Annotated in this window: 97 protein-coding genes and 1 tRNA gene (2 of these 98 running past the window's edge); 47 read left to right on the top strand and 51 right to left on the bottom strand. The window is 68.3% G+C overall.

Annotated elements, in window-relative coordinates; genetic code table 11:
* The 3 genes in view from C1925_RS14975 to C1925_RS14965 are tightly spaced (each overlapping or abutting the next) and all read right to left on the bottom strand, a layout consistent with a single transcriptional unit that may run on beyond the window.
* Nucleotides 1-1,298, bottom strand: the 5' portion of a protein-coding gene (locus C1925_RS14975; protein WP_108769580.1) for a ligase-associated DNA damage response DEXH box helicase. Its footprint begins 1,162 nt before the window's first position; 1,298 of the gene's 2,460 nt are visible here — the first part of the coding sequence; the start codon lies at nt 1,296-1,298; the stop codon falls past the left edge of the window.
* Nucleotides 1,295-2,902 carry an ATP-dependent DNA ligase gene (locus tag C1925_RS14970; protein WP_108769579.1) on the bottom strand — a complete coding sequence of 536 codons (1,608 nt, stop codon included), beginning with the start codon at nt 2,900-2,902 and terminating at the stop codon, nt 1,295-1,297. The genes C1925_RS14975 and C1925_RS14970 overlap by 4 nt, the downstream gene beginning before the upstream one ends.
* Entirely contained in the window at nt 2,899-3,897 is a 999-nt protein-coding gene (locus tag C1925_RS14965; RefSeq protein ID WP_108769578.1) for a ligase-associated DNA damage response exonuclease, read from the bottom strand. The genes C1925_RS14970 and C1925_RS14965 overlap by 4 nt, the downstream gene beginning before the upstream one ends.
* Before the next feature lie 113 nt (nt 3,898-4,010).
* Here C1925_RS14965 and C1925_RS14960 point away from each other — a divergent pair, with 113 nt between their 5' ends.
* On the top strand, nt 4,011-5,651 hold the full coding sequence (locus C1925_RS14960; protein WP_108769577.1) for an acyl-CoA dehydrogenase family protein: 1,641 nt from the start codon (nt 4,011-4,013) through the stop codon (nt 5,649-5,651).
* Between the two features lie 320 nt (nt 5,652-5,971).
* On the opposite strand, the gene C1925_RS14955 is transcribed toward C1925_RS14960, so the two are convergent.
* From C1925_RS14955 to C1925_RS14945, 3 genes are all read right to left on the bottom strand, one after another.
* Nucleotides 5,972-6,382: a hypothetical protein gene (locus C1925_RS14955; protein ID WP_108769576.1), complete on the bottom strand. Its 411-nt coding sequence runs from the start codon at nt 6,380-6,382 to the stop codon at nt 5,972-5,974.
* Nucleotides 6,383-6,530: 148 nt separating this feature from the next.
* Nucleotides 6,531-6,872, bottom strand: coding sequence for a hypothetical protein (locus C1925_RS14950; protein ID WP_108769575.1), 342 nt, complete (start codon nt 6,870-6,872; stop codon nt 6,531-6,533).
* 122 nt (nt 6,873-6,994) lie between these two features.
* Nucleotides 6,995-8,170 carry a thiolase family protein gene (locus C1925_RS14945; protein ID WP_108769574.1) on the bottom strand — a complete coding sequence of 392 codons (1,176 nt, stop codon included), beginning with the start codon at nt 8,168-8,170 and terminating at the stop codon, nt 6,995-6,997.
* 182 nt (nt 8,171-8,352) lie between these two features.
* Between C1925_RS14945 and C1925_RS14940 the strand changes: the two genes are divergently transcribed.
* Entirely contained in the window at nt 8,353-11,199 is a 2,847-nt protein-coding gene (locus C1925_RS14940; protein WP_108769573.1) for an autotransporter serine protease, read from the top strand.
* A 62-nt stretch (nt 11,200-11,261) separates the two neighbouring features.
* On the opposite strand, the gene C1925_RS14935 is transcribed toward C1925_RS14940, so the two are convergent.
* A complete protein-coding gene (locus C1925_RS14935) occupies nt 11,262-12,359 on the bottom strand; it encodes a Glu/Leu/Phe/Val dehydrogenase dimerization domain-containing protein (protein WP_108769572.1) in 1,098 nt (365 codons plus the stop codon).
* Between the two features lie 274 nt (nt 12,360-12,633).
* On the opposite strand from C1925_RS14935, the gene C1925_RS14930 reads away from it, so the two are divergent.
* On the top strand, nt 12,634-13,713 hold the full coding sequence (locus C1925_RS14930) for an HDOD domain-containing protein (RefSeq protein WP_108769571.1): 1,080 nt from the start codon (nt 12,634-12,636) through the stop codon (nt 13,711-13,713).
* A gap of 3 nt (nt 13,714-13,716) precedes the next feature.
* Here C1925_RS14930 and C1925_RS14925 read toward each other — a convergent pair whose 3' ends face one another.
* The 3 genes from C1925_RS14925 to C1925_RS14915 all read right to left on the bottom strand — a co-directional run bounded on the left by C1925_RS14925 (nt 13,717) and on the right by C1925_RS14915 (nt 16,641).
* Nucleotides 13,717-15,285 carry a phospholipase D family protein gene (locus tag C1925_RS14925; protein WP_108769570.1) on the bottom strand — a complete coding sequence of 523 codons (1,569 nt, stop codon included), beginning with the start codon at nt 15,283-15,285 and terminating at the stop codon, nt 13,717-13,719.
* Between the two features lie 109 nt (nt 15,286-15,394).
* Nucleotides 15,395-16,093 carry an RNA pseudouridine synthase gene (locus C1925_RS14920; RefSeq protein ID WP_108769569.1) on the bottom strand — a complete coding sequence of 233 codons (699 nt, stop codon included), beginning with the start codon at nt 16,091-16,093 and terminating at the stop codon, nt 15,395-15,397.
* Between the two features lie 47 nt (nt 16,094-16,140).
* Entirely contained in the window at nt 16,141-16,641 is a 501-nt protein-coding gene (locus C1925_RS14915) for a M48 family metallopeptidase (protein WP_108769568.1), read from the bottom strand.
* Between the two features lie 62 nt (nt 16,642-16,703).
* Here C1925_RS14915 and C1925_RS14910 point away from each other — a divergent pair, with 62 nt between their 5' ends.
* Nucleotides 16,704-17,261 carry a DUF2058 domain-containing protein gene (locus C1925_RS14910; protein WP_108769567.1) on the top strand — a complete coding sequence of 186 codons (558 nt, stop codon included), beginning with the start codon at nt 16,704-16,706 and terminating at the stop codon, nt 17,259-17,261.
* Nucleotides 17,262-17,395: 134 nt separating this feature from the next.
* Nucleotides 17,396-17,662 (top strand): DksA/TraR family C4-type zinc finger protein, encoded by a 267-nt coding sequence (locus C1925_RS14905; protein ID WP_108770729.1) that lies wholly within the window; start codon nt 17,396-17,398, stop codon nt 17,660-17,662.
* Nucleotides 17,663-18,281: 619 nt separating this feature from the next.
* Here C1925_RS14905 and C1925_RS14900 read toward each other — a convergent pair.
* Nucleotides 18,282-18,875 carry a mechanosensitive ion channel family protein gene (locus tag C1925_RS14900; RefSeq protein ID WP_108769566.1) on the bottom strand — a complete coding sequence of 198 codons (594 nt, stop codon included), beginning with the start codon at nt 18,873-18,875 and terminating at the stop codon, nt 18,282-18,284.
* Between the two features lie 35 nt (nt 18,876-18,910).
* Entirely contained in the window at nt 18,911-19,090 is a 180-nt protein-coding gene (locus tag C1925_RS14895; RefSeq protein WP_108769565.1) for a hypothetical protein, read from the bottom strand.
* A 122-nt stretch (nt 19,091-19,212) separates the two neighbouring features.
* Here C1925_RS14895 and C1925_RS14890 point away from each other — a divergent pair, with 122 nt between their 5' ends.
* The 3 genes from C1925_RS14890 to C1925_RS14880 are packed head-to-tail and all read left to right on the top strand — an operon-like array spanning nt 19,213 to nt 21,220.
* Nucleotides 19,213-19,791 (top strand): RNA polymerase sigma factor, encoded by a 579-nt coding sequence (locus C1925_RS14890; protein ID WP_108769564.1) that lies wholly within the window; start codon nt 19,213-19,215, stop codon nt 19,789-19,791.
* A complete protein-coding gene (locus C1925_RS14885) occupies nt 19,788-20,330 on the top strand; it encodes a hypothetical protein (protein WP_108769563.1) in 543 nt (180 codons plus the stop codon). The genes C1925_RS14890 and C1925_RS14885 overlap by 4 nt, the downstream gene beginning before the upstream one ends.
* Nucleotides 20,331-20,341: 11 nt before the next feature.
* Nucleotides 20,342-21,220 (top strand): DUF4097 family beta strand repeat-containing protein, encoded by an 879-nt coding sequence (locus C1925_RS14880; RefSeq protein WP_108769562.1) that lies wholly within the window; start codon nt 20,342-20,344, stop codon nt 21,218-21,220.
* 48 nt (nt 21,221-21,268) lie between these two features.
* Here the strand turns inward: C1925_RS14880 and C1925_RS14875 are convergent, their stop codons facing one another.
* The 3 genes from C1925_RS14875 to C1925_RS14865 form a co-directional block, all read right to left on the bottom strand.
* Nucleotides 21,269-21,451: a hypothetical protein gene (locus C1925_RS14875; RefSeq protein ID WP_108769561.1), complete on the bottom strand. Its 183-nt coding sequence runs from the start codon at nt 21,449-21,451 to the stop codon at nt 21,269-21,271.
* Between the two features lie 11 nt (nt 21,452-21,462).
* Nucleotides 21,463-21,756, bottom strand: coding sequence for a YkgJ family cysteine cluster protein (locus C1925_RS14870; protein WP_108747862.1), 294 nt, complete (start codon nt 21,754-21,756; stop codon nt 21,463-21,465).
* 228 nt (nt 21,757-21,984) lie between these two features.
* The gene (locus tag C1925_RS14865; protein ID WP_108769560.1) at nt 21,985-23,346 is read right to left on the bottom strand and encodes an Hsp70 family protein; all 1,362 of its coding nucleotides are present in this window, start codon (nt 23,344-23,346) and stop codon (nt 21,985-21,987) included.
* Between the two features lie 505 nt (nt 23,347-23,851).
* Between C1925_RS14865 and C1925_RS14860 the strand changes: the two genes are divergently transcribed.
* Nucleotides 23,852-24,187: a zinc ribbon domain-containing protein YjdM gene (locus C1925_RS14860; protein ID WP_108769559.1), complete on the top strand. Its 336-nt coding sequence runs from the start codon at nt 23,852-23,854 to the stop codon at nt 24,185-24,187.
* Between the two features lie 7 nt (nt 24,188-24,194).
* Here C1925_RS14860 and C1925_RS14855 read toward each other — a convergent pair whose 3' ends face one another.
* Nucleotides 24,195-25,295 carry a tetratricopeptide repeat protein gene (locus C1925_RS14855; protein ID WP_254051330.1) on the bottom strand — a complete coding sequence of 367 codons (1,101 nt, stop codon included), beginning with the start codon at nt 25,293-25,295 and terminating at the stop codon, nt 24,195-24,197.
* A gap of 282 nt (nt 25,296-25,577) precedes the next feature.
* Here C1925_RS14855 and C1925_RS14850 point away from each other — a divergent pair, with 282 nt between their 5' ends.
* The 4 genes from C1925_RS14850 to C1925_RS14835 all read left to right on the top strand — a co-directional run bounded on the left by C1925_RS14850 (nt 25,578) and on the right by C1925_RS14835 (nt 28,451).
* Nucleotides 25,578-26,180 carry a hypothetical protein gene (locus C1925_RS14850; protein ID WP_108769557.1) on the top strand — a complete coding sequence of 201 codons (603 nt, stop codon included), beginning with the start codon at nt 25,578-25,580 and terminating at the stop codon, nt 26,178-26,180.
* Between the two features lie 46 nt (nt 26,181-26,226).
* Nucleotides 26,227-26,412 (top strand): oxidoreductase-like domain-containing protein, encoded by a 186-nt coding sequence (locus tag C1925_RS14845; RefSeq protein ID WP_108769556.1) that lies wholly within the window; start codon nt 26,227-26,229, stop codon nt 26,410-26,412.
* Complete coding sequence (locus tag C1925_RS14840; protein WP_108769555.1) at nt 26,409-27,026, top strand: DUF998 domain-containing protein; 618 nt, start codon at nt 26,409-26,411, stop codon at nt 27,024-27,026. The genes C1925_RS14845 and C1925_RS14840 overlap by 4 nt, the downstream gene beginning before the upstream one ends.
* Nucleotides 27,027-27,104: 78 nt before the next feature.
* Nucleotides 27,105-28,451 carry an AcvB/VirJ family lysyl-phosphatidylglycerol hydrolase gene (locus tag C1925_RS14835; protein ID WP_301553959.1) on the top strand — a complete coding sequence of 449 codons (1,347 nt, stop codon included), beginning with the start codon at nt 27,105-27,107 and terminating at the stop codon, nt 28,449-28,451.
* Between the two features lie 109 nt (nt 28,452-28,560).
* Here the strand turns inward: C1925_RS14835 and mprF are convergent, their stop codons facing one another.
* Nucleotides 28,561-31,125, bottom strand: a complete 2,565-nt coding sequence (gene mprF, locus C1925_RS14830; RefSeq protein WP_108769553.1) for a bifunctional lysylphosphatidylglycerol flippase/synthetase MprF — start codon at nt 31,123-31,125, stop codon at nt 28,561-28,563.
* A gap of 194 nt (nt 31,126-31,319) precedes the next feature.
* Between mprF and C1925_RS14825 the strand changes: the two genes are divergently transcribed.
* Nucleotides 31,320-31,667 (top strand): RidA family protein, encoded by a 348-nt coding sequence (locus C1925_RS14825; protein WP_108750666.1) that lies wholly within the window; start codon nt 31,320-31,322, stop codon nt 31,665-31,667.
* A 64-nt stretch (nt 31,668-31,731) separates the two neighbouring features.
* Here C1925_RS14825 and C1925_RS14820 read toward each other — a convergent pair whose 3' ends face one another.
* The 9 genes from C1925_RS14820 to C1925_RS14780 all read right to left on the bottom strand — a co-directional run bounded on the left by C1925_RS14820 (nt 31,732) and on the right by C1925_RS14780 (nt 40,376).
* Nucleotides 31,732-32,088 (bottom strand): hypothetical protein, encoded by a 357-nt coding sequence (locus C1925_RS14820; protein ID WP_234456195.1) that lies wholly within the window; start codon nt 32,086-32,088, stop codon nt 31,732-31,734.
* Nucleotides 32,089-32,389: 301 nt separating this feature from the next.
* Nucleotides 32,390-32,803, bottom strand: a complete 414-nt coding sequence (gene rnfB / locus C1925_RS14815) for an Rnf electron transport complex subunit RnfB (protein ID WP_108769552.1) — start codon at nt 32,801-32,803, stop codon at nt 32,390-32,392.
* Nucleotides 32,804-32,828: 25 nt separating this feature from the next.
* On the bottom strand, nt 32,829-33,419 hold the full coding sequence (locus C1925_RS14810; RefSeq protein ID WP_108769551.1) for an HAD family hydrolase: 591 nt from the start codon (nt 33,417-33,419) through the stop codon (nt 32,829-32,831).
* A 76-nt stretch (nt 33,420-33,495) separates the two neighbouring features.
* On the bottom strand, nt 33,496-35,577 hold the full coding sequence (gene metG / locus C1925_RS14805) for a methionine--tRNA ligase (RefSeq protein ID WP_108769550.1): 2,082 nt from the start codon (nt 35,575-35,577) through the stop codon (nt 33,496-33,498).
* 102 nt (nt 35,578-35,679) lie between these two features.
* Nucleotides 35,680-36,129, bottom strand: a complete 450-nt coding sequence (locus tag C1925_RS14800; protein WP_108769549.1) for a DUF2147 domain-containing protein — start codon at nt 36,127-36,129, stop codon at nt 35,680-35,682.
* Between the two features lie 336 nt (nt 36,130-36,465).
* The gene (locus tag C1925_RS14795) at nt 36,466-36,873 is read right to left on the bottom strand and encodes a VOC family protein (RefSeq protein ID WP_108769548.1); all 408 of its coding nucleotides are present in this window, start codon (nt 36,871-36,873) and stop codon (nt 36,466-36,468) included.
* Nucleotides 36,870-38,804, bottom strand: coding sequence for a DUF885 family protein (locus tag C1925_RS14790; protein ID WP_108769547.1), 1,935 nt, complete (start codon nt 38,802-38,804; stop codon nt 36,870-36,872). Before C1925_RS14790 ends, C1925_RS14795 begins: the two co-directional genes overlap by 4 nt.
* Nucleotides 38,805-38,898: 94 nt before the next feature.
* Nucleotides 38,899-39,696: a queuosine precursor transporter gene (locus C1925_RS14785; RefSeq protein ID WP_108769546.1), complete on the bottom strand. Its 798-nt coding sequence runs from the start codon at nt 39,694-39,696 to the stop codon at nt 38,899-38,901.
* A complete protein-coding gene (locus tag C1925_RS14780; protein ID WP_079222700.1) occupies nt 39,693-40,376 on the bottom strand; it encodes a DUF502 domain-containing protein in 684 nt (227 codons plus the stop codon). Before C1925_RS14780 ends, C1925_RS14785 begins: the two co-directional genes overlap by 4 nt.
* Before the next feature lie 78 nt (nt 40,377-40,454).
* On the opposite strand from C1925_RS14780, the gene C1925_RS14775 reads away from it, so the two are divergent.
* A complete protein-coding gene (locus C1925_RS14775) occupies nt 40,455-41,729 on the top strand; it encodes a hypothetical protein (RefSeq protein ID WP_159097534.1) in 1,275 nt (424 codons plus the stop codon).
* A gap of 1 nt (nt 41,730) precedes the next feature.
* Here C1925_RS14775 and C1925_RS14770 read toward each other — a convergent pair whose 3' ends face one another.
* Nucleotides 41,731-42,195, bottom strand: a complete 465-nt coding sequence (locus C1925_RS14770; protein WP_108769544.1) for a DUF4442 domain-containing protein — start codon at nt 42,193-42,195, stop codon at nt 41,731-41,733.
* Between the two features lie 172 nt (nt 42,196-42,367).
* Here C1925_RS14770 and C1925_RS14765 point away from each other — a divergent pair, with 172 nt between their 5' ends.
* Nucleotides 42,368-42,820 carry a transposase gene (locus C1925_RS14765; protein WP_108769543.1) on the top strand — a complete coding sequence of 151 codons (453 nt, stop codon included), beginning with the start codon at nt 42,368-42,370 and terminating at the stop codon, nt 42,818-42,820.
* 84 nt (nt 42,821-42,904) lie between these two features.
* Here the strand turns inward: C1925_RS14765 and C1925_RS14760 are convergent, their stop codons facing one another.
* From C1925_RS14760 to trxA, 3 genes are all read right to left on the bottom strand, one after another.
* Nucleotides 42,905-44,530 (bottom strand): CHASE2 domain-containing protein, encoded by a 1,626-nt coding sequence (locus C1925_RS14760; RefSeq protein ID WP_108769542.1) that lies wholly within the window; start codon nt 44,528-44,530, stop codon nt 42,905-42,907.
* The gene (locus C1925_RS14755; RefSeq protein ID WP_108769541.1) at nt 44,527-46,227 is read right to left on the bottom strand and encodes a FecR domain-containing protein; all 1,701 of its coding nucleotides are present in this window, start codon (nt 46,225-46,227) and stop codon (nt 44,527-44,529) included. Before C1925_RS14755 ends, C1925_RS14760 begins: the two co-directional genes overlap by 4 nt.
* Before the next feature lie 107 nt (nt 46,228-46,334).
* Nucleotides 46,335-47,195, bottom strand: coding sequence for a thioredoxin (trxA, locus tag C1925_RS14750; protein ID WP_108769540.1), 861 nt, complete (start codon nt 47,193-47,195; stop codon nt 46,335-46,337).
* A 163-nt stretch (nt 47,196-47,358) separates the two neighbouring features.
* Here trxA and C1925_RS14745 point away from each other — a divergent pair, with 163 nt between their 5' ends.
* Nucleotides 47,359-47,958, top strand: a complete 600-nt coding sequence (locus C1925_RS14745) for a DUF998 domain-containing protein (protein WP_108769539.1) — start codon at nt 47,359-47,361, stop codon at nt 47,956-47,958.
* A 30-nt stretch (nt 47,959-47,988) separates the two neighbouring features.
* Here the strand turns inward: C1925_RS14745 and C1925_RS14740 are convergent, their stop codons facing one another.
* Nucleotides 47,989-48,222: a hypothetical protein gene (locus C1925_RS14740; protein ID WP_108769538.1), complete on the bottom strand. Its 234-nt coding sequence runs from the start codon at nt 48,220-48,222 to the stop codon at nt 47,989-47,991.
* Between the two features lie 342 nt (nt 48,223-48,564).
* Here C1925_RS14740 and leuS point away from each other — a divergent pair, with 342 nt between their 5' ends.
* From leuS to C1925_RS14700, 8 genes are all read left to right on the top strand, one after another.
* Entirely contained in the window at nt 48,565-51,207 is a 2,643-nt protein-coding gene (gene leuS, locus C1925_RS14735) for a leucine--tRNA ligase (protein ID WP_108769537.1), read from the top strand.
* 133 nt (nt 51,208-51,340) lie between these two features.
* Entirely contained in the window at nt 51,341-51,925 is a 585-nt protein-coding gene (gene lptE, locus C1925_RS14730; RefSeq protein ID WP_108769536.1) for an LPS assembly lipoprotein LptE, read from the top strand.
* Between the two features lie 13 nt (nt 51,926-51,938).
* Nucleotides 51,939-52,976 carry a DNA polymerase III subunit delta gene (holA, locus tag C1925_RS14725; protein WP_108769535.1) on the top strand — a complete coding sequence of 346 codons (1,038 nt, stop codon included), beginning with the start codon at nt 51,939-51,941 and terminating at the stop codon, nt 52,974-52,976.
* Nucleotides 52,977-53,645, top strand: coding sequence for a nicotinate-nucleotide adenylyltransferase (nadD, locus tag C1925_RS14720; RefSeq protein ID WP_254051328.1), 669 nt, complete (start codon nt 52,977-52,979; stop codon nt 53,643-53,645). It abuts the gene before it with no gap.
* Nucleotides 53,646-53,715: 70 nt separating this feature from the next.
* Entirely contained in the window at nt 53,716-54,129 is a 414-nt protein-coding gene (gene rsfS / locus C1925_RS14715) for a ribosome silencing factor (RefSeq protein WP_108769533.1), read from the top strand.
* 66 nt (nt 54,130-54,195) lie between these two features.
* Nucleotides 54,196-54,666: a 23S rRNA (pseudouridine(1915)-N(3))-methyltransferase RlmH gene (rlmH, locus tag C1925_RS14710; protein ID WP_079222687.1), complete on the top strand. Its 471-nt coding sequence runs from the start codon at nt 54,196-54,198 to the stop codon at nt 54,664-54,666.
* Nucleotides 54,667-54,688: 22 nt separating this feature from the next.
* Nucleotides 54,689-54,765: transfer RNA gene (locus C1925_RS14705), tRNA-Asn, on the top strand.
* Between the two features lie 89 nt (nt 54,766-54,854).
* Nucleotides 54,855-55,814 (top strand): alpha/beta hydrolase, encoded by a 960-nt coding sequence (locus tag C1925_RS14700; protein ID WP_159097533.1) that lies wholly within the window; start codon nt 54,855-54,857, stop codon nt 55,812-55,814.
* Between the two features lie 119 nt (nt 55,815-55,933).
* Here the strand turns inward: C1925_RS14700 and C1925_RS14695 are convergent, their stop codons facing one another.
* From C1925_RS14695 to C1925_RS14685, 3 genes are all read right to left on the bottom strand, one after another.
* Entirely contained in the window at nt 55,934-58,723 is a 2,790-nt protein-coding gene (locus C1925_RS14695; RefSeq protein WP_108769531.1) for a TonB-dependent receptor, read from the bottom strand.
* A gap of 219 nt (nt 58,724-58,942) precedes the next feature.
* Nucleotides 58,943-59,602: an energy transducer TonB gene (locus C1925_RS14690; RefSeq protein ID WP_108769530.1), complete on the bottom strand. Its 660-nt coding sequence runs from the start codon at nt 59,600-59,602 to the stop codon at nt 58,943-58,945.
* Nucleotides 59,603-59,922: 320 nt separating this feature from the next.
* A complete protein-coding gene (locus C1925_RS14685) occupies nt 59,923-60,660 on the bottom strand; it encodes an SIMPL domain-containing protein (protein ID WP_108769529.1) in 738 nt (245 codons plus the stop codon).
* A gap of 131 nt (nt 60,661-60,791) precedes the next feature.
* On the opposite strand from C1925_RS14685, the gene C1925_RS14680 reads away from it, so the two are divergent.
* From C1925_RS14680 to tldD, 4 genes are all read left to right on the top strand, one after another.
* Nucleotides 60,792-61,400, top strand: coding sequence for a Maf family nucleotide pyrophosphatase (locus C1925_RS14680; protein WP_108769528.1), 609 nt, complete (start codon nt 60,792-60,794; stop codon nt 61,398-61,400).
* Nucleotides 61,393-62,880: a ribonuclease G gene (gene rng / locus C1925_RS14675; RefSeq protein WP_108769527.1), complete on the top strand. Its 1,488-nt coding sequence runs from the start codon at nt 61,393-61,395 to the stop codon at nt 62,878-62,880. The genes C1925_RS14680 and rng overlap by 8 nt, the downstream gene beginning before the upstream one ends.
* Nucleotides 62,881-62,910: 30 nt before the next feature.
* Complete coding sequence (locus C1925_RS14670) at nt 62,911-66,780, top strand: YhdP family protein (protein WP_108769526.1); 3,870 nt, start codon at nt 62,911-62,913, stop codon at nt 66,778-66,780.
* Nucleotides 66,781-66,844: 64 nt separating this feature from the next.
* The gene (tldD, locus tag C1925_RS14665) at nt 66,845-68,290 is read left to right on the top strand and encodes a metalloprotease TldD (RefSeq protein WP_108769525.1); all 1,446 of its coding nucleotides are present in this window, start codon (nt 66,845-66,847) and stop codon (nt 68,288-68,290) included.
* A gap of 41 nt (nt 68,291-68,331) precedes the next feature.
* Here tldD and yjgA read toward each other — a convergent pair whose 3' ends face one another.
* A complete protein-coding gene (gene yjgA / locus C1925_RS14660; protein WP_108769524.1) occupies nt 68,332-68,919 on the bottom strand; it encodes a ribosome biogenesis factor YjgA in 588 nt (195 codons plus the stop codon).
* 68 nt (nt 68,920-68,987) lie between these two features.
* On the opposite strand from yjgA, the gene pmbA reads away from it, so the two are divergent.
* Together pmbA and C1925_RS14650 are read left to right on the top strand one after the other, a co-directional pair.
* Complete coding sequence (pmbA, locus tag C1925_RS14655; RefSeq protein ID WP_108769523.1) at nt 68,988-70,355, top strand: metalloprotease PmbA; 1,368 nt, start codon at nt 68,988-68,990, stop codon at nt 70,353-70,355.
* Nucleotides 70,356-70,442: 87 nt separating this feature from the next.
* Nucleotides 70,443-70,805 (top strand): DUF4870 domain-containing protein, encoded by a 363-nt coding sequence (locus C1925_RS14650; protein WP_108769522.1) that lies wholly within the window; start codon nt 70,443-70,445, stop codon nt 70,803-70,805.
* A gap of 124 nt (nt 70,806-70,929) precedes the next feature.
* Here C1925_RS14650 and C1925_RS14645 read toward each other — a convergent pair whose 3' ends face one another.
* The 5 genes from C1925_RS14645 to C1925_RS14625 form a co-directional block, all read right to left on the bottom strand.
* A complete protein-coding gene (locus tag C1925_RS14645; RefSeq protein ID WP_108769521.1) occupies nt 70,930-71,808 on the bottom strand; it encodes a farnesyl diphosphate synthase in 879 nt (292 codons plus the stop codon).
* Nucleotides 71,798-72,058 carry an exodeoxyribonuclease VII small subunit gene (locus C1925_RS14640; protein WP_108769520.1) on the bottom strand — a complete coding sequence of 87 codons (261 nt, stop codon included), beginning with the start codon at nt 72,056-72,058 and terminating at the stop codon, nt 71,798-71,800. Before C1925_RS14640 ends, C1925_RS14645 begins: the two co-directional genes overlap by 11 nt.
* A gap of 36 nt (nt 72,059-72,094) precedes the next feature.
* Nucleotides 72,095-73,381, bottom strand: a complete 1,287-nt coding sequence (tilS, locus tag C1925_RS14635; RefSeq protein ID WP_174213513.1) for a tRNA lysidine(34) synthetase TilS — start codon at nt 73,379-73,381, stop codon at nt 72,095-72,097.
* Between the two features lie 642 nt (nt 73,382-74,023).
* Nucleotides 74,024-74,569, bottom strand: a complete 546-nt coding sequence (locus C1925_RS14630; RefSeq protein ID WP_108769518.1) for a WG repeat-containing protein — start codon at nt 74,567-74,569, stop codon at nt 74,024-74,026.
* Nucleotides 74,566-76,272, bottom strand: coding sequence for an alkaline phosphatase (locus tag C1925_RS14625; protein ID WP_108769517.1), 1,707 nt, complete (start codon nt 76,270-76,272; stop codon nt 74,566-74,568). The genes C1925_RS14630 and C1925_RS14625 overlap by 4 nt, the downstream gene beginning before the upstream one ends.
* A gap of 153 nt (nt 76,273-76,425) precedes the next feature.
* Between C1925_RS14625 and C1925_RS14620 the strand changes: the two genes are divergently transcribed.
* The 7 genes from C1925_RS14620 (at nt 76,426) to C1925_RS14590 (ending at nt 83,528) form a co-directional block, all read left to right on the top strand.
* Nucleotides 76,426-77,760 (top strand): dicarboxylate/amino acid:cation symporter, encoded by a 1,335-nt coding sequence (locus C1925_RS14620; RefSeq protein ID WP_108769516.1) that lies wholly within the window; start codon nt 76,426-76,428, stop codon nt 77,758-77,760.
* A gap of 232 nt (nt 77,761-77,992) precedes the next feature.
* Entirely contained in the window at nt 77,993-78,532 is a 540-nt protein-coding gene (locus C1925_RS14615) for a hypothetical protein (RefSeq protein WP_108769515.1), read from the top strand.
* On the top strand, nt 78,529-79,152 hold the full coding sequence (locus C1925_RS14610; RefSeq protein ID WP_108769514.1) for a hypothetical protein: 624 nt from the start codon (nt 78,529-78,531) through the stop codon (nt 79,150-79,152). Before C1925_RS14615 ends, C1925_RS14610 begins: the two co-directional genes overlap by 4 nt.
* A 45-nt stretch (nt 79,153-79,197) precedes the next feature.
* A complete protein-coding gene (locus tag C1925_RS14605; RefSeq protein ID WP_108769513.1) occupies nt 79,198-80,580 on the top strand; it encodes an adhesin in 1,383 nt (460 codons plus the stop codon).
* Between the two features lie 139 nt (nt 80,581-80,719).
* Nucleotides 80,720-81,424, top strand: a complete 705-nt coding sequence (locus C1925_RS14600; protein WP_108769512.1) for a C39 family peptidase — start codon at nt 80,720-80,722, stop codon at nt 81,422-81,424.
* A 13-nt stretch (nt 81,425-81,437) separates the two neighbouring features.
* Complete coding sequence (locus C1925_RS14595) at nt 81,438-82,187, top strand: hypothetical protein (RefSeq protein WP_108769511.1); 750 nt, start codon at nt 81,438-81,440, stop codon at nt 82,185-82,187.
* Nucleotides 82,188-82,232: 45 nt separating this feature from the next.
* Nucleotides 82,233-83,528 (top strand): transporter, encoded by a 1,296-nt coding sequence (locus tag C1925_RS14590; protein ID WP_108769510.1) that lies wholly within the window; start codon nt 82,233-82,235, stop codon nt 83,526-83,528.
* 365 nt (nt 83,529-83,893) lie between these two features.
* On the opposite strand, the gene C1925_RS14585 is transcribed toward C1925_RS14590, so the two are convergent.
* From C1925_RS14585 to C1925_RS14575, 3 genes are all read right to left on the bottom strand, one after another.
* Nucleotides 83,894-85,246: a sigma 54-interacting transcriptional regulator gene (locus C1925_RS14585; protein ID WP_108769509.1), complete on the bottom strand. Its 1,353-nt coding sequence runs from the start codon at nt 85,244-85,246 to the stop codon at nt 83,894-83,896.
* A gap of 239 nt (nt 85,247-85,485) precedes the next feature.
* Nucleotides 85,486-86,256 carry a C40 family peptidase gene (locus C1925_RS14580; RefSeq protein WP_108769508.1) on the bottom strand — a complete coding sequence of 257 codons (771 nt, stop codon included), beginning with the start codon at nt 86,254-86,256 and terminating at the stop codon, nt 85,486-85,488.
* A gap of 131 nt (nt 86,257-86,387) precedes the next feature.
* On the bottom strand, nt 86,388-86,927 hold the full coding sequence (locus C1925_RS14575) for a C40 family peptidase (protein ID WP_108769507.1): 540 nt from the start codon (nt 86,925-86,927) through the stop codon (nt 86,388-86,390).
* A gap of 111 nt (nt 86,928-87,038) precedes the next feature.
* Here C1925_RS14575 and C1925_RS14570 point away from each other — a divergent pair, with 111 nt between their 5' ends.
* The 6 genes from C1925_RS14570 (at nt 87,039) to C1925_RS14545 (ending at nt 92,557) form a co-directional block, all read left to right on the top strand.
* Nucleotides 87,039-87,521 carry a peptidylprolyl isomerase gene (locus C1925_RS14570; RefSeq protein WP_108769506.1) on the top strand — a complete coding sequence of 161 codons (483 nt, stop codon included), beginning with the start codon at nt 87,039-87,041 and terminating at the stop codon, nt 87,519-87,521.
* A gap of 99 nt (nt 87,522-87,620) precedes the next feature.
* Nucleotides 87,621-88,865, top strand: a complete 1,245-nt coding sequence (locus tag C1925_RS14565; RefSeq protein ID WP_108769505.1) for a DUF418 domain-containing protein — start codon at nt 87,621-87,623, stop codon at nt 88,863-88,865.
* 113 nt (nt 88,866-88,978) lie between these two features.
* A complete protein-coding gene (gene gorA, locus C1925_RS14560) occupies nt 88,979-90,337 on the top strand; it encodes a glutathione-disulfide reductase (RefSeq protein ID WP_108769504.1) in 1,359 nt (452 codons plus the stop codon).
* 187 nt (nt 90,338-90,524) lie between these two features.
* A complete protein-coding gene (locus tag C1925_RS14555; RefSeq protein WP_108769503.1) occupies nt 90,525-91,445 on the top strand; it encodes a DMT family transporter in 921 nt (306 codons plus the stop codon).
* Nucleotides 91,442-91,780: an MGMT family protein gene (locus C1925_RS14550; RefSeq protein ID WP_254051438.1), complete on the top strand. Its 339-nt coding sequence runs from the start codon at nt 91,442-91,444 to the stop codon at nt 91,778-91,780. Before C1925_RS14555 ends, C1925_RS14550 begins: the two co-directional genes overlap by 4 nt.
* 93 nt (nt 91,781-91,873) lie before the next feature.
* Nucleotides 91,874-92,557: a rhomboid family intramembrane serine protease gene (locus C1925_RS14545; RefSeq protein ID WP_108769502.1), complete on the top strand. Its 684-nt coding sequence runs from the start codon at nt 91,874-91,876 to the stop codon at nt 92,555-92,557.
* An 81-nt stretch (nt 92,558-92,638) separates the two neighbouring features.
* On the opposite strand, the gene C1925_RS14540 is transcribed toward C1925_RS14545, so the two are convergent.
* Both C1925_RS14540 and C1925_RS14535 read right to left on the bottom strand, forming a co-directional pair.
* Nucleotides 92,639-94,225 (bottom strand): NAD(P)/FAD-dependent oxidoreductase, encoded by a 1,587-nt coding sequence (locus C1925_RS14540; RefSeq protein WP_108769501.1) that lies wholly within the window; start codon nt 94,223-94,225, stop codon nt 92,639-92,641.
* Nucleotides 94,222-94,704, bottom strand: a complete 483-nt coding sequence (locus C1925_RS14535) for a VOC family protein (RefSeq protein WP_108769500.1) — start codon at nt 94,702-94,704, stop codon at nt 94,222-94,224. Before C1925_RS14535 ends, C1925_RS14540 begins: the two co-directional genes overlap by 4 nt.
* 135 nt (nt 94,705-94,839) lie before the next feature.
* On the opposite strand from C1925_RS14535, the gene C1925_RS14530 reads away from it, so the two are divergent.
* From C1925_RS14530 to C1925_RS14520, 3 genes are all read left to right on the top strand, one after another.
* Nucleotides 94,840-96,495, top strand: a complete 1,656-nt coding sequence (locus C1925_RS14530) for an SDR family oxidoreductase (protein ID WP_108769499.1) — start codon at nt 94,840-94,842, stop codon at nt 96,493-96,495.
* A gap of 314 nt (nt 96,496-96,809) precedes the next feature.
* Nucleotides 96,810-99,839 carry a TonB-dependent receptor gene (locus tag C1925_RS14525; RefSeq protein ID WP_108769498.1) on the top strand — a complete coding sequence of 1,010 codons (3,030 nt, stop codon included), beginning with the start codon at nt 96,810-96,812 and terminating at the stop codon, nt 99,837-99,839.
* Between the two features lie 465 nt (nt 99,840-100,304).
* On the top strand, nt 100,305-103,343 hold the full coding sequence (locus tag C1925_RS14520) for a carboxypeptidase regulatory-like domain-containing protein (RefSeq protein ID WP_108769497.1): 3,039 nt from the start codon (nt 100,305-100,307) through the stop codon (nt 103,341-103,343).
* 125 nt (nt 103,344-103,468) lie between these two features.
* On the opposite strand, the gene C1925_RS14515 is transcribed toward C1925_RS14520, so the two are convergent.
* The 6 genes from C1925_RS14515 to C1925_RS14490 form a co-directional block, all read right to left on the bottom strand.
* Nucleotides 103,469-105,475, bottom strand: a complete 2,007-nt coding sequence (locus tag C1925_RS14515; protein WP_108769496.1) for a M13 family metallopeptidase — start codon at nt 105,473-105,475, stop codon at nt 103,469-103,471.
* A 491-nt stretch (nt 105,476-105,966) separates the two neighbouring features.
* A complete protein-coding gene (locus tag C1925_RS14510) occupies nt 105,967-108,072 on the bottom strand; it encodes a M13-type metalloendopeptidase (RefSeq protein ID WP_108769495.1) in 2,106 nt (701 codons plus the stop codon).
* A gap of 220 nt (nt 108,073-108,292) precedes the next feature.
* Nucleotides 108,293-109,090, bottom strand: a complete 798-nt coding sequence (locus C1925_RS14505; protein WP_159097532.1) for an SEL1-like repeat protein — start codon at nt 109,088-109,090, stop codon at nt 108,293-108,295.
* A 144-nt stretch (nt 109,091-109,234) separates the two neighbouring features.
* The gene (locus C1925_RS14500) at nt 109,235-111,229 is read right to left on the bottom strand and encodes a S9 family peptidase (protein ID WP_254051327.1); all 1,995 of its coding nucleotides are present in this window, start codon (nt 111,227-111,229) and stop codon (nt 109,235-109,237) included.
* A gap of 114 nt (nt 111,230-111,343) precedes the next feature.
* Nucleotides 111,344-114,196, bottom strand: coding sequence for a TonB-dependent receptor (locus C1925_RS14495; RefSeq protein ID WP_108769493.1), 2,853 nt, complete (start codon nt 114,194-114,196; stop codon nt 111,344-111,346).
* Nucleotides 114,197-114,617: 421 nt separating this feature from the next.
* Nucleotides 114,618-115,343, bottom strand: partial view of a TonB-dependent receptor gene (locus C1925_RS14490; RefSeq protein ID WP_108769492.1) — the 3' end only. Its footprint extends 2,085 nt past the window's final position; 726 of the gene's 2,811 nt are visible here — the last part of the coding sequence; the start codon falls outside the window, past its right edge; its stop codon occupies nt 114,618-114,620.

The raw sequence follows: 115,343 nt of genomic DNA, 5'->3' as shown, positions 1-115,343 counted from the left end.
TCGGCGAACGCATGCGTGCGTCGTACCTGCGCAAGCAGCGCATCGGCGTTGAAGCCACCGGCCAGCGCACGGCTGACCGCATGCTGGGCCAGCACGTCAAGTGACAGCGTGGGTGGCGTGCGCGGTTCGGTGATGCCTTCGCGCAGGGCGCGCCGCACGGCGGCGTACTCGGCCAGCTCCAGGGCATGGGTGGGCACGCACAGCACGCTGCCGCTTGCCCCGGGCCGATGTCGCGCGCGCCCCGCACGCTGGCGCAGGCGCGCCACGCCCTTCGGGCTGCCCAGCTGCAGCACCTGGTCCACTTCGGGGAAGTCCACGCCGAGGTCGAGGCTGGAGGTGGCCACCACGCAGCGCAGCGTGCCCGCGCGCAGGCCGTCTTCCACCTGCTGGCGCAGGCCCGCGTCGAGCGAGCCGTGGTGCAGGGCCAGCGTCTGCGCGTCTTCCGGCCAGACCGCCGCCAGCGCCTGGTGCCATAGTTCGGCCTGCGCGCGCGTGTTGGTGAACAGCAGGCTGCTGCGCGCGGACATCAGCGCATCGAGCACGCGCGACAGCTGGCCCAGGCCGAGATGCCCGGCCCACGGGAAGCGCTCACCGCTGGCGGGCAGCAGGCTGCTGATCGCCACCGGTCGCTGTCGTGCGCCTTCCACCTGCACCGTGTCGGGCATGCCGGGCAGCAGCACGTCGCGCGCCTGCGGCAGGTTGCCCAGCGTGGCCGACAGGCCCCACAGCTGCATCGCCGGTGCCGTATCGCGCAGCAGCGCGAGATTCAGCTGCAGCAGCACGCCGCGCTTGTTGCCCATCAGTTCGTGCCACTCGTCCACCACCACGCAGCGCAGCTGGCGCATGCGCTCCAGCGTGTCGGGGTAGCTGAGCAGCAGGGCCAACGACTCGGGCGTGGTCACCAGCACATCGATGCGGCCTTCGCGTGCGAGGCGACGGTCGCGGCTGCTGGCGTCGCCACTGCGCAGGCCGACCTTCCAGCCCAGACCCAGGCCCTCGATCGGCGCCTGCAGGGCGCGTGCAGTGTCGCTGGCCAGCGCCCGCAGCGGCGTCACCCACAGCACCTGCAGCGGGCGCACCGCATTGGCCCGCGGCGGCGCCGGCAGCGGATCGATCATCGCCTGCAGCAGCGGTCCGCCGAACATGGCCAGCGTCTTGCCGCTGCCGGTCGGGGTGTGCAGCAGGCCCGAGCTGCCCGCCAGGTAATGGCGCCACATCGCGCGCTGGAACGGCAGGGGTTTCCAGCCACGGCTGCCGAACCAGGCCTGCAGCCGCTGCAGCGCATCGCTGCGCTTCATCGCGCCAGGGCCTGCAGGGTCGCCAGCTGGTCGGCTTCGCTGGCCGGCTTGTCCTGGCGCCAGCGCAGGATGCGCGGGAAGCGCACGGCGATGCCGGATTTGTGCCGCGCGCTGCGGTTGACCGCTTCGAAGCCGAGCTCGAATACCTGCTCGCCGCGCACGCTGCGCACCGGCCCGAAGCGTTCGCGGGTATTGGCGCGGATCCAGCGGTCCAGCGCCAGGATCTCTTTGTCGTCCAGCCCGGAATAGGCCTTGGCCACCGGTACCAGGGTGTCGCCGTCCCAGACGCCGAAGGTGTAATCGGTGTACAGCGTGCTGCGCCTGCCGTGGCCGGCCTGCGCATACAGCAGCACCGCGTCGATGGTCAGCGGGTCGACCTTCCACTTCCACCAATCGCCGCGGCGGCGCCCGGCCTGGTAGATCGAATCACGGCGCTTGAGCATCAGCCCTTCGACACCGCGCTCGCGCGATGCTTCGCGCAGGTCCGCGGCATGCGCCCAATCGTCGGCGTGCACATCGGGCGACAGCTGGATACGTGCATCGCCGAGCGCGCCGACCAGTTCGGCCAGTTGTGCGCGCCGCTGCTGCAGCGGCAGTTCGCGCAGGTCCTGGCCATCGCGTTCCAGCAGGTCGTAGGCGAGCACGCGCACCGGCGTGTTGCGCAGCGTTGCCGCACCTGGCTTGCGGCGCTGGATGCGCGTCTGCAGCGCGGTGAATGCGCGTGGCGCGTCGTCGGCCTCATCCCAGGCCAGCAGCTCGCCATCGATCACGCAGCCATCGGGCAGCGCCGCTGCCGCCTGTTCGATCTCGGGGAAGCGTCCGTCCAGCCGCTCCTCGCCGCGCGACCACAACGCCACTTCACCTTGGCGGCGCAGCAGCTGCAGGCGGATGCCATCCCACTTCCATTCCAGCAGCCAGTCGTCGATCGCGCCCAGGCGTTCCTGCGGCTCGCCTTCCAGCGGTGAGGCGAGGAAGAACGGGTAGGGCTGCTGGCGGTCCAGCGGCAGCTCCTCCGGTGACAGCAGTTGTGCCAGCAGGCCCGGCGTGGGCACCCACTCACCGAGCATGCGCTGGGCGATGCGGGCAATGTCCAGTCCCGACCATTCGGCCAGTGCCTGCTGCACCAGCCGCTGCGAAACACCGACGCGCAGCGCGCCGGTCAGCAGCTTGTTGAACACCAGGCGTTCGCTGGCCGGCAGCTGCCGCCAGCCGGCCACCACGGCGGCACGGCGCACGTCCTCGGGCTGGTTGGCCACGGCCAGCAGATGCTGTTCGATCCAGTCGGCCAGTGCGCGGTCGGGGGCGGGCTGCGCCGGATCATCCAGCAGCAGGGTCAGTGTTTCGGCGAGGTCGCCGACCTGCGCGTAGCTGTCTTCGACCAGCCACGCCGGCAGCCCCGACTCCTCGCTCACCCAGGCGCGCAGCTCGCCGCTGGCAGCGATCTTCCGGCGTGCGCCGCCGACCTTGCCGCCACTGAGCAGGAACAGCGCCCAGGCCGCGTCGTGCGCGCCGGCGTGGGCGAAGTAGTCGACCAGGGCCGCGCGCTTGTCCAGCGTGGCTGTGCTGCGGTCCAGCCGCTGGTAGAGCGCGGCGAAGGCCTTCATTCCTCGCTCCCGAAATCGGTGCGGAAGGCCTCCGCGGCCACCCCGCGTTCGCGCAGGAACGGGATCAGCGCATCGGTATTGCCATGGGTAGCGATCACCCGCGATGCGCCGGTCTGCTCGATGGTCTGCAGCAGAGCGGGCCAGTCGGCATGGTCGGACACCACGAAGCCGCGATCGACGTTGCGCCGGCGGCGGTTGCCGCGCAGCTGCATCCAGCCCGAGGCGAAACCGAGCTGATGGCGGCCGAAACGGCGCAGCCAGGGCGTGCCGGCGGCCGAGGGCGGGGCGATGATCAGCTTGCCGGCCGCCTCCGGCTGGCGGCCCTGTTCGGCCACGGTCAGCGTTTCCAGCATCGGGATGCCCGCCTCGCGGTACACCGCAACGCCGTTGGCCACCGCACCGTGCAGCCACGCCGGCGTGTCATCCAGCGGCAGCAGTTCGCCGAGCACGCGTTGCGCCTTGCCCAGCGAGTAGCAGAGCAGCACGGCCGCTTCGCCGCGCTGCGCGCATTCCCTGCGCCACGCCACGATCTCGGCGGCCACCGCGGCGGTATCGGGCCAGCGGTAGATCGGCAGTGCGAAGGTCGCTTCGGTGATGAAGGTATCGCAGGGCACCACTTCGAACGGCGCGCAGGTGGGATCGGGCTGGCGCTTGTAGTCGCCGGAGGCGACCCAGACCTGGCGGCCGTCGTCGATGCGCACCTGCGAGGAACCCAGCACGTGGCCGGCCGGATGCAGCGATACCTGCACCTTGCCCAGGGTGAACGGTTGGCCTTCGGCATGGACCTGCAGCGGTACGTCGCCCAGCCGCCAGCGCAGGATCGGCGCGCTGCCGGGGCTGCAGTGGTATTCGCCCATGCCGGGCCGGGCGTGGTCGCCGTGGCCGTGGGTGATGACCGCGCGCGGCACCGGCCGCCACGGGTCGATGTGGAAATCGCCCGCGGCGCAGTAGAGCCCTTCGGGGCGAAGTACCACCAGATCGTCTTTGACTGCCATGCCTGCACTGTCGCGCGGTGCTCGTGCACGGGGCGAGAACCGGCCTGAACGCGGGGTTGCCGGACGATGCTGCACAATCGGCGCGCAGCCTTCTCGCCCGCAGGATGGAACCGATGAACGGACCGAGCTTCAGCAGCAGCGCGCCCTTTGAAACCCACGTGGTGCTGAACCAGCCGCCGCCGTTTGCGGGCCGCCAGCTGTGGACCGACGACGTGGCGCTGATGGAAGCGGTGCAGCGCGAGGGCGCGGCCGCTTTCGCGCCGCGGCTGGGGATATATGGCGGGCTGGCCGGCAACCAGCTTTACCAGCTGGGCTTCGATGCCAACCGCGACCGGCCACGGCTGCGCACGCACGATGCGCAGGGCCACCGCATCGATACCGTGGACTTCCACCCGGCGTACCACCAGTTGATGCACGCGGCCAAGCAGCATGGCGTGTCCGGGCTGTCCTGGCATGAGCCACAGCCCGGCGTGCACGTCGCGCGGGCGGCATTGAGCTACCTGCACCACCAGGCGGAAGCCGGCACCAGCTGCCCGCTGACCATGACCCATGCCGCGGTGGCAGTGCTGCAGGCGCAGCCGCACCTGGCCGAGTGGGCGCGCAAGGCGGCCTCACCCGTGTACGACGCACGCGACGTGCCGGTGGCCGACAAGGCCGGCATCACCCTGGGCATGGGCATGACCGAAAAGCAGGGCGGTTCGGACGTGCGCGCCAACAGCACGCGGGCTGAGCCCATCGATGGCGAACGCTACCGCCTGGTCGGGCACAAGTGGTTCTTCTCGGCGCCGATGTCCGATGGCTTCCTGGTGCTGGCGCAGGCGCCGGGTGGGCTGACCTGCCTGCTGATGCCGCGGCGGCTGGCCGATGGCGATCGCAATGCCTTCCACCTGATGCGCCTGAAGGACAAGCTGGGCGACTGGTCCAACGCGTCCAGCGAAGTGGAGTTCTGCGGCGCGCAGGCGTGGCGCGTGGGCGAGGAGGGCAGGGGCGTGGCCACCATCATCGGCATGGTGATGATGACGCGGCTGGACTGCATGCTCGGTGCGGCCGCCGAAATGCGCATGGCCCTGGCGCAGGCGCTGCACCACGCGCGCCACCGCCGCACATTCGGCAAGCCGCTGGTGGAACACGCGCTGATGGCGAACGTGCTGGCAGACCTGGCGCTGGAATCGGAAGCGGCGACGGTGCTGGCCATGCGCATCGCGCGCGCGGTCGACTGCGCCGGCAGCGACCCGCAGGAGGCCGCGCTGGCGCGGCTGGGCACGGCGCTGGGCAAGTACTGGGTGTGCAAGCGCGCGGCCGCGTTCGTCAACGAGGCGCAGGAATGCCTGGGCGGTGCCGGCTACGTGGAGGAGTCGATGCTGCCGCGGCTGTACCGGCAGGCGCCGTTGAATTCGATCTGGGAAGGCAGCGGCAACGTGCAGTGCCTGGACGTGCTGCGCGCGCTGGGGCGTGAGCCGGAGGTGCTGCTGGCGCTTCGTGCGGAGCTGGAAGCGGTCGCCGATCGCGACACCGGTTATGCGGCGGCACTGCAGCGCTGGGCGTCGGCGCCGGCGCCGGATGAATCGCAGGCGCGGTTGTTCTGCGAGCGCACGGTGCTGCTGCTGCAGGCGGCGCTGCTGTTGCGGGCGCGCAGCCCGATGGCCGGGGTGTTCGTGCGCAGCCGGCTGCAGGGTGAGCATGGGTTGGTGTTCGGGACGCTGCCGGCGGGGGTGGATGTGGGGGCAATGATGGCGCGGGCGCTGCCGCAGTAGGCGGCCAACGGCGGAGCCCCTCGTGGTGGTCGTGCGGCATCTGGATCGCTTGGGGCCGCGCGGGTGGGGTGCGCAGGGGACGCCGTGAATACGTCCTTGTAGGCTCGAGCGCGCCATCCATGGCGCTTACGCCCCTGCGCAACCCACCCGCGCGGCCCCGGACGGTTTCCGGGCGCGTCCACCACGGAATCAACGGAAGAGCAGAAGCAGAAAAGCCGCGGCAATGCCGCGGCTTTTCCTGTATGCGGTAGCGCCGGGCCATGCCCGGCGAGCGTTAATGCCCGGTAGCGCCGGGCCATGCCGGCGAGCGCAGCGGTGGGTCAGTGCTTGGCTTCTTCCTTGGCGGCGTTGGCCTTGGCGTCGGCGGCGACGTCGCGGGCCTTGTCGGCGACCTTCTGCGCGGCGGTCGCGGTGGCGTCGCTGGCGTGGGCGGCGGCATCGGTGGCGGCGGCCTTGGCCTGGTCGGCGGCGTTGGCGGTCGCGTCGGCGGCATTGTCCAGCGCCTGCTGGGTGTCGGCGGCGGCGTGCTCGGACGCTTCGGCAGTCTTGTCGGCGGCTTCGCGGGTGGCGGCGGCGGCCTTGTCCACGGCTTCGCGGGCGGCGGCGCCAGCGCTGTCGGCGGCCTGTGCAGCGTCCTGCCTGGCCTGTTCGGCCTCCGGGCCCTTGCAGGCGGCCAGGGCCAGCAGCAGGGAGGCGGCCAGCAGGGGGGTGGTCAGCGGACGGATCTTCATGGCGGTCTCCAGTGCTGCAATGGATGGGGACGCCAGCCTATTCATGCCGTCGTGAAGGCCCGGTGGTGGTGCGGCGGCGCCCTTCAGGCAAAGAAAAAGCCGCTGGCGAACCAGCGGCTTTTCCAGAACAGCGTGAAGAAAGAAGTTATTACTTCTTGGCTTCTTCAGCGGCGTCCTTGGCCTGCTCGGCGGTGCCTTCGGCAGCCTTGGCAGCGTCCTTGGCCTGTTCAGCAGCAGCGTCGGTAGCAGCAGCGCCGGTCTGGGCAGCAGCGTCGGTCGCAGCGTCGGCAGCGGTGGCGGCGGTGTCAGCAGCCTGCTGGGCAGCGTCGGCGGTCTGGGCGCCAGCAGCGGCGGCCTGGTCGGCAGCAGCCTGGGCTTCGGTGGCGGCTTCGTTGGCCGAAGCAGCGGCGTCCTGGGCAGCTTCCTGCTTCGAGCAGGCGGCCAGGGCCAGGGCCAGGGACATAGCGACCAGCAGCTTGTTGATGCTCATTGTGTGAATCCTCGTCGTTGAATTAGGCAACGCGCAACTGCGCGCCGACAACATGATGACAAGCCACGTTTGGCTGTCAAGCGATCCCGCATTCATTTTTGCGAAATCAGCGTTAATCCCTTTTAGATCAATTCGATGGCGATGGCCGTTGCTTCGCCACCACCGATGCACAGCGTGGCAATGCCGCGCTTGCCGCCGTGCGTGCGCAAGGCGTTGACCAGGGTTACCACCAGACGCGCACCGGACGCACCGATCGGATGGCCCAGCGCGCAGGCACCGCCATTCACGTTGATCTTCGCATGCGGGATGCCCAGTTCACGCATCGGCGCCATGGCGACGACGGCGAAGGCTTCGTTGATCTCGAACAGGTCCACCTGGTCCAGCGTCCAGCCGGTCTTCTGCAGCAGGCTGTGGATCGCGCCGATCGGGGCGGTGGTGAACCACTCCGGTTCCTGCGAATGGGTGGCATGGCCGACGATGCGCGCCAGCGGGGTGATGCCGCGCGCGGTGGCGTCATCCTCGGTCAGCAGGACCACGGCAGCGGCGCCGTCGGAAATGCTGGACGAGCTGGCGGCGGTGACGCTGCCGTCCTTCTTGAATGCGGGGCGCAGGGTCGGGATCTTGGCGATGTCCGAACGGCCCGGCTGCTCGTCGGTGGCGAACTCGACCTCACCCTTGCGGGTGGCGACCTTCACCGCGACGATCTCGTCGGCGAATGCGCCATTGGCCTGCGCGGCCTGGGCACGGCGCACCGATTCGATGGCGTAGGCGTCCTGCTCCTCGCGGGTGAACTGGTACTTGTCCACCGCGCATTCGGCGAACTCGCCCATGGCCTTGCCGTCGTAGGCGTTGACCAGGCCGTCGTGGGCCATGTGGTCCACCGCCTGGAAGTTGCCGAAGCGGTTGCCGGTGCGCGAATTGGGCAGCATGTGCGGGGCGTTGGACATCGATTCCATGCCGCCGGCGACCACGACCGTGGCCGAACCGGCCTTGATCAGGTCATGGCCGAGCATGATGGTCTTCATGCCCGAGCCGCACACCTTGTTCAGCGTGGTGGCACCGGCCGACAGCGGGATGCCCGCGGCGATGGCGGCCTGGCGGGCCGGCGCCTGGCCGAGGTTGGCCGGCAGCACGCAGCCCATCAGGACCTCGGAGACGTCGCTGGCCGGAACCCCGGACTGTTCAAGGGCAGCGGCGATGGCGGCCGCGCCGAGGGTCGGGGTGGGCACGCCGTTGAACTGGCCGAGGAAGGAGCCGATGGCGGTGCGCTTGGCGGCGGCGATGACGATGTTGGACATGGCAATCTCGTTGATGCGTAAGCAATGTTCGGAAAGGAGACGGCGGCTGTTGGATGCAGCGCTGTTTCCCGGCAGACTGCGTGGGGGTCGGCCCAAGTATAGAGGGTCGGGGATGGCTGCCGCCGGGCAGCCCTTGATGCCTGCAGGGAGCTTGGCAGGCCAACGTTCATGGGAAGGAATCGATGGAACGCAAGACGATGGCACGGTCGGTCCTGGGATCGGCATTGGTGGTTGCATTGACGGCATGTGGCGGCGGAGGCGGCGGCAGCAACGTGCGCGTCGATCCCCCACCGACCACCCCGCCGCCGCCCACCACGCCTCCGCCGACCACGCCCACCCAGCCGGCCGAACCGGCGATCAACGCGCACCTGTCCATCACCAAGGCCGACGCAGCGCGCAGCGCGGGGCTGGATGGCAGCGGCGTGCGCATCGGCATCGTCGATTCGGGCGTGCAGCGCAACCATCCCACCCTGAGCGGGCGGGTGCTGGCCAACTACAGCTACGTGGATCCGCGCAGCAACAACCTCAACAACGATGACGTGGTCGGCCACGGTACGGCGGTGGCTGAACTGGCGGCGGGCAAGGCCTTCGGGTCGTGGCCGGGAGGCATCGCGCCGAACGCGCAGATCGTCTCGGCGCGGATCATTTCCGACACGCGGCCGACCGACGATGGGTCGGGCAACGGCAACGAGGTCGATGGCGCGCTTGGCCTGGCGGGGGTCCACCAGGACCTGATCAACCAGGGCGTGAAGATCATGAACAACTCATGGGGCGGGCTGTACTGGACCAATGCCGCGGCCACCGCCCCGATCGCGGCCGAGTACCGTCCCTTCATCATCGGCAACAACGGCCTGGTGGTGTTCGCCACCGGCAATGAATCCAAGGCCAACCCGTCGGACATGGCGGCTCTGCCCAGCCAGGCCGGCCCGAACAATTCGCGCCCGGCCGCCGACCTGGAGCGTGGCTGGCTGGCGGTGACCGCGGTCGATTCCACCGACCCCAGCAAGCTGGCCGGCTATGCCAACGCCTGCGGCGTGGCGGCCAGCTACTGCCTGGCGGCACCCGGTGCGGCGATCTTCGTCAATCCGAATTACCCGACCGGCTCCACCCTGCTGTGGAACTACGGCACCTCGTTCGCCGCGCCGCTGGTGTCCGGTGCGGCGGCCGTGGTCTGGCAGAAATACCCGTACTTCAGCAACGACCTGGTACGGCAGACCCTGCTCGGCACCGCCACCGACCTGGGTGCGCCCGGCGTGGACAGCACCTTCGGCTATGGCCTGCTGAACATCGCCAAGGCCATCAACGGGCCGGCGAAGTTCGACTGGGGCAATGCCGTGGTCAACGTCTCGCAGACCGGCCTGGATTCGGTCTGGAGCAACGACATCAGCGGCAGCGGTGGCCTGGTCAAGCAGGGCGTCGGCGCGCTGGGGCTGTCGGGCACCAACACCTACACCGGCGAAACCCGCATCGAGCAGGGCACGCTGGCGCTGCGCGATGGCGGGTCGATCACCTCCAACGTGGTCGTGGTGCCGCAGGCCGGCGTGCCCGAGGGCGCCGCGCTGCAGTTCATGACCGGCACCAGCCGGATCCGCGGCAACGTCGACAACGGCGCCACCGTCATCCTGCGCAATGCCAATACCAGCGCCACCATCGAGGGCAACTACCTGCATCGTGCCGGTGCACGGCTGAGCATTTCGCTGGGTTCCAACCCGCTGGAGATCACCGGCACGGCCACCCTGCAGGGCGGCGACGTGCACGTGGCCAGCATCGTCAGCGGCTACGTGGCCGCCGATGGCCGCACCCAGACCGTGCTGCATGCCGGCCAGGGCGTCACCGGCCGCTTCGACGCGGTCAGCAACAGCCTGCCGCAGGGCACCCTGCTGCAGAGTTCGTTGACCTACGGCAGCGACAACGTGGTGCTGGTCACCGACCGCATCAACGTCACCCAGGCCGCCAGCGTGGCGCGCGCCTCCAACGCCGCGCTGGCCTCGGCGCTGCGGGTGGAATCAGCGTTCGAGCGCCTCGATCTCGGCGCCGGCTCGGCCTCCTTCGCCGATGGCGCGGCCGCGCTGCAGCGGGTGGAAGGCAACCAGGCCCTGCAGGCCAGCCTCGACAGCCTGTCCGGCAAGGCGCATGCGCTGGCCGCGGCGGCCACGTTCGACAGCATCGACCTGGGCCGCCGTGCATTGTCGGCCCGCTTCGGCCAGGTCCAGGCCGCTCCGCGGCTGGGCGGCACCTGGCAGAACGCGCTGGGCGATGCCGGCCAGGGCAGCTTCTCGGCCAGCGGCACCGACACCCGCGGCTGGATGATGGGCCAGGACGTGGCGATGGGCGGCAACGGCGTGCTCGGCTTCGCCTTCGGCGAACTGCGCAGCTACAGCAACAGCAGCTGGGGCGGCGACCGCGGGCGTGACCGGCAGTCGCAGGCGCAGCTGTATGCGGGCTGGAGCAGTGGTGGTGCCTACGCGCTGGGCCAGGTGGGCGCCGGCCAGTTCACCCGCCAGATCGATCGCCAGCTGCTGCTGGGAGCCGGCCAGTACGGCGTCAATGCGCGCTACGGCGGCAGCTTCAGCATGGCCAGCGTGGAGACCGGCTACCGCTTCGGGTCGGCGCATGCAGCGCTGACCCCCTACGTGGGCGCCGACTACGCGCGGGTCGACAACGATCGCTTCAGCGAACAGGGCGGGCTGGGCTTCGGCCTGCGCACGCAGGGCGGGATCAGCAGCCGCAGCCAGGCCTTGGCCGGTGTGCGCGCCGAGCGCGAGTGGCGCGGCTGGTCGCTGCGCGGTTATGCCGAGTGGCAGCAGCTGCTGTCCAGCCAGGGCCTGGATGCGGATGCGAGCTTCGTCGGCGTCGACGCATGGGCACCGATGGCCGGCCTGCAGCCGACGCGTTCCGGCGGCCTGTTCGGCGTATCGGTGGAATCGTGGTTGAGCCGCAACACGCGGCTGGGCTTCGGCTACGACCAGCGCTTCGGTCCGCGTGGGGATCTGCGCCAGGTGGCGCTGCGTTACAGCGCCGCTTTCTGATCGGGGTTACCCGGTAGTGCCGGCCGCTGGCCGGCATTCCCCGTGTCCCGCGGTGGGGCGGATCAACCGCCGCGCAGGTTGCCCAGGCGCGGGGTGCTGCGGCCCAGCGGCATCTTCAGCTTGCCGATGGACAGGATGCGCGCTTCGGCGATGCGGTCGGCCGCACGCTGCGGCGCGATGTTCTCGCGCTGGGACAGCTCGAAGATGCGCGTGAGGTTGTGGTAGATGCTGCGGATCAGGCGCATCGCGCGTTCACGGTTGTAGCCGTCGATCTCCAGCGACACGTTCATCACGCCACCGGCGTTGACCGCATAGTCGGGCGCGTAGAGGATGCCGCGCGCATGCAGTTCATCGCCGATTTCCAGGCTGGACAGCTGGTTGTTGGCGGTGCCGCAGATGATCTTGGCCTTGATGCGCGGCAGGGTGTCGGCATTGATCGCGCTTTCCAGCGCGCACGGTGCGAACACGTCGGCGTTGACCTCGTGGATCTCGTCCGGCTTGACCGCCTCGGCACCGAAATCGCTGACCGCACGATCGACCAGGCTGCTGTCCAGGTCGGTCACGTACAGCTTGGCGCCGCGGTCGCGCAGCAGCTTGACCAGCTCCATGCCGATATGGCCCAGGCCCTGCACGGCGATGCTGGTCTTGCCCACTTCCTCGTGGCCGAACTTGAAGCGCAGCGACGCCATCAGCGCCTGCAGCGCGCCATAGGCGGTGAACGGCGCCGGGTCGCCGGAGCCGCCGTGGACCTGGTGCACGCCGGTCACGAACTGGCTTTCCAGGTAGATGTTTTCCATGTCGTTGACGTCGGTGCCGACGTCTTCGGCGGTGATGTAGCGGCCGCCCAGCGAATCGACGTAGCGGCCGAAGGCGCGGAACAGCACTTCGGTCTTGTCCACCTTCGGGTCACCGATGATGACCGCCTTGCCGCCACCGACATTGAGGCCCGCCAGCGCATTCTTGTAGGTCATCGTCCGGCTCAACCGCAGCACGTCGGCCAGCGCCTCGTCGGTGCTGGCGTAGGGGCGCATGCGCACGCCGCCCAGGGCCGGGCCCAGGGTGGTGTTGTGGATGGCGATGATCGCCTGCAGGCCGGCATCCTGGTTGTGGCAGAACACAACCTGTTCGTGGCCGGTGGTGGCGAGGGTTTCGAATAGCATGGCGTCTCCGATGGCGCGATCAGCGGCGAACTGCAGCGAACTGCCAGTGAACGGTAGGGTCCCAAAACAAAAAAAGCGACGTCGTCATGGCTGGGGGACGGGTCGCGCGGCGCCATTCTAGTCCATTCCCCCGGCATCTGCCGTGCAGATCCGAGCGGTCCGGGTTAAAGAAGATGAAAGTGCGGCCGATGCAGCGTCGACGGCAGGTGGCCGATGTGAAGAACGCGCAGGGGCAGTCAGTGGCAGCAGCAGTGCAACGACAGGGCCGATCCGGATGAGGCCGGCCTGGTGGCAAACGCTGGTGGGATGGGTGTCCCGGCTGTCCGGTACGGACCCGGTGCGCCTGGCGACGGCACCACGGCAGGCCGTGGCCGCCGCTGCAGCCAGCCTGCAGGGCGAGGCGCTGCCGCCGGCGGAGGTCGCCGCGCACCTGCAGCGTGGCCTGCATGCCCTGGCGCTGTACCCGCATCTGGCAGGTGAGCCGGCCACGCCCGGCCCGTCCGCGCTGGCCGACGCAGTGGACCGCGCGCTGCAGGACCGCGACTGGGCGACCCGGCAGCTGCCGCGGCGCCCGCAGCTGCTGCCGCAGCTGATCCAGACCGTCAATGACGAGGTGGCCTCGGCACGGGTGATGGCCGCGATCATCGGCCAGGACCCGGTGCTGACCGGCAACCTGCTGCGCATCGCCAACAGCCCGGCCTACAAGGTGCACGAACGGCCGGTGGACAGCCTGCAGCGGGCGGTGACCCTGGTCGGCACCGAAGGCGTGCGGCAGATCATCAGTGCCGTGCTGGTGCAGCCGGTCATGCAGGTGCAGTGCGAGGTGTTTCCGCAGTTCAGCGCGATCATCTGGGAGCACGCGCTGCTGGCTTCGCGCGCGGCGGCGGACCATGCGCGCACGGTCACCTTCGGCGATGCCTTCGCCGCGCAGTGGCTCGGCCTGGTGCAGGGGCTGGGCGCGGCGCTGGTGATGCGCCAGCTGCTGCAGGAAGCACAGGCACGCAACGAGACGGTGACGCCGGCGTTGGCCCTGGACCTGCTGCAGCGCTGGTCGCTGCCGCTGGCCCAGCGCGTGGCGGCGGCCTGGGACCTGCCCGAACCGGTGCACCAGGCGCTGGCCGCCGATGCCGAAGGCGCGCTGGCCGACAGCCTGCGCCTGGGCAGCGCGGCCGCGGCCGCCAGCCTGCTGTGCCGGCATGGCCACGGCACCCAGGCACGCATGCTGGCGCTGCTGGAGCAGCTGCCCTCGGCGCCGCCGCACGCACTGCGCTGGATCTGGCGGCGCCTGCACGGGCGCAACGTGGAAACCCTCGACGAAGCCATGCACGACGCCCACGGCGAGGGCGGCGCGTAAGCGCTACAGCTGCGATTCCACCGGCAGCCAGCTGATGATGCGGGCGGTCGCACGCGCGCGCAGCGTGCTGCCGGGTTCGCGGCCCACCCAATGTGGCGGTGGCTGCCGTTCCAGCCAGCGCAGGTCATCGTCGGGACCCAGCGCCAGCCACCAGCTGTGCAGCGGGTCGGCCAGGCGCAGATATTCCTCGCGCAGCCGCGCTCCCAGCACCGGGTCATCGAACAGCACGCCCATTTCGGTGTTGAGGTAGGCCGAGCGTGGGTCGAGGTTGAACGAGCCGACGAAGCCGCGGTGGTCGTCGATGACGAAGGCCTTGGTGTGCAGGCTGGCGCCGCTGCTGCCGAACAGGCTGGATTCGCCGGGCTCACCGTGCGCCTTCAGTTCGTACAGCTGCACGCCGGCCTTCAGCAGCGGCTCCCGGTAGCCCATGTAGCCACCGTGCACGGCCGCCACATCGGTGGCGGCCAGCGAATTGGTCACCACGCCCACCTGGGCGCCACGCGCGGCCATCGCCGACAGGCCCTGCAGGCCATCCGCGCCAGGCACGAAGTAGGGCGACACCAGCAACGCGGTATGGCGGGTGGACTGCAGCTCTTCGACCAGCGCGCTGACCAGCCAGTCATCACGCGCATCGTTGCGGTGCTTCATCGGCGGGTCGGAAAGGATGCGAACGTTGGCGCTCCAGTGCAGCGGGTCCGGGCCCGGCTGGCGCTGCGCACGCGAATCAGCGACCCGCTGCAGGTAGGGCCGTGCCTTGGCGTGCAGCGCATCCCGATCGGACTGGCGCACCAGCGCGCGCAGCTGGGCATCGGTGTAGGTGGCCAGCGCGGCGATGGGAATGGCGGTGTCGCTGTTCCAGTAGTCGTCGAAGATGCGGTTGGCCTGTTGCACCGCCGGCCCGGCCACCACCAGGTCCAGATCCTGGAAATTCACGTCGTTGCGCGCGCTGAAATATTCCTCGCCGATGTTGCGGCCACCGACGATGGCCACGCGGCCGTCGGCGATCCAGCTCTTGTTGTGCATGCGGTGGTTGACGCTGAAAGCGCGCTGGATCATTTCCAGCGTGCGCGCGATGCCGCTGCGGTTGCGGAACGGGTTGTACAGGCGGATCTCGATGTTGGGGTGCGCATCGAGCGCCATCATCAGCGCGTCCTTGTCCTTGGCGTTCATGTCGTCAAGCAGGATGCGCACGCGCACGCCACGTTCCGCGGCGTCGTACAGGGCCTTGGCCATCAGGTGGCCGACCAGGTCGTCGTGCCAGATGTAGTACTGCAGGTCCAGGCTGCGCCCGGCCTGTTCGGTGATCTTCGCGCGTGCCGCGAACGCGTCCATGCCATCGCTGAGGAAGGCCACGCCGGATTGGCCGGGGTGGGCCTCCTGCTCGGGCAGCAGCTGGCGGTCGATGGCGGTCTGTGCCGGCTGCAGCGGCAGCACGTGCGAGACCGGCCCGTGTGCCTGTGGCGTCAGGTGGTCGGCCAGCAGCAGGCCGGACAGCACCAGCAACAGCAGGGCGGCGATGATGATCGCAACGACGCGCAGCACGCGTCGCCAGGGCGGCAGGGACGGGCTCATGCCATCGATGGTAGATCCACGCCGTGCGTGGATGCCACCCGCGCCCGTGCCTGCGGCCCCGGATGGGGTCGGATCCCTTGCCACAGGCAAGGGCTCTGACCCCGGAAGCTCAGAACCGCTCGTCGCTGCCCAGGTAGCGCCACTGCGCCGGCGGCAGCGGCCCCAACGCCACGCGGCCGATGCGCAGGCGGCGAACCGCGGCCACCTGCAGCCCGGCGTTGCCCACTGCCGTGCGCAAGCCCTTGGCGGTCAGGCCCTTGCCGGCAAAGCGCAGGCGCTGCTCGTTCTGCCAGCTGACCTTGGCGCCACCGGATTCGTGCTGCAGGCGCGCCATCAGCCACGGCCCGCGCTCGGGCCCACCCTCGGCCACTTCCACCAGGTATTCCTGTTCGGTGCGGCCCAGGTTGCGCTGCAGATGGGCGAGGGTGGCCGGGTCCTGGCTGACCACCACCAGGCCGCTGTCGGCCGCCGGCAGCGATGCCGCCAGCTGCAGCCCATGGAAATGACGCTGCAGCGGACGGATGTCGCTGGCATCGAGCTCGCTGCGGGTGGCGCTGCTCACCATTGCGCACAGCGTTTCGGCGGCGACGTCGGCCGGCTTGTGCAGCAGCATGGTGACCCGCTCGGCCTTGGTGTCTTCGGCCTGTTCGGCCATCACGATCACCGCGCTCTCATCGACCTGGCGCTGGGGCTGTTCGACGACTTCGCCATTGACCGTCACCCAGCCGCCCTCGATGTAGCGGCGCGCTTCGCCGCGCGGGATGCCGAGCAGGGCGGCCAGGTGTTTGTCGAGGCGGGTCGGTTCCATGGCGGGCAGGTCGGTCAGGGGGCGCGCAGTGTAGCTGCTGCGGGCGGTCAGCGCTGGCTGCGGTTGGCCAGTTCGGTCAGGTACAGGCGGGTATCGAACTCGAGCTGCAGGTACTCCGGTTCCATGTGCTGGCACAGCTGGTAGAAGGCCTTGTTGTGGTCGGCCTCCTTCAGGTGGGCCAGTTCATGCACCACGATCATGCGCAGGAAGGCCGCCGGCGCCTGGCGGAACACCGTGGCGATGCGGATCTCGCGGCTGGCCTTGAGGCGGCCACCGTGCACGCGGGAAATGGCGGTATGGGTGCCCAGCGCGTGCTTGATGACTTCCAGCGTGTTGTCGTAGCAGACCTTGTTCAGCGGTACCGACTTGCGCAGGTAGCGGTCCTTCAGGTCCTGCGTGTAGTCGTACAGCTGGCGGTCGCTGCGTACCTCGTGCGGGTCGGGGTAGCGCTGCTGCAGCCAGGGGCCGAGCTTGCCCTGGGCCAGCAGTTCGCTGACCTGGGCGACCAGGGGTTCGGGATAGCCGGTGAGGTACTTCAGGACAGCCATGCAGGGGCGGCGGGGCGTCGGTAGAATGGGGCATCCAAGATTACACGCGGTACGCAACGACCATGGCAAAGCCCAACGCGCTGCAGGAACAATTGCTCAAGGCCGGCCTGGCCAAGAAGTCGCAGGCCAGCGCCGCCGCGAGCGCCCAGGCCAAGGCCCGCCAGGGCAAGGCGGAATCGACCTCCGCCGAGGTCCAGCGCGAAGCTGAACGCGCCCGCGCCGAGAAGGTCGAGCGCGACCGTGCGCTGGCCGCCGAGCGAAATGCGCAGGCCAAGCTGGCTGAACAGAAGGCGCAGGCGAAGCAGATCATCACCGCCCATGCCGTGCCCCACAAGGGCGATGACGAGTACCGCTTCAGCGACGGCGCGGCGATCCGCACCCTGCTGATCGACCCCAAGCTGCGCAAGGCGCTGTCGGTGGGCGTGCTGGTGATCGTCGCCCAGGGCGAGGGTTATGCGCTGCTGCCGCGTGCCGCCGCCGAGAAGGTGCGTGAGCGCGCCCCGGAAGCAATCATCGTCGACCACGGCCAGCCGGGCTCGACCGCCGAGATCTCCACCGGCAACGCCGAGGACGACGCGTACTACGCCCAGTTCCAGGTCCCCGACGACCTGGTCTGGTAATCAAAAAGGGGACGGAGGGGGATCAAGTCGTTTGTGGCACAAACGACTTGATCCCCTCCGTCCCCTTTTCGCGCTGCCGTTTGCGGCGGCGTGTATCGTCCCCATATCAGGCGACACACCTGTGGAGGATGGCCATGGCCACCGGATGGGCGGGAGACGGCGCGGTCCAGGACCAGATCGACGCCACCGTCGACGATGCGATTGCTCGCGCGCGGCGCCAGCTGCGGCAGGGCCCGGGTCTGGAACACTGCGAGGAATGCGACGCGCCGATTCCGTTGGCGCGGCGCGAGGCCGTGCCCGGCGTACGGCTGTGCGTGGCCTGCCAGCAGGCACTGGACGACGATGAGCAGGCGCATGCCGGCTACAACCGGCGCGGCAGCAAGGACAGCCAGCTGAGGTAAAGGGGGGGGGTATTGCAGGGCTGCGCCCTGCACCTGCCGAAGCCGAAGCAAGATCAAGAGCGGCATTCCGTGGGATGGCGGGGCGGTGTGGGTGGTCAGGACACGCCGTAAACCCATCCCTGGGGGCTCGTAGGCGCCATCCATGGCGCCTGCGGTCCTGCCCACCCACACCGCCCCGCCTCTGACAGATTCCGTGCGCTGCTGGCAAATGCAGCTGTTGGTGGGTGCCGACCGTTGGTCGGCACAATTGTCAGATATCGAATGAATTCATCCACGCATGGCGTGGATCTACTGGGACGGGCGGCTGTTGGTAGGTGCCGACCGTTGGTCGGCACATCTGTCACATATCGAAATTCTTCTGGGGTCAGAGCCCGTTGCGCAGCAACGGGATCCCCGTGCTCCGACAGATCGCGGAGGTCTGTCGAAGGCGGGGTGGGTCCGGTTGAGGGGGTGTGAGCGGCATGGATGCCGCGACCAAGCCCCCATGGATGGGTTCACGGCGTCCCCCTCAACCGGCCCCACCCCGCCAACCCACGGATAGCCCGCTGTTGCTGTTGCTTCGGCTTCGGCTTCGGCTTCGGCAGGTGCAGGGCGCAGCCCTGCAAAGAAAAACCTTCCCTCAGCCGTCGCCCTGGATGCCACCCGGCACGTGCGAGGGATCGCGCCAGCGCCGCACCGTGCGCTGGAAGAACAGGTTGTTCGGCAGCTGCAGCACCGTGCCCTCGTGGCCGTTGCCGGTTTCCTGCAGTGTCGTGTAGATCAGGTTCACGTCGATCACCCGGCCCTTCAGGCCCGGCTTCTCGCCGTTCTCCAGCACCTCGATGTAGTCATGCAGGCGGAACGGGCGCGTGGTGAAGATCAGCAGCGTGCAGAAGATGTTGGACAACACGCTCCACGCCGCGAAGAACGCCACAGCACCCACCGCGGCAAAACCGGTGAAGGCCGTCCACAGCACCGAGGGCGAAGCACCCAGCAGGCTGAGGATGTACAGCAGCGCGCTGAAATAGACCACGAAGCTGGTGATCCGGCGCGCGCCCATCGCCATCTCCGGCGGCAGCGTGTAGTGCTCGGCGAAGCGGCGGATCAGGCGGCGGGCAAGCACCCGCAGCAGCCAGGCGACCACCAGTACCAGCACGATCTGCAGGGCGATGCCGATGTAGTGCAGCCACGGGTGGCTCCAGGCGGGCAGGTGGTCTTTCAGCGACAACATCATGGGGCGACAGCATCTGGCGTTAACGACCCTTGATGTTACCCGGCGCGTGCCGGGGTTTCGACCGATCCGGACCAGGCCACGCAGACCAAGGCCTGGCGATGCTGATGTACGCAGGCCTGGCCGCTGTCCGCGCGCAGCTGCAGCGACAGGTCCAGGGCCTGCAGCACGACGCAGGCGACGATCACCAGCAGGGCGGCGCAGGAGGGGCTGGACATGGCAGGACTCCGGGAATTTTCACCAAGGACCCTGCATGGATGCAGCCAGCACCGAAAAGGTTGCAATGCGGCTGCCGTCAATCGGGCTTAAACCTTTTTCCGGGTCGCCGCATCCAAGCGATATGCTCGACACCACCATGCCCGCGCTGCCTGCCGCCAACGACGCCGTCGACGATCCCGCCCTGGTGCGGGCCGCGGCCGCCGGAGACATGGCGGCCTATGAACAGCTCTACCGGCGCCATTCGCCGCGTGTGTTCGCCGTGCTGTGGCGGCTGTGTGGCGGCCAGCAGGCGCGCGCCGAGGATGCGCTGCAGGAAGCCTTCCTGCAGGCCTGGAAGGCGCTGCCGGGGTTCCGCTTTGAAAGCAGCCTGGCCACCTGGCTGCACCGGTTGGGGGTGAACGCGGCGCTGATGGAACTGCGCGGGCGCGCCGCCGGGCAGGACCACGACAGCCTCGATGATGTCGACGGCGGCCTGCAGGAGCTGGCCGTGCACGATCGCTGCGCCGGCACCGAGCGCGACCTGGAGCGCGCGCTGGCGACGCTGCCACCCCGGGCCCGTGCGGTGCTGGTGCTGCACGACATCGAGGGCTGGAAACACCAGGAGATCGCCGAACAGCTGCAGATGGCCGTCGGCAGTTCCAAGGCACAGCTGCACCGCGCGCGTGGCCTGTTGCGCGCGCGTCTGGGAGACATGACATGAGTACCCACGAAACCGATCACGACCACGACCCCGATCTGCAGGCGCGGCTGCGCGCGCTGCCCGACCAGCGCACGCCCCCCGCCGATGGCTGGGCACGCCTGGCGGCGCAGCTGCCACCACGCGAGACCGCGCCCGTCGCGGTGGAGCACGCGGATAACGTCGTCGCCCTCCCGCAGCGCCGCCGTCTGCGCGCGTGGCTGCCGCTGGGCGCGGCGCTCGCCGCCAGCCTGGCCGTCTATGCCGTGGCACCGTGGCGACAGGCGCCGCTGCAGGCACCGGCGCCATCGACCCTGCAGCTGCAGGCGGCGGCCATGACCGAGCAGTACCAGCAGGCCGTGGCATCGCTGCCCGGTGGGCGCGCGGCGGCCTGGCAGCCGGCCCTGCACGAACTGGATGAAAGCGCGGCACAGATCCGTGCCGCGCTGGCGCAGGATCCGCGCGCACCGCACCTGCTTGGACAGCTCAAGCGTACCTACGCGCTGCGGCTGGAATTGACCCGGCAGGCGGCGCAGGCCGCCGCGGCCGGAATGACAACCTGAGGAGACACCCCATGCGATCCCTTTTTCCGCTCTGCGCTGCGTTGCTGCTGTTGCCCTCGCTGGCCCTGGCCGACACCCGCGTCGATGAGCGCCATACCCTGGCCAGTGGTGGCCGCATCGAGCTGAGCAACGTGGCCGGCAAGGTCACCGTGCGCGGCTGGGACCGCAACGAGGTGCAGCTGACCGGCAGCCTTGGCGATGGCCTGCAGCTGCGCCAGGAAAAGAGCGCCAACCGCGTGCGCTGGGAAGTGGAGTATCCGCGCCGCCACACCAGCGGCACGGCGACGCTGGTGCTGAATGTCCCGCGCGCGTCGGAACTGCTGCTGAGCACGGTCAGTGCCGACCAGGACATCAGTGGCATCGACGTGCGCCGGCTGCAGGCCGATACGGTCAGTGGCAGCCTGACCGCGGCCGGACGCAGTGGCGACAGCAAGCTCAATACGGTCAGTGGCAACGTCATCGCCAAGCTGCAGACGCCGCGCCTGGATGTGAACACGGTCAGCGGTCGCATCGAGGCCGGTGGCGGCGTGTCTGGGGATATTGGTGCGCAGACGGTGTCTGGTCGGGTCGGCGTGGATGCCGGCCGCGTCCAGCGCCTGGCGGTGGAGACGGTCTCGGGCAGCATCGATCTGTCCACTTCCGGCCTGGCGCCGGGGGGCCGCATCAACGTCGAATCGGTCAGTGCGTCGGTGAACCTGCGGTTGCCGGTCAAGGTCTCGGCACAGCTGTCGGTGAACAGCTTCGCCGGCTCGATCAACAGTGATGCCGGCACGGTGGAGCGGCCGCGCTATGGGCCGGGCAGCAGCCTGGACACGAAGCTGGGTGGCGGTGATGGTGACATCCGCATCCAGTCGCATTCGGGCAGCGTGCGGGTCAGCCTGGACCGCTGAGCGCGGCCCGGCAGGCCGCGGCGGCAGCGCCGCCGCGGTCAGGGTGGGTCAGCTGGCTTTCTTCAGCGCCCAGGTGGTGCCAAGCACTTCGATCTTGCCACCGCTCTTGCGGAACGCGGCCAGATCGGACGCAATCGAATCGCTGCTGACCGTGGTGCTGGCGGCCGCGCCCTTGCGTTCGCTGCGGATGCCGTTGGTAGCCTTCGCGGGGGTCTTTGCCTTGCGGGGCATGGTTGCTCCTGTCAGGTGGAAGGGGAGGAAAGCGACCAGGCATCGGCCTGGCGCAGGTAATCCTGCCGCTCGCGGCGGCAGTCGTCGCCACCCATCGAAAACTGGCGGCAGATCGCCGGGCGCTGCGAATAGATCGTGCAGCGCAGGTGATAGGGATCGATCGCCGCGCACCAGCCCTCGTCGTTACGCGCCATCACGGCACGGCCGTGCCTGTCGCGCGAGGTATACTGGCGGGGCACGTCGTCGCCGGCCTGCAGCAGCACGGGCAACCGGCAACAGACCGCGTCACAACGGCGGCAGTCGATGGGTGCAGGTGCTTCTTCAGGTTGTGCGGCCACAGGGGCCAGGCGGGTGCCCAAAGCGGGTCTCGATGGCGGCTCGGGTAGTACGCGGACCATGAACGAGCCAGAAGGCATGGCCGCAAGGCCCGCGAGGCGGGCCGGGCCCTACCCGGGTACACACACCGGCGCAGCCGGCGGAAGGTAGAGCCCTATCAAGCCTACCGAGGGTAGCAAACTCCGCGTAACGTTTTGTTAATCCCGGCTGGCTGCCGCGAGCGCCAGGCCCTGGACGACGCCCAGCGAGGGCTCGCCGTGGACCATGCGGGCGCCCGGGAAGGCCTCGGCCGCGGCCTGCCGCAGGTAGCCGGCGCGGGACATGCCGCCGGTCAGGAACACCGCATCCGGGTCGCCGCCGATGTCGGTGCGGACCTGGGCCAGCAGCTCGCGGATCTGGGTCAGGTAACCCGAGGCGGCCGTGGCCAGGCCTTCGGTGCTGCTGTCGGCGTGCAGGTCGCGGGCGATGTAGTCCAGCGTGCTGCGGTGGCTGGGGCTGCTGCTCAGGGCGATCTTGGCGCGTTCGACGTCGCGGTACAGGCGCGCGGTGTTGCCGGTGTCCTGCAGCGCCTGCAGGCGCGAACCCCACGGGTCGTCGACATGGTCGTACTTGTGCTGGCGGAAATCGCGCTGGCGGGTCATGTCCTGCACGGTGGCCGCTTCCACGTAGTGGTGGGCGGGCACGCGGGTGACGCCACGGCCGAACAGCGGCATGTAGCTGGACAGGCTCAGCGACAGGTCGATATCGGTACCGCCGCGGGCGATACCCCAGGCGCGATGGATGCGCGGGGCGGCATCGCCACCCACTTCGGCGTGGGCGATGTCGGTGGTACCACCGCCGATGTCGACGATGACTGCCTGGTGCCGCTCACGGCTTTCGGCGTGGTAGTGCATGGCCGCTGCGGCTGGTTCCTCGAGGAAATCGATCTGGTCGAAGCCGGCCTGGGTGGCGGCCTCGCGCAGGATGTCCAGTGCCTGGTCGTTGCCGGCGGCGCCGATCGAGCTGCGGAACTGCACCGGACGGCCGAGCAGGGCCGCGCGCAGCGGCTGGCCGAGCTGGGCGCTGGCGGTCAGGCGGATGTGTTCGAGGATGTGCGCGGCGATGCCGGTGATGGTCTGCCGCGCGCGCGGGTGCAGGTTGTAGCCGAGCATCGACTTCGGGCTCTGCACCAGGTTGCCTTCGTGTTCCTCGAAATAGGCTTCCAGGGCGTCATCGCCGTAGATGGCGTTCTGCAGCAGGTCGCTGGCGCTGCGTTCCTTGCCGGCGCGGGCTTCCATCCATTCGCGGCGCAGGGCGCGCAGGGCTTCGCGGCGCAGTGCCTGCGGGGTGCGTTCCTGGCCGGCGGCGCGGGCGGCACGCGCTGCGCTGTCGATCATCTGCTGCAGTTCGTGTTCCTGGCCGGCATCGAGCTGGAAGTCGTCCGGATCGGGCACCACGCCGGGGAAATACACGCTGGTGCGGAACTGTTCCGCTTCGCCGAAGCGGATCGGCAGCAGCTGTCCATCACGGACGATGGCGGCGGCGGAGTTGCTGGTACCGAAGTCGATGCCAAGGCGCATGGGGAGGTCCGGGGGCGGGCGGGGGCCGCGCACTCTGCTGCAGTTCGGGTCTTCCTGCAAGTTCCCCCTCTGCTTCGGATGGGTTCAGCGCCTCCCTGCTCCGTGTTCAGCCGAGGGGGCGGCCGGAGCAGGACACGCCGTAAACCCATCCATGGGGGCTCGTAGGCGCCGTCCATGGCGCCTGCGGTCCTGCTCCGGCCGCCCCCTCGGCTCTGGACAGTTTCCCGGAGCGCGGCAACAAACGGCAAAGCAGCAACCCACGCTTTTGATTGTCCCGGCCGCCGGCGCGGGAAACTGTCCAAGGCGGGACGGAGAGGGGCCGTCGGGACCGTAGGCGCCACGGATGGCGCCTACGAGCTACATGGACGTATTTACCGCGTGTCCCGGCGGCCCCTCTCCGTCCCGCCCATGCGATATCAATCAGGGCGCCGTACGCGGGAAAAAATGGAAGCACGGACCCGCCGGTTACAATGGCGGTTGTTGATTCATTTTGAGGTACTTGCTGATGTCTTCCGCTCCCGCTTGCCCGCAGTGCACCCTGGAAAACACCTATGCCGATGGCGCGCTGTGGATCTGCGCCGACTGCGGTTTCGAGTGGACCGCCGAGGAGGGCGCCGGCACCTCTCTCGTCGTGCGTGACAGCAACGGCAACACCCTGCAGGCCGGCGACACGGTCACCGTCATCAAGGACCTGAAGGTCAAGGGCTCGTCCATCCCGCTCAAGCAGGGCACCGTCATCCGCAACATCCGCCTGGTCGAGGACGATGCCGAACACATCGAAGGCAACTCGGACAAGATCAAGGGCCTGGTGCTGAAGACCTGCTTCCTCAAGAAGGCCTGAGGCACCCTCAGCGTCGCGCCTGCTGCGTGCGCAGGCGCGACAGGCCCTCCAGCTTGGCCTGGTAGCGCTGCTGGTTGACGCTGCCCCCCAGCGACCGTGCCCGCGTCAGTTCGCGGTCGGCACGGGCCAGCTGGCCCGAGAGGAAATACGCGCGCGCCAGCCCGAAATGGAACTGGTGCGCGTTGTCGTACAGCTGCACCGCGCGCCGGTAATAGCGGATCGCCGTGGCCAGGTCACCGTTGCGCTCGGCGGCAGCACCGGCCATGTACTGCGCGAACGGGTCGTCGCGCTGCACCGCCTTCAAACGCTGCTCCAGCGCCTGCGCCTGCGTCACAAGGCCCAGGCGGCGGTACAGCACGCTGGCGTTGATCAGCGCCGAATCCTCGCGGCCATCCAGCCGCAGCGCATTCTCGAGTGCGGCGCGCGCGCCCGCGAGATCACCTTCGCGGCTGTCGAGGACGCCGAGGTTGTTCCAGGTCGGCGCGAAATCCGGTGCGCGCGCCAGTGCCGCAGTGAAGAACGCGCGCGCCCCCACCTTGTCGCCCGCGGTCATGCGCTCGGCGCCACGGTTGTTGTAGAAGTGCGCCAGTGCGCGGTCCAGCGAGATCGGGTGCGGGCCGCGGCGGTCGTAGAGGATGTTGCGGTCGAGGTCGACGGTCCCGCCGCGCCCGTCCACCATGATCCCCACGTTGACGTGCCCCACGCTGTAGACCACGCCCTGTTCCTGGTCCTGGTACCAGGACACCACGCGATCCACCTCCTGCACGCGCGCCTGGATGCCGGCTTCGCGCGCCAGGGTGGCGAACAGCAGGGTGAACGCCAGGCAGTTGGCCTGGCGCTTCTGCCAGATTTCCGTGAGCGTGTAGGTCGCCGTCGGGTCGTACTGCAGGTCCAGCGCCTGCGCACCGAAGATCATTTCGGCCAGCGCCTGCAGGCGCTGCTCGCGCGAGCTGTGGCGGGCGATCACCCGCGTCTGCAGCATCTGCCGCAGCGGTGCGGGAATGGCCAGCACCTGCTCCGGTGTCGGCACGCTGTCCACCGCAGCCGGTGCGGCCGGCGCCACCTGGGGGGCGGGTGGTGGAGGATCCTGGGCCGGGGCGGCTGACACGCCCGAGGCAGCCAGCAAAGGTGCAAGGCAACAAGCGGCAAGACGGCGCATGGCAGTTTCCTGCGGCGGCGGGTAGGCCCGCCTGCCGGCAGTGTAGACCCGCGCGGGTGGGCCGGCATCAACCATTGGTCGGCCGCCCGCGTTCATCCACATGCGGTGTGGACCAGCCCGCGACAAAGCTGTGGACAAGCCCTTGCCAGCCTTGCCCGGCAAGCGATGTGAGCGGCTGGTGAAAAATTGTCCAGCTTGCCCGCGGCGCCTGCCGGCGGGATGATCCCCTGCATGGACTTCGCCCCGATCCCGCTTGCACCGGCGCAGTGGCAGACGCTGCAGGATGCCTACGCCACGCCGCCGCGTGCCTACCACCACTTCGGCCACGTGCGCGCGGTGCTGCAGCACTGCCAGGACGTCGCGGCCGGGCCGGGCTGGCAGCAGCCCGCCGAGGTGTATCTGGCGGTGCTGTACCACGACGCCATCTACCAGGCGGGGCGCAAGGACAACGAAGCGCGCTCGGCCGAGCTGGCGCTCAGGGCCATCGCGCATGCGCCGGAGCTGTCGGGCATCGATGCCGCGCGGGTGGAACAGCTGATCCTGCTGACCGCGCGCCACGGTGAACTGGGACCGGACGACGTGGATGCCGAGGCGGCGCTGTTCCTGGACTGCGACATGGCCATCCTCGCCGCGCCCGAAGCGGTGTTTGCCGCCTACGACCGCGGCGTGGCCGAGGAGTACAAGGGCGTGGTGCCGGGCTTCCTGTACCGCGCCGGCCGCCGCCGTTTCCTGCAGGGCCTGCTGCGTGCGCCGCGCATCTTCCTCAGCGACTTCTTCCACCAGCGGCTGGATGCGGCCGCGCGCGCCAACCTGCAGCAGCAGCTGGACGCGTGAGCCGGGCCGTTACACTGGGCGCCTGTCTGCAACGTCGTGCCTGCCCGTGACCGACCCCGTATCTGCGCCTGATCCCGATCCGCGTCCGCTACCGCCGGAAGAGCCCGGGCCCAACGAGTGCTGCGGCAGCGGCTGCCCGCTGTGCGTGCTCGACCTGTATTCCGACGAGCTGCAGCGCTACCGCAAGGCGCTGGCCGAATGGAAGGCGCGGCATCCGCAGGAGGCATCATGACGCGCGCGCGGCCGGCGGCATTGCTGGCCATGGTCGCGTTGCTGCTGTTCATCGCCACGGCGCTGTGGACCCAGTTCGCGCGCACCGACCTGGACTGGGTGCAGACCACCCTGAGCATCTACCTGCACGGCCCCTGGGGGCTGGCCCTGCGCAGTGCCTATTGCCTGCTGGCGCTGGCCATCGCCGTGCTCGGCATCGCGCTGTACCGGCACAGCACGGGGCCGCGCCGCAGTGCCGCCGCACCGCTGCTGTTCACTGTGGCCGCTCTCGGCCTGGCCACCGTGTCCATCGGCGACAGCTGGCTGCCCGAGGCGACGCCACTGCTGGCGCCGCTGGTGCATGGCGTGGCTGCGAACACCGCCTTCCTGTGCGCCAGTGTCGGCATGCTGCTGCAGGCGTGGTACCTGCGCCGCGAGCCGGGCTGGCAGCGCAGTGCGGCCCTGCTGTGGGGCTGGGCGTGGCTGGCCTTCGCATTGTTGTGGCTGCACGTGCTGTGGCGGGCGGGCCCGCCGCGTGGGCTGGGCCAGAAAACGGTGATCGTGGTGATCGTCGGCTGGCTGCTGTGGCTGGCGGTGGCGATGTACCGGCGGGGTAGCCGCAGCGCGTCCCGCTGAGCCGCCAACGGCCTGCACGGGTACGTGCCGTGCACGCGGTGGCGGCGTATCGTGTGCGCATTCCACCGGGGATGCGATATGAAGCGTGCAGGGCTGGGCAGGGCAATGGGTGTGGTGCTGGCGCTGGCCGCGTTGCCGGCCATGGCGGCGGCGAACGTGCAGCAGTTCAGCCACGGGCGCTTCGACCAGATACCGGTGCACATGCCGGCGGGAACCCCGCAGCGGGTGGTGATCTGGTTCCATGAGCCGACCGCCGGTGGCGATACCAGCCGCCTGCCGATCGAGGCCCTGCGTGCCGATGGCGCTCTCGTTGCCGCCGTGGACATCAGCCACCTGCGTGGCGTGCTGAAGCGTGAAGGCAATCCGACCTGTTCGTTCGGTGCCGGCGACGTCGAGAATTTCTCGCGCTGGCTGCAGGCCTCGCTGCACCTGCCGGGTTATCACCTGCCACTGGTTGGCGGTGATGGCGAGGGTGCGGAGATGGCCTACACGCTGGCTGCGCAGGCCGATACGCAGGTCTTTGCCGGCCTGCTGACCACCGGCTTCTGCCCTGGCCACAGCCACGAGCGCATGGTCTGCGGCGATGGCGTGAAGCACAACCGGCTGCAGCCGGCCGAACTGAATTTCCCGTGGCTGAGCGCGGCTGGCGGCAACGCCTGCCAGGCCGGCCAGGCCAGCCCGTTCGTGCAGCAGGTGGCAATGGCGCGTGAGTTCAAGCGCACCGCGCGCGGCGATGCCTCGCCCGGCCTGGTGGCTGCGGCACGGGTGGTGGGCGCGCAGGCCGGCGTAAGCCTGGCACCGCCGCCGGATGCGTTGAAGGGATTGCCGGTGGTGGAAGTGCCGGCCACCGGCAACGGTGACACCCTGGCCATCTTCGTGTCGGGCGACGGCGGTTGGGCCGGCCTGGACAAGAACGTTGCCGCCTCGCTGAGCGAGCATGGCGTGGCCGTGGTCGGCATCGATTCACTGCGTTATTTCTGGAGCGAGCGCACGCCCAAGGGCTTTGCCGCCGACCTGCAGAAGATCATCGCCCACTACCGGCAGCAGTGGCACCGCGACAAGGTGATGCTGGTCGGCTTCTCGCAGGGCGCCGACGTGCTGCCGGCCACCATCAACCAGCTTGATGCAGGCACCCGCGAGAGTGTGGAGCGCATCGCCCTGCTGTCGGTGGGGCGCAAGGCCGATTTCGAATTCCACGTCAGCAACTGGCTGGGCGGTGGTGGCGATGGCCTGCCGATCGCACCGGAAGTGGCCCGGCTGCCGGCGGGCAAGACGCTGTGCGTGTACGGCGAAAAGGATGAGGATGCGCTGTGTCCGGATCTGCCCGCCGGCGAGGCGGTGCAGAAGGTGAAGCTGCCGGGCGACCATCACTTTAGTGGTGATTACGACCGCCTGGCGGAGGTGATCCTCAAGGGCGGCGCGTAGGCCGCCCCCACCGGTAGCGCCGGGCCATGCCCGGCGGAAAGCGTGCGAACCAACGGTTCGCACCCACCGGGGGGAGTTCGCACCCACCGGGGGGAGTTCGCACCCCGGATCACCCGCGGCGCGGGTCCAGCGAAATCAACCGCGTGGCATCCAGCAGCGCCGCCGGCAGGTGCATGCCGCCGGGTGCGGCGAGGTAGCGCGGGCGCCACTGCGGGGCGAACTTCGACTTGAACCGGCGCAGGCCGCTGAAGCCGTAGAAGCGTTCGCCATGCCGCGCCAGCAGGCCGGCCAAGCGGTTCCAGCGGCCCGCCAGGCGGTGCTGGGCCAATCCGGACAGCGGCGCCATGCCCAGCGAGAAACGCGCATAGCCCTGCGCGCGGCCCCACAGGAACAGCTCGATGAACAGGAAATCCATCGTGCCCTTCGGTGCCTCGTTGACGTGGCGCATCAGGTCCACCGACAACTCGGCACCGGCCGGTGCCTGCCAGAGGTTGGCGAAGGCCACGATCTCGCCCTCGGCCTCGACCAGCGCCACCGGGAAACGCACCAGGTACTGCGGATCGAAGCTGCCCAGCGAAAAGCCCTTTTCGTCACCGGCCTTGTCGTCCAGCCAGGCGTTGGAAATGGCGTGCAGGCGCGGCAGCAGCTCGGGAAGTTCTTCCACCGGCGCCACGCGGAACGACAGGCCGCCGCGCTTGCCGCGGTTCCAGGCCTGGCGCAGGTCGGCGCGCTCGCGGCCTTCCAGGCCGAAATCGTGCAGCGGCACGATGGCTTCCTCGCCCAGCTTGACCAGGCCCAGGCCGAGATCCAGATAGGTCTGCCAGTAGGCCTCGCCCACCTGGTAGAACACCGGGCGCAGGCCGAGTCGGTCGGCCTCCTCGCGGAAGCGCCAGATCAGCGCACGGGCGACCTCGGGCGGGCCGACCGGATCGCCCATCGCGATCAGCGAGCCGCCATAGCGCTGCATCATCACGAAGCCCTGTTTCGCCTCGTCGCGCAGTACCGCCTTGTCGGCGGTCAGCACCAGGCAGGCCTGGGTATCGGTGGCGTTGGCCAGTACCGGCGCCAGCGCCTGCAGGGTGGCATCGTCGGCGGCCGGCAGCGGCGTGCGCGTGCTGTGCAGCAGGCGCGCCAGGCCGAACATCACCAGCGCGATGGCCACCACCAGCAGCGCGCGCAGCGCACGCGGCGCATTGCCCGACACCGCGAACTGCCACCACAGCTCGTTCTGGTATTCGACATGGCTGTAGGTGAAGAACAGCAGCCAGGTGACCGCGACCAGCACCAGGCCCAGGTTGCGCAGCCACGGCCACGACCACGCTTCATCCAGCAGCGCGCCCTGGCGGTAGAACTCGCGGCGCGCGGCCCACAGCGCCATCGCCACCAGCAGCGCGGACACGGCGATGAGCGGCTGGCCGCCGCGCAGCCACAGCGGCAGCGGCGTGATCACGCACACCGCCATCGCCAGCATCCACGCCGCATGGCTGCGCCGGGCCAGGCCCTGGCCGATCAGCAGCAGCGCGACGCCGCCGAGGCTGCCGATCAGGTGCGAGGTTTCCAGGATCGGCAGCGAGGCGTTGAGCAGATGGCGGCGTGGCGTCGGCAGCGTGCCATCGATGACCAGCGCGGCGCCGATGCTGAAGGCAGCCAGCGCGATGATCTGCGGCAGCCACGGGCGCAGCGCATGCCAGCCGGCGCGGGTGGCCCCGGCGCTGGCCTGCAGCGGCTGGCGCAGCGCCGGGGCGAAGGCGAGCAGGGTGGCCAGCAGCAGCGGCAGCACGTAGTAGGTGACGCGATAGATCAGCGCGGCCGCCAGCACCGCGGCCGGGGCGACCTGCGGCAGCAGTTTCAGCAGGCTCCACTCGAACACGCCCAGGCCGGCCGGGACCGTGGACACCAGGCCGGCCAGCACAGCCACCAGGTACAGGCCGACGAAGCCGGGCAGGCCGGTGGGCGTCGAGTCGGGCAGCAGCACGTAGAACGCGGCGCTGGCCAGCACCAGCTCGATCACGCTGAGCACGGTGACGCCGAGCATGGTGCGGCGATCCGGCAGCCACAGGCCATGGCCGAAGATGCGGAACTGGCGCCCGTTGCGGCCGACCAGCAGCACGGTGGTGGCGTAGGCGAGCAGGGCGAGGATGCCGACCACGCGCACTGCGGCCGGGTCCAGCGGCAGGGCCAGCGCGGCGGCGGCCGGTTCCATGCACAGCGCCACACCGATCAGCAGCCAGGCACCGAAGACGAAGCCCAGCGTGCTCATCAGCACCACCTGGCCGATCTGCGCCAGGTCGAGTCCGGCGCTGCGGTAGCCGCGCAGACGCACCGCGCCGCCGGTCAGTGCCGCAAAGCCCACCGTCTGCCCCAGGGTGTGGGCGAGGAAGGCGGTGATGCCCACGCGCGCCGGATGCACGCGGATACCGCTGCGGCGCAGACCGATGGCATCGAAGCCGATCAGGCAGGCGTAGCTGGCCAGGCCCAGCAGCACGGTCAGCGCGATCTGCGTGCCGGTCAGCTTGTGGAAGGCCTCGCGGATGGCACGGTAGCCGTGCTCGTCGAACTCGTTGGCCAGCCCGTGCAGGGCCAGCGACAGGATCAGCAGCGGGACGACGATGGTCAGGACCCGCTTCCATGCCGGGGTGTGCGAAGCGGTGGTGGGGTCGTTGGCTGGGGTCATCGGCGCAAGAATGCGACAGCAGGGGGAAGAGGGGTGTCAACGTGAACGTGGCGCATCGTGCGCCTGTCGGTGGCGTTTGACCAGCACCGGCACTGTGCGGCGATTGGCGGCAACGAATGTGCGTGCGGGAGGCCACATTTCACCGCCCGGCTGGGTGAGAATGGGGTTCAGTCCACCCCGCAGGAGCCACGCCCATGATGGAGCGTTACGACGTCGGACCGCGCATGTCCGAGATGACCGTGCACAACAAGGTCGCCTACCTTTCCGGCCAGATTCCGGAAGACACCAGCCAGGACATCACCGGGCAGACCCGGCAGGTGCTGGCGGAGATCGACAAGCTGCTGGCGCTGGTCGCCAGTGATCGCCAGCACGTGCTGCGCGCGGAAGTGTTCCTGGCCGACATCGCCGATTTCGACGGCATGAACAAGGCGTGGGATGAGTGGGTGGTCGAAGGTGCGACCCCGGCGCGTGCAACGTTCGAAGCGAAGCTGGCGCATGCCGAGTGGAAGGTCGAGATCGTGATCACGGCGGCCGTGCCGTAATCCGGGATTGCGTGAAGCGGGGTCGGATCCCTCTCCGAAGGAGAGGGCTCTGACCCCGTTGTCGTTACTGCAGGCCGATCCTGCTGGCGGCGTGTTCCGACAGCGCGATGCAGGCCTGCATCAGGCCATCCATGACGTGGTCGCCGACGTATTCGGCGGCGTCGTCATGATGCCGGCTGCGTTCGGCGGCCAGCATGATTTCCTGCACCACGCGCAGGCCGACCAGGGTGCGGTCTGCGTCGGTCAGGCCGAGATGGCCGCCGGGCAGCAGGTAGCCTTCCGGCCACGGGAATCCATCGACGGCGGCAGCCGCGCTGATCTTCCGCAGCAGGGCCATCATCCTGTCGGGATGGCGCTCGATCTCGTCCGCTGCATCGGTGATGTCGCAGGTGCAGTCGTCGGTAAGGTCCGAAGGGGTCATGGCACAGCTCCGTTCAGGTCAATCGGTAGCCGCCACGGCACGGTGGCGGGCGGAACGTGGCTTGAAAACCGGCCAGCCGCTTGGGGTGGCCCGTCACAGGACGTTTGCGGAAGTCTGGCATGCGGTTGAAAGAGGCCGCAGTGGGCTGGCGCATGTGCCGCGAGCAGTGGGGCAATCTGCGATGTGCGTCCTGTTCCGTGTGGGCGCGCGGCGTGCAGGACGCGGTGATTGCGACGAATGTCTGGTGAAGTGGGGTCAGAGCCCTTTCCGCTGGAAAGGGATCCGACCCCGGCGGCGGCCGCTACAGTTGCACCAGGTCGATGCAGTCCACCGGGCACGGCGGGATGCACAGCTCGCAGCCGGTGCAGAGGTCGGCAATCACCGTGTGCATGTACTTGGCGCCGCCGACGATGGCGTCCACCGGGCAGGCCTGGATGCACTTGGTGCAGCCGATGCAGTCGGCTTCGACGATCAGGGCGACCTGCGGCGCCTTGTGCTCGCCGCGCGTGCGGTCGAAGGGCACGGCGGGCACATCCAATACCTGTGCCAGTGCGCGTGCACCGGCATCGCCACCGGGCGGGCAGCGGTCCACGCCCGCTTCGCCGCGTGCCATCGCCTGTGCATACGGGCGGCAGCCGTCGTAGCCGCACTGCCCGCATTGGGTCTGCGGCAGCAAGCGGTCGAGGCGTTCGGTCAGGGGCGGGATCAGGCTCATGCGTGGCGAAGGCTGCGCGTCAAAATCACTTCAGGGGTCTGCCGCGGTACCAGCGCTCGTGGGCGAGGGCCAGCATCGGGCGGTCTTCGTAGCTGTCGCCATAGGCGTGGATGCGCAGGTAGCGCGACAGATCGAACTGGCGACGGATGTGCTCGACCTTGCGCGGGCCACAGTCACCGCCCGCGTAACGCCCGGTCAGGCGTCCATCCTGGCTTTCCAGCCGGTTGCAGATCAGCTGCAGGCCCAGCTGTTCGCACCACGGCCGCAGGTACAGGTCCAGCGAACCGGACACGATCACCACGGTGTGCTGCTGTTCCTTGTGCCAGCGGATCTGCTCCAGCATTTCCGGACGCATCACCTCGGGCAGCACCTCGCGGGCGAAACCGGCCGCCAGCGTGGCGATGTCATCGGCGTGGCGTTCGCTGAAGGTGAGGCGGGTGACGCGGGCGCGGATGCGCGCGGCGGAAATGATGCGCAGGCGGTAGGCCAGCAGCCAGGGGCCGACCTTCCACCATGCGCGCGCCAGCTGCTCGGGCGTGGCCACGCGGCGCAGGAAGCGGCCATAGGTATCGCAGGTGGTGACGGTGTGGTCGAAATCGAACAGCGCCAGCTCCATCCTGCTCTCTCCCATGGCCATGCCTTCCGTGGCGGTCTGCGTGGAGGGGCGCGGCGAGGGCCGCGCCCACAGGGCATCAGCGGACCGGCATGCCCGGCTGCGCGCCGCTGTCGGCATCCAGCAGGGCCAGCGCGCCACCGTCGAAACCGGCCGACAGGATCATGCCTTCGCTCAGGCCGAAGCGCATCTTGCGCGGGGCCAGGTTGGCGATGAACACCACGTTGCGGCCGACCAGCGCTTCCGGCTCGCCGTAGCTGGCGCGGATGCCGGAGAAGATCTGGCGCTTGCCCAGGTCGCCCGCATCCAGTTCGAAGCGCAGCAGCTTGTCCGAGCCTTCCACGAATTCGCACACCAGCACCTTGCCGATGCGCAGGTCGAGCTTGGCGAAATCATCGATGCCGATGTAGGCCGGTGCGTCGGCGCTCTTCGCTTCGTCCTTGGCCGGGGCCGGGGCAGCCGGCTTCACGGCTTCGGTCTTGGCGGCGGGGGCGGCAGCGGCGGCCGGCTGCAGGGTGTCCTTGGAGGCGTCGATCATGGCGTCAATCTTCTTCGGGTCGATACGGGTGAACAGCGGGGTGTACTCAGCAATGCGGTGGCCCAGCAGCGGCTGTGCCAGTGCGGTCCAGTCGTTCACCGGCGCGGCCAGGAAGGCCTCGGCCTGCGCAGCGGTGGCCGGCAGCACCGGCTTCAGGGCGGTGACCAGCACGCGGAACAGGTTCAGGCCCTGGCTGCACACCGCCTGCAGCTGCGCGTCGGCGCCTTCCTGCTTGGCGATGACCCACGGCTTGACCTCGTCGATGTAGCGGTTGGCTTCGTCGGCCAGGGTCATGGTCAGGCGGATGGCGGCGGCCGGGTCGTTGCGCTCGTACGCTTCACGGATCGGCGCCAGGCCATCGACGAAGCGCTGGTACTGCGCCGCATCGGGCAGCTGCGCGGCCAGCAGGCCGTCGAAGCGCTTGCTGATGAAGCCGGCGCAGCGGCTGGCCAGGTTGACGAACTTGCCGACCAGATCGGCGTTCACGCGCGCCACGAAATCGCCCAGGTTCAGGTCGAGGTCGTCGACGCCGCCGCTGGTCTTGGCCGCGTAGTAGTAACGCAGGGCTTCCGGTTCCAGGCCGGCGTCGAGGAAGGTGCGCGCCATCACGAAGGTGCCGCGCGACTTGCTCATCTTCGCGCCGTCGACCATCAGGTAGCCGTTGACGTGCAGGCGGGTCGGCGCGCGGTGGCCGGTACCGTTCAGCACCGCCGGCCAGAACAGGCCGTGGAAGTTGACGATGTCCTTGCCGATGAAGTGGTGCAGTTCGGTGCTGGTGCCTTCGCGCAGGTGCGATTCGAAGTCTTCGCCGAGCTTGCCGCACAGGGTCTGGAAGCTCGACAGGTAGCCGATCGGCGCGTCCAGCCAGACGTAGAAGTACTTGCCCGGCTGGCCGGGGATCTCGAAACCGAAGTACGGCGCATCGCGCGAGATGTCCCACGCGCGCAGGCCGCCTTCAGCGTCCAGCCATTCCATCAGCTTGGCCTTCACCCCGGGCAGGGCGACGTCGCCGGCCAGCCAGGTGCGCAGGAAGCCTTCGAAACGGCCGACCTCGAAGAAGAAGTGTTCCGAATCACGGATTTCCGGCGTGGCGCCGGAGATCACCGACTTCGGATCCTTCAGGTCGGTCGGGTTGTAGGTGGCGCCGCAGACTTCGCAGTTGTCGCCGTACTGGTCGGCGCTGCCGCAGTTCGGGCAGATGCCCTTGATGTAGCGGTCGGGCAGGAACATGCCCTTGGCCGGGTCGTAGAACTGCGCCACCGAGCGACGGCTGATGTGGCCGGCCGCTTCCAGCTTCAGGTAGAACTGCTCGGTCAGCGCCTTGTTGGCCGCCGAGTTGGTCGAGTCGTAGTGGTCGAAGGCCACGCCGAAGGCGGCGAAATCGCGCTCATGGCCGGCCTGGATGTTGGCGATGAAGGCTTCCGGGGTGACCCCGGCCTTTTCCGCGGCCAGCATGATCGGCGTGCCGTGGGTGTCGTCGGCGCAGACGAACCAGGCCTTGCCGCCGCTCATTCGCCGCGCGCGCACCCAGATGTCAGCCTGGATGTAGCCGACCAGATGGCCCAGGTGCAGGGGGCCGTTGGCGTAGGGCAGGGCGGTGGTGACGAGCGCGGTACGGGTCATGGTCGCGGGGTGCAGCCGAGGGGAACCGCAGATTATCGCATGCCTGCAACGAGGTGACCCGGCCGGGGCCGGGTCACGGGGGTGCTGCGCGGGCCGGAGGCCTTACTCGCGGACCCAGGTCTGGGTGCGGCAGATGAAGGCGATGCAGCCGGATACGTCCAGCTTGCCGCCGCCCGGCTGCAGTTCCAGCTTGGACTTGTAGGTCTTGCCGTTGGCCGGGTCGAGGATGGTGCCGCCGGACCACTTGCTGTGGCTGCCCTTGTCCTGCGACAGGTTCCAGAGGATGGTCATGCCCTTCACCGGCTTGTTCTTGTTGGCGCCTTCGCAGCCGTCGCAGACCGGGTTGGGACCCTTGTCCGACTGCAGGATCTCGACCACCTTGCCGGTCAGCGCGCCGTTGGCGGTCTGGCTGATCTCGACGATCGACTTCACCTTGCCGGTCTTGTCGTCGATGGTCTTCCAGCGGCCGGCGGCGCTGTCGGCGGCCTGGGCCGACAGGGCGGCCAGGCACAGCGGCAGTGCCAGCAACAGGGTCTTGAAGGTCTTGCGCATGGTCCCCTCCCAGGGTTCATTCCGGCACGTTGCCGGTACAGGGCGACTGTATACCCATTCGGCGGGGTATGGGGAAGGGGGGGGGCTTTGCAGGGCTTGCAGCCCTGCACCTGCTGGATGCAACGGCAAGAGCGGCATTCCGTGGGATGGCGGGGCGGTGTGGGCTTGCAGGACACGCCGTAAACCCATCCATGGGGGCTCGTAGGCGCCATCCATGGCGCCTGCGGTCCTGCAAGCCCACACCGCCCCACCTCTGACAGGTTCACGCGGCTGATGGTGAGTGCTGATTCACGAAGCTGATGGTGGGTGCCGACCGTTGGTCGGCACGGGACCGGATCAACCGACTTCGTACAGTTCCAGCGGCAGGTCGTCGGGGTCGGCGAAGAAGGTGAAGCGGGCGCCGGTGTATTCGTCCACGCGGATCGGTTCGCAGGCAACGCCGTGGTCGGCCAGGCGCTGGATGATCGGTTCCAGCGCGGCCACGCGGAAGGCCAGGTGGCGCAGGCCCTGGGCCTCGGGGCGGCTCGGGCGCGGCGGTGGGGCGGGGAAGGAGAACAGCTCCAGCTGGCCCCCGTCGGGCAGGGCCAGGTCCAGCTTCCACGAGTCGCGCGCGGCACGGTGGTTCTCGGCCAGCACGCGCAGGCCAAGGATGCGCACGTAGAAATCCTTCGATCGTGCGTAATCGCTGCAGATCACCGCGGCATGGTGGATGCCCAGCAGGCCGCCGGTCGCTGCGCCGGTCATGGCGTGGCCGGTGCCGCTGCGGCGGGCTGTTCGAGCCAGCGGTCGACCTTGCGCTCCAGCACGTCCAGCGGCATCGAGCCGTCCTTCAGCACTTCGGCATGGAAGCGGCGCAGGTCGAAGGCCGCGCCCTGGCGGGCCTTGGCCTTGTCACGCAGGGCCAGGATGCGGCTCAGGCCCGCCACGTTCGACAGTGCCTGGCCCGGCTGGGCCATGATCCGTTCCACTTCCGCGCTGGCGTCGTCCTCGCTCATGTCCACGGTCTTCTGCAGATAGTTCACCGCCTGCTGCTTGCTCCAGCCCTGCGCATGCACGCCGGTGTCGGCAACGACGCGGGCCGCGCGCAGCAGGCGCGAATACAGATAACCGATGCGGTCGTAGGGATCGCTGTAGACGCCCAGGTCGTCGCCCAGCGTTTCGGCATACAGGCCCCAGCCTTCGACGAAGGCAAGGTCGCCGCCCAGGCGGCGGAAGCGCGGCAGCTTGGCCAGTTCCTGCTGCAGGCCCAGCTGCACGTGGTGGCCGGGGATGGCTTCATGCAGGTACTGCACCGGCACGCTCCAGCGCTTGCGGCTGGGCAGGTCGCGGGTGTTGATGTAGAGCACGCCGGGTTGCCCCGGCTGGCCAGGCTGGTAGGCCGCAGCGGCAGCGGTCATCGCGCGCTCCGGCTCGACCGCACGCACTTCCAGGCGATCCTTCGGCAGGGTGTCCAGGATCTGCGGCAGGCGCGCATCCACCTGCTGCTGCAGCTGGCGGTAGCGGTTGATCAGTGCGTTGGCATCGCCGTACTGGAACTGGCGGTCGCTGCGCATGCTCTTCAGCAGCTTGGCCTGCGAACCGCGCAGCTTGTTGTCCTTCATCACCGTGGCGATCTGCGCGCCCAGTTCCTGCACGCGCTGCTCGCCCAGGGCATGCAGCTGGGCAGCGGTCTGGTCGCTGGCAGTGGTCTGCACGATCAGGTTGGCGTACCAGCCCTGGCCGTCGGGCAGGGCGCCCAGGCCGCTGCTGCTGCGGGTGGCCGGCAGGTATTCGGTGGCGATGAAGCCGCGCAGGGCGCGGTAGGACGGCAGGATGCGCAGCTCGATCATGCGCTTGTACTCGGCGCTGATGCGCGCTTTTTCCTCGGCGGGGATATCGCCCGGCATGGTCCTGATCGGCGACCAGAAGATGCTTTCCTCGGCGGTCGGGGTGATCACCGCGTCCAGCTGCGGCAGCACCTTTTCCATCAGGTCGCGCGGCTGCACCACGCCGGCCTTCATGCCCTGGCGCATGTTGTCGATGGCCTGGTTGAACAGGTCGGGGATGCCCAGCGAGCGGCGCGACCAGGTGTCGTAATCCTTGACCGTGTTGAACGGCTGCGCGCCGGCACCGGCGCCAAGGATCGCCATGATGCTGCCGATGTTGTAGTACTGGCTGATCGGCATCATCCAGCTCGGGTAGCGCTCGGCGGCCAGCGAGGCGCGCGCATCGCGCACGAAGATCTCGTAGCTGAGCAGGTCCTGGCCCTGCAGGCCGTCACTGCCGACCTTCTCGACCTTGCCCAGCCATTCGGTGGTGAAGTCGTGCGACTGCTGGCGCCATGCGGCGGAGAGGATGTTGGGCAGCTGGTCGTTGTAGCGCGCGTCGCCCTGGAAGGTGGCCTGCAGCGGGTTCAGCCGCATCGAGGCTTCCCAGTATTCGTCGTACAGGCGCTCCAGCTGCACCTGCTTGGGTACGGCGCGGGCCGGTGCGACCGGGCGCGCTGCGGCGCGGCGCGTGCTGCTGCCGCGGGCCGGAGTGGCACGTGCGGGCTTGGCCTTCGGCTTGGCGGCCTGCCGGGTCTGCGCGGCGGCGGGGCGGCTGGCCTTCTTCTTCGCTGCCTCTGCCGACGGCACGGCACTGAACAGGAACAACGCGGCGATGGCGGCGGCCAGGGCGCGGGTGGGATACGGCATCAGGAGCTTCCGTGGAACACAGACCGTGGAGCTTGCACGATCCGCGCGCGTACGGCCAGCGTGAAGGCGCAGTCAGCTTGCCGTCGCTGGGGCTTCAGTCAGCCGCGGCGGCGGCGCGCAGCTGCGCGGCGCGTTGTTCGCCCAGATAGCGGGTGATCGCGCGTCGTATCAGGTACAGCAACGGGATCAGGGCGATCGCAAAGCCCATCTTGTAGACGTAGTTGACGCTGCTGACGGCCAGGAACAGCGAGGTCGGCCACTTCTGCGGGCCCAGCACGAAGGCGATCCAGATCACCACGAAACTGTCCACCAGCTGCGAGACGGCGGTCGAGCCGGTGGCGCGCAGCCACACATGGCGCTCGCCGGTGGCCTGGCGGATGCGATGGAACACCGCCACGTCGATCAGCTGGCCGACCAGGAAGGCCACCAGCGAACCGGCGATGGTCCACATGCCCTGGCCGAACACCGCGGCGAACGCCGCCTGGTAATCCGGCACGCCGTGCGCATCCATCGAGGTGACCCACCAGCTGGCCGGGGCCAGCGAGATCGCCGCGAACGCGAACAGGAAGCCGTAGGCGATCAGCACCACCGCCAGCCACGAGATGAAGCGCACGCCGCGCTTGCCGAAGAACTCGTTGATGGTGTCGGTCATGATGAACACCACCGGCCACAGCAGCGTGCCGGCGGTGAAGCTCAACGAGCCGGTCTGGCCGAACAGGTTCCAGTTCAGCGCATCGATGCCCAGCGTGTCTTCCAGTGCGAAGATCTTGACCCCGATCAGCTCGGCCAGCACTGCGTTGCCGCAGAAGAACGTGGCCAGGATGATGAACAGCAGGACCGCACGGTCCTGCAGGGGGCGCGCGTAGGGCGCGTCGCTGGGCGCGGTGCTCACTCGGGGCGTTCGCCGGCGCGGGTGAACGGCACGCTGGCCGGGGCCACGGCACCGCCGGAAATGATGAAGCTCATCGCCTGGTCCACGGTCCAGTCGGTCGGGGTGAGCAGTTCCACCGGCACGATTTCCAGGTAGCCCGAGGTCGGGTTGGGCGTGGTCGGCACGTACACCGCCGCCAGTTCGCGGTCGGTGCCCTGTTCCTTGATGACCCGTGTGACCAGGCCGACCGACTTCATGTCACGGTGCGGGAAATCGATGAGGACCACGCGCTGGGTGCTGCCCGGTTCGGTCTGCAGCATGTCCAGCAGCTTCTTGGCGCTGTCGTAGATGATGCTGGCCAGCGGGATGCGCTTGATGATGGCGCCGACCCAGCGCAGCAGGCGCTGGCCGACCACGCGACGGCTGGCCACGCCGACCGCCAGGATGACCAGCAGGGTGGCCAGCAGGGCGATGGTGTCCTGGATCCATTCGGCATGGACCCAGCCCAGGTAGTGCGGGAAGCTGGTCGCGATCTGCTCGGACAGCGGCACCACCAGCGGGCTGGAAATACCCGACAGCAACACGAAGACAAACTTCACCACGACCCAGGTCAGCCAGATCGGCAGCAGGGTCAGCAGGCCGGTCAGGAACAGGCGTTGCAGGGAAGGACGGGGGACCAGGGCGGGGGCTTCGAGCGACATGTGCGCATTGTAGCGGCCGGCGGCGCTGGATTACGCTGGAACCCAGGGGCGGGAGCCAGACAGGGAAGGGATGCTGTGTTGAGGATTCTGCGCGGAGTGGGCTGGGCCTTGTTGGGGCTGCTGGTGCTGGCGGTGCTGCTGTGGACGATGTCGCGGTTCTGGCCGCTGCCGGCCGCCCAGCGTGAGCAGGTGCGCTGGCTGGAGGACGTGCGGCCGCTACCGGGGAAGGACGGCTTCGCCTTGTTATGGACGCTGCCCTTCGATGGCCTGGACCGGGCCCAGCGCGAGGCCGCGCTGGCCGAGGATGTGCGGCACTGGCAGGTGGACCCGGCGCCGGACCGGACCGATTCGGTGCTGGCGGCCACGCATCCGGAGGTGAAGGTCGACAGCCAGGGCTATTGCCGGTCCACGGGTGAAAGCTGCCTGGCCAAGGTGCGCGCCGATACCGCGCAGTTCCGTGCCGTCCACGCCGGGCACGAGGGCCTGCATGAACGCCTCGACGCGCTGGCCGATGCCGACCGCTTCGATACGCCGTTCCTGCCCTCGGGCTCCCCCGGGATCTACCCCTGGCCGCGCTACCAGACCCTGATGGATGCCAGCGGCGTGCATGCGCTGGCCTTCGTGCGGGGCGATGTTCCCGCGGCGCTGGCTGGCAGCTGCCGTTCGGTGCAGGTGGGACGGCGCCTGATGCACGGTGGCAACACCCTCATCGACAGCATGATCGGCGCCGCGATGGTGCGCGCCAACGTGCACCTGCTGGCGGAGATGCTGGCGGAACTGCCGCCGGACCAGGTGATGCCGGCGGCCTGCGAGAGCGCGTTGCAGCCGATGGACGCTGCCGAGCAGAGCCTGTGCCGGCCGATGCAGGGCGAGTTCGCGATGAGCCGGGCCGCCATTGATGCATCGCTGCAGCAGACCGGCACCGTGCTGATGCTGGATCGCGAACACACCCTGGGCCGCTTCGCCGCCAACTTCGGCTGGGCCTGTGGTTCGGGCTCGGAGGCGGCGCTGCAGGCCGACCGGCCGGTCGAAGTGGTTGCGGGCCCGGATTGGGATATGCGCTGCCTGGCCAACGTCGTGGGCTGCACGCTGAGTGACATCTCCGGCCCGGCCTACCAGGATTACGCCGCACGCAGCCAGGACGTGGCGGCCCTGCTGCGCCTGCTGGGCGCACAGCGCTGGCTGCGGCAGCAGCCGGAGGGCCCGCAGCAGGCCCTGCAGCGCCTGCCGGCGCAATGGCGCTCATCCACGCGCGTGCCGGTGCTGTCGGCCGATGGCACGCGCCTGCAGGTGCAGCGCCGCGCGCGTGATGCAGGCGGCAAGGGTGATGCGATGCTGTCGGTGTCGTTGTAGGTCAGGCAGCGCTGCCGCGCGCCTGCGGCTTCAGGCGCACGTAGACCTGCTTGCGCACGCGGGCGACGACGTCGCCGGAGGCATCGACCACGTCGTTGCTGAACCAGCGCAGGACCTTTTCGCCGTTGGCGGCCTCGGCGCGCAGCTCATCGAGCAGCGACTCGTCGATATGGAAGGCGGTGCGCACGGTGCCGCGCCCGGGCTTGAGGAAGTCGACGGCGCCGGCCCGGTCCCACACGTAGTAGTCGCGGCCGAGGGTATGCATCAGGCCGAGCATCCAGAACGGATCGGTCATCGCGAACAGGCTGCCGCCGAAATGGGTGCCGACGTAGTTGCGGTTCCAGGGGCGCATCCGCAGCTCGACCTCGATCTGCCGGTAGTCCGGGGTGATGCGGGTGACATGGATGCCGGTGAACAGGAACGGCGGCCACAGGTTGATACCGAGGCGGAACGTGCTGGCTTTCATGTGCGGACGGGGCGCGGGGGCGAAAACCCGAGTCTAACCATTCGCATGCGTATGTTGAACCCCGGCAGCCGTTCGTAGAGTCGAGCTTGCTCGACTGCTCTGCTCGACTACTCCGACAGCAGATTCCGCCTTTCCCTACGGCAACTGCCAACACGATGCGCCACTCTGGGCCATGCCCAGTCCCGCCCTCCTGCGCTGCCGTACTTCAGCGGTTGGACACTTCTACGTAATTACCAGCGTAGTGGCCGGTCGCCGCCCCTTGTTTGCTGTCCCGGAATGCGCGGCCGTCTTGATGGAACACCTCAAGGACAGCGACAGGCGTGGATTGACCCGGTCATTCGCCTGGGTGGTCATGCCTGACCACTTCCACTGGGTGATGCAGTTGCGCGAAGGTGGGTTGGGGCGCTGTGTGCAGTCCCTGAAATCGCGGTCTGCCATTGCCATCAACGCGAAACTTGGCGGGAGTGCGACGGTCTGGCAACGTGGCTACTACGACCACTGGATACGGGACGAGCGTGATGTCCGTCAGCAGGTTCTGTACGTGATGGACAATCCCGTACGCGCAGGCCTGGCGATGAGCTTAGGCGATTTTCCATACGCTTGGTGTCGCTGGCCGCTTTCGTAGAGTCGAGCAAGTTCGACTCTACGGCCAGTCGAGCAAGCTCGACTCTACGGGCGTCACGGCACGGCCAGTCGAGCACGCTCGACGTTACGGGTCGCCACTCATCGCATAGCCGTCGCGGCCATTGTCCTTGGCGCGGTACAGCGCGGCATCGGCGCCTTCAACAAAATGATGGGGGTGCAGGCTGCCGTCGGGCACGCGGGTGTACACGCCGATGGTGAGGCTGATGCCCGCGCCGCTGCCGTCGCCCGGGGGCGGCAATGCGCGCACGCTGGCGATCAGGTCTTCCACCACCAGGCGCGCGCCGTCGGCCGGCGTGTCCGGCAGCACCAGTGCGAACTCATCGCCGCCATAGCGCGCGGCCATGTCGCGGGGGCGGCGCGCATGTGCGGCGATCAGCCGGGCTACGTCGCGCAGCACGCCGTCACCCACCTGGTGGCCGTGGCGGTCGTTGTGATGCTTGAAATGGTCCACGTCGATCAGGGCCAGGCTCAGCGGCTTGCCGCTGCGCCGCGCGGCATCGCATTCTTCCTGCAGGGCCTGTTCGAAACGCAGGCGGTTGCCCAGCCCGGTCAGCGCATCGCGGTTGGCCTGGCGGTGCCAGGCCGAGATGCGCCAGATGGCCCACACCAGCAGGATCAGCAGCACGCCGAGCTGGGCGCTCGCCGGTGCCCACCACAGGTTGCCCACGCGCAGCAGCAGCCAGGCCAGCACGGGGGCCAGCGGCAGCGAGCAGAGCGCGGCCAGCCATGGCAGGCGCAGGCCCAGCAGCATCACGCACAGTGCAGCCATCAACCCGGACAGCAGGTCCTGCACGGCGCGTGGCAGCACGTTGATCTGCTTGTGCTGCAGCAGCATCGAGGCGATGTTGGCCTGGTATTCGCTGCCGCTCATCCAGTACTCGCGGGTGGTCGGGGTCAGCAGGCGCGGCGCGATGCCGCTGGCGGTCATGCCGACCACGATGCGCCGGCCGCGCAGCAGCGACGCGTCAACCTGGCCATCGAGCACATCGGCGTAGGAGACCTGCGGCAGGCGCTCGGGTGGGCCGGCATAGCGCACGCGCACGTAGTCGTCGCGACGCCATTGATAGGGCGAGTCGAGCGCGGGCTCGGGGTCGGCCAGGCCGTGCACGCGATTGGCCGGAATGCCGGCCAGGGCCATGCCCAGCGACGGCCAGTGCGCCTGGCCGATGCCGGCGCGCAGGTACACGCCGCGCGCCACGCCATCGCCATCGACTTCGACATCACTGTGGCCGATCGCCGCGGCGCTGGCCGCGATCAACGGGATGGGCAGCAGCTCCTCGGCCAGGCGGTCGCCCGCCGCCGGCGCCGCCAACACGGGCAGTACCACCCGGCCATTGCGGCGGATGGCCGCGGCCAGCGCGGCATCCTGGCGCGCATCGTGGCGGTCCGGCTCGGCCAGCATCAGGTCCAGCACCACCCGTTCGGCGCCGGCATCGGTCAGCCGGTCCAGCAGCCGCGCGTGCACCGAGCGTGGCCACGGCCACTGGCCGATGCGCTGCAGGCTGTCTTCATCAATGGCGACGATCAGCACGCTGGGATCGGGCCGGTACTCCCAGTCGCCCACCAGCAGGTCGTACGCCGCCTCATCCTGCCGCCACAGGAACTGCCCGTGGCTGACCACCGCCGTGGCGATGCCGGCCAGCAGGGCCAGCAGGATGCGCCGCGACCAGGGCAGCGGCGAGCGCCTCACAGCAGCAGCCACAGCAGCAGGGCACCGCCGCCAGCGCCGTAGCACAGCCGGCACGGCAACGTGACCTGCTGGGGCGATGAGAACGGGCCGGCGTGGCCGTCGTCGTCGATGTACTGCACGCGCACGTGCAGGGTGCCGCGCAACGGTCGCTTCAAGCTGACCTGCGGCTGCGCCAGCGTTTCATCCACCAGTGGTGCCTTGAAGTCACCGCGGCGGTCGACCTGCACGCGGTAGCGCTGGCCTTCGCTGCCGGCCTGCCAGCGCAGGGTCAGCTCGCCATGCGCAGCTTCGGGCGGCTGCAGGGCCGGGTCGACCGGTTCGTCGGTGAGCTGCAGCGGCAGGGCCTGGCCGAACGGTCCCTGGTGGCCCTGGCCATCGCGCGAGGCCACGCGCCAGAAATACTGGCCGGGCGGCAGCGGCGTGGCCAGGCGCAGGTCGGTGCCGGTGCTGGCCTGCTGCTGCAGCGGCTGCAGGAAACGAGGCTCGGCGGCGATCTGCAGCACGCTGCTGCCCGCGCCCGGGGCCTGGGTCCAGCGGAAGCGCGGCCGGTCACTGTTGACGGACTGGCCGTGCAGGGGCGACACGGTCAGCGGCGGTGGCGGCTGGTCGCTGAGCAGGAAATCGGCGCTGGCATCCAGGCCCTCCACGCCCTGCGCATCGACGGCGCGCAGCAGCAGGCGCAGGGCGCCGGGCGGAAGGTCGTCGATGACCAGCGAGGTGTCGCGGGTGGTAGCCGCGAACAGCAGGATCTCCGGCGTGGCGGCCAGCACCACTTCAATCCGGTAGTGGTCGGCAGCAGCCACCGGCTCCCAGGCCAGGCGTGCCGGCAGTGGCGCCAGCGCGGTGGTATCGCTGCGCAGCCGCGGCGCGGGCAGCAGCGCGGAGACGGCGTCGGGTGCGGTATCGGCGCTGGCGCTGCGGCTGGCCTGGCCCGGGCGCACCAGGCGCTGGCCATGCGGGTTGCCGACCTGCACGCGGCCTTCCAGCACTTCGGTGGCGCCGACCTGCGTACTGTCGCCGGCGCTGACCCGGAACACCGTGCCGCGCACGCTGCTGGTAGCAGCAGGGGCATCGATGATGTAGCGCGACGCCGGGCCGCGGGCAGGGGTGACGCGGTTGCTGGCCCGGCCCTGCTGCAGGCGCATACGAGTGTCGACCATGCCGGTGCGGCCGTAACGGCTCAGCTGGTCCAGGCGCAGCCGCGAGTGCTCGCGCAGCTGCAGGCGCGATGCATCGGCGAATTCGAGGGTGACGCTGGCATCGGCATCGGTCTGCACGGTGTCGCCGATGTGCAGCAGCTCGCCGGCGAGCAGGGCGCGGGTGGCGCTGCCATTGGCGGCCACCAGTTGCACGGCGCCACGCACGGCCAGCACGCGGGCCGGGGCCGGTTCGACCCGCAGCCAGCTGACCGGGAAGCGCAGCAGTCCGCCGGGTGGCAGGCGGTAGGGGTTGTCGATGCGGTTGTGCTGCTGCAGCTGCTGCCACGGCACGTCCGTCTTCAGGTACAGGCCGCCCAGGTCCCAGAGGGTATCGCCGGGGCGGACCCGGTAGTTCCAGTCCTGTGCGGCGGCGAGGCCGGGCAGCAGGAGCAGGGCGCACAACAGTCCGGCGAAGCGGCGGACGAGGGAAGACGACGAACGGCCAACGGTCACGGAGTGCTGTCCCGGCTGAGCGGGGGCGCAGCTGCAAGACCCCATGGCCCCGACCTCATCCCCCCGAATGGATCGTAGCGGCCAAAAGGACGCTACCGATCACATTATTGCCCGCGGTCAGTGCAGGATTTCTGAACGAGACGCGTCTCTGTTCAGAACAGCAGCGAGGCCATCTTCCGGCGGTAGCGGCCAACCAGGTCCTCGTCGGTGATGACGTTGAAGGCATCGATCAGCACCTTGCGTGGCAGGCCTTCGGCGAAGCTGCGGTCGATCCGCAGCATCTCCAGGAACTGTTCCAGCGCGGCTTCGTCGTGGCCGCCGAGCAGCAGCTGCACGCCACGCAGATGGCGGGCCTGCAGGTCCTTGCCGTCGGCGGCGATGCGCGCGTCGAGGGCTTCGGCCGAGGGCGCATCCTTCAGCGCGGTGGCGAAGGCCAGGCGGGCACGGCCGCGCACCGCGCGGTCATCGGTGGCCAGGTTGGCGGGCAGGGCATCGATCAGGGTGCCGGCCTCGTCCACGCCGCCCACCTGCAGCAGGGCCAGGGCGAGGTCCAGCTTCAGTTCGTCCTTGTCCGGCTCGGCGGCGATCTGCGCACGCAGCACGTCCACCTGTGCCTGCGGGTCCAGCGGCGCTTCGTCCTCGGCCACGGTGTCGCCGATGTCGGCCGGCACGATGCCGTGCTGGGCCAGAAACTCACGCAGCTGGCCTTCGGGGATGGCACCGGGGAAGCCGTCGACCAGCTGGCCGCCCTTGACCAGGAACACGGTCGGCACCGAACGGATCTGGAAGGCGGCGGCGATCTGCTGTTCGGCGTCGACATCGACCTTGGCCAGCTCGAACGCGCCGTTGTACTCGGCCGCCAGCTTTTCCAGCATCGGGCCCAGGGTCTTGCACGGGCCGCACCAGGTGGCCCAGAAGTCCACCAGCACCGGCGTCTGCAGGGATTTCTGCAGCACCTCGGCCTCGAAGGTCGCGGTGGTGGCGTCGAATACGTGGGTCGTCGTCTCGGTCATGGGGGAAGTATCGCCTGGCAACTGGAGACCGATTCTATGGTGTCGATCCGTGTCGGTCTCAACCCTGTCCTCACACCGGGCACCGGCAGACACGTCGTGGCTTGGCGGTTGCCGCGCCTGCCGCGACAATGCAGCGGTCTTTCATTACAGGTGGAACCGCGCGATGTCCGTGCTCTGGCTTGATCGTTGGTTGGGGCTGCTGGCCGCCGCGTGCTTCGTGCTGGCGGTCGTCGGATTCGGCGCAGCACTGGGCGGCTACTCCCAGGCCATGCACCCGGTGGCGCTGCTCGGGGCCCACGGCGTGCCGCACGCGCTGGCCTTCAACGTGCTGGGCCTGGTGCTGCCGGGCGCGCTGGCGGTGGTGGTGGCCGAGCGCCTGCGTCGGCAGCTGCCGGTGGGGGCCGGCTGGGCGCCGCGGGTCGGCAGCCAGATGCTGCTGCTGGCGGGATTGGCCTTCGCGGCAATGGGCCTGCTGCCGCTGGACCCGGAAGACCTGCATGGCGGCGCCAGCCAGCTGCACGCCAGCGCCTGGATGGTCTGGGTGCTGGGCTTCGTGGTCGGCGCGCTGATGTTGGGCATCCCGCGCCTGCGCGCGGGGCACGGGCGCGCCATGGCCGGGCTGGCCGTGGCCTGCGGCGCGCTGGCTGGCCTGGCCGCCTTCGCCCTGCAGGGCGTGCTGCCAGCGCCGATGGCGCAACGGCTGGCCTTCGCCTGCTGGGCGGCCTGGCTGGCGCTGGCCCTGCCCCTGTCGCGGGCGCGCTGAGAGCGCGGCGGTAGCCGCGCCCGGGGCAGGTCAAGCCTGCTGGTAGCACTTCACCTGGAACCCGACAGGGCCGAAGGTGTCCTGGATCCAGGCGATGGCCTGGTTGATCGCGTCCTGCTGGGTGTCGGCTTCCACGCTGTGGAAGCCGGAGCTGCCGGGTTCACTGGTGATGATGTAGGCGCAGTTGAAGGTGGCGGCCTGTGCCGTGGCCGCGGTACCCAGGGCCAGGGCGATGGCCAGGGTGGCCTGTTGCAGCAGTTTCATGGTGGGTCTCCAGTGGCGGGCTCCGGGGAGCGGCCAGTGGCCGGCGGGGCAGGGAGCCGGCTGGCCCGCAGGGTCAGGCTCGGCCGGGCCGGGGGCGCCGGGCAGAGGGAAAATCCGCCGGTGGGGTAGGCCGATGCCGTGGCTGAGCGCTGCAGTGACCGGCGTCGCGCTTGCCGGGCGACGCAGTGCCGCCGCAGGGCGTGCGCCCGGCCGGGAGTGGCGCAATGGGCGGCTCCCCGGCCAGGCCCACCGCGACAGTGGCGTGCCCTCGCGGGCCGGGATTGGAGCCATTTGCCGCACTGCGGTACGCTGTACCGCTTTGCCGCCGCAACCGCGTGTTACATGACCAGCGCCGAACCCAACGTTTACGACCCGCAGCAGGTTGAATCCGCCGCCCAGAGCTTCTGGGATGCCACCCGCGCCTTCGAGGTCGACGAGACCTCGGACAAGCCGAAGTACTACTGCCTGTCGATGCTTCCGTACCCGTCCGGCGCGCTGCACATGGGTCATGTGCGCAACTACACGATCGGCGACGTGATCAGCCGCTACAAGCGCATGACCGGCCACAACGTGCTGCAGCCGATGGGCTGGGACGCGTTCGGCCTGCCGGCGGAAAACGCCGCGATCAAGAACAAGACCGCGCCGGCGGCGTGGACCTACAAGAACATCGACCACATGCGCAGCCAGCTGCAGTCGCTGGGCTATGCCATCGACTGGTCGCGCGAGTTCGCCACCTGCCGCCCGGACTATTACGTCCACGAGCAGCGCATGTTCACCCGCCTGATGCGCAAGGGCCTGGCCTACCGCCGCAACGCGGTGGTGAACTGGGACCCGGTCGACCAGACCGTGCTGGCCAACGAGCAGGTCATCGACGGCCGCGGCTGGCGCTCCGGCGCCCTGGTCGAGAAGCGCGAGATCCCGCAGTGGTTCCTGCGCATCACCGATTACGCCCAGGAACTGCTGGACGGCCTGGATGAGCTGGACGGCTGGCCGGAATCGGTCAAGACCATGCAGCGCAACTGGATCGGCCGTTCCGAAGGCCTGGAAATCCAGTTCGACGTGCGCGATGTCGATGGCAGCGCGCTGGACCCGCTGCGCGTGTTCACCACCCGCCCGGACACGGTGATGGGCGTGACCTTCGTGTCGATCGCCGCCGAGCACCCGCTGGCGCTGCACGCCGCGAAGAACAACCCGGAACTGGCCGCGATGCTGGCCGACCTGAAGCAGGGCGGCGTGTCCGAAGCCGAACTGGAAACCCAGGAAAAGCGCGGCATGGATACCGGCCTGCGCGCCGTGCATCCGGTCACCGGCGAGCAGGTGCCGGTGTGGGTCGCCAACTTCGTGCTGATGGGCTACGGCACCGGCGCGGTGATGGCCGTTCCCGGCCACGACCAGCGCGACAACGAGGTGGCCAACAAGTACGGCCTGCCGATCGTGCAGGTCATCGCCCTGAAGGATGCGCGCAACGACGATGAGCGCACCTGGGACGCCACCCGCTGGCAGGACTGGTACAGCGACAAGAGCCGCCAGACCGAACTGGTCAACTCGGCCGAATTCGACGGCCTGGACTTCCAGGGCGCATTCGAAGCGCTGGCCGAACGATTCGAGCGCAAGGCCCAGGGCCAGCGTCGCGTCAACTACCGCCTGCGCGACTGGGGCGTGAGCCGCCAGCGTTACTGGGGCTGCCCGATTCCGGTGATCTACTGCGCCAAGTGCGGTGCGGTGCCGGTGCCGGAAGAACAGCTGCCGGTGGTGCTGCCGGAGGACGTGGCGTTCTCGGGCACCGGTTCGCCGATCAAGACCGACCCGGAATGGCGCAAAACCACCTGCCCGGATTGCGGCGGCGCGGCCGAGCGCGAGACCGACACCTTCGACACCTTCATGGAGTCGAGCTGGTACTACGCCCGTTACACCTCGCCGGGTGCCCGTGATGCCGTCGACAAGCGCGGCAACTACTGGCTGCCGGTGGACCAGTACATCGGTGGCATCGAGCACGCGATCCTGCACCTGATGTATTTCCGCTTCTACCACAAGCTGCTGCGTGACGCGCGGATGGTGGACAGCAACGAACCGGCGCGCAACCTGCTGTGCCAGGGCATGGTGATCGCCGAGACCTACTACCGCCCGAACCCGGACGGCTCGAAGGACTGGATCAACCCGGCCGACGTGGACGTGCAGCGCGACGAGCGCGGCCGCATCACCGGCGCCACCCTGATCGCCGACGGCCAGCCGGTGGTGGTCGGTGGCACCGAGAAGATGTCCAAGTCGAAGAACAACGGCGTGGACCCGCAGGCGATGGTCGGCAAGTACGGCGCCGACACCGTGCGCCTGTTCTCGATGTTCGCCGCACCGCCGGAGCAGTCGCTGGAGTGGAACGAGGCCGGCGTGGACGGCATGGCCCGCTTCCTGCGCCGCCTGTGGGCCCAGGTGCACAAGCACGCCGCCGACGGCGCCGCCCCGGCGCTGGACGTGGCCGCACTGGATGCCAACCAGAAGGCACTGCGCCGCAAGACCCACGAGACCATCGGCAAGGTCGGTGACGACTACGGCCGCCGCCACAGCTTCAACACCGCCATTGCCGCGGTGATGGAACTGATGAACGCACTGGCCAGGTTCGAGGACGCCAGCGAGCAGGGTCGTGCGGTGCGCCAGGAAGCGCTGCAGGCCGTCGTGCTGCTGCTGAACCCGATCACCCCGCACGCCAGCCACACCCTGTGGCAGGTGCTGGGCCACGGCCAGACGCTGCTGGAAGACCAGCCGTTCCCGCAGGCCGACAGTGACGCGCTGGTGCGTGATGCGCTGACCCTGGCCGTGCAGGTCAACGGCAAGCTGCGTGGCACGATCGACGTGGCCGCCGATGCCGCGCGCGAGCAGGTGGAGGCACTGGCCCTGGCCGAGCCGAACACCGCCAAGTTCATGGAAGGCCTGACGGTGCGCAAGATCATCATCGTGCCCGGCAAGATCGTGAACATCGTCGCTGCCTGATGTACCCGGCACCGGCCGCCGCCCAGGCGGCCGGTGCGTTGTCGCCACGGCCATCGGCCGATGGCCCTGCGTTCACGCGTCCTCGGGCACGCTGTCTGTTGCCGTGATCGCCCGGCTCCGCCAGACTGTTCCCATGACCCGAATTCTGCTTGCCCTCGTCCTTGCCCTCGGCCTTGCCGGCTGTGGCTTCCACCTGCGCAACAAGTTGATGCTGCCGACCGACACCGCGCCGGTGAAGGTGGTGTCCACCGCGCCTTACAGCGAGCTGGTCAAGCTGTTGAACCGCAGCCTGCTGGCATCCGGTGCGAAGCTGTCCGACGAGGACAGCAAGGATCCGGCAGCGCAGCTGCAGGTGCTGTCCGAGCGCTGGGGTGACCTGCCCATCGCCATCGATGCACAGGGCCGTGCGCAGGAATACAGCCTGCGCTACGCGGTCATCTTCATCTTCCGCCGCGAGGATGGCAGCGAGCTGGTGCCGCAGCAGGTGATCGAACTGTCGCGCGACTACGTGTCGCCGCCGACCGACGCCACCGGTACCACCACCGAACGCGAGATCCTGGCCGATGAACTGCGCCGGGAAATGTCCGCCTCGATCATCCGCCGCATCGACAGCGTGGTGCGTGCCGAGCTGGAACGCGGTGGCAGCCTGTCCGCGCCGAAGCCGGCCGTGACCACCGATGGCGAACCGGCGACGACGCCGGCGCCGGTCAAGCCCTGAGCTGCCGCCCACGATGGAACTGCGACCGGAGCAGCTGGCCAGCCAGGGCGGTGACACCGCGCTGGCGCCGGTATACCTGATCGCCGGCCCGGAGACCCTGCGCGTGCTTGAAGCCGCCGATGCGGTGCGCGCACGCGCCCGTGCCAGCGGCGTCGACGAACGCGAGGTGTTCGACGCCGACGGCCGCGACTTCGACTGGAACCAGCTCGACGCCAGCTTCAACGCGCCCAGCCTGTTCAGTGCGCGGCGCCTGGTGGAAGTGCGCCTGCCCAGCGGCAAGCCGGGCAAGGACGGCGCCGAGGTCATCAGCCGGTTCTGCGCCGACCCGGCGCCGGACGTGGTGCTGCTGATCACCGCCAACGAATGGAGCAAGGCCCACCAGGGCAAGTGGGCCGAAGCGGTCAACCGCGTCGGCGTGCTGTCGGTGGCCTGGGCGATCAAGCCGCACGAACTCCCGGACTGGATCGAGCGCCGCCTGCGCAGCAAGGGCCTGCGCGCCGATGGCGCTGCGGTGCAGCGCCTGGCCGAGCGGGTGGAAGGCAACCTGCTGGCCGCCGCACAGGAAATCGACAAGCTGGCCCTGCTGGCCGACGGCCAGCCGCTGGACGTGGAGCGCATGGAGTCGCTGGTGGCCGACGCCGCCCGCTACGACGTGTTCCGTCTGGTCGAAGCGACCTTCTCGGGTCAGCCGCAGGCGGTGCTGCGCATGCTGGCCGGCCTGCGTGGCGAAGGCGAGGCCGTGGCCGCGCTGATGCCGATCGTGATCCGCGAACTGCTGGCCGGTGCCGGCCTGGCGCGGGTGCAGGCCCGTGGCGGCAACCTCGCCGCTGAAATGAAATCGCGCGGCATCTGGGAATCGCGGCAGGCGCCGTACAAGCGCGCGCTGCAGCGGCACCCGGAAGGCAAGCGCTGGGAGCGCTTCGTGGCCGAGGCGGGGCTGGTCGACCGCATCGCCAAGGGGCGGGCCGACGGTGACGCCTGGCTGGCGCTGGAGCGCCTGCTGGTGGCGGTGTCCGAGGCCCGTGCCGTGCGCCTGCTCGCGCGCGCCTGAGTGATGAGCCTGCGGATCTATTACGGGGGCACCTTCGATCCGGTGCACCTGGGCCATCTGGCCATCGCGCGCGCCGCACGCGACGAACTGCAGGTGGCCGTGCGCATGTTGCCGGCCGCCGACCCGCCGCACCGCGCCGCCCCGGGGGCGACCGCCGAACAGCGCTGCCGGATGCTGTCGCTGGCCATCGGCGACGAGCCGGGCCTGCTGCTCGACCGGCGCGAGCTGGACCGGGCCGTACGCAACCCGGGCCAGCCGTCCTACACCGTCGACACCCTGCGCGAGCTGCGCGCCGAGCTGGGCCCGAGCCGGCCGCTGGCCTGGCTGGTCGGTGCCGACAGCCTGCTGGCCCTGCCGGCCTGGCACGAATGGCAGGCGCTGTTCGGCCTGGCCCACTTCATCGTGGCCGAGCGGCCGGGCAGCCCGTTGCGTGACGCCGTGGCCGGCGAGCTCGGCCAGGCCCTGGAAGGGCGCTGGGCCGACAACGAGCAGTCGCTGTTCGCCAGCCCGGCCGGGCGCGTGCTGCGCCTGCACCAGCCCCTGCGCGGCGAGTCGGCCAGTGCCGTACGCGCCCAGATCGGCGCGGCCGGACCCTGGCGGGCGATGCTGCCGCCGGCGGTGGCCGACTACGTGGCCGGGCAGCGCCTGTACCACCCCGGCACACCCTGAATGCCCGCGTGAATGGCGCAAGCGCGCCATGCCCGTATAATCGCCCCCACGTTTATCGAGTCGATCCACTTTGAGCAACCAGACCCAGCCCCAGACCATCAAGGTCGATCTGCCCAGCCCGCCGCCTTCCGTGCCGCAACTGCTGGCCAGCGTCCGCCAAGCCACCGAAGACCTGAAGGCCAAGGACCTGGTCGAGATCGACGTGCGCGGCCGGTCCAGCGTTGCCGATTACATGATCGTCGTTTCGGGCACCTCGACCCGCCACGTCAAGTCGATCGCCGATGAAGTCGTGCGCTTCGCCAAGAACATCGACGTGATGCCGCTGGGCGTGGAAGGCGAGCGCGAAGCCGAGTGGGTGCTGGTCGACCTGGGCGACATCATCGTCCACGTCATGCTGCCGCGCGTGCGTGAGTTCTACGCCCTCGAGCGCCTGTGGACCGTCGGCGACCAGCCGCCGCCCAGCGACGACGACGAAGTGGCCTGAGCCACGGCGTTGCTGTAACCCTTCGACGGCGCCGATGGCGCCGTCGACGTTTTGGAGACTGCGTAGATGAAAGCCCGCCTGATCGCCACCGGTGAACGCGCACCCAGCTGGGTTGCGCAGGGTTTCGCCGAATACCAGAAGCGGCTGTCGCACTGGCTGCCGTTCGAACTGGTGGAAATCGAGCCGGGCCTGCGTGGCAAGGGCCGCGATGCGCGTCGCGCCACCGAGGACGAAGGCAAGCGGGTGATCGCTGCGCTGCCGAAGAATGCCTACGTGGTGGCGCTGGACGTGCCGGGCCGCCAGCTCAGTTCGGAACAGCTTGCGCAGCGCCTGGAGCATTGGCGCGGGCAGGGCAGGGACCTGGCGTTCCTGATCGGTGGCCCGGAAGGGCACTCGCCGGAAGTGTCCGCGCTGGCCGATGAGAAGTGGTCGATCGGACCGCTGACCCTGCCGCACATGCTGGTGCGGCTGGTGGTCGCCGAGCAGCTGTATCGGGCCGCCGCAATGATTGCGAATCACCCCTACCATCGCGCGTGAAGAGTGGTTATACTAGTCGTCTGCCCGAATAGCTCAGCCGGTTAGAGCACTTGACTGTTAATCAGGGGGTCGTTGGTTCGAGTCCAACTTCGGGCGCCACCTTTGAAAACCCGCATCGCGAGATGCGGGTTTTTTTTGCGTCGATTGTCAGGCCCTACAATCCTTCTTCATCGATACGGAGGTCGGATATGCGTGCGTCTGCCATTGTGACTGCAGTGCTGCTGGGGCTGTCGCCCTGCGCGGCGATGGCAGCACCACCGACCTGGCAGCCGCCGCAGGGCACCACGGAGTTGCCGCTGTGGCCGGCCGGCACGGTGATGGCGCCGCCGAAACTGAAAGGCCCCGAACAGGTCAGCCAGGCCACCTCCAAAGCCAGCGGCGAGCGCTGGGCGATGCTGCAGAACGTGGCCGTGCCGACGCTGACCATGTTTCCCGCGAAGGACGGCGGCAACGGTACTGCGGTGATGGTCGTGCCTGGCGGTGGTTACCGCGTGTTGGCGATGGACCTGGAAGGCAGCGAGATCTGCGACTGGTTGACCGGGCAGGGCATCACCTGCGCGCTGCTGAAGTACCGTGTGCCGGCATCGGGGCCGAACTGGGATCGCGACTGCAACTGCCGCGACATTCCAGCCGTGCCCATGGCACTGCAGGATGCGCAGCGCGCGATGGGCCTGCTGCGTTCGCAGGCACAGCGATGGAAGATCGATCCGAAGCGGATCGGGGTGATCGGCTTTTCCGCCGGCGGCCACGTGGTGGCTGGATTGAGCACGAATCGCACGCGCAGCTACGCTGCCGTTGATGCTGCGGATGCGCAGTCGAGCCGCCCGGATTTCGCGATGGTGATCTACTCCGGGCACCTCTGGACCGGCGCGAAGCACGGGCTGTCGCTGGCCGATGACATTGCCGTTGATGATGCGGTGCCGCCGACCTTCATCGTGCAGGCCACCGATGATCCGACCGATGACGTGCGCGAGTCCCTGACCTATTACCGCGCGCTGATCGACGCGGGCGTGCCGGTGGAAATGCATCTGTTCGCGCGGGGTGGCCACGCCTTCGGCCTGCGGGTGAAGGACGCGCCGGTGGCGGAGTGGCCGCACCTGGCCGAGCGCTGGATGCACGATATCGGCGTGCTGCCCACGTCCAGGTAGGGCCGATCCCACGTTCGGCCGCAGTGGAAAAGCAGCCGGGCATGGGCTCGGCGCTGCCGTTCCGGCAAAAACAAAGGCCCGGGCAGATGCCCGGGCCTTTGCAGGTGACGCGCCTTCGATTACTTGAAGGTGTACTTGGCGCCGACGGTGAAGTAACGGCCAATCGCACCGCTGAAGTGCAGCGGGTTGTAGTTGACCGCACCGTAGGTGCTGGGGTCGAGCGGAGCGATGCGGTCGAACACGTTCTGCACCGAGGCGTTCAGTTCGAAGGCTTCGGTGATGTTCCAGCGGCCGGACAGGTCGAAGGTGGTGAAGGAGGAGATCTTCTCCACCGGCGAACCGTCTTCATAGAAGGCCAGGTAGTCGCCACCGCGGCGGTCCTTGTTCTCCATGCTGTCGATGTAGTTCACCACACCGCTGACGCTCCACGGGCCCTGCTTCCAGGTGGTGCCGAAGTTGATCTTGTCCTGCGGCGTACCGATGCAGTTGGTCACGTCGCAGTTGCCGTGGGTGCCGACGTAATCGACGGTGGTGTCACCCTCGGTACGTTCGAACTTCAGGATGTGGCTCCACTGCAGGTCCATTTCCAGCTGGCCGGCGCCGAAGTCGAAGGTCTGGCGCACGTCGGTGTCGATACCGCGGACACGCGAGGAGTTGGCATTCACGTACGCGGTGTTGACCGCCAGGATCGTGCCGCTGTTGGCCACGCCACCGATGTTGTTGGAATCGCGCAGGACGTTGCCGGCGGCGATCGCATCGGCGGTGCTGCCCTGGGCGATTTCGTTGGTACGCTTGATTTCCCAGGCGTCAACGGTCAGCGAGGTGGTGGAGGTCGGCTGCAGCACGATACCCACCGAGTAGCTCTTGGACTCTTCCGGCTTCAGGTCCTTGTTCGGGCGGGTGATGATCGCCACCGAGCGCGCGGTGCACTCGTTGGCCGGATCGATGGCGCAGCGCACCGGATCGCGGGCGTTGGAGAAGGCGGCCAGGCCACCGTCACCGTTCTCGGCCGGGTTCGGCGCGCGGAAGCCTTCGGCGTAGCTGGCGCGCAGGGCGATCCAGTCGGCCGGGGTCCACTTCACGCCCAGCTTCGGCGTGGCCTTGCCTTCACCGCTCTCGTACTTGTCGTAACGCACGGCGCCCGACAGTTCCAACGATTCCAACACCGGTGCGGACAGTTCGGCGTAGCCGGCGTACACGTTCTGGGTGCCGTCATAGGCCGAGTAGCCCAGGCCGATGATCTGGCCGACGTCGGTGAAGGTCTGCGGGGTCAGGCTGTTGCTGGTCTTGCGCCACTCGGTACCGAAGGCCAGGCCCAGCGGGCCGCCCTTCAGGTCCATCAGGCTGCGCGAGATGGTGAAGTCGAACATGTCCAGGCTGGACTTGGCGCGGGCGCTGATGGTCGGGCTGATCGCGTCGTAGACCGACTGCGGGGTCAGCGAGGCGTTGTCGCCGATGCGCCAGGTGCCATACGGACAGGCCGGGTTGCCCAGCACGCAGCGCACGGCGTCATAGTTCAGGAAGCCGGTGCGCTTGTTGACCAGGTCGGTGCCCGAGTGCAGGTAGGCGGTGTCGTAGCGCCACTCACCCCAGTTGCCCTTGACGCCCACCAGGAAGCGGTTGAACTCGTTGGTGTTGTTGGTCACGCGCGGGCCGACGTCCCAGGCGCTGTAGCGCAGGCGCGCAGCGTAGGGCAGCGGATTGTCCGGGTGGCCGGCGTAGAGCATGGTCGCACCGGCGCCGCTGTTGGCGTTGACCGGGCCGCCCGGGTAACCCCAGCCGCCGGACACGCCCGACGGCGTATTGCTGAAGATGGTTTCCTTCTTCGAGTAGCCGATCTCGGTGTAGACCTCGCCGCCTTCACCGAAGGCGAAGCTGGCACGGCCGAACACGTTGACGTACTTCTCTTCCGGGGTCAGGTCACGGTACAGCTGTGCCGGATCCCACAGGCAGCCCTGTGCCTGGGCGGTGGCATCGGTCTGGCCCGGAATCGTGGTCACGCCCGCGCAACCCGGCAGCGCAACCAGCTGGCCGGCGTTGTTGAACACCGAGCCGTTCGGGCCGGTGCCGCCGGCAGTGCCGCCGGACAGGTAGGCGCCACCGAGGAACTGCGCGTCAGCGGCGTCGTAGCCCCAGCGACGGATATCGCCGGTGCCGATCCACTTGCGGTTCTTGCGGTCGCTGATCTGGATGCGGTCGGTCTTGCCGACGTCCAGGCTGAAGAACGCGTTCCAGCCGTCGCTGGCGAGGTCGCCGGTACCGGCGGTCAGGGTGGCCTTCTTGGCATCACCGTCGCCATCGCCGGACACGCCGTACGAACCGCGCAGGATCGCGCCCTGGAAGTCGCTGCGCAGGATGATGTTGACCACGCCGGCGATCGCATCGGAACCATAGATGGCCGACGCGCCGTCCTTCAGCACTTCCACGCGCTCGACGGCGTCGAGCGGGATGGTGCTGAGATCGGTGAACACCTTCTGGCCGTCATCGGCCAGGCCGTAAGTCGCCATGCGGCGGCCGTTCAACAGCACCAGCGTCGAACCGGCACCGAGGCCGCGCAGCGAAATGCCCGCGCCGCCACCGGCGAAACCGTTGCCGAAGGTCTTGGGAATGGAGCCGGCGCCATCGGCGGTGAGCGTCTGCAGGTACTCGGCGACCGTGGTCTTGCCGGTGCGGTCGATTTCCTGGCGGGTCACCACCTGCACCGGAGACGGGGTCTCGGTGTTGGTGCGCGGGATGTTGGAACCGGTGACCGTGATGCGGTCAAGGTTGGTGGCCTGTTCCTGTGCGAAGGCAGAGGAGGAGACCGCGGCGCCGGCCAGCAGCAGAGTGCCGCCAGCGAGGATATGGGTGATGGAATTTGCCAGGTGGTTTTGGCGGCGGCTGGCGGGCCGTTGGATCGGGTGTTTCACAGCTTCTCTCCTGACTGGAAAACTCGAGCATTGAGGGCGTCATCCGGTGCGTACCGGGACGCGTCAATCTAGGTTTCTGGCAGGTGACGAAGCTGTGAAGTTTTACTGAATTCGTAACGATCTTTCGACCAGAGCGAAATGTTTTGGCGCGAATGGCTATTGACGCGGGACAAACGGGGAAAAGGGCGGCCCGGCATGGTGCCGGGCCGCCCACGGGCTTCAGTCGGGCAGGGAGAACTGCACCGGCACCATGCCGATGGCCGGCACGGCCACGCCATCACGCTCGGCCGGCACGAACCGCCACTGGCGCAGCACCTGCTGGCGTGCGGCCTGGTCCAGGCTGCGCGAGCCGCTGCTGCGCTCGATGCTGACGTTCACCGGCTTGCCGCTGGTATCCACCTCGACCCGCAGCAGGACGGTGCCCTGTTCGTGGTTGCGCAGCGCCGGGACCGGATAGGCCGGCGGCGGGGCGCTGCGGTACTGCAGCTGCACCCCGGCCATCGGCGTGGACGGCGCCAGGCTTGGTGCCGCCTGCACGGGGGCCGGTTCGGCCGCGGGCAGGATGATGCCCTGGGCCTCCTCCAGCGTCGCGGTCGGGGCCGGCAGCGGCGGGACCACGGTCGGCGCGGCCTGCGGCTTGGGCTTGACCTCGGCCTGTACCGGTTGCGGCTCGATGGGCGGCGGCTCCGGCGGCTTCGGCTGTTCCTTGGGGATCAACCTGACCTCGGTGGTGTCGCGGGGCAGGGCGGTGATGGCCTGGTAGGTTGCCGGGATCAGCAGCAACAGGAAGGCCAGCAGGTGCAGGGCGATGGCCGCGCTCCAGGCGGCGACGCGGGCGGGATCAAACTGCAGCGGTACAACGGGATACGTACGAACCATGGTCCACCTCCATGCCAGTGACGAAGTCCTCAACGCACCAGGGCCGCCATCGGGGTTGCCGCACGCGGCTGGCAGTCAATCATTAGCGCCGCCCCCCGGCCACTGCCTAGAGGCAGGGGCAACGCCGTTGGGCTGGGCTTCATGAACCGGTAGCGCCGGGCCATGCCCGGCGGAAGAGGCCGCGCCGCTGCGCTCGCGGAGAACGGCCCCGCGCTACCTGGGCGGCAGGTGATCGACGGCCCGCCAATGAAAACGGCGCCCCGAAGGGCGCCGCGTGTGTTCTTCCGCTGCGCTCGCGGGGCATGGCCCCGTGCTACCGGTTACTGGCCCAGTTCGAACACAACGTCCAGGTTCACCGACACGGTCGATTCACCCGGCGCCACCGGGGTGGCCTTGTCCATTGCCGCGCCGGCGGCCATGGCCCGCATCATCGGCATCGGGCGGAAGCCGCCATTGCTGTTCTCGGAGATGCTGACGATGCGGCGCACCTGCAGGCCCAGCGACTTCGCATAGGTCTGGGCGCGGGCCTGGGCCTTCTTCAGCGCGGCCAGGCGGGCTTCGTCATAGACCGGCTCGGGCTGGTCGATCTCGAACTGCGGGCCGTTGATCTGGTTGGCGCCCTGCGCGGCCAGGGCGTCGAGCACCTTGCCCAGCTTGGCGATGTCGCGCACCTTCAGGCTGACCGTGTTGCTGGCCTGGTAGCCGGTGATCTTCGGCGCCTCGTTGTCGGCATAACGGTACTGCGGGTTGAGGCTGACGCCGCTGGTCTGCACGTCGCGCTCGGCGATGCCGGCAGCCTTGATCGCGGCCAGCACCTTGTCCATCTGCTGGGCGTTCTCGCGCATGGCGCTGTTGCCGTCTGCGGCCTGGGTGACGACACCGGCCGACAGGGTGGCCACGTCCGGCACGCGGGTGGCTTCGGCATTCGCCGAGATGTTCAGCAGGGTGCCTTCGGCCGGGGCGGCGATCGACGGCGACGACGGGGCGGCGTGGGCGGTCATCGAGGCTCCAAGAGCGAGGGACAGGGCAAGCAGCAGCGGGGTGGCGGTGCGGCGCATGGGATCTCCTTGTTTGTGGCGGTGAGGGTGGTGTCGTAGCGATGAACGCGCTGTGAGTCCGTTCGGGGTTGGACGCGCATCGGGCGGGGTTGCCGACGATTCAGGCAGTGCCCTCAGGTTATGCTGTGCCGATGCTCTATCTTGCTTCCCGCTCCCCCCGACGCAACCAGCTGCTGGCCCGACTCGGACGCCCCTTCCAGGCCCTCGACCTGGAGGTGCCCGAGGTGCGTGCGGCTGCCGAAAGTGCCGAAGCCTATGTATGCCGCGTCGCGGCCGACAAGGCGCGCGCCGGCCTCGCCGCGGTGCTGGCCACGGACCCGCAGGCGCGGGTGCTGGGCTCGGACACCGAGGTCGTGCTGGACGGCGAGGTGTTCGGCAAGCCGGCCGATGCGGCCGACGCGCGGGCGATGCTGGCGCGGCTGGCCGGGCGCACCCACCAGGTGATGACCGCCGTGGTGGTGGTGGGCGCTGGCGGGCTGGACAGCGAGCTGGTCGTCTCCGAGGTCACCTTCGCCCCGATCAGCGCGGCGGACATCGCCGCCTACGTGGCCACCGGCGAGCCGCTGGACAAGGCCGGCGCCTACGCCATCCAGGGCGGGGCCGAGCGCTGGATCGAACACCTTTCCGGCAGCTACTCCGGCGTGATGGGGTTGCCGCTGCTTCATACCGATCGTCTGCTGGCGCGCTGCGGCGTGCCGGCCCCCATTGCCGATGCCGCCAGGGAGGCTGCCGATGTCTGAGGAAATCCTGGTCAATGTGACCCCGCGCGAGACCCGGGTCGCGGTGATCGAGAACGGCATGCTGCAGGAGCTGCACATCGAACGCGGCTGGCGCCGCGGCGTGGTCGGCAACATCTACAAGGGCAAGGTGCAGCGGGTGATGCCCGGCATGCAGGCGGCCTTCGTCGAGGTCGGCCTGGAGCGCGCGGCGTTCCTGCATGCCAACGACGTGATCCGGCCGGCCCCGGTGGCCAGCGCCGATACCGAGAACACCACCCTGCCGCCGCCGTCCAGCGTGCCCATCGTCGAGCTGCTGCGCGAGGGCCAGGACATCGTGGTGCAGGTGGTGAAGGACCCGATCGGCACCAAGGGCGCGCGCCTGACCACGCAGATCAGCATTCCCTCGCGCTACATGGTGCTGCTGCCGCAGTCCAAGGTGGTGGGCGTGTCGGCGCGCATCGAGGATGAAGGCGAGCGTGCACGGTTGAAGGCGCTGGTGACCGAGCTGTCGGCCCAGCACGGCGGCTACGGCTACATCGTGCGCACCAATGCCGAAGGCCAGCCGGCCGAAGCCATCGCCGAGGATGTGGCCTACCTGTCGCGCGTCTGGAACGTGGTCGAGCGCCGCGGCCGCGAAGCCCCCTCGTGCAGCAACATCTATGAAGACCTGAGCCTGCCGCTGCGTTCGGTGCGCGACCTGATCCGCAAGGACGTGGACAAGGTGAAGGTCGATTCGAAGGAGACCTTCGCCCAGCTGCAGGCCTTCGTGGCCAAGTACATGCCGGTGCTGGCCGAGAAGCTGGAGCTGTATTCGGGCGACCGGCCGATCTTCGACATGTTCGGCGTGGAGGACGAGATCGGCCGCGCGCTGGACAAGCAGGTGCCGCTGAAGTCCGGTGGCTACCTGGTCATCGACCAGACCGAGGCGATGACCACCATCGACGTGAACACCGGTTCGTTCGTCGGCCAGCGCAACCTGGAAGAAACCGTGTTCCGCACCAACCTGGAGGCCGCGCAGGCGGTGGCCAGGCAGCTGCGGCTGCGCAACCTGGGCGGCATCATCATCATCGATTTCATCGACATGGATGATCCCGAGCACCGCCGCCAGGTGCTGCGCACGCTTGAGAAAGCCCTGGCCCGCGACCACGCAAAGACCACGGTGTATGACTTCTCGCCGCTGGGCCTGGTCGAGATGACCCGCAAGCGCACGGTGGAAAGCCTGGAGCGGCAGCTGTCCGAAACCTGCCCGCAGTGCAGCGGGCGTGGCTCGATCAAGACCACCGAAACGGTGACCTACGAGATCTTCCGCGAGATCACCCGCGCCGTGCGCCAGTTCGAGGCGGCGCGGCTGCTGGTGATCGCGTCGACCAAGGTGGTGGCGCGCATCACCGACGAGGAATCGGCGGCGGTGGCCGAGCTGGAGGAATTCCTCGGCAAGAGCATCCGCTTCCAGGCCGATGAGCAGTACCTGCAGGAGCAGTTCGATGTCGTTCTGCTCTGAGCCGCGCGGACCGGGCGCCGGTCGGGGCCGATGAGCGCGCCGCCGCGCCTGCGACTGCGAAGGATCCGCCGTCATTTCGTTGCTGCCTGCGCGGTCGGCCTGGTCGTGCTTGCGCTGCTGGTGGGTACGCTCAGCCAGCTGCTGCCGCTGGCCGAGCGCCACCCCGAGGCGATCGCCGCGTGGCTGAGTGAGCGCGCCGGGCAACCGGTGCGTTTTGAACAACTGGACACCGCCTGGACCCGGCGCGGACCGCTGCTGCAGCTCAAGGGCCTGCGCATCGGCGCGGGACAGGGTCTTGCCATCGGCGAGGCCGAGGTGCTGGTGTCGATGTACAGCGGCCTGCTGCCGGGCCGTTCGCTGACCGAGCTGCGCCTGCGCGGCCTGGCCCTGGACCTGCAGCAGGGCAGTGACGGCCGCTGGTCGGTGCGTGGCCTGCCGCAGTCCAGCAGTGGCGGTGATCCGCTGGATGCGCTGCGCCGGCTGGGCGAACTGCAGGTGATCGGTGGCCGCCTCGGCGTGCATGCGCCCGGCCTCGGCGTGGATGCCACGCTGCCGCGCATCGACCTGCGCCTGCGCGTGGATGGCGACCGCCTGCGGGTGGGCGTGCGCGCCTGGGCACAGACCGACGCGCTGCCGCTGACCGCGGTGCTGGACCTGGACCGCCGCCACGGCAACGGCCAGGCCTGGCTGGGCGCGGATCCCGTCGATTTCAAAGCGTGGTCGCCGTTGCTGGCGGCCGGCGGCCTGCGCCTGCGCGAAGGTAAGGGCGAACTCAACCTGTGGCTGGTCCTGCGCGATTTCGCGCCGGTGGCCCTGACCACCGATTCGGACCTGCGCGAGGTGCGCGTCGATGGCGCGCCGCTGCAGGGACTGACCACGCCGGGCCTGCAGCTGCAGCGCGTGCAGGCGCGCCTGCGCTGGCAGCGCCAGGGCGATGGCTGGGCGCTGCAGGTGCCGCGCCTGCGCCTGCAGAGCGGGGCGGACGAACAACAGCTCGATGGCCTGCAGGTACAGGTGGGCAGGCAGCTGCGGATCAGCAGCGGGCAGGTGCAGGCGGGTACCGCGCTGCGCGCGCTGGCCCTGAGCGACCGCCTGGAGCCGGGCCTGCGCCGCTGGCTGTACCTGTCCAAGCCGCAGCTGGACGTGCAGTCGCTGCAGCTGCAGGGCGAGCGCGACGGCCCGTTGTGGGCGCAGGGCGAACTGCAGGCGCTGGGCTTTGCCAGCGTCGGCGATGCCCCCGGCGTGCGTGGCCTGGGCGGCCGTTTCGAAGGCGATGCCGATGGCTTCAGCCTGCAGCTGAAGCCGCAGCAGGAGCTGCAGTTCGACTGGCCGACCGGTTTCGGCGAGCGCCACGACCTGCATCTGGCCGGGCAGATCGTCGGCTGGCGCGACGAAGCCGGTGGCTGGCGCATCGGCACCCCGGCGATGCGCGTGGAAGGCACCAACTATGCGGCCGACGTACGTGGCGGCGTCTGGTTCCAGGGCGACGGCACGCGCCCGTGGCTGCAGCTGGCGGCCAAGCTGGACGACGTGCCGATGACCGCCGCCAAGCGGTTCTGGATCCATTCGAAGATGAGCAAGGGCGCCACCGACTGGCTGGATGCGGCCTTGGTGGGTGGCCAAGTGCGCGGCGGCATCGGCCTGGTCAGCGGCGACCTCGACGATTGGCCGTTCGACAACAACGATGGCCGCTTCGAGGCCACCGGCCACATCAGCAACGGCGACATCCGCTTCCAGCACGACTGGCCGCTGATGGGCCAGGTCGACGCCGATATCGCCTTCATCGGGCCGGGCTTCCACATGCAGGGCCGCGGTGACCTGGCTGGCGTGGCGGTGCAGAAGTTCGAGGCCGGCATCGAAGATTTCGGCCATGCGCCGCTGTACGTGCGTGCCGACAGCCAGAGCGAGGCGGGGCGCCTGTTGGCGATGCTGCGGCAGAGTGGCCTGCACAAGGACTACGGCGACACCCTCGACAACCTGGTCGCCAGCGGCCCGGCCAACGTGCACTTCGACCTGCTGCAGCCGCTGCACCACGATGAAGGCGGCGGGCACCTGCAGGGCACGGTGGACCTGGCCGGTGTGAAGCTGGTGGACAAGCGCTTCGATCTGGAATTCGACGCCATGCAGGGCCAGGCCCGCTACGGCAGCGGTGGCTTCGCCGCCGAGGAGCTGGCCGTGCGCCACCTCGGCCAGGACGGTCGCCTGAGCCTGCGTGCCGGTGGCTATGTGCGCAATCCGGCGCTGGCCTTTGAATCGGAACTGGCCGCACACCTGGATGCCAAGGTGCTGATCGACCGTGCGCCGGAAATGGCCTGGCTGAAGCCCTATCTGGAGGGCACCTCGGCCTGGACCGTCGCCGTCAACCTGCCCAAGGTGGCGCCCGGTGCGCCGGCCCCGCCCAGCGAGCTGCGCCTGCATTCGGACCTGGTGGGGACCCGCCTGGACCTGCCGGCGCCGCTGGACAAGCCGGCCGCCGATGCGCTGGCGACCACCGTGTCGGCACAGCTGCCGATGGGCGACGGCCGCATCGACGTGGCGTTCGGCCAGCGCCTGGCCTTGGCCGCGCGCACCCACAACAGCCAGACCGGCGTGCAGGTGACGATGGGCAGCGACCGCGTGGACCGCGACCCGCCGCCCAGCGGGCTGGCCATCAACGGCCGCAGCCCGACCCTGGATGCGCTGGAATGGATCGGCCTGGCCCGTGGCGCCGGCGGCGATGGCGACCCGATGCCGCTGCGCGCGGTGGACGTGCAGGTCGGCAGGCTGATGCTGATCGGCGGCATCTTCGAACAGACGCGGCTGCAGCTGCGGCCGGGCGCGCAGGCGCTGGACGTGCGTCTGGACGGCCCTTCGCTGGCCGGCCACCTGAGCGTGCCCAATGCCGACGGCGGCACCATCAGCGGCCAGCTCGACCGCGTGCACTGGCAGTCACCGCCGGCCGCGCCGGGGGCTGACACCGCGGTGGCCGCCACGCGGCCGCAGACCGGTGCCGATGACATGGATCCGGCCAAGCTGCCGCCGTTCGCCCTGGACATCGCCGACCTGAAATTCGGCAAGGTGATGCTGGGCCAGGCGGTGCTGCGCACGCGCCCGCTGGGCAACGGCCTGAGCGTGGACGAGCTGCGCTTCCGTGCCCCGGAGCAGGAAATCGACATCACCGGACGCTGGCTGGGCAAGGGCGCCGGCGCGCGCACCGAACTGACCGCGAAGGTGCGCAGCGAAGACCTGGGCGGGCTGATGCAGAACCTCGACTACGCTGGCCAGCTGCGTGGCGGCTCCGGCCAGGCGCAGCTGCAGGCGGCCTGGGCCGGTGGGCCGTCGGATTTCCAGCTGGGCAACCTGCAGGGCACGCTCGACATCGATGCGCGCAACGGCCAGCTGCTGGAACTGGACCCCGGTGCGGGCCGCGTGCTCGGCCTGCTCAGCGTGGCCCAGCTGCCGCGTCGCCTGATGTTCGATTTCCGCGATTTCTTCTCCAAGGGCTTCGCCTTCAACCACATCGAAGGCGGCATGCAGTTCGCCGACGGCATGGCGCGCACCGACAAGGTGCTGATCGAAGGCCCGGCCGCCAACATCACCATCCGTGGCCAGACCGACCTGCGCCAGCAGCAGTTCGACCAGACCATCGACGTCAACCCGCGCGCGGGCAACCTGCTGACCGTGGTCGGCGCGGTGGCCGGCGGGCCGGTGGGCGCGGCGCTGGGTGCGGCCACCAATGCGGTATTGTCCAAGCCACTTGGCGAGATCGGCGCCCGGACCTACCGGGTGACCGGCCCCTGGAAGGAGCCGAAGGTGGAGGTGATCGAGCGCAGTCGCGACCGGACCCCGGCCCCGCCGCGCGCGCCTGCACCGGCCCCGTCCGTGCCGCCGACCGTCACCGACCAGCCGCGCCCGCGTTGAGCGTCGCGGCCCCTGTTCATCCGGCGGCCTTGCCTGGCCGCCTCCAGACCCCCAGATCGAGACCATGACTGATAACGCACTGACGCTTGCCCAGGACCGCCTGCTACGCCCCGGCGGCCTGGATACCGCCGGCCTGGAGCGCACCTTCGGCCAGCTGCTCGGCCCGGGCGTGGACTTCGGCGACCTGTATTTCCAGCATGCCCGGCGTGAAAGCTGGAGCGTGGAAGACGGCATCGTCAAGGACGGCGCCCATTCCATCGAGCAGGGCGTGGGCGTGCGCGCCATCGCCGGCGAGAAGACCGGCTTCGCCTATTCCGATGACATCCATGCCGACGCGCTGCTGACCGCCGCGCAGTCGGCCCGCGCGATCTCGCGCGAAGGCGGCGCCCAGGCCGGACGTTCGCTGCTGCGCGGCGACGCGCGCGCGCTGTACCCGACCCTGGACCCGATCGACAGCCTGGGCAACGAGGCCAAGGTCGAGGTGCTCAAGCGCCTGGACGGCTATCTGCGTGCCGCCGACCCGCGGGTGAAGCAGGTGATGGTGAGCCTGTCCGGTGGCGTCGACACCGTGCTGGTGGCCCGCACCGACGGCGTGCTGGGTGCCGACGTGCGCCCGCTGGTGCGGCTGAACGTGCAGGTGATCGTCGAGCAGAACGGCCGCCGTGAATCGGGCTATGCCGGCGGCGGTGGCCGCTATGGCTATGCCGAACTGTTCGCCGATGGCCGCCCCGAAGCCTTCGCCCGCGAGGCCCTGCGTCAGGCGCTGGTGAACCTCGAAGCCGTACCGGCCCCGGCCGGCGTGATGCCGGTGGTGCTCGGCCCGGGCTGGCCCGGCGTGCTGCTGCATGAAGCCGTGGGCCACGGCCTGGAAGGTGACTTCAACCGCAAGGGCACCAGTGTCTACGCCGGCCGCATCGGCGAACGCGTGGCCGCCCCGGGCGTGACCATCGTCGATGACGGCACCCTGGACGGGCGTCGCGGCTCGCTCAACATTGATGACGAGGGCCACCCGAGCCAGTGCACCACGCTGATCGAGGACGGCATCCTGGTCGGCTACATGCAGGACAGCCTCAATGCGCGCCTGATGGGCGTGGCGCCGACCGGCAACGGCCGTCGCGAGTCGTTCGCGCACCTGACCATGCCGCGCATGACCAACACCTACATGCGCGCCGGCGAGCACGATCCGCAGGAAATGATCCGCTCGGTGAAGAAGGGCCTGTATGCGGTCAACTTCGGCGGCGGCCAGGTCGACATCACCAGCGGCAAGTACGTGTTCTCGGCCACCGAGGCCTACCTGATCGAGGATGGCCGGATCACCGCGCCGGTGAAGGGTGCGACCCTGATTGGCAACGGCCCGGAAACCATGCAGAAGGTGCGCATGGTCGGCAACGACCTGGCCCTGGACGAGGGCGTCGGCATCTGCGGCAAGGATGGCCAGAGCGTGCCGGTGGGCGTGGGCCAGCCCTCGCTGCTGATCGAAGGCATCACCGTCGGCGGTACCCAGGCCTGAGCCGGGCGATGGCCAGCGCCAGCGCCCGGGCCGGCGGGGACTCAGTCCTCGTCGGCTTCGTCGGTCTCGACGTCGTCGGCCTCATCGGCCGCGGCCTTCAGGCCCAGCGCCGCCGGCAGCATCAGCGTGCGCAGCACCTGGAAGATCTCGCGGTAGGCGCGCGGCGGCTTGTTCTTGGCCTTTTCGGCCTGGGCGTTGCGCACCAGCGTACGCAGCTGCTGGCGGTCGGCCTGCGGGTACTCGTCGAGAAGGGCACCCAGCGCCTTGTCGCCGTCGGCCAGCAGGCGCTCGCGCCAGTCCTCGGCGCGGTGCATCATCGCCACTTCGCGGCGGCCGGTTTCGCTGTTGGCGTCCAACGCATCGCGGATCGCGTCCAGCGTGGCGTCTTCCTCGCGGCGCATGTGCTTGGCCAGGAACGCCAGCTGGCGCTTGTGGGCGATGTGGGCGGTGATCCGCTTGCACTCGGCGATATGCGGCAGCAGGTCTTCCGGCACCGGCAGGCGCGCCAGCTGGGCCGGGGTCAGCGACACCAGCTTCTCGCCCAAGGCCAGGACATCGAGCGCGTCGCGCCGGTTCTGGCTGCGGCTCTTGTCGTGGAATTCACCGGTTTCTTCGTCGCGTCCGCGCATCGTCCATACCTGATTTCAAAAAAAGTCGCCCGGCGTGATGCCGGGCCCAACCCGCACAGGATAAAGCATTGAACGTGATCGCCCCTGAAGTGGCCGTCGGCGACGACAGCCCGGCCCGTCTGGAACGCCTGGCCGACCTTTCCCAGCAGCTGCTGGAGCGCGCCCGCGCGCTGGGCGCCAGCCAGGCCGAAGTGAGCTGCAGCGAAGACCGCGGGATGGAAGTGAACGTCCGTCTCGGCGAGGTCGAGACCGTGCAGTCCACCCGCGACCGCGGCATCGCCGTGACCGTCTATTTCGGCCAGCGCAAGGGCAGCGCCAGCACCGCCGACCTGAACGAGGCGAGCCTGGCGGCCACCGTCGAGCAGGCCTGCGCGATCGCCCGCCACACCGAGGACGACCCGGCTGCCGGCCTGGCCGACGCGACGCTGATGGCCCGCGATTTCCCCGACCTGGACAGCTGGCACCCCTGGGCACTGCAGGCCGACGAGGCGGTGGACCTGGCCCTGGCCTGCGAAGCGGCCGGCCGCGAGGCCGACCCGCGGATCAGCAATTCCGACGGCGCCTCGGTGTCGAGCATGCAGAGCGTCTCGGTGTACGCCAATTCGCACGGTTTCATCGGCCGCGAGCGCGGCACCCACCATTCGGTCGGCTGCGCCCTGATCGCCGGCAGCGGCGATGGCATGCAGCGCGACGGCTGGTACACCGGCGGCCTGGCCCGCGAGGACCTGGAGGCGGCCGACCACGTGGGCCGCCGCGCCGCCGAGCGCACCGTTTCCCGCCTGCAGCCGCGTTCGTTGCCGACCGGCAGCATGCCGGTGCTGTTCGCCCCGGAAGTGGCGCGCAGCCTGGTCGGCCACCTGCTGTCGGCGGTGTCCGGCGGTGCCCTGTACCGCCAGGCCAGCTTCCTGCTGGACAGCGTGGGACAGCAGCTGTTCCCGGACTGGATGCAGATCGAGGAGCTGCCGCACCTGCGCCGCGGCCTGCGCTCGGCGGCCTTCGATGGCGACGGCGTGGCTACCCGGGCCTCGGCCCTGGTCCGTGACGGCGTGCTGCAGCGCTACGTGCTGGGCAGCTATTCGGCGCGCAAGCTGGGCCTGCAGACCACCGCCAATGCTGGCGGCGTGCACAACCTGCAGCTGGCGGCCAACGCCGGTTCGCTGCAGGACATCGCCCGCCAGATGGGCCAGGGCCTGCTGGTGACCGAGCTGATGGGGCAGGGCGTGAACGGGGTGACCGGCGATTATTCGCGGGGCGCCGGCGGCTTCAAGGTCGAGAACGGCGAGATCCAGTACCCGGTCGACGGCATCACCATCGCCGGCAACCTGCGGGAGATGTTTGCCGCCATCGAAGCGGTCGGCAGCGACGTCGACCCGCGCTCGCACATCCGCACCGGCTCGATCCTGGTAGGGCGGATGACCATCGCCGGTAATGATTGATGCCATTGATGGCGTAAGCTATGCGCGCCTGACGCGACCGGCCTGCTGCCGGGCGGTCAAGACCACCCAAAAACAAGGAGTTTTGTCGTGAGCGATTTCGAAAACGTGCCGGCCGCCTCGAGCGTGCCGAGCGACCAGCGCACCATGGCGCTGGCAGCGCACCTGCTGGGCATCTTCACCGGTTTCATCGGTGCCCTGATCATCTGGCTCATCAACAAGGATGACGCCGGCAAGGGCTTCGTCACCGACCAGTCCAAGGAAGCGCTGAACTTCCAGATCACCGTCGCCATCGCGGTGCTGGTCTGCGTGATCCTCAGCTTCGTCATCATCGGCGCCATCCTGATGCCGATCGTGTACGTGGCCAACCTGGTCCTGTGCATCATCGCTGCAGTGAAGTCCAACAACGGCGAAACCTACCGTTACCCGTTCACCCTGCGCCTGATCAAATAAGCGGCAACGATCAACGACGCAGAAAGAAGCGCCCGGCAATGCCGGGCGTTTCCATTTGGGGCGCGTACGGTAGCGCCGGGCCATGCCCGGCGAGCGCGACGCGCGGCTGCGTCAGCGCATTCGCTCAGTGATCGCGTTCCACCGCCAGCGTCGCCAGCGCACGCAGTGCGTCGGCCTCTTCGCCATGGCCGGCCAGCACCGACTGCATGCGCGCTGCCAGTTCACGCAGGTGCGCCTTGGCACCGTCCATGCCCAGCAGAGCCGGGAAGGTGCTCTTGTCCTGCGCCTGGTCCTTGCCGGCGGTCTTGCCCAGCTGCTCGGAACTGGCTTCGACATCGAGGATGTCATCGCGCACCTGGAAGGCCAGGCCGAGCGCATCGGCGAAGTCATCCAGCTGGGCCAGCCGTGCCTCGGGGGCGTGGCCGCACAGCGCACCCATGCGCACCGCAGCGCGGATCAGCGCACCGGTCTTCAGCGCGTGCATGCGGGTGAGCGCGGCCAGCGACTGCTGCTGGCCGGTGGCATCGATATCCAGCGCCTGGCCACCGCACATGCCGGACGCACCGGAGGCGTGGGCCAGGGTCTGCAGGCAGGCCACGCGCAGGGCGGCCGGCAGCGGCGCATCGGCCAGCAGGCCGAACGCACGGGTCTGCAGGGCATCGCCGGCGAGGATCGCAGTGGCCTCGTCGTAGGCGATATGGGTGGTGGGCTTGCCGCGGCGCAGGGCGTCGTCGTCCATCGCCGGCAGGTCGTCATGCACCAGCGAATAGGCGTGGATCATCTCCACCGCCATGGCGGCGGCATCGAGCTGGTCCAGCGGCGCGCCGAACAGCTGGCCGCTGGCATACACCAGCAGCGGGCGCATGCGCTTGCCACCGCCCAGCACCGAATAGCGCATTGCCTGGTGCAGGCGTTGCGGCGCATCGGCTGGCGAGGGCAGGGCGGCGTCGAGCTGGCTTTCGATACGGTCGCGCCAGCGGGCGAACTGCGCTTCAGCCGTCATGGCTGGGCGGGTCGAAGGGTTCTGCGGTTTCGAGCTGGGCGGGATCGCTGAGCAGGCGCACGCGCAGTTCGGCCTGCTCCAGCGCCTGCTGGCACTGGCGGTACAGACCGACGCCACGTTCGTAAGCACTGAGCGAAGCTTCCAGGCTCAGCTCGCCGGTTTCCATCTGCTCCACCAGTTGTTCCAGCGATTCGAGCGAGTGCTCGAACTGGGCAACGGGGGAGGCGTTTTCGGGGGACTTCTTGGCCATGCGACAAGTGTGGACGGCTGCCGCGCGGGGGTCAATTCACCAGCCGCCCGGTCGCCACTGCAACTGCGCATCGTGGTCCTGCAGCCAGGCCTGCAGCGACGCGGAAACGACCACGTCCGCGGCCGCCAGCAGCTGCCCGCCGTCGAACAGCAGCGGCAGCTGCGCACGCCGCCATGGCGCCAGGTGCTCGCGCTGCAGGCAGTCCTTCAACGCGTGTGAATGGGTGCGCCCGGGCAGCGCGATGCGTTCGCCACCCTGCCGCGCACGCACCTGCAGGGGCCGGTCGAAGGCTGCGCCGCCGAGCAGGCGCAGCTGTCCGCCATCGGGCAGCGGTAGCGGCGCACGGCCATCCCACGCGGCCTGCCAGTCCGCGGGCAGGGCGGGCAGGTGTGCCGGCAGCAGGTAGGCGTGGCCACGCCATTGCTGGATGGCGTGATCCTGCCAGCGCACCTGCGCCTGGCGATCGCTGGATGCTTCCAGCAGTTCCTGCTGCAGTTGCCGCAGCACCGTGGCCGGCAGCGGTGCGGCGCCATGCGCGCGCACCCAGGCACGCAGCACGCGTGCACCGCGCGCGGGCGACACCTGGCGCAGCAGTTCCAGCGACAGCACGCGGGGCGCCACTTCGAGATGGGCGATCAGTTCGGCATCTTCCTCGTCCAGCAACGCGCGGGTCTGCGCGCAGTGGTCGGCGCTGCCGGCCAGTGCCGCGGCCGCGTGCGGCCAGCGCTGGCGCAGCAGCGGCATCACGTGCAGGCGCAGGAAGTTGCGGTCGGCATCGTCGCGTGCGTTGCTGGGGTCTTCGATCCAGCGCAGGGCATGCGTCTGCGCGTAGTCGCGCAGCGCGTCGCGTGCGGTGTGCAGCAGCGGCCGCCACAGGCGATGGTCGTGCAGGGTGCTGTCGACGGCCATCGCCGCCAGGCCATCGATGCCGGAGCTGCGCAGTGCACGCAGCAGGAAGGTTTCGGCCTGGTCGTCGAGGTGCTGGGCCAGTGCCAGGGTTTCGCCGTCCCGCAGTTCAGCGGCGAAGGCCGCGCGTCGCGACTGGCGTGCCGCTGCTTCCAGGCCGAGGCCGGCAGCGGTGTCGACCTGCACGCGATGCACGGCGAGTTCGATGCCCAACGCATCGCATTGCTGCTGGCAGTGCGCTACCCAGGCATCGGCGCTGGCCTGCAGTCCGTGGTGCACGTGCACGGCGCGCGGCGGTGTGCCGCTGGCGTGGGCGCAGCGTTGCAGCCAGTGCAGCAGCACGGTCGAGTCCAGGCCGCCGCTGTAGGCGACGAGCAGCGGGGTTTCCAGCGCTACCAGAGTGGGAAAGGTACTCACGGCGGGAAGTATAAGGGGGGGGGCTGGCAGGGCTGCGCCCTGCACCTGCCGAAGCCGAAGCCAGAGCAACGGCAGAAGCGGGTTTCCTGAGGGATGGCGGGGTGGGTCCGGTTGAGGGGGACGCTGCAAGTACGTCCATGTAAGCTCGGTCGCCGCATCCATGCGGCTCACGCCCCCTCAACCGGACCCACCCCGCCTTCGACAGTTCTCCGCGATCTGTCGGAACGGCGTTCTGCTCTGGTGGGGGCCGACCGTTGGTCGGCACGGATGAATTCATTCGATATCTGATGGAAAAATCGTGTCGACCAAGGTCGACACCTACCAACAGCCGCCGTTACCAGTAGATCCACGCCATGCGTGGATGAATTCATTCGATATCTGACAGATGTGCCGACCAACGGTCGGCACCCACCAACAGCAGCCGTTGCCCACAGCCGCGTGAACCTGTCGAAGGCGGGGCACTGTGGGTTTGCGGGGTGTGAGCCGCATGGATGCGGCGACCAAGCCCCCATGGACGGGTTTACGGCGTCCCCGCAAACCCACAGTGCCCCGCCAACCCACGGAATGCCGCTCTTGACGTTGAGGTTGCCGGCCAGCGGCCGGCACTACCGGGGGTGCAGGGCGCAGCCCTGCAAAAAAAACCTATTTGACCCGACGGCCCGTGCGGTCGATGCGGAACCACTCGCCGCCTTCCATCGGCGTATGCCCATCGCCATCCGGCGTGCCGCGCCTGCACCCGTTGCAGACCTCCGCCACGCCGTCCTCGAACGGCCACGCGAAATCGAACAGCGCCGGAATCACCTGGCGGAACTGCAGGTCGAAGTAGCCCACGCGGTCACCCACGCGCCCGCGCAGCAGGCCTTCCTGCGGCGTGTCCGCGCCGTTGTCCCACGCCAGCACCGGCAGGCTGCGGCCGCGGCGTGCCACGTAGTGGAAGCCTTCATCGGCATGCACGACCGCCAGGCCCTGCGCGTCGTACTGCAGGGCCTTCAGCGCGTCAGCACTGAGCTTCAACTGGTGTCCGTCCACCGCGCAGCCGGGCAGGGCCACCAGGCCCTGTTCTTCCGTCAGCTGCGTGCACGCCGGCGCCTGCGCCCACGCCGCACCGCTGGCCAGCAGGCCGCACAGCGCCAGCGACCGCGCGAGGCGGCCGCTGGCAGACGACGGCCGCTCAGGCCGTGCCGTCACTGCGCCTCGGCCTTGCGCTCGAAGGCGGTCGGCGCCGGCAGCTGGACCGGCACGCCCTTGTCGTCGCAGGTGCCGGCCTGGCACAGGCGCTCGCGCAGGGCCGGGGTGGCCTGCACGATCATGTGGTAGATCGCGTTCTGTTCCAGGGTGCCGCGGATGGCCTTGCTGCCCGGGCCGCGTGCCCAGATGCCCACGTCTTCGCCACCGTGCGATTCGGACTTCATCGGCACCAGCGCTTCCTGCATGTAATCCGGATGCTCGGTGTCCACGTCATGCAGGTTCGGGCGGCCGTTGGCCTGTTCGAAGCTGCTCGGGTTGTGCGGGTAGACCTTGGGGCCGGCCGGCTGCTGGTTGGTCGTGCCGGTGTGGCCCGGGCCGTTGGCGTAGCTCAGCGTGGTATAGGGCTGGCCGTTGCCATCCAGCGCGTAGTCCAGCTTGCCGGCGCCATCTTCGCCGCCCTTGTCCTTCACCTTGCCCAGGATCGGGTTGCCGCGTGCCGGGTAGCCGACGAAGTTGAGGGTGTGCGAGTGGTCGGCGGTGACGATGATCAGGGTGTCGTCGGCCGAGGTCAGTTCGTTGGCCACGCGCACCGCGTCGGACAGGGCGACGGTTTCGGTGAGGGCGCGGTAGGCGTTGCCGCTATGGTTGGCGTGGTCGATGCGCGCGCCTTCGATCATCAGCACGTAGCCTTCCTGGTGCTGCGCGAGGTTCTTGATCGCCGCGGCGGTCAGCTCGGCCAGGCTCGGCTCACCGGCGGGGTCCTGCGGGCGCTCGTACTCGTAACGCATGTGGTCCGGCTCGAACAGGCCGAGGATGGCCGGCGCGGTGGCCGCGGCCGCCAGCTGCGTGCTGTTCCAGACGTAGGCACCCTGCGGATGCGACTGCTGCCATTCCTGCACCAGGCTGCGCCCGTCCAAGCGCTGGCCGACCTTGTCGTCGTACTCGGGGTCGCGTTCTTCCACGGTGGTGAATTCACCACGGCCGCCGCCGAGGGCGACCAGCGGGCCACGGCCATAGCGCGAGGTCGACAGCAGCTGCTGGGCGATGTCCTTGCAGCCGGCGGCCTTGGCGACGTCGGTCAGGTCGGTGTCGTTTTCCCAGTTGCGCTCGGGCGAGTGCGCGTAGGTCGCGGCCGGGGTGGCGTGGGTCAGGCGTGCGGTGGAGACGATGCCGGTGGCCAGGCCGGCGCTGTCGGCCAGCTGCAGCCAGGTCAGCAGGCCCTTGGACAGGCTGTCGGCGCAGTCGCTGCGGCTGCCGGCGCTGACGCCGATCGCACCCATGTGGGTCTTCACGCCGGTGGTGATGGCGGTCATCGTGCCGGCCGAGTCCGGCGTCTGCGAATCGGTGTTGTACGTCTTGCTGAACGCCGTGGCCGGGAAGCGCTCCCAGGACAGCAGGTTCTCTTCGCCCGAACCGCCCTTCTGCTGGCCTTCGTAGATGCGCGAGGCGGCGACGGTGGTCAGGCTCATGCCGTCACCCAGGAACAGGATGACGTTTTTCGCCTTGCCGGACATCGCGCCATTGGCGGCCGCCTGGGCGGCGCCGCTGCGGTACCACCACTGCGGGGTCTCGCCGGCCGGATGGGCGACCGGATCAACGGCGACCTTCAGGCCGGCCGGGGCGGAGGCGGGGGTGGTGCTGGCGCAGGCGCCCAGCAGCAGGGTGGTGGCACAGGCGGCCAACAGGGAGACGGAACGACGCATGGACGCTGGGATCTCACAAAGTGTAACGGGGCGTTCATTATGCCCAACCCTGCAATGCACGCCGATGACACACTGTTTGCCGGTGGGGCGGTCGTACCGCCTGCCCGCTTGGGCTATCGTGCCAGCATCCCTTCCTTCCCCCCTGGATTGCCTATGAAGCTGGTCTCTGCCTGGCTGCGGATTCCATTCTGGCAGCGCGTGGTCGGTGGCTTCGTGCTCGGCGCGCTGGCGGGCTGGGCGCTTGGCCCGGCCGCTGAAACGTGGTTCGGCCCGCTCGGCGAGCTGTACGTCACCCTCATCAAGATGATCGCGGTACCGCTGGTGTTCTTCGCGGTCATCAACGCCATCTCCTCGCTGCACGGCCAGAAATCGGTCGCCGCGCTCAGTGGCCGCACGTTCCTGTGGTTCGTCATCACCGCCGCGCTGGCGGTGTGCGTGGGCCTGGGCGTGGGCACGGTGCTGCAGCCCGGCGCCGGTGGCCTGCAGCTGTCGATGGCCAACAACTACGTGCCGCGCGAAGTACCCAGCGTGGTGCAGGTGCTGCTGGACGTGGTGCCGTCCAACGTGTTCTACGCGCTGTCGGGCATCGGCACCAAGGTCAACGCCGCGGGCGAGACCGTGCTGGCGGCCGGCCGTGGTTCGATCCTGCCGGTGATCTTCTTCGCCGGCCTGGTCGGCTTCGCCATCGTCAAGCTCGGCGAGAAGGTGACCGAGGCGCGCAAGCTGGTCGGCCAGATGAGCGACATCATGATCCAGGTGACCCGCTTCGTACTGGAAGTCACCCCGATCGGTACGTTCGGCCTGATCGCCGGCCTGGTCGGCAGCTACGGCTTCGAGAAGCTGCTGCCGCTGGGCCATTTCGTGCTGGCCCTGTACGTGGCCTGCGCGCTGCACATCATCGTGGTCTACAGCGCGCTGCTGCTCTCGCACGGGCTGAATCCGCTGAAGTTCTTCCGCGGTGCCGCGCCGGGCATGCAGGTGGCGTTCGTCAGCTCGTCCAGCTTCGCGGCGATGCCGGTGGCGCTGCGTTCGATCACCCACAACCTGGGCGTCAACAAGGACTATGGTTCGTTCGCCGTGCCGCTGGGCGCGAGCATCAAGATGGACGGCTGCGGTGCGATCTACCCTGCGCTGTGCGCGGTGTTCATCGCCCAGTACAGCGGCGTGCCGCTGACGCCGGAGCAGTACGTGGTGGTGCTGATCGCATCGGTGCTGGGCAGCTTCGGCACGGCCGGCGTGCCGGGCACGGCGGTCATCATGGCCACCGTGGTGCTGAGTGCGGCCAACCTGCCGCTGGAAACCATCGGTTACCTGTACGCGATCGACCGCATCCTGGACATGATGCGGACCATGACGAACGTGACGGGCCAGATGCTGGTGCCGGTGCTGGTGGCCAAGGAAACCGGCCTGCTCGACCAGTCGGTGTACGACAACCCTTCGACCAACGTCGGCCTGGATGATCCCGACCCGACCCCGCCGCGTAGCTGAAGCGGCACTGCAACGGGCTGTATCAGCACCTGTAACACCGCTGATACAGCCCCTGCCAAGCCTTGTGCAGCGTTGTTTCCTGCACGTTAAGGCAAACGAAATCCGAACGCCTCTGTAACACCCTGCTGGCAACGCGCCACCCCCTCGACTGGCTGAACCGCTTGCTACCAAGCGATTTGGAAGTTGGCACGGAAGCTGCTCTGTCCCTGCGCATACGCAACGGGAGAGCGGCATGGACAGCAGCAGCACCCATCTCGGTTCCTCGGTCCGGCAGCTGGCGCTGCTGCTGGCCCTGGCCTGCCCGCTGGCGGCCGCCGCCTCGGGTGCGCGCCAGGGAGTGAAGGCGCAGCCGGGCGAGATCGTCCTGCTGCGCGATGTGGCCGCACGTCCGGCCTATCGCATGGCGCCGCCCGGCATGGCGTTGATCGCCGATCCCAAACCGCAGCATGAGATCGCCACCGCACTCGGCAGCGGCGGCGGCTCCAGCGGCATGGATGAATTGAGCGATGACGACTATGCCGGGCTCGGGGCGGGGCAGACCGGCCGCATGGCCGCGCCAGGCGGCACCACCGTGGAGCGGGTGACCCACCAGGCCCTCGGCGGCACGCTGGGCCGTTCCAGTGACGGCGCGCTCGGCGGCAACAGCCTGGGCGGTGCGATGAGCGGCCCGCTCGGCGCCGTCGGCAACACCACCCGCGGCATCGGCGATACCGTGCGCGGCGCGCTGGCGCAGTTCCCGCTGGGCGCGGCACCGCAGGGAGGTGGCAAGTGAATCGCGCGGCGCGTGGCGCGCTGCTGCTGGTGCTGGCGGGTGCGCCCGCACTGGCCTGGGCCGATGATTACAGCGGCATGCTGTCCTATCTGGACGTGGCCCGTATCGGCGACCGCGCGCTGGCCGGTGCCAGTGGCGCCATCATGGTCAACCAGGCCAGCGGCGACCTGAACATCCAGTCCAACCTGCAGGGCATGGCCACCGGCGACCAGGCCAACGTCGCCATCGCCGCGCGCCAGCAGCGCCATGCCGACGTGGTGCTGTCGGGGCCGCTGCAGGCCAGCGCACATATCGAAGGCCAGGCGCTGAACGGCGCCAGTGGCATCGCATCGATCAACCAGGCCAGTGGCATCGCCAACACGACGCTCAACGTCGTCAGCGCGACGCTGGCCCGGCAAGGGATACGCGAGACCGACGACGCGGCTTTGGCGGCGTCGGACATCGCGTCAACAGGGGGGCAGGGCGACACCGGCGACGGTGTTGCGGCGGGTATCCGCAGCGTCGGGGTTTCCGCCTCGGCACTGCGGGGCTTCGACGGTGTCCTGCAACTCAATCAGATCGCGGGAGCCCGCAACGACACGGCCAACGTGCTTGGCATGGTCGTCCAGGGCAACCCGTGAGCAGTACCCACCACCCGATGTATCACTGATGAGAGAGAGGACACCATGAACGCGACTTTCAAGAAGTCTCTGCTCGCCATGGCAATTGCTTCTGCCTCGACCGCCGCCGCGGCCAATGGCTGGGACAACCAGAACGCCAACGCGAACATCAACCACAACCATGTCGTGACCGAAACCCGCAACGACACCCACAACCACACCGACAACGAGGTCCGCAACTGGACCCGTACCAACACCACGGTACGCAACAACACCGACAGCTCGAGCGTGACCCGCAACCGTACGGTCAACGAGCAGGTACAGAAGAACAGCAACATCCAGGCCGACGAGCGCAAGGAAAAGAACAACCACGGCGTCGACGTGAACCTGGAAAAGGACCTGCGCCTGAGCAGCGACGTGATCTTCTCCGGCGATCCGACCATCACCGGTGACATCGACCTGGATTCGGCCGCCATCGCGGTCATCGACAACCGCCAGTCGATCAGCCACAACGCCGCGTCCAACAGCCTGGTCACCAACAGCGCCTCGATCGCCGATGACGTCGGCTCGGGTGCCTCGGGCAACCTCGGCTTCAACGTCGTGGCCGGTGACAACAACGCGCAGGACAATGCGGCTTCGCTGTCCGCCGCTGACGCGTCCTTCAGCTTCGGCATGGCCGACGCCGAAGTGTTCGTCAACCAGTCCGGCATGGGCAACACCACCATGAACTCCGGCGTCACCAACGCTGCCGGCCTCGGTGGCAATGCCTTCAGCGGCGCGTCCGGCAACATCGGCGTGAACATCGCGTCGGGCAACAACAACGAGCAGAAGAACGCGCTCGCTGCGTCGGTGGCCACCAGCGCGATGGCCCAGTCCAGCATCAGCTCCAACCAGGTGTCCAGCGGCAATGCCGTGAGCAATGCCGGCTTCGTGCAGTCCTACACCGATACGGTGCAGGTCGGCATGAGCGGCGGTGTCAGCGGCCTCACCCTGGCCTATGGCGCCGGCACCTACAGCGGCCGTGGCAATGCCTACCAGATGGCCAACTACTATCTGGATACCTGGAGTGGCGACCTGCCGCACCCGGGTGGCAACGCGACCGGCCACATCGATCTGGACAACGAGATCCAGAACGCGACGCCGAACCCGTACCGTCAGGGCGTCGGTGGCCTGGGCTTCGATACGCGTGAAAGCGGCACCAGCCAGTTCGTCGAACTGGGCGTCGCCGACCTGTACGCCAGCCTGAGCGGCACCGTCACGACCACCCGCTGGGTGAACGTGAATGCGACCAACACCTCGGCGCTGTCGGGCAGTGCGTTCTCGGGCGCCTCCGGCAACATCGGCGTGAACGTCGCCTCGGGCACCGGCAACCTGCAGGCCAACAGCCTGGCCCTGGCCGTGGCACAGCCGAGCACCGGTGGCGGTGGCGGCACCGGCGGCGGCGAGTAACACCTGGCGTGACCGCTTTCGCAGCGAAGCTGCGTTGAGTGCAACAAGCCCGGCCATCCGCCAATGGCCGGGTCCCCCGGGAGCCCCTGCTCCTCCTCCCCCTTGGGGCAGGGGCTCCTTCCTTCTGCTGGAGGGCACCATGGCCGCACACCGCTGCTGGATCCGCCTGCTGTCCTGCCTGCTGTTGCTGGGCAGCGCCCACGCCTGGGCAGGCGACGTCAAGTTCACCGGCGTACTGCCCAACGGCGCGCTGATGCAGCAGAAGGTGGAGAGCATGCAGGAGCGGCGCTACCGCAACCTGGTGCGGCAACACACCGATTACAGCTGTGGCGCGGCCGCACTGGCCACCATCCTGCGCTACGCCTACCACCTGGACACCACGGAAGCGACGGTGATCGAAGGGATGATGGGCGTGTCCGATCCGCAGCTGGTGAAGGAACGCGGTTTCTCGCTGCTGGACATCAAGCGCTATGTCGAATCGCTCGGCATGCGCGGGCGGGGCTACCGCATCGATGAAAGCCGGCTGCGCAACCTGCGCGTGCCCGGCCTGGTGCTGATGGACGTACGCGGGTTCCGCCACTTCGTGGTGCTCAAGCAGGTCCGTGGCGGCATCGTCGAGGTGGCCGACCCCATCCTCGGCAACCGCAGCCTGTCCCTGGCCGAATTCAACGAAGCGTGGCCGTCGCGCGCTGTTTTCGTCGTCATCGGCAGCGACTTCGATCGCAACACTGTTCTTCTGCAACCCAGCGAGCGGCCCAGTGCGCGTGCGTTGTACGCGCGGCAGGGCCCGATCACCGATGCCGAACTGGTCGATTTCGGCTTCAGCCATGCCGACCTGTTCTGAAGGAGGCCCGATCATGCTGTGCCAACGTTTGTTGATCGCCACGCTGCTGCTGTTGCCGGTGCTGCCCGCCTGGGCCGCTGAAGGCGCACCAGGGCGCGGCCTGAAGGAAATACCCGATCCCGAACTGAACCTGATGCGTGGTCGCTACACCGTGGGCGGCAACAACGTGGCCTGGTTCGGGGTAACGATGATTTCGCAATGGCAGGGTGCCAACGGCAGCAGCGTGCAGGGCGCGCTGACCCTGGGCATGGACTTCCGCCAGGGCAGTACGCCGCGGCTGACGTTCCAGCCGCACGTGCAGGTCACCAACGCCGATGCCCCGATGCCCACCCCGGACGGACGCAGCATCGACAGCAGCGGCCTAGCCAACGCCACCGGCCTGGTGCAGGCGGTGCAGGTGGCCGGCGATGGCAACACCGCGCGCAACGTGACCACCTTGACCGTGCGTGATGGCGCGGTGCCGACCACCACCGACGATGGCAACCGCATCGCCCAGATGCAGCAGGGCGGGACCAGTGCCACGGCGGTGCTCGATGGCAACCAGGCGCGCCTGATGCTGCAGATCGACGGCCAGGGCCTGGTCCAGCAGTGGATCCGCAATGGCAGCGTCGGCCAGGGCATCGCCCTGTCCGGTGATGGGCAAGTGGCAAGCAACCGGCTGCAGCTTGAGCTGGTACGCAGCACCGTGGCCAGCAACCAGCCGTTGAGCCAGAGCGTGGCCCAGGCGATCGCGCTGAACCGCGGCATGGGCCCGGGCCAGTAATACGGCCCGGTCAAGGGGGAAGGACGGACAACGCAGGCCAACGACATGCACACCTATTTGCGGCTTACCCCGCTGGCGCTGGCGGCGCTGGCGGCCAATGCCTTCGCCCAGCAACCGGCGGCGGAGGCCAAGGACGGTGCCGATGTACAGGCACTGATCACCCAGCTCGAGCAGCTCAAGGCCAACTACGCGCAGGAGGTGCGACGCCTGCGCGAGCTGGACATGCAGGTGCAGGCCATGCAGGCCCGCCTGAGCGGACGGGCCGGCGGCGCCACGACCCCGGCGGCGCCCCTGGCGCCTGCGGCGGCGGCCGCCGTGCCACCGAGCAGCGAAGGTTATGCCAGCACCGCGGCCGAGGCCCAGCAAGCCAAGCAGGAGGCGCGGCGCAGCGTGGACGATGTGAAACAGCAGCAGGCGGCGCTGTTCTCGCGCAGGTTCACCGTTGAAAACAGCCTCACCTACGCGCGCTATGACCGCAAGCAGCTCTCCCTCAACGGCTTCCTGGCGCTGGATGCGATCTTCCTCGGCAACATCGCCATCGAGAATGTCGAGTCCGATTCGCTGACCTACAACCTGGCCGCGCGCTGGGGTGTCAGCCCGAACCTGACGTTGAACATGGACGTGCCCTACCTGGCACGGCGCACCGTGTACCAGAAGGGTGGTGCGGGCGGCGCGGCGGCGGCGATCGCGCAGGAAGAGACCAACGGCAACGGCATCGGCGATGTCAGCATGAGCGCCAACTACCGCCTGTTCGGCGAGCGTGGCTGGCGCCCGGAAACGGTGCTGACCGGCGGCGTCACCGCACCGACCGGCCGCGCACCGTATGGCCTGGACTGGCGGGTGATCGAGCGTGATGACGATGACTACATCCGCTTCGCGGTCCCGCGCGAACAGCCGACCGGCAACGGCGTCTGGCAGGCCAACCTGGGCGTGTCGATGGTGAAGACCGCCGATCCGGCGATCCTGTTCGCCAACGCCGGCTACATCCATTCCTTCCCGCGTGGCTTCGACGATATCGACAGCAACCCGGACACCGTGAACCCCGGCGATGTGAAGCTGGGTGGGTCGGTGTACTTCGGTGCCGGCGTGGCCTTCGCCTTCAACGAACGCACCAGCCTGAGCATTTCCTTCAGCGACAAGATCAGTGCACGCGCGTCGACGCGGTTCCAGGGCGGGCAGTGGGTGAAGGTAATCGGCAGCGATGCCAACGCGGCGTCGTTGAACCTGGGCGTGACCTACGCGCTGAACCAGCACGCGACGATGGTGACCCTGCTGGGCATCGGCCTGACCCCGGATGCACCGGACTTCACGCTGTCGTTCAAGGTGCCGTACATGTTGTAGCTGATTGCGGTGATCCTGCATCGGCAACGCCGGGCCTCGCCCGGCGTTCTTTTTTCGCAGCGACGCTCACGCATGGTGGTGCCGGGCGCTGCCCGGCGGCCGTTTCCCGCGACCGCGGAGGGGTGTCACTTTCTTTGCTCGTGCAAAGAAAGTAACCAAAGAAACACGCCGCCGTCCGCGAGCCGCCGCGCTGTGCGCGCCGGTACCCTGCGCTCCTCGGAGAACCAGGGGACGGCGCGGAACTCGCTGCGCTCAGACACCCGCGCCTCTTCGCCCCTGGTTCCCCTGCGGTGCTCGGCTCGCTTCAAGGCGGACCCAAGTCAACGTCAACGGCGGCGGCTTCGCCTGCCGGGCAGCGCCCGGCACTACCGCTCCGGCGGCAGCTCCAGCCGGTGCTTCCGGCACAACCGGTACACCGTCACCCGCGATACCTGCATGTGCCGCGCGCAGGCCGAAACGTTGTAGCCATGCATCTTCAGTGCCCGCAGCAGCACATCGCGCTCGACCTGGCCGCGTGCGTCCTGCAGCACCGCGCGCGGCGAGGGGGCGTCGGCGTCGGCCAGATCCAGGTCGCTGGCGCTGATCAGCTCGTGTTCGCTGACGATTGCCGCGCGCTGCACCCGGTTCAGCAGTTCGCGCACATTGCCCGGCCAGTCGAACTGGCGCATCGCCACGCGCGCACCGGGATCGAAGCCACGGGCGCGGCCGGGATGGCGGTTGCGGAAGCTGCGCAGGAAGTGCTCGGCCAGCAGCAGCACGTCGTTGCCACGGTCGCGCAGCGCCGGCATCGGCAGCCGCAGCACGTTGAGGCGGTAGTACAGATCGCGGCGGAACCGCCCCTGGGCAACGGCCTGTTCGAGGTCGACATGGGTTGCCGCCAGCACGCGGACATCCACCCGCAGCGGCTGGTTGCTGCCGACCCGCTCCAGCGTGCCTTCCTGCAGCACGCGCAGCAGGCTGGTCTGTGCGTCGGCAGGCAGGTCGCCCACCTCGTCCAGGAACACGGTGCCGCCGTCGGCGGTTTCGAACAGGCCGACCCGGCGCTGGGCCGCCCCGGTGAAGGCGCCGCGCTCGTGGCCGAACAGCTCCGACTGCACCAGGCTTGCCGGGATGGCCCCGCAGTTGACTGCGAGGAAGGACCGGCCGGCGCGCACGGACAGGGCGTGCAGGGCCTGCGCGGCGAGCTCCTTGCCGGTGCCGGTTTCGCCGGTCACCAGCACCGGCAGCTCGACCGGAGCGAATTTGTGCAGGGACGCGCGCACGGCCAGCAGGGCCGGGCTGTCGCCGATCAGCGCGGGCAGGCCGCCGCCGTCGCGTATCGCCGCTGCGGGAGGATCATCCTCGCCGCATTCGCGCTGCATCGCGGTCAGCAGGTCCTGCAGCTCGCGGGGCAGGGTGAACTGGTCCTGGCAGGCGCGCAGCAGCGCCGCCCAGCTGGGCGGCGGCACATCCAGACCGCCCGGCAGCACGGCCAGCCAGGGCAGGTGGTGGTGCTGCTCGACCCACGGCAGCATGGGCTGCAGCGCCTCCGCATCCAGGTGGCGCAGGTCCAGCACGGCCACCAGATGGTCGCGGCCGCGCAGGCCCACGGCCATGGCCGGCGAGGGACTGACGCAGCGCAGCTGCCAGCCGGCCGCCGCCAGCGCGTCGCGCTCGCTCGCCAGTGGCTGGCCGAACCAGATCACACAGCGTGATGGAACCTGCAGGCTTGCCGCCATGCCTTCCCCCAAGCATCCGGGCAACGCGGGCGGTGTCAGACCGGGCATCGCGCGTGCCGCCCCACGCCGGGATGCCATGGCCGCATCCAGCGGCCGGTCGCGGCATGTATCCCGCCGTGACATCAGTGACCAACGCAGGCAGCGGCGGCCAGCGGCCACGCATCTGCACGTCAGGGGAGGTGGACAACAAAAAAGCCGCTGCAGGGCAGCGGCTTCCAGTGCGGGTGCGGGCGTCCGGGTCAGAGGTCGACGCGGCGGGCCTGCATGAACTTGTTGCCCCAGTAGCCGCTGAGCAGGGTGTCGACGCGGACGTCCTTGCCGGTGCTCGGTGCGTGCAGGAAGCGGCCTTCGCCGACATAGATGCCGACGTGGTCGACGCGGCCCTTGCGGCCGAAGAAGACCAGGTCGCCCGCCGCCAGCGCGGCGCGGTCGTTGATCAGTTCGGCATTGTTGTCATGGGCCATTTCGCGCGAGACGCGCGGCAGCTCGATGCCCAGCGCCGAGCGGAATACGTAGCCGACCAGGCCGCTGCAGTCGAAGCCGCTGTCCGGGTTGCTGCCACCCCAACGGTAGGGGGTGCCCAGCAGGGTCATCGCGCGGCGCAGCAGGGACTGCACCTTGCCGTTGTCGGCCTCGGTGCCAACGACGCTGCCATTGGCGGCGCTGCTGGTGTCGTAGTTGGCAAGCAGGCGGCTGAGGTCGCCGGCGACCATCGCCGAGCGGTCCATCAGCGGAATGGTGTCATTGGCGGCCAGATGCGGCAGCAGGGCGGCCAGGGTGGCGCTGGCGGCGGCATCGGCGCGGCTGCGCTGGGGAGCGGCAGCGTCGGCCTTGGCGGCCGGCCGGGCGGTCTCGGCCACGGTGGCCGGGGTCGCATCGGTCTTGGTGGGGGCACTCTGCGACCAGGCCGGAAGGCTGGTCAGACACAGCGCCAGGCCCAGGAAAAGCGGGCGGACACTACGTGAAGAAGCGGCGGTCTGGCCTTGGCCTTGCAGGTCGTCAGTCGTCACGCGTCGGTCACAGGAAAAAAACGATGGGGCATCATGCCCTGTAAAAGCGTCAATAAGTTAAAAATTCCGTTAATAAACCGTTATTTCCACAGTGACGTCCATCACAGTTTTGAACATATCGCCTGTTCATTTTAGCGAAGAACGCGTTTCGCTCCTGTGTAGTGGTCTTTCCAGTAGGCGCCGCTGAGCGAGTCCAGGCGGACGGTGCCGCCGGTGCTCGGCGCGTGCACGAATCGGCCTTCGCCCACGTAGATGCCGACATGGGTGACGTTGCCGCGGCTGCCGAAGAACACCAGGTCGCCGGTGGCCAGGCGCTGCGGATCGATCTTCGGTCCCTGCACGGCGGCCAGGTCGCGTGAGGTGCGCGGCAGCTTCAGGTCGACCATCTCGCGGTAGACGTAGGTCACCAGGCCGCTGCAGTCGAAGCCCGAATCGGGGGTGTTGCCGCCATAGCGGTAGGGCGTGCCGACCAGGCTGATGGCGCGCATCAGCACCGAATTGGCAGCCTCGGGGTTGTCCGGCGTGGTGGCCGGCCAGTGCGCCGTGGGCGGCGGCGTGGCGGGGCGGACGGCCTTGCCGCCACCGCAGGCGACCAGCAGCAGGGGCAGGGCCAGCAGCAGGGCGGGCGCGACGATCCGGCGCAGGCCGGACGAAACTGGCGTGTTGTGCATGTTCTCCGGATAATGCGCCACCTTGGATTGGCCGTCATGATGGCGGCGTCCCCGCCGGGCGACAACCCGCCCCAACCCGCCTGCCTCCGGCAGATCCAGACAGAGTTGCGCATGAAGATCGAAAAAGACCGCGTTGTCCGCTTCCACTACACCGTCTCCGAGGTCGGCCAGGCGCCGATCGAATCGTCCAAGGACCGCGGTGAGCCGCTGTCGATCCTGATCGGCCACGGCAACATCATCCCGGGCCTGGAAAACGCCATGATGGACAAGGAAGCCGGCGCGACCTTCGACGTCGACGTCTCGGCGGCCGATGCCTACGGCGAGCGCCGCGAAGGCCTGTCCCAGCGCGTGCCGAAGAAGCACTTCGGTACCGCCAAGCTGGTCCCGGGCCAGCAGGTCGTGCTGCAGACCAACTTCGGCCCGCGCGCGGTCACCGTGCAGAAGGTCGGCATGAGCGTGGTCGACGTCGACCTGAACCACCCGATGGCCGGCAAGGACCTGCATTTCGACGTCGAGATCGTTGAAGTGCGCGAAGCCGCCAAGGAAGAAATCGACCACGGCCACGTCCATGGCGACGGTGGTCACCAGCACTGATCGCCCCGCGATCGTGATGGCAGCAACGGCCCGCTTCGGCGGGTCGTTGCGTTTCTGGAACAGGGCGCGGCCGTCCATGGCGCGCAGGGCGGCGGCATAATGACGCACCTGCCTGCCGGATGCCCCGTGAACGCCGCTTCCCTTTCCCTGCAGCCGGTAGCTTCCGGCGAACGCATCGCGGTGCTGGACGTGCTGCGCGGGGTGGCCCTGCTGGGCATCCTGCTGATGAACATCGAGGCCCTCAGCGGACCGCTGGATCTGGCCTTCACCGGCATCGACACGCGCTGGCACGGGCTGGATTACGCGGCCGACGCCTTCGTCTACATCTTCGTGCAGGGCAAGTTCTTCACCCTGTTCTCGCTGCTGTTCGGTGCCGGCTTTGCGGTCATGGCGCAACGTGCGCAGGCGGCCGGGCGTGAATTCGCGCCGTTCTACCTGCGGCGCAGCCTGGGCCTGGCGCTGATCGGCCTGTGCCACGCGCTGCTGGTCTGGTCCGGCGACATCCTGGTGATGTACGCGCTGGTGTCGCTGCCTCTGCTGGCCTGCCGCGAAGCGCCGCGCAGCTGGCTGCCGTGGATGGGCATCGTGGTCTACCTGGCCGGCGTGTCGATGATGCTGCTGATCGGCGCGATGGTGACGATCTCGCCGCCGCAGGACCTGCAAAAGATGCTGGTGGACGCGCAGCAGGCCATCGACCAGCAGCGCCTGGTGTACGGGCAGGGCTCGTGGATGCAGGGCAACGTGCAGCGGCTGCAGGAGTTCGGCAGCTCGCTGGGCGCGCTGGTGATCACCGGGCCGGAAGTGCTGGGCATGTTCCTGATCGGCAGCTGGTTCGCCGCCAGTGGTGCGTTGACCGAGCCGGAGCGCTTCCCGCGGCTGTATGCCAGCCTGCGCTGGGTCGCGCTGCCGCTGGGCCTGCTGGTTACTCTGGGCGGGGTACTGTGGAAGCCGTACCTGGCGCCAGGCGAATACAGCTTTGAAACCACCGCGGTGATGTCGCTGGTGTCGGTCGGCGCGGTGCCGATGTGCCTGGGCTATCTGGCGTGGATCGTGCACTGGCGCGCGCGGCTGGGCTGGCTGGCACCGGCGGGGCGCATGGCGCTGACCCACTACCTGGCGCAGTCGCTGGTCTGCACCTGGCTGTTCAACCACTACGGGCTGGGCTGGTTCGACCTGATGCCGCGCGCATGGCAGCTGGTGTTCGCATTGCTGCTGTTCGCGCTGCAGGTGGGCATCTCGCAGCTGTGGCTGCGGCGCTTCCGCTTCGGCCCGATGGAATGGCTGTGGCGTGCGATGACCTACCTGCGATGGCCGCCGATGCGCCGCGAACGCGGGCACGGGTGATCTGAACTGTTCTGCTGCCGCTCACATCGTGGTGGGTACGCGCCATGGCATGCTCGCTGCCTGTGGCCGTGATCCGCTGAGCGGCACGCATCTTCTTTCTTCGAGCGATTCCGATGAGCACTGCATCCTTTGACTACGACCTGATCGTGCTTGGCGGCGGTTCCGCCGGCCTGGCCGGTGCCATCCGCGCGGCCCAGCACGGCAAGCGCGTGGCGCTGCTGGAACCCGGCGCGCTGGGCGGTACCTGCGTCAACGTCGGCTGCGTGCCGAAGAAGGCGATGTGGCTGGCGGCCGACCTGCACGAGCGCATCGGCCTGGCCAGTGCGATGGGCTTCGATGTGCCGGCACGGCCGGCGCTGTCGTGGAAGGAACTGGTGATCCATCGCCAGGCCTACATCACCAACATCCATACCAGCTACAACAAGCGCCTGGACGAAACCGGCGTGGTGCGCATCCCGGCGCGCGGCCACCTGGTCGACGCGCATACCGTGGCCTGCAGCGATGGCGTGCGCTACAGCGCCGGACACATCCTCATCGCCACCGGCGCGCACCCGCAGCGCCCGGACATTCCCGGCGCGGAGCTGGGCCTGGTCTCCGATGATTTCTTCGACCTGCGCAGTGCGCCGGCCGAAGTGGCGATCATCGGTGGTGGCTACATCGCGGTGGAACTGGCCGGCCTGCTGCAGGCGCTGGGCAGCAGGGTCCGCCTGCTGGTGCGTGGCAACCGGCTGCTGGAGCGCTTCGATCATGAACTGACCGACCAGCTGGCCGAGAACCTGAAACAGCAGGGCGTGCGCATCCATTTCGACTACCGCCTGCGTGAACTGCAGCGCGACGGCGGGCGCGTGCGCGCGTTCGGCCATGACGGCCCGCTGGACAGCGTGTTCGATGCAGTGTTCTTCGCCACCGGCCGCCGTGGCAACAGCCGCGACCTCGGCCTGGAAGCGCTGGGCATCGGAATCGGCGAACACCAGCAGGTGGAGGTGGATGAGTGGCAGACCACGGCGGTGCCCAGCGTGCATGCGGTGGGTGACATTGCCGGCAAGGTCGGCCTGACCCCGGTCGCGGTGGCCGCGGCACGGCGCCTGATGGACCGCCTGTTCGGCGGCCGCCCTGAAGCGAAGATGGATTACAGCAACGTGGCCAGCGTGGTGTTCTCGCACCCGCCGCTGGGCGCGGTGGGCATGAGCGAGGAAGAAGCACGCGCCTGCTTCGATCAGGTGACGGTCTACCACAGCCGGTTCCGGCCGATGCTGCAGGCGCTGGCCAACGGCACCCAGCGCAGCCTGTTCAAGATGGTGTGTGCCGGTGCGGAGGAGCGCGTGGTCGGCATCCACCTGCTCGGCGAAGCAGCCGATGAGATCCTGCAGGGCTTCGCGGTGGCGGTGAAGATGGGCGCGACCAAGGCCCAGTTCGACGACACCATGGCCATCCACCCGACCTCGGCCGAGGAAGTGGTGCTGATGCGCTGACGCGCGGTTGTTGTAGAGCCGAGCCCATGGTCGGCTGCGCCCATCTGTAGAGTCGAGCCATGCTCGACTGCGGTGGGAAGTCAGTCGAGCATGGCTCGACTCTACAAGGCGGGCAGCGGGCGCCCGCATGCGACAATGCGCGTCCCCACATACCCATGGCCGCACCCTGCGGCCTGCCGTCGTCCTGATGTCCAACCCTTCCCCCCGCATCGCTACGGCCTCCCCGCGCATTGCCCTGGGCGGCATCGGCCTGGCTGCGGTCGGTGCCATCGCCGCGTCTGGCAAGGCCATCATCGTCAAGCTGGGCCTGCGCCACGGCGTCGATGCCACCACGCTGCTTGCCCTGCGCATGCTGATGGCGCTGCCGCTGTTCGTGCTGATGGCCCTGTGGTCGGCGCGCCGTGCCGAACCGCTGTCCTGGGCCGACCGTGCCCGCGTGCTGTGGCTGGGCTTCACCGGCTACTACCTGTCCAGCCTGCTCGATTTCCAGGGCCTGCAGTACATCAGCGTGACCCTGGAACGGCTGATCCTGTACTTGAACCCGACCCTGGTGCTGCTGATCAACGTGCTGCTGGCGCGGCAGCGCCCGGGCCGCTGGCAGGTCGCGGCGCTGGTGCTGAGCTACCTGGGCGTGCTGCTGGCCTTCGGCCATGACCTGCAGCGCGAGGGCGGGCAGATCATCGTCGGCAGCCTGCTGGTGCTGGGCAGCGCGCTCAGCTACGCGCTGTACCTGTTCGGCAGCGGCCAGGTGGTCGCGCGCATCGGTGCGGTAAGGCTGACTGCCTATGCCAGCTGCGTGGCCGGCGTGCTGGTGCTGCTGCATTTCGCCATCACCCATCCGCTGCCGCTGCTGTGGCAGGCACCGGCGCCGGTGCAATGGCTGTCGCTGGTCAACGCCACCGTGTGCACCGTGCTGCCGGTGCTGGCGATCATGCTGGCGGTGCAGCGCGTCGGCTCGTCGCTGGCTGCGCAGGTGGGTATGCTGGGCCCGGTTTCCACCATCGTGATGAGTCTATGGCTGCTCGACGAGCCGATGGGGCCGGCGCAGATCGCCGGTACCGTGCTGGTGCTGATCGGCGTACTGCTGGTGACCCGCCTGCGGCGCTGACGCCGGAGCAGGCGCGCGACCGCATCCTGGCGGTGATCCGTGCGATCCCGCCGGGCCAGGTGCTGGGCTATGGCCAGGTCGCGATGCGCGCCGGCCTGCCCGGGCGCGCGCGCCTGACCGCGCGCATCCTCGGCCAGAACGAAGACCCGGACCTGCCCTGGCACCGCGTGCTGCGCTCGGACGGGCGCATCGCCATGGCCGAAGGTTCGGCCGGCTGGCGCGAGCAGTCGCAGCGGCTGCGTGCCGAAGGCGTGGTGGTGGAAAACGGCCGCGTGCGCATGCCTGCCAGCGATCCGGCTGCCGCGCTGGACGCGGCGATCTGGGGCCCGGGCTGATCACCAGCGGCGACTGAACGGAACGGGCAGGGCGGTCGCCACGCTGTCGTGAGGCTGCGGCTATGATGGAGGCCGTTCCATGCCGGTATTCCCATGTTCCCGCGACTGCCCACCGTCACCAAGGCTCTGCTGATCGCCAACGTGATCCTGTTCCTGCTGCAGCAGCCGTTCCTGCTCGGCATGCAGACCTTCGAGCCGTTCATGCTGCAGCCGTGGCAGCAGGGTTTCGATGCGTTTTCCCCGGGCGGCAATTTCCAGCCGTGGCAGCTGCTGACCTATGGCTTCCTGCACAGCGGCTTTGCGCACCTGTTCTTCAACATGTTGCTGCTGTTCCTGCTTGGCTCGCCGCTGGAACAGACCTGGGGCGAGAAGCGGTTCCTGGTCTTCTACCTGGTCTGCATCGCCGGTGCCGGCGTCTGCCAGCTGATCGTGGGAACGATGCTGGACAACCCGGCCACGGTGCTGGGCGCTTCGGGCGGTGTGTTCGGCCTGCTGCTGGGGTACGGCATGGTGTTCGGCGACCGGGTGATGCGGCTGCTGTTCCCGCCAATCACGATGACGGCGCGGACCTTCGTGATATTGATGGGTGTGACCGAGGTGGTCATGGCCATGACCGGTTGGGATCCGGGCGTCGCCCATCTGGCCCACCTCGGCGGCATGCTGTTCGGCTGGCTGCTGATCCGCTACTGGCGCGGGCAGCCGCCGTTCAACAAGCGTCGCCCGCCCGGCCCACCCGGCCCACGCAAGCGCCCGAACCACCTGCGCAGCGTGAAGTAAGGCGCGACGCGCCTCACTTCACGCGGGTAGGTGCCGACCGTTGGTCGGCACACGGTGCCAGCATCCACGCATGGCGTGGATCTACAGATCCTGCAGCACCACCTGCGCGGCATTGTGCCCCGGTGCACCGGTCACGCCGCCGCCGGGATGGGTACCCGACCCACACAGGTACAGCCCCGGCAGCGCACCGCGATAGCCGGCCTGTCCGACCATCGGCCGCGCCGAGAACAACTGGTTGGCACTGAGCGCGCCGTGGAAGATATCGCCGCCGACCAGGCCGAAGGTCCGCTCCAGATCCAGCGGTGACAGCACCTGCCGGCCCAGTACGCTGCCGGCGAAGCCCGGCGCAAGGCGATCGACGGTGGCGATCATCAGGTCGGCCACCTCGTCCCGATGATCATCCCAGTGCCGCCCACCAGGCAGCACCGGCGCCACGTGCTGGCAGAACAGGCTGGCCACATGCTGCCCGGGCGGGGCCAGCGAATCGTCCAGCGTGCTGGGAATCAGCATCTCCACGATCGGCTCGCGCGACCAGCCGTCACGCCGCGCATCCAGCCAGGCGCGGTCCATGTAGTCCAGGCTGGGCGCCATGATGATGCCGGCGCTGAGGTGGTCGCCGGGGCCGGGCAGGGCGCGGAAATCCGGCAGCCGCGACAGTGCGACGTTCATCCGGAACGTGCCCGAGCCGCAGCGCCACTGCACCATCCGCTCGCGCGTCGCCGGCGGCACCTGCGTTGGCTCCAGCAGTTGTTCGTACAGCAGCTTGGGATTGACGTTGGCGACCACCGCACGTGCGCGCAGCGTTTCGCCGCTGCTCAACTCCACACCGGCCACGCGCCCCTGCTCGACCAGCACGCGCCGCACGCCCGCATCCACGCGCAGCTCGGCACCGGCCTCGCGCGCCGCCGCCGCCATCGCCTGGCTGATCGCGCCCATGCCACCGATCGCGTGGCCCCAGGCACCTTTCACACCGTTGCACTGGCCGAACACGTGGTGCAGCAGCACATACGCGCTGCCCGGCGTGTACGGGCTGGCGAAGTTGCCGACGATGCCATCGAAGCCGAACAGCGCCTTGATCGGTTCGCTCTCGAACCAGCGGTCCAGGTACTCGGCGGCCGACAGGGTGAACAGGTCCAGCAGCTCCTGCCGCAGCGACGCATCCAGCGAGGCCAGTTCGCGGCCCAGGCGCCCCATCTGCCACAGCGCGGGCAGGGCGCGCCATCCGCCGGCCACGCCGAGGTCGGGCGGCGCACGCAGCGCCCATGCACGCAGCACGTCGGCGAAGATCTCCAGCCGCGCCTCGTACTCGGGCAGCCGCTGCGCATCGCGCTCGGAGAACTTCGCCACCTCGGCCTGGGTGCGGCCCGGTGCCGACAGCAGATAGCGGCCGTCGTCCAGCGGCAGGAAGTTGTTGGCCGGCCGGTTGATGATGCGCAGTCCATGCGCGTGCAGCTGCAGGTCGTCGATCACCTTCGGCTGCAGCAGCGACACGGTGTAGGAAGCCACCGAGTTGCGGAAGCCGGGATGGAACTCCTCGGTGACCGCCGCACCGCCCAGCACGCCGCGGCGCTCCAGCACCAGCACCTTCTTGCCGGCTTTCGCCAGGTAGGCGGCGCACACCAGTCCGTTGTGGCCACCGCCGACGATGATCGCGTCCCAGTGGCTCATGCGTCGGCAATCGCCGCTTCGATGGTGGCGATGTCGATCTTCTTCATCGGCATCATGGCGTTGAACGCGCGTTTCGCCAGTGCCTTGTCCGGGCTGGTCACCGCTTCGATGAGCATGCGCGGGCTGATCTGCCACGACACGCCCCAGCGGTCCTTGCACCAGCCGCAGTCGCTTTCCTGGCCGCCGTTGCCGACGATGGCGTTCCACAGCCGGTCGGTCTCGGCCTGGTCTGCGGTCTGGATCTGGAACGAGAACGCTTCGCTGTGCTTGAACGCCGGGCCGCCATTGAGGCCGACGCAGGCAACGCCGCAGACGGTGAACTCGACGGTGAGCACCGCGCCCTCCTGGCCGGCCGGGTAATCGCCCGGCGCGTGGTGCACGGCGGTCACCGCACTGTCGGGGAAGGTGTTGGCGTAGAAGGTGGCCGCATCCAGCGCCTCCTTGTCGTACCACACGCAGATGATGTTCCTGACGGTCATGATCGGCTCCGCAGCGGTCGAAGGCGCAGCGATAGCACGGGCGGTGTTAATGCGGGATCGTGCTGCACTGCAGGACCGCGCTACCATGCGATGGCAGAGCAGTTCCCTTCCATCGCAGTACGACAAGGACGACGCGTGAAGATCCTGATCCTGGGCGGATATGGGGTATTTGGAGGGCGCCTGGTGCAGCTGCTGGCGGACCTGCCGCAGCTGGAGCTGCTGGTGGCCGGGCGCACCCTGGCGGCGGCGCAGGCCTTCTGCGCGGACTTCCGCGGCGAAGCGCGCGTGCGGCCGCTGCGGGTGGACCGGCAGGAGCTGGCGCCGACCCTGCTGGCCGAAGGGCCCGATCTGCTGATCGATGCGTCCGGTCCCTTCCAGGAGTACGGCAGCCAGCGCTATGCGGCCATCGAGGCCTGCATCGCTGCCGGCATCGATTATCTGGATTTCGCAGACGCCGCCGACTTCGTGTTCGGTGTCTCGCAGTTCGACGCGCAGGCGCGCGCGGCCGGCGTCTACGTGCTGTCCGGGGTCAGCAGCTTCCCGGTGCTGACCGCCGCCGTGTTGCGGGTGATGGCCACGCGCATGGACATCCTCAGCGTGGAAGGCGGTATTGCGCCGTCGCCCTACGCAGGCATCGGCCTGAACGTGATGCGCGCGGTGGTCGGTTATGCCGGGTCACCGGTGAAGCTGCGTCGCGGCGGGCGTGATGGCCACGGCGTGGGCCTGGCCGAAAGCCGCCGCTTCACCGTGGCGGTGCCGGGCCGGATACCGCTGCGCAACCTGCATTTCTCGCTGGTGGACGTGCCCGACCTGCAGGTGCTGCCGCCGGAGCACCCCACGCTGACCGATATCTGGATCGGCGCCGGCCCGGTGCCGGAGATCCTGCACCGCATCCTCAACCTGCTGGCCAAGGCCCGCCAGCACCTGCGCCTGCCGTCGCTGGAACCGTGCTCGCGGCTGTTCTACACCGTGCTGAACCTGATGAAGTTCGGCGAGCATCGCGGCGGCATGATCGTGCGCGCACTTGGCGTGCGTGATGGCTTGCCCGTGCAGCAGAGCTGGCACCTGCTGGCCGAAGCCGATGACGGTCCCTACATTCCGTCGATGGCCATCGAGGCGCTGATCCGCAAGCAGCTCGCCGGCGAACGGCCGGCGCCGGGCGCGCGCCCGGCAACGCATGCGCTGGAACTGACCGACTACGACCAGGTGTTTTCCGGCCGCACCATCCATACCGGTTTCCGCCAGGACATGCCCGGCGCCAGCCTGTACCAGCGCGTGCTCGGCGATGCCTATTCGCAGTTGCCCACAGCCGTGCAGGCCCTGCATGCGCCGGGTGCGGCGCGGTGCTGGCAGGGCAGGGCGCAGGTGCAGCGAGGCAGTGGCCTGCTGTCGCGGCTGCTGGGCGTGGTGTTTGGTTTCCCGGCTGCGGGCGAGCAGGTGCCGGTGAGCGTCGCCTTCGCGCCGGAAGCGGGCGGCGAGCGCTGGACGCGCACGTTTGCCGGGCGCCGTTTCTCCTCGCTGCAGACCGAAGGGCGTGGCCGCAACGAGGCGCTGCTGGTTGAACGCTTCGGCGCCGTGTCGGTGGCGCTGGCCGTGGTGGTCGAGGGCGGTCGGCTGCAGCTGGTGCCACGTCGCTGGTCGCTGCTGGGCATCCCGCTGCCGCGCGCGCTGCTGCCGGGCGATGACAGCTTCGAGTACGAAGTGGATGGACGTTTCGTGTTCGACGTGGAGATCGGTGCGCCGCTGGTGGGCCGCATCGTGCATTACCGGGGGACGCTGGAGCCGGCGTGAGGATTACCGCTGCGTGCATGCAGCGGGTGTGTCGGAATCGGATCGACGTGCTGTCGCTTCGGACGCTGCATGGCGCGCGGCAGCGCTTCTGGTGTGACGTATATCGCCTGTGGTGGGGCGGTTCGGGCGTGCGTACAGGCGGTTGCGAGACCCGCCGAATGTCCAGGATTTTCAAGCGCATGGCGTGAATCCGGGCCCGCGCCGAGCGCTGTGTCGTGGCGAATTCCGCGCACTTCATCGCCGGTTTCAGCACTGCCGCACACGCCAGGCCCGTGCCTATAACGCTCCGGCAGTTCCATCACCGGAGAGAGTTCATGGCATTTGCATCCGCACATCGCGTGCTGAAGCGCAGCGCGCTTTCAGCAGTGTTGTTTTCCATCGTCGGCAGCGTCGCTGCGCAGAGCACCACCGGCACGCTGCACGGCACCGCCGCCGGCTCCGAAGGCGCGACCGTCGTCGCCCAGAGTGACAGCGGCCTCAGGCGCACGGCGGCCATCGATGCGCAGGGGCGCTACAGCTTTGGCGCGCTGCCGGTGGGCCGCTACAGCATCAGCCTGCAGCGCGACGGGCGCATCCTCGAACAGCGCGACGACGTGCAGCTGCGCGTGGGCAGCGGTACCGAAGTGAGCTTCGCCGCACATGGCCCAGCCACCACGCTGGAAGCGGTCAACGTCACCGCGGCGAACCTGCCGAAGATCGATGTGAGCCACACCGTGTCCAAGTCGGTCATCACCTCCGAGCAGCTGGACGTGCTGCCGCTGGGGCGCAGCGCTGAATCCATCGCGCTGCTGGCGCCGGGCGTGGTGGCCGGCAGCGGTGCCTTCTCCAACGGGTCGCGATCGGTCCTGTCGTTCGGTGGCTCCAGCGTCACCGAGAACGCGTATTACCTCAATGGCTTCAACGTCACCAATCCACTCAACTACCTGGGCGGCGTCAGCCTTCCTTACGGCTCCATCGACCAGCAGGAAACCTTCACCGGCGGCTATGGTGCGGCGTATGGCCGTTCCACCGGTGGCGTCATCAACCAGGTCGGCAAGCGTGGCACCAACGCGTGGCGGTTCGGCGCGCAGGTCACCTGGTCGCCTGCCGGGCTGGCCGAATCTCCGGCGTCGGTGAACTACCCGGACATGACCCTGCCGGAGGGATATGCCTACGAGAACGAGGCCAGGCCGGGCACGCTGTACCGCTACCGGCGCGGTGACAAGTCCACCACGACCACCTACAGCGGCTATGTCAGTGGGCCGTTGATCGAAGACAGGCTGTTCATCCATCTTGCCGCCGAATCGAACCGTCGCGAGGGTGTTGCAACCGCCAACGAGGCCGCCGCGCAGCAGGTGCGCAACCACTACCGTGCGGATACACCGAAGTTCTACGGCAAGATCGACTGGAACATCAACGACAGCAACACGCTGGAATACACGCGCTTCCAGGACACCGATCGTACCGGCGGCTACTACCGGGACTTCGACTACGAGACGCTGTCCGAAGGGGATCGCACCGGTACGTTCCCCAACGTGGCAAAGTCCAGTACCGACGTCGATATCTTCAAGTACACCGGCTACCTCAGCGACGCGCTGACCTTCAGTGCCGTGTGGGGGCGCGCCCGCACCAGCAACCTCAAGTTCAATCCGCTGGACTCGGGCAACCCCTACATCAACGGCGCCGGCAACCAGGATCCCGCGTTGAACGGCGGCACGCCGATCCGCAACGACCAGCCCGATCTGTACACCAAGGCACCGGATGCAGGCAGCACGACGCACGGGCTGCGCATGGACCTGCAGTACCGCATCGGCAACCATGAGTTGACCGCCGGTGTCGACAACATGACCTACCGGGCCACCAACGAAGGCGAATCCATGACGGGCCCCGGCCATGCCTGGATCTATTCGCGTGGCAATCCGGGCGCCTCGCCCAGCCCGGGCTTCGGCATCGCACCCCCGGGGGGAAATGGCTACTTCGTGCAGAAGTACATTTTCTCCACCACCACCAGCATGTCGGTGAAGCAGCGGGCCTATTACCTGGAGGACCGCTGGCAGCTGACGCCCGACTGGCTGCTGACGCTCGGCCTGCGCAACGACCGCTTCACCAACTTCAACAGCGATGGCCGCGCCTACGTGGAGAGCGGCGACCAGTGGGCGCCACGCCTGGGCGCCAGCTGGGATGTTTTCGGTGATGCGTCGTTGAAGCTGTTCGCCAACCTGGGCCGCTACTACCTGGCATTGCCCAACAGCGTGGCCATCCGTGGCGCTTCCGCATCAACCTACACGCGTGAGTACTTCACCTATACCGGCATCGATGCCAACGGCAACCCGACCGGCCTGACGCCGCTGGGGCCGGGGCCGGTGTCGGCCAATGGCGAGTACGGGCAGGCGCCGGATCCGCTGGCGGTGGCGCCGACCGACCTGAAGTCGCAGTATCAGGACGAGCTGATCCTCGGCTTCGAGAAGACCCTGGGCAGCCGCTGGAACACCGGCGGCAAGGTCACCTACCGGCAACTGCAGTCGGCCATTGACGATACCTGCGATGCCGACCGCTTCGTCGACCGGCTGGCAGGCATGGGTCTGGATGCCGACAGCTTCGATCTTCCCGGTTGCGTGATCTTCAATCCAGGTGCCACCAACACGTTCCAGCTGCGGCACCGTGATGGCTCCGGCTACACGCCGGTCAGCATGAGTTCGACGGACTGGGGCTACGACGGCAAGAAGGCGAAGCGCCAGTATGTCGCGCTGGATGTGTTCATCGAGCACCCGATGTCCGACGGCTGGTACGGCCGGCTGGACTACACCTGGTCGCGCAGCTTCGGCAACACCGAAGGGCAGGTGAGGTCGGATATTGGCCAGAGCGATGTGTCCAAGACCCAGGACTGGGATGCGGCGGCGTTGATGGAGTACGCCGGTGGCTACCTCGCCAATGATCGGCGGCACCAGTTCAAGGCATTCGGCGCCTACCAGATCAATGACGAATGGACCGCATCTGCCACGGTGCGGGTGATGTCGGGCATGCCGAAAAACTGCCTCGGCTACTACGGCAGTGACCAGAGCGATCCTCTCAATGGCTACGGATCGGCCTACCACTACTGCAACGGCAGGCCGTCGCGCCCCGGCGACGCGGGTCGGCAGCCGTGGACGGCGCAGCTGGACATGGGCGTGATGTACCGCCCCGGGTTCGCTGACAACCGGCTGGGCCTGGGCCTGAGTGTCTTCAACGTGCTCAACCAGCGGCGCCAACTGCAGTCGACCGCCAAGTACCAGACCGGACCGGACACGGTCTCCAACCTCTACGGCATGGGCAGCTACTTCACGGCCCCGCGGACGGTGCGCCTGAGCGCCTCCTACGACTTCTGACCTGCGCGAACAGCGGCTCTCTCTCTCCGCAAAGGTTGGCTTGGCCCTGATCCGTCAGGGCCCTTTTTCCAGCGACCTGCCTGCATGGATCCACGGCAGGCACGGATACCCCATCACACCAGCGAAGGCGCCCCAGGGCGCCTTTTTTCGTTGTCGCCTCGCGCCGCCGCCCAGTGCGGGGAAACGAAAGTAAATGCTCGTGGCATCTTTCGAAATCAGCGCGCCCGCGCCGCGCATAAGCGGTCAAATGAATGCCGCAATGTCTCAGTTAAATGAAATGTAAATGAATGTTTTCGTTTGTATCAAAATAAAATCAATAAAATCAACGACATAAAATATCATCCAGTAAGCCTTGCAAGTTAAACTTTTATGAAATTAATATCCTATTCAGCTGTTTTCATGATCGAACATTGATGCAGCGAGCCTGAAACGTAAGTGTGTCTTTTCACGAAACAAGGAAATTTCATGTCCTATAGCAAGACGGCCATCCGGCTGAAGCGCACGGCACTGGCCGTTGTCCTGACCTCGTTCGTCGGCGCCGCAGCGGCGCAGAGCACCACCGGTTCCCTGTATGGCAACGCCCCGGCCGCCGCAGGCGCCACGGTGGTCGTGCAGAGTGATTCGGGCCTCAAGCGAAGCGCCAACGTCGATGCAAACGGCCGCTACACCCTCGGCTCGCTGCCGGTGGGCCGTTACTCCATCAGCCTCGAGCGTGACGGGCAGGTGGTCGAGAAGCGTGACAACGTACTTCTGAAGGTCGGCGTCGGCACGGAAGTTTCCTTTGGCCAGTCCGCCAGCGGCGGCGCCACCAACCTCGATGCCGTGAACGTCACTGCGGCCAACATTCCGAAGATCGACGTGACCAACACGGTCTCCAAGTCGGTCATCACCTCTGAACAGCTGGACGTGCTGCCGCTGGGCCGCAGCGCCGAAGCCATCGCGCTGCTCGCGCCGGGCGTGGTCGCCGGCAGCGGCGAGTTCTCCAACGGCTCGCGCTCGGTGCTGTCGTTCGGCGGCTCCAGCGTCACCGAGAACGCGTACTACCTGAACGGCTTCAACGCGACCAATCCGCTCAGCGCAATGGGCGGTGTGAGCCTGCCGTACGGCTCGATCGACCAGCAGGAAACCTTCATGGGTGGCTACGGTGCGGGCTACGGCCGCTCCACCGGTGGCGTGATCAACCAGCTGGGCAAGCGCGGCACCAACGAGTGGAAGTTCGGCTTCCAGACCACCTGGTCGCCCGACTCGCTGGCGGAATCGCCGCGCGACATCTACTACCCCAATCACACCGCGCCTCCGGGGTTCGAGCTCGAGGATGACACCGGCACCGTGGCCGGCTCCCTGTACCGCTCGCGCAAGGGCGACAAGGCGACCCGCACCTCCTACAGCGGCTATGTCAGCGGCCCGCTGATCGAGGACCGTCTGTTCATCCACCTCGCCGCCGAGAAGGATCGCACCGAAGGCGTTTCCACCAGCGCCGGTGAAGCCGCGCAGCAGGTCCGCAGCCACTACACCTACGACACGCCGAAGTTCTACGGCAAGATCGACTGGAACATCAACGACAGCAACACGCTGGAGTACACCCGTGTCGAGAACACGGACCGCTACGGCAGCTACTACCGCGATTTCGACTACGACACAATGAGCGAGGGCGAGCGTACCGGCACTTTCGCCAACACGACCAAGCTCAAGGACGAGTTCGACATCTTCAAGTACACCGGGTACCTGACCGATGATCTGACCCTGAGCGCGGTGTGGGGACGCAGCAAGGAATCCAACCTGGAGTTCAATCCGCAGGATTCGGCCAACGCCTACATCAGCGGCCCGACCAACCAGGATCCGTCGATCACCGGTGGTACCCCGGTCCGCAACGACCAGACCGCGCTCTACACCAAGTCGCCCGATGCAGGCAGCAAGACCCGTGGCCTGCGCGTGGACCTGCAGTACCGCATCGGCAGCCACGAGCTGACCGCCGGCATCGACAACATGACCTACCAGGGCCACAACGAAGGGCAGGCGATGACCGGCCCGGGCTACGCCTGGATCTATTCGCGCATCGCGCCGGGTTCGTCGCCGGCACCGGCGTTCGATATTGCTGCGCCGGGCGGTGATGGCTACTACGTGCAGAAGTACATCTTCTCCACCACCACCAGCATGTCGGTGGAACAGAAGGCCTATTACCTGGAAGACCGCTGGCAGGTCAGCCCGAACGTGCTGCTGACCCTGGGCCTGCGCAACGACAAGTTCACCAACTACAACAGCTCGGCGGTTGCCTACGTCGAGAGCGGTGACCAGTGGGCCCCGCGCCTGGGCGCCAGCTGGGACGTCTTCGGTGATTCGTCGCTGAAGGTGTTCGCCAACCTCGGCCGCTACTACCTGGCACTGCCCAACAGCGTGGCGATCCGTGGCGCATCGGCATCGACCTATACCCGTGAGTACTTCACCTACGGTGGCATCGATGCCGACGGCAACCCGACCGACCTGACCGCGCTGGGCCCGGGCCCGGTGTCGACCAACGACGAGTACGGCATTGCGCCGGACCCGCTGTCGGTGGCACCGACCGACCTGAAGTCGCAGTACCAGGATGAATTCATCATGGGCTTCGAGAAGACCCTGGGTTCGTCCTGGAACACCGGTGCCAAGTTCACCTACCGTCGCCTGCAGGCGGCCATCGACGACACCTGCGATTCCGACCAGATCAACGCCAAGCTCGAATCGATGGGGATTGATTCAAGCGGCGTGGAAGTGCCGGGCTGCGTGATCTTCAACCCGGGCAAGACCAACACCTTCATGGTCAAGCACGCCGATGGTTCGGGCTACACCCCGGTGCAGATGAGCTCGTCGGACTGGGGCTACAACGGCAACAAGGCCAAGCGAAGCTACGTCGCAGTTGATCTGTTCATCGAACATCCGCTGAGCGACAAGTGGTACGGCCGCCTGGATTACACCTGGTCGCGCAACTTCGGCAACACCGAGGGCCAGGTCAAGTCGGACATCGGCCAGGATGACGTGTCCAAGACCCAGGACTGGGATTCCTACTACCTGATGGAGTACGCCGGTGGCTACCTGGCCAACGATCGTCGCCACCAGCTGAAGGGCTACGGCGCGTACCAGTTCAACGATGAGTGGACGGCGTCGGCCACCATGCTCATCTCTTCGGGCATGCCGAAGAGCTGCCTGGGTTACTACGGCGCGGATGGCAGCGATCCGATCGGCTATGAGTCGGCGTACCACTACTGCAACGGCCAGCCGTCGCGTCCGGGTGATGCCGGCCGCCAGCCGTGGACCTATCGCCTGGATCTGGGCGTGATGTATCGCCCGACCTTTGCCGACCACAAGCTGGCTTTCGGCCTGGACGTGTTCAACGTGCTCAACCAGCGTCGCCAGCTGCAGTCCGATCCGTCGTATGAATCGGGTCAGCACACGATCTCCAACACCTATGGCATCGGCACCTACTACACGGCGCCGCGTTCGGTTCGCCTGACCGCGTCCTACGACTTCTGATGTAGAAGCCGCTCTCTTTCAGCAGGACATTTGACCCCGGCATCTGCCGGGGTCTTTTTTTGCAGGTGCCGCCCACGAAAAAGGCGCCCTCAGGCGCCTTCTTCGTTACCGCACCACGGCCAGGTTCAGCGCCAGACCTTGATCTGCTCGGCGTCGGTGCGCTGCATCGGCTGGCCGGCCTTGCAGCTGAAGGTCGCGCCGAAGGCCGGCAGGTTCGACAGCGGGCCGTTGGTGCGCCAGCGACCCGGTGCACGGATGTCGGCGGTCAGGCGGCGTGCGGCCTCGTTCGGCGACAGCTGCTGCGGCCACAGGGCGGCCCAGGCGCGGAAGAAGCCCTGCTGCTGCGCCGGCGTGGCCTTCGGTTCCTGCGCGGTGTACGCCGCCCAGGCCAGTTCCAGGCCGGCGATGTCGGCCAGGTTCTCTTCCTGGGTCAGCGTGCCGTTGACCTTTGCACCCTTCACGCCCGGGAAGTCGTAGGCACCGTACTGCGCGGCCACGCGGCTGCCGAGCAGGGACCAGGCGGTCTTGTCGGCCGGGGTCCACCAGCTGCGCAGTTCACCCTTGGCATCGACCAGGGCGCCCTTGGCGTCGATGGCACGGTTCAGTTCGTGGCCGACCAGGCCACCGAAGCTGCCGAACTTGTCGGCGGCGTCGGCCTTGGCGTTGAACACCGGGCCCTGCAGGATCGCGGCAGTGACGATCAGGCGGTTCTGCGCCAGGTCGTAGGCCAGCGACGGCTGCTGCGGCAGCACGTCCCAGCGACGGTCGGCGTTGCCCTTGCCGATGCGCTTCATTTCCTCGCGATGGCGCCAGGTCGAAGCGATCAGCATGTTGCCACCGAACGAGCCACGGCCCATCGGCTGCACGCTGTAATCCAGGTCGCGCAGCGGGGTGCCGATCTCGATCTTCAGTGCGGCCAGCTTGGCCTGTGCTTCGGCCTTGGCCTCGGCGCTCATCCAGGTGTTGTTCTTGACGGCCTCGATCTGCACTTCGCGCACCTTGTCGACGATCCACGCCGCCTGGCGTCGATCTTCGGCGGACAGGTAGCGGGCGGCATACTCGCGGCCGACCATCGGGCCAGCGGCCACGTTGATGGCGTCCAGCACGTTTTCCCAGCGCTGCGCGGGCAGGGTCTCACCGCGCAGCACGCGGCCGCGGAATTCGAACTCGGCGTCACGGTAGGCCTTGGACAGGTACGGCGCCATCGAGTCGCCCACGCGCCAGCGCAGGTAGGCCTTCCACTGTTCCGGCTTGAGCTTGGTGACCATCGTGTCGAGCTGCTTGAAAAGGCCCGGGTCGGCCAGCGAGACCAGGTCGTCGTTCACGCCCTGCGCCTTCAGGAAGGCATCCAGCTGCAGGTTGCGGTAGCGGCTGTTGAGATCCTTGGTCGAGATCGGCGCGTAGTTGTTGAACGGGTTGTTGATGCCGGCCAGCGACTGCGCGTTGCGGGCCAGTTCGGTTTCCAGTTCGATCACCGACTGCGACTCGGCATCCAGCTTGGCCGCCGGGGTACCGGTCAGGGCCAGGATCTGCTTGACGTAGTTGCGGTAGCGGCCCATCAGGGCCACGGTGTCGGCGTCGGTACGGGTGTAGAACGCCGGGTCGGGCAGGCCCATGCCGCCCTGCATGAAGTAGCCGATGTGGCGGTCCAGCGCCTTCAGGTCCACGTCCGGGCCGAAGTTGAAGGCCACCGGGATGCCGACCTGGTGCAGTGCGGCGATCGAGGCCGGGACGTCCTTGGCCTTCTTGATCGCGTTGATGCGGGTAAGCAGCGGGGCGATCGGGTTGGAGCCATCGGCTTCCACTGCGGCTTCGTCCAGGCCGCTGGCCCAGAAGTCGCCCAGCAGCTTCTGCACGTTGCCCTGCGGCGCCTTCATCGAGGCGTCCAGCAGTTCACGCTGCTGCTGGCGGCTGCGGTCGACCAGCTGGCCCAGCGCGGTGGCGGCGCCGGACTGCGGCACCGGGTTGGCCTTCAGCCAGTCCGCGTTGGTGGCATCGTAGAAATCGCTGCACTGGGCGCTGACGGCCGGGGCGCGCACGGCCTTCTTCTTGGCAGCGAACGCATCGTGGGTCGGGACCAGGGTCGCCAGGCTGATACCCAGGGCGACGGCAAGCGGACGGAAATTGGGCATGTAGAACGAATCCGTGATGGATTGAGGGCGGGCGAACTATAGCAAGCCGTGCATGGGCACGGGATGCATGCGTCACGCGGCTTCTGCCGGGCATGGCCCGGCGCTACCGGGTGGTGTGGCCAGTAGATCCACGCCATGCGTGGATGGTGTCACCTGCATGGGGTCAGAGCCCTCGCGCTGCGCGCGAGGGATCCGACCCCGGTCAGCGCCGCCGGCACTACCGGGTGGCGTGGCCAGTAGATCCACGCCATGCGTGGATGGTGTCACCTGCATGGGGTCAGAGCCCCCGCGCTGCGCGCAAGGGATCCGACCCCGGTCAGCGCCGCCGGCGCTACCGGGTGGCATGGCCAGTAGATCCACGCCATGCGTGGATGGTGTCACCTGCATGGGGTCAGAGCCCTCGCGCTGCGCGCAGGGGATCCGACCCCGCCAAAAGCAAAGGCCCGGGAAATCCCGGGCCTTTGAAGGTCTACCTTGGCGTCAGCCGCGGCTTACCAGATCACCACCTGCTGGTCGCCGGTGCGGGCCATCGGCGAGCCGGCCTTGCACTGGAACGCAGCGGCGAAGGTCGGCAGGTTCGACGGCGCACCCATGGCACGGAACTGCGCCGGGGCGTGCGGGTCTGTGGCCAGGCGGACCTTGGCGTTTTCCGCGGTGTACTTGGTGCGCCACACGGTGGCCCAGTTGAAGAAGAAGCGCTGGTCGCGGGTGAAGCCGTCGACCTTCGGATCTTCCTTGCCGGCGGTGGCCTTCTGCAGGGCGTCGTAGGCGGTGGCCAGGCCACCCAGGTCGGCGATGTTCTCGCCCAGGGTCAGGTGGCCATTCACTGCCTGGCCGTCGACCTTGTACTGGTCGAACTGCTTGACCAGCTTGCCGGTCAGGCCTTCGAAGTTCTTCTTGTCAGCCGGGGTCCACCAGTCTTCCAGGTTGCCGCTCGGCCCGAAGCGTGCGCCCTGGTCGTCGTAACCGTGGGTCATTTCGTGGCCGATCACCGCGCCGATGCCGCCGTAGTTCAGCGCGTCGTCGGCCTTCGGGTCGAAGAACGGCGGCTGCAGGATGGCGGCCGGGAACACGATCTCGTTCTGCAGCGGGTTGTAGTAGGCGTTGACGGTCTGCGGGGTCATGCCCCACTCGGTCTTGTCCACCGGCTTGCCGACCTTGGACAGGTTGAACTTGTAGTTGAACTCGTTGGCGGCGCGCACGTTGCCCAGGTAGCTGTCGCGCTGGGTCTGCAGGCCGGCCCAGTCACGCCACTTGTCCGGGTAACCGATCTTCGGGGTGAAGGTTTCCCACTTGGCGATGGCCTTGGCCTTGGTTTCGTCGCTCATCCAGCTCAGGCCCTGGATGCGTTCCTTCAGCGAGGCGGCCAGGTTCTTCACCAGTTCTTCCATCTTCGCCTTGGCTTCCGGCGAGAAGGCAACCTTCACGTACAGCTGGCCGAAAGCTTCGCCGGCGTCGTTCTCGATGGTGCCCAGCACGCGCTTCCAACGCGGCTTCTGTTCCTTCTGGCCATTGAGGGTCTTGCCGTAGAACTCGTAGTTCTCCTGCACGAACGCGTCAGCCAGGTACGGCGAAGCGCCGTCGACGGTGTGGAAGCGCAGGTAGGCGCGCCAGACCGACGGGTCGGTGTCGCCCAGTGCCTTGCTCACTTCCTCGTGGAAGGCCGGCATGGCCAGCGAGAACTTCTCCGGTGCGGCAACGCCCTGCGACTTGAAGAACTCGGTCCAGCTGAAGTTCGGGGTCAGCTTGTCGGCGTCGGCCAGGGTGAGCGGGTTGTAGAACAGCTCGACGTTGCGCGACAGTTCCACGCGCGACTTGGAGGCCTTGGCCAGGCGGGTCTCGAACTTGACCACGTCCTCGGCCTGCTTGGCGGCGTCGGCAGCGGCCACGCCCGACAGTTCCAGCACCTTGGCGACGTGCGCCTGGTAGGCCTTCAGCTTGTCGGCATTCTTGGCGTCGGTGTAGTAGGTGGTGTCCGGCAGGCCCAGGCCGCCCTGGCTGGCGTAGGCCATGTTCATGGCCGAGTTCTTGAAGTCCGCTTCGGCGCCGAAGCCGAACAGGATGTTTTCACCCTTGGCGGCGCTGGTGCGCAGGTAATCGGCGATGGCGGCCTTGTCCTGCAGGCCGTCGATGGCGGCCAGGTCGGCCTTCAGCGGCTCGATGCCCTGGGCGTTGATCTTGGCCTCGTCCATGCCGGTGGCCCACAGGTCGCCGACGATCTTCTCGATGTGGTTCGGGTTCTTGACCTGGGCGACCTGCTCGGCCAGCTGGTGCTGCACCGCTACCGAACGCTCGTCGAGGATGGTGAAGGCGCCCCAGCTGGTGCGGTCGCCCGGAATCTCATTGGCGGCCAGCCACTTGCCGTTGACGTAGTCACCGAAGGCGCCGCAGGCGTCCAGCGTGCTGTCCAGGTCGCTGGCCTGGAAGGCGTTGTAGGCCGGCAGCTTGGCTTCGTCGAGCGTGTAGGCGGTGGCCTGCTCGGTGGCGGCCGGCGTGGAGGCGGCGGCGTCCTTTGCCGGGGTATCGGTCTTGCCGCAGCCGACCAGCGCGGCCGAAACGGCCAGGGTCAGCAGCACGATCTTGGGAGTACGGGTCACTTGTATGGCCTCCAGGCCGAGTGAGTCAGGGAAGGGCCGCAGGGCGGCCGTGGGCCGAACGATACGCCGCCGGCCCGTCATGCAAGGGTGTCGAAGGTCATGGCCGATGGCAAGCCGCCGGCCCGTTGCACATGGGCCGCGGCACAGCCGCCAGAATCGGGCAGGTCGCCGCACGGGCTGCGCAAAGAACGCTGCCGGCACAAGGCCGGCAGCGGAGACATCAGGGTTTGCCGTTGTCCAGCTTGGGCTGTTCGTCGGCGGTCTGCGGTTCGGGGGCATCCACCTGCGGTGCGCCGGCCTCGATGCGGGTCTTGCGGTCGGCTTCGTCCTTGATCTGGGTTGCCGCACCGACATCGACCCGGGCGACCTTGGGCTTGGCCCACACCGAATGCTGCCAGGCCTGGTACTTCTCCGGGTCCCAGTAGCGATCGTCGTAGAACTTGCTGCCATCGATCTCCGTAGTGCCGACCAGGCCGGGCACCACGATGCGCAGGTTGCCGGTCGCGCCGGTGCGGCTGCCGGTCACCTGGCGGCGTTCGCGGCGCAGCGCGGCATCGATGCGCGGGCGCGCGGCCTCATCGCCGAAACGGGCATAGACCGCCGGGCCTTCCTGCAGGGCACGGTCGCGTTCCTCGGGCGTCAACGCGGCCCAGTAGCGCTCGCGCAGGTCGAGGAAACCTTCATAGCCGCGTTCGGCGGCCAGGTCCATCCAGGCGTAGGCAAGGGCGCGGTTGACCGGGGTGCCGGTGCCGTTCCACAGCATTTCCGCCACCATCGCCTGCGACGGCTTGTCGGCATAGAAGCCGGCGCGCTGGAAGAAGCCGAACGCCTGTTCCATCTTGCCGGCATCGCGCTTTTCGATGCCCAGCAGGCGGAAGCGCAGGTCCGGGTGGCCGCTGAGGAAGCCGGCAGTGATCATCATCGGATCCTCGGTGGGATCCGGTGCGGCGGCCGGTGAAGGCTTGGCGGCCAGCGCGAGCGGGGCGTGCAGCGCGAAAGGCAGCAGGGCTGTAAGCATGAGCCTGCGGTACATCGGTATCTCTCCTTGATTGAACGATGGCACCCACGCACCCGTTGCCGGGTACGCGCAGGCACACCTTCATGGTGCGCCAAAAGGTGCCCGAAGTTCCCGGCTCCCCTGTTCAGGGAGCCGGGGGACGGCTCAGTCAGCCGCCTTTGCCCCCGATGCCGCCGACGGACCGATGTGGCGGCTGAAGAAATCGAGCATCGTGGTGTACAGCTTCACCCGCGCCGGCACACCGTAGAAGCCGTGCATTTCGCCGGGCTCGATGATCATGCCTTCGGGCTTGTTGCCGGCGGCGATCAGCGCCTTGTTCATCAGCTCGGTCTGTTCCGGCGGCGTGCGCACGTCACGCGCGCCTGCGGCAAGGTAAACCGGGATCTTCACTTCCGATGCGCGACGTGCCGGCGAGGTGCGGGTCCAGTCGGCGGTGTCGGTGCCATGGGTGCGGCGCAGGAAGCGCTGGCCCGACTCGCGTTCCGGGATGTCGCCCTTCTTGAACATCATGTCGATGTCGTAGACGCCGACGTAGCCGAAGGTGCACTTGAACAGGCCCGGTGCACGGATCGGGGCCATCAGCGACGAGTAGCCGCCGAAGCTGCCGCCGTAGATGCAGATGCGGTCCTTGTTGGCGTAGCCCTGGTTGATGGTCCACTGCGTGGCATCGATGATGTCGTTCTGGATGCCATCGGCCCACTGCTTGTGGCCCGCATCCTGGAACGCCTTGCCGTAGCCACCGGAGCCGCGGTAGTTCACCTGCAGCACCGCATAGCCGCGGCTGGCGAACAGCTGCGTTTCGCCGGAGAAGCCCCAGTTGTCACGCGGGCCGATCGGACCGCCGTGCGGGTTGACGATCAGCGGCAGGTTCTTGCCGTCGCTGCCATGGGGCAGGGTGAGGTAGGCATGGATGGTTTTGCCGTCGCGCGCGGTGAAGCTGAAAGGCTTGACCGAGGCCATGCGCGCCTTGTCCAGCTGCGGCGCGCGCTGCATCAGGAAGCGTGCCTTGCCGGTGCCGCGGTCATACAGGTACAGCTCGCCCGGATTGCTGTCGCTGTAGACCGAGACGATGATCTTGCTGCCATCGGCGGTGTGGCTGGAGAAATCCACCAGCTCGCCGGGGAATGATGCGGCCAGCGAGCCATACAGTTCGGCGTCGGGGTGGTTCTCATCGACCAGGGTCACCTTCGGTGCACCAGCTTCGGTGATCACGCCCAGCAGGCGGTTGTCATCGGTGGACCAGATGTAGTCGGAGACTTCGGCCACCGGGTCCTGGAACAGGGAGGTGAACGTGCCGGTGGCGGTGTCCAGCGTGCCCACCGCGCCGGGCGCCTTGTCGTCGCTCTGGGTGACATACACGGTGCCATCGGCGGTGGCGCGCTCGACCCACAGGTGCTTGCCGTCGGTCTTGGAGGCGTTGACCAGGGTCCAGTCACGGCCATCGCGGCGGTACAGTTCGGTGCGTTCGTCGTACTCGCCTTCCTCGTTGCGGCTGGACGAACAGACCGCGAAACGCGGTTCCTTCTGCGCGTCCAGCGCGATGGAGCAGTCGTCCTTGGGCGCGCGTGCGAGCACGGTGCGGCGGCCGCTGAAGGTATCGACCTGCACCACCTGGGTGCCGGCACCTTCGTTGGAGCGCGGGTAACGCGACTGCATGATGACGTTGCGGTCGTCGTCCTTCAGCGTGTCGAGCAGGCTGAAGCTTTCGCGGCCGACGGTCTTGCCGCGCTGGGTGGCATCGCGGGTGCCGTAGAAGATCAGCGGCACGGCCTGGCTGCCATCGGCGTTGACGGCGAACCATTCGCCGGTGGCAAAGGGCTGGGCATAGCCGCCCATCTTCTTCACCGCATTGAACATCAGGCGGTCCGGCGCGATCCAGGTGAACTGGCCGACGCTCTTCTTTTCCGGCAGCTGGTTGACCTTGAGCACCTTCAGGTCGCTGGTGCGCAGAACGGCCAGGACGTCCTGGTCGCCGTGGTCCATGGTCACGGCCAGATACTCGCCGTTGGGCGAGATGCGCACGTTGCCGTAGGCAGCGTGCTTGACGAAATCTTCGACCGAGTAGGCCGTCGCGGCGGAGGCCGGCACGGCGGTGGTGCACAATGCCAGTGCAAGCAGGGCGAAGGACAACTTGTACATCGTGTATCCCCTTCAATTGGCGGGCCTTCGTGGCCCAGGGTATGGCGTTGCTGCCGATGCGCAAACACAGAGCCCGGCCTAGGCCGGGCTCTGCTTGTCACACAACCTGTCGCATCAGAAGCGGTAGGACAGGCTGAAGTAGTAGCGACGGCCCAGCGGGTCGGCGCCGATGTAGCTGTTGAAGTACGGGTACGCGGTGTTGGTCGGATCGCGACGGAACTGGTTGTCGGTCAGGTTGACCACCGTGAACTCGGCACGCACGTTCGGGCCGAACTTCTTGCTGACCTGCAGGTTGTACTGCATGTACGGGGCCAGGCGTTCGGTCCAGGCGGCGTTCCAGTTCGAACCGTAGCGGGTACCGAACAGGGTCGCACCCCATTCGTCGCCGGCCCAGCTCAGGCTGCCGCGCAGGCGGCTGCGCTGGCTGTAGTCATACAGCGGCAGGTCGCGGTAGTCGATCAGCTCGTCGTCGCTGTTTTCCTGGTACTTGTTGGTCAGCACCAGCGAGTAGCCGAGGTCCAGGCCGAAGTCGCCGAGGCGATCGGTATCCAGCTTGTACTTGAAGGTGGCATCGATACCGCTGGTTTCCAGCAGCGCCGCGTTGATGTACGCGGTGTTGATCTGCGAGATGCGGCCGTCCAGGGTGGTGCCCGGTGCGTTGGTACGGGTGACCAGCGCGGTCAGGTTGCGGCAGAAGGCCGAATCGGAGCCCTGCTCGAACGGCGTGCCATCCGGGCGCACGCCCAGGCGGCAGTTGGCTTCGTTCTGCAGCAGGTAGGTCGAGCTGAGCTGGGTGGAGGCATCTTCCAGGCGGATCTTGTAGTAGTCCACCGACATGGACATCGAGTCCATGATGTCCCACACGAAGCCGGCGCCCCACGACTTGCCTTCTTCTTCCTTCAGGTTCGGGTTGCCGGCGATCAGCGACTGCGCCTGGTACAGGGTCACGTCACCGGTCACGTTGCACTGCGCGCGGGTACGGCCCGGAGCGCCTGCAGCCTGGCCCAGGCCGGTGCCCGAACGGCAGCTGTATTCGTCGAGGATGGTCGAGAACGAGGCGGCGCCTTCGGCGTAGACCAGCTGCATGTCCGGTGCGCGGAAGCTGGTGGCGTAGGAACCACGGATCAGCAGGTTGCTGAACGGACGGTATTCCAGGCCGACGTTGAAGGTCTTGGCATCGTCGACGGCGGTGATGTCGTCGTACTTGTCCCAGCGGCCTGCCAGGTTCATCGACAGGTTGCTGAAGATCGGCACGCGGAACTCGGTACCCACCGCATAGCGGTTACGGGCGCCGTGGGTTTCACCGGAGCTGGTCAGGTTGTAGATGGTCTGGTCGTCGATCGGACGCAGCTGGTTGGTGCGCACGTCGCTGACCAGGTCGGTGGTCTGGCGCATGCCTTCGATGACCGCCGCGAAGCCCACCGGGCCGGCCGGCAGCTCGAACAGGTCGCCGCTGATGTTGAAGTTGGCGGTGGCCGAGGTCGATTCGGCAACGTTCTTCACGCGGGTGGCGAAGCTCTGGTAGATCTCCGGGGTGATCGGAGTGTTCCAGCGGTCCTGGTTCAGCGTGTAGATCGGGTAATTGCTGATGTAGCCCTGCAGCGGGCCCAGGAAGTAGTCATGCACGGCCTTGGCCAGCAGGCGCGGGCGGTCGGCTTCGTACTCGTACTTGCCGTAGTTGACGCTGGCTTCCCAGTCGAAACGATCGGCGAAGGTGCCCTGCGCACCGAAGGTGAAGTCGTAGCTCTTCTCGTCGTACAGGGTGCTGGCGGCTTCGTTGCCACCTAGTTCGAACGGGTTGAAGGTGCGCTGCAGCTGGATCAGGTCCTGCAGGGCGGAGTCGTAGTACACGCCGGTCGCGGCGCCGCTCGGGTTGGAGGTGAAGCGGTCACCCGAGGTGCCCCAGAACTCGATGCCGCCGCTGGCCTTGGCCTTGGTCTTGTAGAAGTTGACGCTGCCGAACAGCTGGGTGGTGTCGGTCACGTCGAACGTGCCGTAGCCGTAGCCGTTGAAGTTCTGGTTCTTGTTCCAGATCGAACGGGCGGCGACCTGGGTATAGCTGCCGCAGTAGGTACCGCGCGAGGCGGTGGTCACCGTGGTGTAGTCGAACGCATCACAGGCCGCAGCGTTGTACAGCGCGTTCTGGTTGCGCACGTGGCCGTTCAGGCCGGCCGAGCTCAGGGCGACCAGCGACAGCGACGGATTCACCGCGACGCCGGCGGCGTTGTTGCGGGTATCGGCCAGCGCGTGGCGCTGCGAGGCGAACACCGGCTCGTTCTCGCTGTACTGCAGCGCGTAGGTCGCGCTCCAGCGGTCGCCGGTCTTGCCGCCGGTGTACTCGACGTTGACGTTGTCGCCGCCGCCTTCTTCGGTGGTGCCGGTGGTCAGGCGCAGCTGGTTGCCGTCGTAGTTCTTGCGCAGCACGATGTTGATCACGCCGGCGACAGCGTCCGAACCGTAGATGGCCGAGGCGCCGCCGGTCAGGACTTCAACGCGCTCGACGATCGAGCTCGGGATGGCCTTGATGTTGACCACGTTGTTGTCGCGGTTGTACGGCTGCGGGTACTGCGCCGGGCGGCGGCCGTTGACCAGGGTCAGGGTGTAGCCCGGGCCCAGGTTGCGCAGGTTGACCACCTGGGCGTTGGGCGTGAAGCCGGTCACGGCGAGATCGCCGGTGAACGAGCTGGTGGTGTTCTGGGTCAGGGTCTGCAGCATGTCGCCGACCGACTGGAAGCCTTCGCGGTCGATGTCGGCGCGCGAGATGACGGTGACCGGCGCCGGGCCTTCGACTTCAGCGCGCTTGATGCGCGAGCCGACGACCGAAACGCGGTCCAGGTTGGTGGCGTTCTTGCCACCGGCTTCGTTGCCGGCTTCCTGGGCAAAGGCGGGGGAAACGACGGCTGCCAGCAGGGCGGTCGTCAGAGCAAAGCTCAGCGGGTGGCGGCTGAGCGCCGTGCGGATGGTCATGGATGGATCCCCTGATGTATCGAATCTCGACAGGCGCGTGGACCTGTCGTCCCTGTAGGGCTTTTCGCCCCGTTCTGTAACCGGCTTCACAAGCCGATGGGTCGACGTTAACACGACCTTAACTTGCCGTGTCAACTGTTCATGCTCCCGTCATGAAGACAAAGTAGGCAAAGTGCTGATTTGGATGGATTTTTGATCCAAGGCGTTGATTTCAAATGAAAGGTTTTGCTGCATGGCAGGCCGCGCCGACCCCCGGTGAAGGGTGGATACGGTGCCGGGTGTTCAGCCAGCAGTTCGGGTTGTGAGGCCGGGTCGAGGGGGTCGCTGCCATTGCGGCGCCCGCGGGCCAGCCACGCGGGCAAAAAAAATGGCCCCGCCGAAGCGGGGCCAGTGCCAGTCATTCCCTGGAGTGTCGCGGCGCTTACTTGGCGCCGAAGTCGTACTGCATCTGGGCGTAGATCGCCCGGCCATACGGGTTGTAGAGGCTTTCGTTGTACGGTGCGCTGATGTTGCCGCCGAAGCTGTGGCGCTGGCTCGACGGGTTCTTGTTGAACACGTTGTTGACCATCAGCGACAGGGTCAGGTTGTCCATCGCGCGGTAGCTCACGCTCAGGTTGTAGGTGGTGTACGAGCCCCACTTGCCAGCCTTGTAGCCGGAGGAGTGGACGTAGTCGTAGCCTTCGCCCAGGTACGCCATGTAGTTGGGGGTACGGCCGATGTAGTTGTAGTACAGGGTGGTGGTCCACTGGTTCTTCGCCCAGCCGATCGAACCATCGGCACGCACCTTGGCGAAGGCCTGGTAGTTCCACATCGCATACGGATCGCGCAGCAGGTCCAGGTAGTCATCGCCGGTCTGCGGCTGCACTTCGCGCTTGAGGATGTTGGTGTAGTTGCTGGCGAACTGCAGCGAGCCGAAGCGGCCGATGTCCTGCACGTACTTGAAGCTGGCGGTCAGCGCATTGAGGTTCTGCCGTGCCACGTTGAGCTTGGGCGTGTAGATCTGGTCCAGGTTGCCCGACGCATCGCGGGTGACCCAGTCGGCCACGTTCTGGCAGGTGGCGTTGGTGTTGTTGTCCAGGTTGTTGCGGCAGTAGTACTCGGCACGCAGCAGCTGGTCGGAGCTGAGGGTGTCGACCTCGTTCTCGAT

Origin of the sequence: Stenotrophomonas sp. SAU14A_NAIMI4_5 (assembly GCF_003086795.1) — a bacterium.
Classification (GTDB): domain Bacteria; phylum Pseudomonadota; class Gammaproteobacteria; order Xanthomonadales; family Xanthomonadaceae; genus Stenotrophomonas.
This window is presented reverse-complemented; position numbering and strand designations above follow the sequence as displayed.

Coding starts and splice junctions, on each gene's coding strand:
- C1925_RS14885 (WP_108769563.1), top strand. CDS start 19,788: ATGAGTACCCACGAAACCGATCACGACCACGACCCCGATCTGCAGGCG.
- C1925_RS14625 (WP_108769517.1), bottom strand. CDS start 76,272: ATGCGTCGTTCCGTCTCCCTGTTGGCCGCCTGTGCCACCACCCTGCTG.
- C1925_RS14495 (WP_108769493.1), bottom strand. CDS start 114,196: ATGACCATCCGCACGGCGCTCAGCCGCCACCCGCTGAGCTTTGCTCTG.
- C1925_RS14615 (WP_108769515.1), top strand. CDS start 77,993: ATGGACAGCAGCAGCACCCATCTCGGTTCCTCGGTCCGGCAGCTGGCG.
- yjgA (WP_108769524.1), bottom strand. CDS start 68,919: ATGCGCGGACGCGACGAAGAAACCGGTGAATTCCACGACAAGAGCCGC.
- C1925_RS14680 (WP_108769528.1), top strand. CDS start 60,792: ATGCTCTATCTTGCTTCCCGCTCCCCCCGACGCAACCAGCTGCTGGCC.
- C1925_RS14755 (WP_108769541.1), bottom strand. CDS start 46,227: ATGGGGTCTTGCAGCTGCGCCCCCGCTCAGCCGGGACAGCACTCCGTG.
- C1925_RS14800 (WP_108769549.1), bottom strand. CDS start 36,129: ATGCGCAAGACCTTCAAGACCCTGTTGCTGGCACTGCCGCTGTGCCTG.
- C1925_RS14690 (WP_108769530.1), bottom strand. CDS start 59,602: ATGGTTCGTACGTATCCCGTTGTACCGCTGCAGTTTGATCCCGCCCGC.
- C1925_RS14605 (WP_108769513.1), top strand. CDS start 79,198: ATGAACGCGACTTTCAAGAAGTCTCTGCTCGCCATGGCAATTGCTTCT.
- C1925_RS14900 (WP_108769566.1), bottom strand. CDS start 18,875: ATGATGTTGTCGCTGAAAGACCACCTGCCCGCCTGGAGCCACCCGTGG.
- C1925_RS14505 (WP_159097532.1), bottom strand. CDS start 109,090: ATGCTTACAGCCCTGCTGCCTTTCGCGCTGCACGCCCCGCTCGCGCTG.
- trxA (WP_108769540.1), bottom strand. CDS start 47,195: ATGACCGAGACGACGACCCACGTATTCGACGCCACCACCGCGACCTTC.
- C1925_RS14945 (WP_108769574.1), bottom strand. CDS start 8,170: ATGTCCAACATCGTCATCGCCGCCGCCAAGCGCACCGCCATCGGCTCC.
- C1925_RS14825 (WP_108750666.1), top strand. CDS start 31,320: ATGATGGAGCGTTACGACGTCGGACCGCGCATGTCCGAGATGACCGTG.
- C1925_RS14500 (WP_254051327.1), bottom strand. CDS start 111,229: ATGTACAAGTTGTCCTTCGCCCTGCTTGCACTGGCATTGTGCACCACC.
- C1925_RS14765 (WP_108769543.1), top strand. CDS start 42,368: ATGCCCAGTCCCGCCCTCCTGCGCTGCCGTACTTCAGCGGTTGGACAC.
- C1925_RS14645 (WP_108769521.1), bottom strand. CDS start 71,808: ATGACGGCTGAAGCGCAGTTCGCCCGCTGGCGCGACCGTATCGAAAGC.
- C1925_RS14770 (WP_108769544.1), bottom strand. CDS start 42,195: ATGAAAGCCAGCACGTTCCGCCTCGGTATCAACCTGTGGCCGCCGTTC.
- C1925_RS14875 (WP_108769561.1), bottom strand. CDS start 21,451: ATGCCCCGCAAGGCAAAGACCCCCGCGAAGGCTACCAACGGCATCCGC.
- C1925_RS14950 (WP_108769575.1), bottom strand. CDS start 6,872: ATGAGCATCAACAAGCTGCTGGTCGCTATGTCCCTGGCCCTGGCCCTG.
- C1925_RS14850 (WP_108769557.1), top strand. CDS start 25,578: ATGGACTTCGCCCCGATCCCGCTTGCACCGGCGCAGTGGCAGACGCTG.
- C1925_RS14700 (WP_159097533.1), top strand. CDS start 54,855: ATGCGTGCGTCTGCCATTGTGACTGCAGTGCTGCTGGGGCTGTCGCCC.
- C1925_RS14600 (WP_108769512.1), top strand. CDS start 80,720: ATGGCCGCACACCGCTGCTGGATCCGCCTGCTGTCCTGCCTGCTGTTG.
- holA (WP_108769535.1), top strand. CDS start 51,939: ATGGAACTGCGACCGGAGCAGCTGGCCAGCCAGGGCGGTGACACCGCG.
- C1925_RS14810 (WP_108769551.1), bottom strand. CDS start 33,419: ATGGAGCTGGCGCTGTTCGATTTCGACCACACCGTCACCACCTGCGAT.
- C1925_RS14640 (WP_108769520.1), bottom strand. CDS start 72,058: ATGGCCAAGAAGTCCCCCGAAAACGCCTCCCCCGTTGCCCAGTTCGAG.
- C1925_RS14670 (WP_108769526.1), top strand. CDS start 62,911: ATGAGCGCGCCGCCGCGCCTGCGACTGCGAAGGATCCGCCGTCATTTC.
- C1925_RS14565 (WP_108769505.1), top strand. CDS start 87,621: ATGACGCACCTGCCTGCCGGATGCCCCGTGAACGCCGCTTCCCTTTCC.
- C1925_RS14745 (WP_108769539.1), top strand. CDS start 47,359: ATGTCCGTGCTCTGGCTTGATCGTTGGTTGGGGCTGCTGGCCGCCGCG.
- C1925_RS14535 (WP_108769500.1), bottom strand. CDS start 94,704: ATGACCGTCAGGAACATCATCTGCGTGTGGTACGACAAGGAGGCGCTG.
- C1925_RS14895 (WP_108769565.1), bottom strand. CDS start 19,090: ATGTCCAGCCCCTCCTGCGCCGCCCTGCTGGTGATCGTCGCCTGCGTC.
- C1925_RS14925 (WP_108769570.1), bottom strand. CDS start 15,285: ATGAGCCCGTCCCTGCCGCCCTGGCGACGCGTGCTGCGCGTCGTTGCG.
- C1925_RS14780 (WP_079222700.1), bottom strand. CDS start 40,376: ATGTCGCTCGAAGCCCCCGCCCTGGTCCCCCGTCCTTCCCTGCAACGC.
- leuS (WP_108769537.1), top strand. CDS start 48,565: ATGACCAGCGCCGAACCCAACGTTTACGACCCGCAGCAGGTTGAATCC.
- C1925_RS14570 (WP_108769506.1), top strand. CDS start 87,039: ATGAAGATCGAAAAAGACCGCGTTGTCCGCTTCCACTACACCGTCTCC.
- C1925_RS14790 (WP_108769547.1), bottom strand. CDS start 38,804: ATGCCGTATCCCACCCGCGCCCTGGCCGCCGCCATCGCCGCGTTGTTC.
- C1925_RS14740 (WP_108769538.1), bottom strand. CDS start 48,222: ATGAAACTGCTGCAACAGGCCACCCTGGCCATCGCCCTGGCCCTGGGT.
- C1925_RS14555 (WP_108769503.1), top strand. CDS start 90,525: ATGTCCAACCCTTCCCCCCGCATCGCTACGGCCTCCCCGCGCATTGCC.
- C1925_RS14935 (WP_108769572.1), bottom strand. CDS start 12,359: ATGCTATTCGAAACCCTCGCCACCACCGGCCACGAACAGGTTGTGTTC.
- metG (WP_108769550.1), bottom strand. CDS start 35,577: ATGACCCGTACCGCGCTCGTCACCACCGCCCTGCCCTACGCCAACGGC.
- C1925_RS14840 (WP_108769555.1), top strand. CDS start 26,409: ATGACGCGCGCGCGGCCGGCGGCATTGCTGGCCATGGTCGCGTTGCTG.
- lptE (WP_108769536.1), top strand. CDS start 51,341: ATGACCCGAATTCTGCTTGCCCTCGTCCTTGCCCTCGGCCTTGCCGGC.
- mprF (WP_108769553.1), bottom strand. CDS start 31,125: ATGACCCCAGCCAACGACCCCACCACCGCTTCGCACACCCCGGCATGG.
- C1925_RS14865 (WP_108769560.1), bottom strand. CDS start 23,346: ATGCGCCTTGGCATCGACTTCGGTACCAGCAACTCCGCCGCCGCCATC.
- rng (WP_108769527.1), top strand. CDS start 61,393: ATGTCTGAGGAAATCCTGGTCAATGTGACCCCGCGCGAGACCCGGGTC.
- C1925_RS14835 (WP_301553959.1), top strand. CDS start 27,105: ATGAAGCGTGCAGGGCTGGGCAGGGCAATGGGTGTGGTGCTGGCGCTG.
- C1925_RS14520 (WP_108769497.1), top strand. CDS start 100,305: ATGTCCTATAGCAAGACGGCCATCCGGCTGAAGCGCACGGCACTGGCC.
- C1925_RS14540 (WP_108769501.1), bottom strand. CDS start 94,225: ATGAGCCACTGGGACGCGATCATCGTCGGCGGTGGCCACAACGGACTG.
- C1925_RS14955 (WP_108769576.1), bottom strand. CDS start 6,382: ATGAAGATCCGTCCGCTGACCACCCCCCTGCTGGCCGCCTCCCTGCTG.
- C1925_RS14905 (WP_108770729.1), top strand. CDS start 17,396: ATGGCCACCGGATGGGCGGGAGACGGCGCGGTCCAGGACCAGATCGAC.
- C1925_RS14525 (WP_108769498.1), top strand. CDS start 96,810: ATGGCATTTGCATCCGCACATCGCGTGCTGAAGCGCAGCGCGCTTTCA.
- C1925_RS14890 (WP_108769564.1), top strand. CDS start 19,213: ATGCTCGACACCACCATGCCCGCGCTGCCTGCCGCCAACGACGCCGTC.
- C1925_RS14545 (WP_108769502.1), top strand. CDS start 91,874: ATGTTCCCGCGACTGCCCACCGTCACCAAGGCTCTGCTGATCGCCAAC.
- C1925_RS14940 (WP_108769573.1), top strand. CDS start 8,353: ATGGAACGCAAGACGATGGCACGGTCGGTCCTGGGATCGGCATTGGTG.
- C1925_RS14820 (WP_234456195.1), bottom strand. CDS start 32,088: ATGACCCCTTCGGACCTTACCGACGACTGCACCTGCGACATCACCGAT.
- rlmH (WP_079222687.1), top strand. CDS start 54,196: ATGAAAGCCCGCCTGATCGCCACCGGTGAACGCGCACCCAGCTGGGTT.
- C1925_RS14685 (WP_108769529.1), bottom strand. CDS start 60,660: ATGCGCCGCACCGCCACCCCGCTGCTGCTTGCCCTGTCCCTCGCTCTT.
- C1925_RS14960 (WP_108769577.1), top strand. CDS start 4,011: ATGAACGGACCGAGCTTCAGCAGCAGCGCGCCCTTTGAAACCCACGTG.
- C1925_RS14965 (WP_108769578.1), bottom strand. CDS start 3,897: ATGGCAGTCAAAGACGATCTGGTGGTACTTCGCCCCGAAGGGCTCTAC.
- C1925_RS14860 (WP_108769559.1), top strand. CDS start 23,852: ATGTCTTCCGCTCCCGCTTGCCCGCAGTGCACCCTGGAAAACACCTAT.
- C1925_RS14620 (WP_108769516.1), top strand. CDS start 76,426: ATGAAGCTGGTCTCTGCCTGGCTGCGGATTCCATTCTGGCAGCGCGTG.
- C1925_RS14590 (WP_108769510.1), top strand. CDS start 82,233: ATGCACACCTATTTGCGGCTTACCCCGCTGGCGCTGGCGGCGCTGGCG.
- C1925_RS14585 (WP_108769509.1), bottom strand. CDS start 85,246: ATGGCGGCAAGCCTGCAGGTTCCATCACGCTGTGTGATCTGGTTCGGC.
- C1925_RS14915 (WP_108769568.1), bottom strand. CDS start 16,641: ATGGCTGTCCTGAAGTACCTCACCGGCTATCCCGAACCCCTGGTCGCC.
- C1925_RS14575 (WP_108769507.1), bottom strand. CDS start 86,927: ATGCACAACACGCCAGTTTCGTCCGGCCTGCGCCGGATCGTCGCGCCC.
- C1925_RS14795 (WP_108769548.1), bottom strand. CDS start 36,873: ATGACCGGCGCAGCGACCGGCGGCCTGCTGGGCATCCACCATGCCGCG.
- tldD (WP_108769525.1), top strand. CDS start 66,845: ATGACTGATAACGCACTGACGCTTGCCCAGGACCGCCTGCTACGCCCC.
- C1925_RS14970 (WP_108769579.1), bottom strand. CDS start 2,902: ATGAAGGCCTTCGCCGCGCTCTACCAGCGGCTGGACCGCAGCACAGCC.
- C1925_RS14920 (WP_108769569.1), bottom strand. CDS start 16,093: ATGGAACCGACCCGCCTCGACAAACACCTGGCCGCCCTGCTCGGCATC.
- C1925_RS14880 (WP_108769562.1), top strand. CDS start 20,342: ATGCGATCCCTTTTTCCGCTCTGCGCTGCGTTGCTGCTGTTGCCCTCG.
- gorA (WP_108769504.1), top strand. CDS start 88,979: ATGAGCACTGCATCCTTTGACTACGACCTGATCGTGCTTGGCGGCGGT.
- C1925_RS14930 (WP_108769571.1), top strand. CDS start 12,634: ATGAGGCCGGCCTGGTGGCAAACGCTGGTGGGATGGGTGTCCCGGCTG.
- C1925_RS14595 (WP_108769511.1), top strand. CDS start 81,438: ATGCTGTGCCAACGTTTGTTGATCGCCACGCTGCTGCTGTTGCCGGTG.
- rnfB (WP_108769552.1), bottom strand. CDS start 32,803: ATGAGCCTGATCCCGCCCCTGACCGAACGCCTCGACCGCTTGCTGCCG.
- C1925_RS14910 (WP_108769567.1), top strand. CDS start 16,704: ATGGCAAAGCCCAACGCGCTGCAGGAACAATTGCTCAAGGCCGGCCTG.
- C1925_RS14515 (WP_108769496.1), bottom strand. CDS start 105,475: ATGCCCAATTTCCGTCCGCTTGCCGTCGCCCTGGGTATCAGCCTGGCG.